The organism is Pedobacter sp. GW821-FHT01D05 (genome assembly GCF_059422505.1).
In genome coordinates this window covers 363,506-460,401 of record NZ_JBWKXA010000001.1, presented here as the reverse complement: position 1 = coordinate 460,401, position 96,896 = coordinate 363,506, and the positions used below count along the sequence as shown (strand labels likewise).

Genomic DNA, 96,896 nt, shown 5'->3' with positions numbered 1-96,896 from the left:
AACACTGACAAACACGGATGAATCTGTGTTCATCCTTTTTATCTGTGGTTAAATAAATAACAAAATGGTTTGTGAGGACACAAACCATGGCGGGAAAAAAGTTGCAATAGAAAGGTTTAAGTTTGGAACACAACCCTAAGTTAACCAAACCTGATAGCGCCAAATAGCTCCCGATTTAAACCAATATTGTATTTAAGAAAATTTCAAATCGGGACTATAGACAATAGCAGGGCTGAAATAACCGAAGAACTACCTGAGCCTGCTTTCCAAAAAATTATAAAATGGTTTGTGAGGACACAAACCATGGCAAGGAAATTAGCTTCGCAATGACGACTTATCGTTATAAAAAATGGCCTGCGTTTCCACAGGCCATTGCAATAATTATTGTATTCAAAACTATTTTCCGTTCTGTTCGATATCTCTGTCCATTTCTACCAGATCAACATCACTTGGTTCAGAAAAATCGCCGATTAAATATTTGTTAAAATGATCAGCCAACTTCCAGAAAGCATACTCCGTCATATCTCCAAAGCCATGGCGCTGGCCAGGAATAATCAGGAAATCGAAACGTTTACCAGCTTTCATTAAAGCATTGGCCACACGGATAGAGTTTGCTGGATGCACATTGTTATCCACATCACCGTGCATCAATAACAAATGTCCTTTTAAGTTTTTGGCCAGATCAGGGTTTTTATCAATGCTGTATTTAAATGAGGTATCGCCCTTTAACGAAATGGTTTCTTTCACCCCGTGGTGTTTTTCGCTCCACCAGCGGTTGTAAATGCTATTATCGTGGTTTCCTGCGTTCGAAACCGCAGCTTTAAAGAAATCAGGATAAACCAACATAGCAGCGGTTGACATAAAACCACCTCCAGAGTGACCTGTAATGCCCACTTTCGATTCGTCGATGTAAGAATATTTGGCTGCCAATTGCTCAATAGCAGTTTTCTTATCTGCCAAACCGTAATCGCGCAAATTGCCATAACCATAAGTATGGTACCATTTAGAACGAGAAGGGTTTCCACCTCGGTTACCTACTGTAATTACGATATAACCAAATTGAGCTAAACGCTCCGTACGGTCCATGCTCTTACTAAAAGCTTTGTTTACAGCTTCGGTTTGTGGGCCTGGGTAAACATATTCAATAACCGGATACTTTTTATTAGGATCGAAATCGAAAGGTTTATACATTACGCCGTACAGATCGGTAATTCCGTCATCTGCTTTTACTTTGAAAGGTTCAGGGAATTTGTAACCTGCTGTTATTAATAATGAAAGATCTGTAGTTTCAAGATCCATCACTTTTTTTCCGGTTCCGTTATAAAGCGTCGCCTTTGGCGCTGTGTTTACCCTCGAATAATTATCAACAAAAAAAGTATTGTTATCGTTCATATTCGCCACATGGTCAAAATCACCTGCATTTAACAGTTTCATGTTCGAGCCATCAAAATTGATGCTGTATAAATGTAAGTAATAAGGATCTTCTTTACTTTCCCTTCCATTTGCCGTAAAATAAAGGATACGTTTTTTCTCGTCGATATTTACAATACTCTCGCAGTGGAAAGCGCCTTTGGTAATCTGATTTTTCAGCTTCCCATTTCCGTCAAAAAGATAAAAATGTGCCCAACCATCGCGCTCACTCCAATGAATCAGTTCATTGCCGTCATTTACCAAACCTGGGCGGTTAACTTCAACATAGGTATTAAAACGTTCGTCGATTAAAGGCGTAACTTTTCCGCTGGCAATATCAACCGTACCGATGTCGATACGTTTTAAATCGCGGCTGGTGCGCGAAAAATAGAACCTGCTATCGTTACCCAACCAAATAGATGGACGGAATTCGTTATCGCGGTCTTTATTTAATGATGGTTTGCTCCAAACTGAAACACTTTGATCTTTAAAAGCGGCAACACTCAGTTTTTTATAAGATTTTGCAGCAAAATCGAACAATAAAACTTCATCCTGAGGGGCTTCTGCCTCTCCCGGCATCTGATATTTATAGGTTTCTAACGTCGGACGGCCAGGTGTAACACTATTAATTACCCAAAGATCTTTAACCTTACGCGAATCGGTTCTGTCCAACACGAAATATTTCGAATTCGGCGACCAAAGTACATAAGCACCGCGTCGTTTTTTATTGTTTTTTTCGTTCTCTACGTTGTTCTCACCATCGCCGTCACTTCCATACGAATAAAATTTAACACCGTCTTTAGTGAGCTGATGTTCTACAATCGTGCTGTCATCTTCATTTTTGACCGCTTTTTTGTAGTTGTCTTTATCCATCCAATACAAGTTGTAGTTACGGGAGAAGATAATGGCCGACGAATCTGGCGCTACCGATCCCCATGATGGTTTTGGCTTTGGCTTACTGAAGTTTGGCACCTCAGTTAATTTCGCGCTGGCCAGTTCGTATTTGAAAGAAAATATTTTCTTCTGCATAGAATCTGCCGCTTTTTTATCTTTTCTGTCTTTTTTCAACTCATCGACCGTGCTTTTGATTTCGAAAGAAATACTTTTTTCATCAGCAGCAAATTTCAGATTTTCAAGCGGTAAATGTTCGGCATCGAATGGATCGCGAACAATCAGGGTAATATCTGCTGCCAGTTTAGCATTATCAAACATCAGCTTTTTGCTTTTTGATGCAGGATCTACAAGGTACCAGAATTTTCCTTTCGGGCTTTCGAAAGTATACCAAAAACGGTTGCTTAACTTTAGCCAATGCGGATCTACAGCCGTAGAATAAACCATTTTTTTCAACTTATTTGGCGAAAAACGCGATGCAAGCTGATAATTTGCTTTAGGCTGTGGCTGAAGACTTTCGGTTAGGGTAAATGTTTTGTTTTGTGCGGCTACAGTTAAGGATAAAAACTGCGCACACAACAGGAGTTTATAAAGTTTATTCATCAAAATTTGTTTGAGCCGCTAAATTATTTAATTATAGCATATTAAGCAGGCTTTAATGTGTAATAAAAGCGATAGTTAGCACAATTTTATGCACCGGAAAATAATTATTAACACAATTTATTTTGATAGTTAAATAATTGACAGATTTTATAGTTTTGTAGCTATATATCCACATAATGAAATACAGCTTTTTAACCCTAATAACAGCCGGAGTAATCTTATTTGCCAGCTGCCAGTCTAAATCTCAAACAGAAAATTCTGCTACGAAAGATTCTACTGCACAAACCAGCAAAACTGCAGAAAGTCCAGGAACAACCGTTGACGTTTCGAAAATAAAGGTTGCCGATGCCAAAACCATTTTAGCCCGGAAACAGGTACCTATTTTATGTTATCACCAGGTAAGAAACTGGAAGCCAACCGATGGAAAAGTAGGTAAAGATTATATTGTAGAAATCCAGAATTTTAAAGACCAGATGAAAATGCTGGCCGATAGCGGTTACCATACCATTTTACCCGATCAACTTTATGCCTACCTGAACACTGGTGCGGCCCTACCGAGCAAACCCATTATGCTAACTTTTGATGATACTGACCTGGATCAGTTTACCATTGTGCGCCCTACTTTAGATAAACTGGGTTATAAAGCCGTTTATTTCATCATGACCGTTTCGATCGGCAAAAAAGGCAAATTTGTAGATTACATGAGCAAAGAGCAGATTAAACAACTTTCTGACGAAGGAAATGTGATTGGCAGCCACACTTACGATCATAAAAACTTTAAAAAATATGCAGGTAAGGATTGGGAAGAGCAATTGGATAAACCAACCAAAAAACTGGAAGAAATTACAGGTAAAAAGATGACAGAATTTGCCTATCCTTTTGGCTTATGGAATGCAGAAGGTATCCCTGAGCTTAAAAAACGTGGTTTTAGAATGGCTTATCAATTATCAACCAAACGCGACGAAAAAGATCCGTTGTTTACGATCCGCCGGATTATTGCCAGTGGTTATTGGTCGCCAAAAACATTAAGCAACAGCATTAAAAACAGCTTTTAATTAGACGTACAACGTTATTAAATGAATATGAAGAATTTTCTGCTCTTAAGCGCTGCTTCTACATTATTTTTTGCTTCGTGCCAATCATCTGATGCTTCAAAAGGAAAAACTACAGCAAAAGCTGCTACTGAGGAAGTTAAAATAGATTCGGCAAATACTAAACCTGCCGATAACAAAACCATTCTGACACGCAGAGAGGTGCCCGTTCTGTGTTACCACCAGATTAGAAACAACATTGCCAGCGATAGCAAAAGAGCGCACGACGACATTATTGCCCCTGATAAATTTAAAGAGCACATGAAAATGCTGGCCGATAGTGGTTACCATTCTATTTTACCCGATCAGTTATATAATTATCTGGTTTACGGTGCCAAGTTGCCCGAAAAACCAATCATGATTACTTTCGATGATACGGATGAAGATCAATTTACGATTGGGAATACAACATTGAAAAAACACGGCTTTAAAGGCGTTTATTTTATTATGACGGTATCGATCGGCAGAAAAGGGCGGATCAATTACATGACTAAAGAACAGATAAAACAATTAGCTGACGAGGGAAATACGATTGCCAGCCATACCTACGACCATAAAAATTTTGCTCAGTTTACCGATGCCGACTGGACAACCCAAATAGATGCACCAACTAAAAAACTGGAAGAAATTACAGGGAAAAAAGTAGCGTATTTCGCTTATCCCTATGGTGTTTTTAAGGCTTCAACTTTACACAAGCTAAAAGAACATGGTTTTAAAGCAGCATTTATACTTTCAACAGCACGGGATGAAAATTACCCGCTTTATACCATTAGGAGAATAATTGATCCGGGAAGATACACTGCTAAAAACTTATATTACAGTATTAACAAGAGTTTTAATAAAACAAAATCATAGCAAAGAGGTTTAAAGCTTAAAGTGCTAGAATGTTGAAAGGTTAAGCACAACGTTTCAACATTCGAATTTAGCAACACTAAAACTTTATACCATCGCTATGAAATATTATTTGCATTTTTTCCTTTTCGGATTACTAATTATATCTGCCTGTGACAACCAAAAAAATGGGGCCAATACCGCTGAAACTGCAAATGATAGTACAGCGAATGCAAAGGCAGAACTTACAGAAAGTTTTTACAAGAGATTGGAAGGTACCATTGCAGGCAAAAAAGTAGTGATGCATTTGCAAAAGGTTGATGATGATGTAAGTGGTACCTATTACTATGACGGCTCATGGCTTAATCTATCAACCGATACTTTAATCGGGAAAGATAGCATTGTACTTACTGAGTATAGTTTTTATGAATCATATTTCACTCAGGATTTTAAATCGCCGCATTTGGCCCTAAAGTGGAATGGAAGTGGCTTTAATGGCAATTGGGAAAGTGGCGATAAAACCAAAAAGTTTCCGATTGCTTTAACAGAAAAGTATCCTGAGGGTAGTTATCCGTTCAGCGCCGGGATTTACAAAGACTCAATTAAGGCATTTGTGGATCAACCAAAATCGCCTGCTGCCGAAATCAGTTTTGAATACCTGGAAAGCAAAAACAAGGATGAATACGGCAACTGGTTAAACTCGGAGCTTAAAAAAATATCGGGTGTAAAATCTACTGTTGACCGTTCTATAGGCTTTAAAAATATAGCCACCGCTTATTTTAAAGATTATAAGACCCAAGTTACCGAGCAATCAAAAAATAGCCGTGGCGACGATTTCCAGGCATGGATGAACTACACTAATAACAGTCAGCAATCGGTCAATTACAATGACAATGGTTATGTTGTGATCGATTTCCTTGCTGATGCTTATACCGGTGGCGCGCATGGCAATTATAGCAGCTTAATGTTCTGTTTAGATGTAAAAAACAAAAAACAGTTGGTGCTTAGCGATATCATCAAAATTGATTCGAATACCTTACAAAGCATTTTAGAGCGCAATCTTCGTAAAGAATATAACATTAAAACTAAAGATGCACTGAGCACTGTTCTTTTTGATGACTTTATAAAGCCGAACAAAAATTTTTATTTCAATGCGAACGGAATTGCTTTTATGTACAACCCATATGAAGTAGCGAGTTATGCACAAGGGCAGATTGTTGTATTTATCCCTTATTCGGATTTAAAGACTTATTTGGTACCAGCTTTTGCAGAAAGGATGGGAATTAGATAGCTCGCGAAGTTTAAGAAGATCGCTATAATAAATTGTCGTCATTTCGAGCACAGTGCAACGAAGTCGAGAAATCTTCCTAGACGGATCTCTCCATTCCGCTATGCTCCAGTCGAGATGACGACTTTTTATAATATGCCTTTCACTAAATATTCCTTACCATTAAACTTAAAGCTTTCATTTATTGCTTTTCCAATTAAAAACCGCCCGATTGGCGAAGCCTGCGATACCGCAAAGAATTTTTGTCCATCGGTATTAAGCTCTCCTGCACTGATGCTGATATAAAAATTACCTTCTGAGGTTAAAACCAAACTTCCGTTTTTAACCAGGCGATCTGATTCTACATTTTCGATCTGCTGCAATGCAATTTTCTGCTGTCCTGCTTCGTAAAGTAATTTACTGTTGCGGTCCATCTCCTGCTGCATCATTTCGCGCGTAGTTTCGTATTTATCGCCTGCACTACTTTTTGTATCATCGTTCGAAGCTTGCCTGGCCTGTTGCAGCGAATATTCAATGTTTTCTATCCTATTTTGAATAAAAGTTAAGCAAAGCTGATAAAGTTTAGATTTTAATGCAGACATTATAATAATGGGTAATGTAAACGGGTGATATTAAATGGAAGATAAACTATTTCCTTAAGGCAAAGGCCCGTTTTAAAATAGATTCGATTTTCTTTTTGGGGATATCTTCGAGGTGGTTAATCAATAAAATTTTCATTCTGGCTCTTTTCTCCTGCAACAAATCTTCGTGTTCAATTTTATTTCCATCCACTAAACCAATGTAAGGCTGATGGAGTTTTTTATGTGTCCAAAGATAGCAGAACATTTTTCCTTTATGGTAATAAAAAGGCATTCCGTATTTCCAATGTTCTGTAATATCAGCATAGCCTGTTAAAAGCGACCTTAAATATTGAAGGCAACTTTTAAGAGGTTCATCTTTTTTTTCGAAATAGTTATCCAAAGGATTTAGCATAATGTAAGATGATGTATAGTCCATAGTCTTCAGTCCGTAGTCTGAAGTCGATTAACCGCATCTACCAATTAACGATTGACTAATGAACCAATGAACTACTCTTCAATCCACCTCACTTTTTCTTCCATCGAAGTTCGGTTTGGCGCCCAGGGTTTTTCGTTATGATAGCCCATGTAAAATAAACCGATGCACTTTTCATTTTCGCCCAGGCTTAAAAAATCACCCAAATTGTCAATTAAAGGTGGAGAACTCCAGTAAGCGCCAACCTGCAGACTTTCAGCAGTTAAAGCCATATTTTGAACAGCACATGCAACTGCTGCTAATTCTTCCCATTCTGGTATTTTACCACTCACCTGCATATTGATGGCAATAATGCAATCGGCCTGACTCGTTTTTTCGGCAAAGCTGTCGTACTTTTTCTGTAAAAACTGTTGCGGGCTAACCAATTCCTTATATAATTTACCCAGTTCTTCACCAAGTTTCGTTAATCCCGCTTTTCTGATCACAACAAAACGCCAGGGCTGGGTTAATTTATGTGTTGGGGCATAATTGGCAGTTTCTAAAATCTGGTTGATTACTTCAACCGGAATTTCTTTTTTAATATAGCTGGCAGGAAAAATACTGCGACGTTCTTTTATAACTTTTGAAATGATATCGTATGTTGTACTCATTTGGTAAATATAAGGTAAAAGGCGGAAGGCAGAAGGTTTAAGGCTAGATTTGACGTTTAATTAACTGAAAACCGCAAACTATTAATTGCAAATTATAAACTGTTAACTGCTAATTGATAACTGTTTCCTAATCTGTTTAACCTTTGCAAAAAAAGCAATACTTTCTTTATCTACCAGAAAATCCATGGTTTGCAGCAGTTCTTCCTTAATCCAACTGTGTTCGACATTTAAATTGGCCAAAATGTTTAAACAATGTGACTTTACGGCTACAGGAATCTGCTCATCAATTAACCAGGCAAAAGTAACTTCTACCAAATGATCGGTATCATAACCGGCAAGGATTTTCTTAATTTCTACTGAGGCATTCTTCTTCGTCATAAAGGCCATAATTTTGACATAATGCCTCAATGCCGACAAATTGTTTTGTTGTGGAAATTTCTCTAAAAAATAAAATACGTAAGGCAGAAATCTCTGCTGATGGGCAGTATACACATTTTCTAAAATCCATGCGGCCCTGAAACCAATCTGTTCATCATGATAGAAACTTAAATCGATCAGATCTTTTACCGAAAAGGTGTCTTCAGAAGCTATAGCAGCTAACTTTTCTACTTTGCTTTTCTGAAGGGTAGTTTTTACGGTTTCGAGCAGGGCATGATTTGGCATGGGACTAAAATAAATATTTTACGACAAAGTACATTGAGATAAATCGTCATGAAGCTGTATTATAAATGTAATTCAATCGAATTTGTCACGTTGAGCCTCCCGAAGAATCGGAACAGGTTGTCGAAACGCCTTTTAGAGATTTAAAACAGATCCTTCGACAAGCTCTCCGTAGGAGTCCTTTGGACAGGATGACAATTCTAAATTTATGGAGACGGCCTCATCTGATTGGGAACCACAAAGTGCCCATCGAGGATAACTAAGATTCCCCCATGCGCGAGAATGACGCCCCCCTTTTGAAACAATTTATTAAATAATCAATACCCTTTAATGTTCTGGAACAAAAGATTTATTTCCAAAAATATCGATTTTAAAAATTCCCTTCTTCTTACCGTTAACGTCTTCTATAACTGTATTACCAAATACATCTTTTTTATACTTAGCTAATACATTTCCATGGTCATCTTCAACAACGGTATCGCCAAAAATATTATTTTTCTGCTTGCCTATCACCTTGCCATTGCCATCTTCTATGATGATATTGCCCGAAATATCTGTTTTATAAACATTTAAGATCTGACCACGGTCGTTTTCAATAATGGTATTACCAAAAACATCTGTTTTTTGTTTGATAGCCACTTCTGTTTTCCCATCACCAGGAACCAAACCATTTAACGGCTTTGGCACCAGATTTTGATCACGTTCACTTTCTAACACCCTGTTGCCAAAAAAATCTTTCTTTTGTGTACCTACAGTTTTTCCGGCTTCATTTTCTAAAATTGTATTGCCGAAAAAATCCTGCTTTTGCTTGGCTATAGTTTTACCATCTTTATCTACAATAATGGTATTGCCCAAAAAGTCTTTCTTCTGTTTGCCGATGGTGTTATCTTTTGAATCGACCAGAATGGTATCGCCAAAAAAATCAACTTTATATTTATACTCGGATTCTTGGCCATAAGCCACAACGGAAATAGTAGACATGATAATGCCTAGCGTTAACTTTTTCATATTGATTTCATTTTTTTGTGTGTATCACTAAAATACTAAAATTACATGGAGAAAAAGAATGAATAACCATGTATTAATCTTGTTAGTTTGAGGCTTTAATCCATTGGCCAAAAGCTTCTCCCCTTTATTAACTAAACCCGATAGTAGCGGGCATCCCGATTTAAGCACTATTTGCTGTTTTTTATGGTGTGCTTGCTTGTTTCACAGGTTTCATCGGGATAAAGCGGATAACGGGACTGCTTACCCAAAAAAGAACGGAACCCTCCATTTCATACCCTTCCAACAATCAAATGCCTTTGCACCCTCAACCTTCATTTCCAAATTATTAATCCCAACCTTTGCTCCTTCCGCCTTTTTACCCTCAACCTTTTTCCCTATCTTTGCGGCTTATTTCAATTATAGCATGATTTCAGTTTCTAATTTATCGTTACGATACGGCAAACGCACATTATTTGAAGATGTTAACCTAAAATTTACCCAGGGCAACTGCTATGGCGTAATTGGAGCTAACGGCGCAGGTAAATCTACTTTTCTAAAAATTTTATCGGGAGAAGTTAACCAAACTTCTGGTAGTGTGGCTTTTACTCCAGGCGAAAGAATGGCGGTTTTAAAACAAAACCACTACGAATTTGATGAGTTTTCGGTATTAGAAACCGTAATGATTGGTCATAAAGAACTTTATGCCATTATGAAAGAGAAAGATGCCATTTATATGAAAGAAGATTTCTCGGAGAAAGATGGCGAACGCGCCGGAGAGCTGGAGAATCTTTTTGCCGAAATGGACGGCTGGAACATGGAAAGCAATGCGGCAACCATGTTGAGCAATTTAGGCATTACCGAAGATAACCACTATAAATTGTTAAAAGAGCTAGACAATACGCAGAAAGTACGTGTGTTATTGGCACAGGCCCTATTTGGTAATCCGGATATTTTATTACTGGATGAGCCTACCAACGATTTGGATATCGAAACCATTGCCTGGTTAGAAAACTTTTTGGCCGACTATCAAAATATTGTATTGGTTGTATCGCACGATAGGCACTTTTTAGATGCAGTATGTACGCATATTGTGGATATCGATTTCGCTAAAATGAGCATTTACACCGGTAACTATACCTTCTGGTACGAATCTAGTCAGTTGGCATTAAAACAGCGAAGCGACCAGAACAAAAAAATGGAAGATAAGGTAAAGGAGTTACAGGAATTTATCCGCAGGTTTAGTGCAAATGCATCTAAATCAAAGCAGGCAACTTCTCGTAAGAAAGCTTTAGATAAGATTGATATCACCGAAATTAAAGCGTCAAGCAGAAAATATCCAGCCATTATCTTCAATAATACCGGTCGTGAGGCTGGTGACCAGATTTTACAGGTAGAAAACCTGGGCAAAAATGGAAACGATGGTGTTTTGTTCGACAAAGTTACCTTCATGGTAAATAAGGGTGATAAAATTGCTGTATTATCTCAGAATAGTTTAGCTACCGCAGCATTTTATGATGTTTTAACGGGCAGAGATGCAGATCATAGAGGAGAGTTTAAATGGGGTGTTACCATTAGTACCGCAGATATCCCGAACGATAACTCTGAATATTTTGCCGGTAAAGATGAAAACCTGGTAGATTGGTTACGTGAGTACTCTGGTACCGATGCCGATGAGCAATTTGTACGCAGCTTTTTAGGCCGTATGTTATTCTCGGGCGAAGAGGTACTTAAAAACGTAAAAGTGCTTTCTGGGGGCGAAAAAATGCGTTGTATGTTCTCTAGAATGATGTTACAACAAGCCAACCTGTTAATGTTTGATGAGCCAACCAATCACCTAGATCTGGAATCTATCGAGGCACTGAACAATGGTATGAAAGATTTTAAAGGCGCGATATTGTTTACCTCACGAGATCACCAGTTAACCGAAACCGTTGCCAACCGCATTATAGAAATCACACCGAAAGGTACTATTGATAAGCTGATGACTTACGATGAATATATCAACAGCAGCGATGTTGCAAAACTAAGAGAAGAAATGTATTCTTAGTTCTTCAATTAAAATACTGATTTAGAAGCCACATGCATCCATGTGGCTTTTTCTTTATAAAAAATCGCATCTGCTGTAGCGTTTTCATTCCGTTAATCGTTTTACAAGAAAAAAGCGTTAATGGCCATTAACCAATTTTGTTCAAAAAATTGATTTAAAACATTAAAATGAAAACGAATTTGAAAAATTTTAGCACTACAAAAATTATACTCTCTCTCTTAGCGATAGCTTTAACGATAACTGCCTGTAAAAAAGACTTTAACAACGACCCTATCGAAGCTGCTGGTATTGGCTTTGTTCATGCATCACCTGGAACAGGCGCGTTGGATTTTATCCTGGATAACCAAAAAATAAACAGCTTTACCTACACTAAAGATTTAGGATACTATGCCGCTTATCCAGGAACAAGATTGGTGGGTGTTGCTAAAAAGGATTCTTTAAAATATTTAACCACCGCTACGGCTACGTTAAAAGAAGGATCATTTTATTCGGTTTTCGTAGTAGATACTTTAAAATCAACAAAACTTTTAATCCTGGAAGATGATTTAAAAGCACCTGAAACGGATAAGGCTAAAGTTCGTTTTGTAAACTTAAGCCCGGGTTCTGCCCCATTTGATTTAGCAATTGCAGGTACAGATGCTCCTTTATTTACAGCAAAAGCATTTAAAGAGTTCACCACTTTTAGCAATATTGCACCAAACGATAGTTATACTTTCCAATTAAAGCAAAGCGGAACAGTTAAAGTTAGTTTACCAGCTGTAAAAATCGAAAAAGGTAAAATTTATACCATCTGGGCTAAAGGCTTATCGAGCAAAACCGATAGTACTGGAGTTGGCTTATCAGTGATGACAAATAAATAAAAATATTTCACTCTACCTGTGGAAACGAAAACTGACACCACTCAAAAAATTGGGTGGTGTTATTTTTCTTAAATTTGCAATAATTAATCATGATAAACCTTTAATAAATAGTCCTTTACAGGGGTGATAAAAAAAATACTCAGTTTTGAGGAAATTTTAAAAGGCTGTGTAAAAAACGACAATAGCTGTAAAGAAATGATGTATAAATCATTTTATGGCTATTTAATGGGCATTATTTTAAGGTATACGAAAAACCCTTCTGACAGTGAAGAGCTTGTAAATGACAGTTTTATCAAGATTTTTAAACATGTTGGCGGCTTCAAGGCACCAAAAAACCCAGAAGAATTACAGCGATCGTTTAAAGGCTGGATTGCCCAGATTGCTTCGCGGACGGCAATAGACAAAATACGGAGTTCGAAAGTTCAGTTTTATGTTGATGATTTAGCAGAAAGCGAACATCCGGTTACCCAGGTTTCGGTTGCTTCGGAACTACACGTTAATGATATTTTGAATTTACTAAATCACTTACCAGATACGCAGAGACTGGTATTTAACTTATATGAAATTGAGGGCTTTGCCCACGATGAAATTTCGAAGATGTTAAACATTCCTGAAAGTTCCAGTCGTGTTTACCTTACACGTTCTAAAAATAAGTTACGTACCCTTTACCTAAATACCATGGTTAATTCATACGAAAAAAATGGATAAGGAATTAATTGAGCATATCACCGCGCAACTCCAAAACCATGAGGAAACATACCCTAATGGTGCTTGGGAGCGCTTTTCGGAGAAAAAAAATAAGAGACGAGGTATCGCTTTTTGGCCTTTATGGGCCGCTGCTGCCTTAATTTTGGTCTTTGGAGGTGTATTTTTTGCGCAAAACAATACAGATCAGAAAAAAGATATTGCAATAACTAAACCTAAAGCCACGCAAAATCCGGCGGCTAACGGAAATACAAATGCGGTTACTGAAACTCAAACCAATCCTACATCATTAAATGGCAATACAACTGCTGCAAACAACCTTACTGCCAGTCGTCCAGCCAAAATTACAGAAAATACAAAACCATTATTAACAGAGCATACCGGTTATCCGTTTATTAATACATCAGACCAATTGACTCCTGTAAACAATAATCTTTTAGATAATAAACTTGCTGGTGCTAATCTTTCAAACCTGCAAACAAAACAGTTTGATATTTTAACGGAAAAGAAGAAACCTCAACCCATGGCGCAAACAAGTTTTGAAAAACTGCTTGCCCATGATAGTTATGTAAATCAGCAAAAACCGCCATCCAAAACAAGTGAAAATTCTAAATGGCAGCCTGATGTTTACGTAGCCCCAGCGATGGGTAACGATAATAAAGTAACCATGAACTATGGCTTTTCTTTATCGTATGCCATTGCCAATAAATTATCAATAAGTTCTGGCGTTTCTTATGCCTCTATTAGCACCACCGAATCACTAAACGCTTCTGCACCACAAACCTTATCGGGCAAAAACCTCGAGTCGGTTGATGCTAAAGTGCGCGGAATTAATGTTCCTTTAGAATTAAAATATAACATAAGTGATAAACTCTACACCAATATAGGGGTTTCTGCACTGGCTGTTTTAAACAACTCACAGCAGAACAACTACATTGTAAACCAGGTGCAGAATTTTTCTTCCACAACAGCAAATGGCTACGCAGATTCTAAGACATTGATTGTGAAAGAAAAAACGACCGAACCACAGCCCGAAGCCAATATAGATCCTGATAAATACATCGGATTTTATAATTTTTCTTTAGGTTATAAACAAAAAATATCCAAAAAGAACAATATTGCCATCGAGCCTTTTTTAAGGCTGCCAATGAAAACTTTCTCTAAGGAGAACCTTAACCTCACCAACGGCGGACTGCGTTTGAAGATCGATTTTTAGAAAAAAAACTAAGATATTTAGTATATTTGGTTAAATACCTCATATGAAAAATATCAAGCCATACCCTACTGAAGAAGAGCAACCTCCAATTAAAACCCTTAATGAGGTCGATTTTTCTGCGACTTACAGTTATGCCGATTATATGCGCTTCGAATTTGAAGAGCGCTTAGAGATTATCAAAGGATTTTTATTCAAGATGAGTCCTGCCCCTTCCAGGGTTCATCAAAAAATATCGGGAAGAATTTACGTACCTATCTACAATGCATTAAATGGTTATAAATGCGAAGTGTATGCAGCACCTTTTGATGTTCGTTTAGCAAAGAAAACTCAAGAGGATAAAGAAGTTTTCACGGTGGTGCAACCCGATATCGTTGTAGTTTGCGATCAGACTAAACTCGATAAACGCGGATGCATAGGCGCACCCGATATTGTTGTCGAAATTTTATCACCTGGCAACAACAAAAAAGAGCTGATCAACAAATACGAAGTTTATGAAGAAGCGGGTGTTAAAGAATACTGGATTGTAAGCCCCTCGGAAAAAACATTTTTCAGGTATATCCTTGATGATAACGGCAAGTTTCAACCAACAAAATTGCTCACTGAAGGTGAAGAGGTAACCACCACAATTATACCTGGTTTTAAACTCATTTTAGATGAGGTTTTTCAAGATTAAAACATGGACATCAACGAAAGAAGCCAAGTTTTAAACGGCAATTTGCCATTTAAAACTTGACTTCCTTGAAATCGTTTATCTATAATTAGTGACCTGAATGACCATCAGCTCCGTGAGCATGACCATGAGCCAATTCATCTTGAGTAGCTTCACGTACATTTAAAATCACGCCGCTAAACACTAAGTTTTTACCAGCCATTGGGTGGTTTAAATCTACTGAAATGGTTTCGTCGTGAACAGCAGTAACACCTGCTCTAAACTGGTTACCATTGTTATCTTGTAAAGGAATTACATCACCTACATTTGGCAATTCGCCGCCAGCTTCAGTAAACATCGTTTTTGGAAGATCAGCAAAAGCACCTGGATCGATATCACCGTAACCATCTGCTGCAGATAGCTCGAAGCCATATTCATCACCAGTTTTCAAACCGGTTAAATGTTCTTCAAATTTAGGCAACATCATGCCAACGCCATATAAAAATACTAAAGGATTTTGTTCGTCAGCTTTTTCTACAAAAACTTGTTGTCCTTCTTCGTTAGTAGTATGCAATTCGTAAGTTAACGCTACTACAGAGTTTGGTGAAATATTCATTTAAATTAATTTATTGTAAATACTCTAATGCGTCCTCAACAGTGTTAACCGGCAACTGGCATACTTTATTTCGGCAAATATAAACTTTTGTTTCATTGCTTTGCTTACCTTTTAACAGCGGTAGGTTACTTTTTGTTCCGCCCAATGTAATTTTGTTCGGAATATAATGTCCGCTTAATGCTAATTTAATACTATCGCTTTCTAAACCGGTAATGGCAATTTCGTTTATGCCGTAAATTTCGTTTAACAGTTGAATCGCCCAATTTGAGTAGGCAGAACCGTAACTTTTAATCTTTGGCTGAACCGCCGCAAGCATTTCTGATGCTTTTTCGGTATATTGTTCAATATCGAAAAGCAAACCCAATTGCTGTAAATTCTGCGCCATGGTAGAATTTGAAGCCGGGATCACATTATCCATTACTTCATGTTTACGGGCAATTAAATCTTCGCTTTCAGCCGAAGTATAGAAAAACATCGGCGAATCCGTATCCGTAAAATTAGAAATTACATAATCGGTCAATGATTTTGCCTCTTCTAACCATTTTTCATCAAAATCAGCTTCGTACAGGGCAATCAGAGCTTCAATAAAGAAGGCATAATCATCTAAGAAGCCCGTAATAGACGCCTTTCCGTTTTTATAATTACGGTATAAGCCACCGTTTTCTGATTTTAAGTGGTTTAGGATAAAACTGGCCGCAGCTGATGCTCTTTCGTAATATGGTTTATGATTTAATACCGCTGCAGCATCAGCCAGGGCTTTAATCATCATACCATTCCAGGCAGTTAAACATTTATCATCCAAGCCTGGTCTGATTCTTTTGCTACGTACAGCCATTAATTTTGTTTTGGCTGAGTTTACTTTGTCATAAAGCTGCTCTGCATCAATATCAAATTTTGCAAGCAGATCGTCATCGCTGATGGTTTTGCGCAAAATATTGGTTTGTTCTTCTTCCCAATTCCCCTCTTCGGTAACATTGTAATAAGCGCCGATTAATTGGGCATCTTCGCCCAAAACCTGATCGAATTCTGCTTTATCCCACACATAAAACTTACCCTCTACTCCTTCGCTATCTGCATCTAATGCCGAATAAAACAATCCATCTGCTGAAGTCATCTCTTCAAAAACCCAATTTATTGTTTCAACGACAGTTTGTTTAAAGGAATCGAATTTGGTACACTGATAGGCTTCAGCGTATAAACTGATGAGCTGAGCGTTATCGTAAAGCATTTTTTCGAAATGTGGCACATGCCATTTATCATCAACAGAATAACGGGCAAAACCGCCGCCAATCTGATCGTAAATGCCGCCTCGGCTCATTTCTTCGAGCGTGTGGCAAACCGCTGTAAAAACAGACTCATCATCTTTTAAAAAGCTGTAGCGCAATAAAAAGACCCAGTTATTGGGCAAAGGAAATTTTGGTGCACGGTTATAACCTCCGTAACTGATATCGAAATGGCGTTTCCATGGATCGATAATTTCAGTTAAATGTTCATGGGTATATGCTTCTGCTTTTACTGCGGGGATTATCTTTTCGCTGTCTTTGATGCCCGAGGTTAACCGTTCGGCATATTGGATAGCCTTATCGGGTTCATTCGCCCAAAGCGCGGCAACATTTTCCAGAATATTGATCCAATCGTTTTTCCTGAAATAGGTTCCACCATAAATTGGACGCTGATCGGGCAAACAGATACAATTTAAGGGCCAGCCCCCACTACCTGTCATGAGTTGGATGGCATACATATAAATCTGATCAATATCCGGCCGCTCCTCACGGTCTACCTTAATGCAGATAAAATGACGGTTCATCACCTCAGCCACTTCATGATTCTCGAAACTTTCGCGTTCCATTACATGGCACCAATGGCAGGCCGAATAGCCTATACTGACCAATATGAGTTTATTTTCCGTTTTTGCCTTTTCCAATGCTTCTGTTCCCCATTCGTACCAATTAACAGGATTATGGGCATGTTGCAACAAATATGGTGAAGAAGCATAGATTAAATTATTAGTTTCAGACATGACAGGTTATGTAAAATGTAAGCGGGAAAAAGGAATTTTAATTTGAGGCGTAAATCTATTAATAATCTACAAACCTGTTTCTATTTAGTTTTTGTTTTTATACTTTAGTTGGAAATCTATACGATGAATGGAATTGATGAGTTATTTAATCGAAATATGACGTATTGCGTCACGAATTGAGTTATACACATTATCGGCTTCTATCCCGATTTGCAAACCTTACACCCTTTACCTTCTACCCTCAACCTTAAAACCATGAAAATTACCCATACCGAAATATACCGCTTTAGCATCCCAATGGAACCTTTTGTTATTGCTACTGGAACCATGCATTTTGCCCAGAATGTATTAGTGAGGATTTTTACCGATACAGGTATTCACGGCATTGGAGAATGTTCTGCTTTCCCGATGATTGTAGGCGAAACGCAGGAAACCTGTATTGCTATGGCTAAAGACTTCGCCGCCATTTTAAAGGGTAAAAATCCCTTAGAAATTCCGGAACGGATGAACGATTTATTGGGTTATGCCGATCATAACAATACCATTAAAAGTGCTTTCGACATGGCATTATTTGATATTGCAGCCAAAAATGCAAAATTACCATTGTATAAATTTCTTGGTGGAACCAAACGCAGCATTGAAACCGATATGACCATTGGTATCGATACACCAGAGGGAATGGCTGTAACCGCATTGAAATATAAAAGCCAGGGTTGCCGCATCCTAAAAATTAAGCTGGGCAAAAAGGTACACGATGATATAGAAAGGGTTAAACACATCCGTGAAGCAGTAGGTGAAGATTTGATTTTACGCCTGGATGCGAATCAGGGCTGGAGTTTCGATGATGCTTTATTTGCATTGGGCGAATTGGACAAATACAATATTGAATTTTGTGAACAGCCCATGCGAACCTGGTATGATGATAAATTACCAGAACTGAATGTAAATTCGCCGATTAAGCTCATGGCCGACGAAAGCTGTTACAACCATCATGATGCCCGTAAACTGATCAATAGCCAGTCTACAAGCTATTTAAACATTAAATTTTCAAAATCCGGAGGCATTTTAGAAGCGCAAAAAATCCATGAAGAAGCTTTACAACGCGGCGTAAAATGTATGATTGGGAGTATGCTCGAAACCAGAATTGCGTTGAGTGCCAACCTACATTTTGCATTGGCCAGTCCGAATATTGAATTTTTTGACTTAGATACTGCACTATTGGGACACCTGGTTGACCCAGTTGTGGGTGGCTTAACTTATAACGGTTATTTTCTTGATGTTCCCGAAGAAATTGGTATCGGTGCAGAGGCTGATGAATTTTTCTTAGCGGAATGTGAAAGCTGGACGGTTTAGTTCATTGGTTTTGCCATATGATGTCAAATGCTCTGGAACAACCTATTTAAGCAATTACAAGATTGTAAAAATCACATACAATAGATCCTGAAACAAGTTCAGGATGACGGTAAGCGGGGTATATGACTAATGTACTAATGACCAATGAACTAATGACTAATGACTAATGACTAATGAACTAATAACCGATCCAACGCCAAACTATCGCCATTAAACGCATTAAAATCAACCACATGGCCGATGCCGTTAATTTTGGCTTTATCAGAGTGCTGCCAAAATTTCCAGCGGCTTTTATCCATTCTCAGCTTTGGTTGATAATAATGGGCAATCCACAAAGGATAATCATCAAAATGATCGACTAAATAATCTTCATAAAATTTAAGTCCGGTATAAACAATCGGCCTAACTTTGGTTTTCATTTCTACATAATTGAGAAAATCGGACAGTTCTGCCCTCATTTTCAAAGGAGAAACGCCATCCAGCGATTCGATATCCACAACTGGTGGTAAATCCCCTTTCTCAATATTTACCACTTGCAGGAAAAATTTAGCCTGTGTTTTGCCGTCCTTTTTTGGTCTGAAAAAGTGATAGGCGCCACAAATAATTCCCGCTTTTGGGGCTTCACGCCAATTGCGTTGAAAATAAGGATCAACCAACATTAATCCTTCTGTTGCTTTGATAAAGGCAAAACGGATACTAACCTCATCCTCTTTCATTTCCTTTACTTTTTTCCAGTTTATTTTGCCCTGATAGTAGGAAACGTCGATACCGTGAACGGTATATTTTTTGGGGATTTTGATGTTGAAACTTTCGTAGGTTCTGTAGTTCGGGTCTTGCCCCCAATCTTTAACCCAGCGCCAGGTAGCCACAAAACTTCTTAAAACATAACCGTAGTAAAATGGAGAGAGCAAAATCAACAATAAACCTGCAATAACCAATTTAAGTTGAACCGAAACACCCTGCTTCTTTTTTCTGCCTGCTGTGGGTTTTCTGGCTACAGGTTTCCTAACAGCAGGTTTTCTGGTAACAGGGCTTTTGTTTATTGGGGTTCTTTTCTCTGGCGGCATTTGATCGGTTTCCGGATGCAAATTTGTGAAAAATTATGGGATATTCTTTGCTCATATTTTTTAACCTAACAAACGGATATTGAATTCAGATGATTAAATAATATCTGGCTTTTGGTATTTTTACTGCATCTAAATACAGCATGTTCAAACTTATTTTTAACACCTATAAAACATCATTCAGCGGATTAAGCAGAGAAACCTGGTTATTGAGCTTTGTAATCCTGTTCAACAGATTCGGAAGTATGTCAGTTCCGTTTATGGGGCTGTTTGTTATTGAAAGTTTGCATAGATCGGAAATGGATGCAGCCCTTATCATCACCTTGTTCGGTGTCGGTGCAGTTCTTGGCTCTGCGACAGGCGGTAAATTGACCGACATGATCGGTTTTCGGCCTGTGCAGGTCTTATCTTCCATAATAAGCGGCTTACTATTTATTCTATTTTCAACAATATCTCACTTTCAAACCCTCTGCATTTTAGCTGTTGTAATTAGTTTTTTTTCAGAAGCTTTCCGACCAGCCAATTTTACGGCTATCGCTCATTATGCTGCCGCTGGTACCACCACTAGATCATACTCTTTAAATCGTTTGGCTACCAATATGGGCTGGTCTTTCGGAAGTAGTTTTGCTGGCATAATTGTCAAAATAAGCTATAGGTCTCTATTTATTGTAGAAGGAATTGTGAGTATCATTGTAGGCATATTGATTCTTTCATTTTTACCACAGATAAAAGGTTTCATCAAAAAAGCGAAAGAAAATGCCAGTAATATGGTAATTATGAAACCATGGAAAGATATTTTTTATGTAAAATTCATCCTCCTTACTACTGTTTTTATTACCTGCGCCTTCTTAATGTTCAGGATTGTGCCGGTATTTTTCAAACAGCAATGGCATATTGATGAATTTGCCATCGGCATTATAATCGGTATCAATGGAGCTGTAATCGCCCTGTTCGAGATGGTGATGATCAATAAAATTGAAGCCAAAAGATCGCCCATGTTTTTCATACTCCTCGGTGCAGTTCTATTTTCAATTTCTTATGTTATTTTAAGTGCTCCAATAAGTTTCCATATCGTAATGGCCGTGCTAACCATTATTACTTTTACTATCGGGGAAATGCTTTCGTTACCTTTTATAAATACCATTGTAATTAGCAGGAGCAATGAGCACAACAGGGGTTTATATGCGGCAGGTTATACGTTGAGTTGGTCGTGCGCGCAGGTTGTTGGCCCATTGTTTGGATTCTTTATTGCTAAAAATTTAGGTTATAACTGGCTTTGGATAGGGCTTGCCGCAATGCTTTTACTATGCACCTGGGGGTTTAACACACTGAATAAAAAGCAAACAAAAACTGTTTTACAAAAAAGTGAAGCGCAGCTGGAAATTGAATAAAACCTCCAGCCGAACAGCAATTATTTTACTTTCTGGGCTTTTACACCCTCATTTGTAATTTTTACAGGAAGAATGTTACCATCTGTATCAAACTTCATTTCATCAATACAGGTAACTCGATGATTGCCATCAGTTTCGCTCAAGGGGCGACGGTGGTAAACAATGTAATATTGTCCTTTTTTCTCGTTGATAATTACGGAGTGATGGCCTGCGCCCGTAGCAATGGCGGCATCTTGCTTTAATATTTTACCAATCCGCTTAAACGGACCGAATGGCGAATCGCCAACGGCATAAGCTACTGAGTAATCGGGACCAGTCCATCCGCCTTCGCTCCACATAAAATAATATTTACCATTTCTGATGAACATATATGGCCCTTCTACGTAATTATCAGGTGTAATTTCTTTAAAAGTTGTACCATCTTCAAAAGGTAAAAAACCGGTAAAATCTTTATTTAACTTTGCAATATTGCAGTGTTTCCAGCCACCATAAATTAAATAATACTGACCATCTTTATCTTTAAATACAAACTGATCAATAGGTTGGGCGCCATTGTAAAATTTATCAACCAAAGGTTTCCCTAAATGATCTTTATATGGCCCTTCTGGCTTGTCGGCAACAGCTACGCCGATTCCACCAATTTCTTTATCACTCTGAATATCGTTAGCACCAAAAAACAGGTAATATTTCTTGTCTTTTTGAACAATTGCTGGCGCCCACATGGCTTTATTGGCCCATTTTACAGCAGCAGTATCTAAAATATGCGGGTGTTTATTCCATTTCACCAAATCATCTGAAGAAAAGGCATCTAAAAACACCTGTTCTTTATACCTAGCAGAATAAGTGGGGTAAACCCAATATTTGTTGTTAAAAATAGCAGCATCAGGGTCTGCATACCAACCTTGAAATATTGGATTTCCAGATTGCTTAATCGTTTTAGTATCTTGAGCTAAAGAAGTCAGTCCAGATAAAAGTAAAAGAGATGAGAATAGATATTTCATGGCAGCAATTTAGAAAAAAATCCCTTGTAAAAAAATTAGTCCATTAGTTTAAACACAATTATAAAAAGTAAAAGCGCGAGGCTGTTTAAAGATGGGTACGGTCTTCGACTATGCTACCATTGACAGAATCCATAGAAAGGTCGTCATTGCAATGACGATTCCTCACAGCCTATTACTCCAAAAAAAATCCTAGGTCATCTATATTGATTTTTATGCAATAAATTATCCTTCAGACAGACGACACTTATGCTTAACTTAATGACATTGGAACCGTACTCAGTTAAATAAACCCGACAAAGCTAAATAGCCCGGAATGGAGTGCAGCGAAATGAGGACTATAAGCGATGGCGGGACTGCAGCACCTATGAAATACTAACCATTCATTTCAAAAAAAACCTGTCTAATAAAATTAAACAGGGATGGTCTTCGACTCCGCTCAGACTGACAATAAAGGTCAAACTTATTTAGTTGTTTTGAAAAGCAAAACCTGTAGCAGCTGGGGTAAAGCAGCCCTGCCCTCTGTTTCAAATCCTCGACCTCATGCTTCGGCTTTCGGTTTTTACACTACGGTCAGATTTAGGTTGCAAGGTCTGTGATCCTATTTAAGGTTTTTATAGCGGATGCATGAACGGCCTTTGCTTCGAAGAACCGCCCGCTGTTAAATAAACCCGACAGTAGCGGGCATCCCGATTTTTTCATCGGGATAAAGCGAATGGCGGGAAGCAGCACCTATGAAATACAGAACGCTCATTTACAAAAAAATCGTCACCTCGACTGAAGTTTGGCGAAATGGAGAGATCTGCTGAAAATAGATTTCTCGACTGCGTTGCACTCCGCTCGAAATGACGATCTGTTGGGTCAGAACGGATAAATTAAATCAAGCTTATTTGCTCAGTTCTGCGAAATATTTATGGAATAACGGCAAAGTCTCTATTCCTTTATAATAATTGTAAATATCATATTTCTCATTCGGAGAGTGTAAAGCATCGCTATCTAAACCGAAGCCAAAAAGCACCGATTTAATACCCAGTACATCTTCAAATAAGGCCACGATAGGAATACTACCACCACCACGGGTTGGAATGGCCTTTTTACCAAAACTATCTTCAATTGCTTTTTCGGCCGCCTGGTAAGCAATACTATCAGTTGGGGTTACCACTGGTTCGCCGCCATGGTGAGGCGTAACTTTTACCTTTACATTTTTAGGCGCAATGCTTTCGAAATGTTTGGTAAAAATCTCAGCAATTTCTTCTGAGCTTTGGTGTGGAACCAAACGCATAGAAATTTTTGCATTGGCTTTACTCGGCAATACGGTTTTTGCACCTTCGCCAATGTAACCGCTCCAAATCCCGTTTACTTCTAAAGTTGGGCGGGTACCTGTACGTTCTAAGGTTGAATAACCTTTCTCGCCCCAAACTTCTTCGATATCTAAATCCTTTTTGTATTCAGCTTCGTCGTAAGGTGCAGAATTTAGTGCTTTTTTCTCCTCATCTGTTAACTCAAGCACTTTATCATAAAAGGCAGGGATAGTGATGTGGTTATTTTCATCGTGTAATGAAGCGATCATTTTACAAAGGATAGTGGCTGGATTAGCTACTGCCCCACCGTAAACTCCAGAGTGTAAATCGCGGTTCGGACCAACTACTTCAACTTCCATGTAAGCTAAACCACGCAAACCGGTTTCGATTGACGGATGTTCCATGCTGATCATCGAAGTATCAGAAATTAAGACTACATCAGCCTTTAAACGCTCGGCATTCGCGTTTACAAAAATACCCAGATTTGCAGACCCCACCTCCTCTTCACCTTCGATCATAAATTTAACGTTACAGGCCAAAGTATTGGTTTGCATCATCAGTTCGAATGCTTTTACGTGCATATAAAACTGTCCTTTATCATCGCAAGCACCGCGGGCATAGATTTTACCATCGCGCACTGTTGGCTCAAAAGGTGGTGTATGCCAAAGTTCTAATGGATCTGCCGGCTGAACATCGTAATGACCATATATTAAAACAGTGGGTAAAGAAGCATCTATAATTTTTTCGCCATAAACAATAGGATATCCTGCGGTTGGGCAAATTTCCACCTGATCTGCACCTGCATCCTTTAATTTCTGCGCAACATAATCAGCTGTTTTTAAAACATCGCCCTTGTATTTCGGATCAGCACTTACCGATGGAAAACGCAATAACTCAAACAACTCATCTAAAAAACGTTGTTTGTGCGTTTCTACATAATTTTTAATCTCTTGCATAACAAAATGAATTTGGACAAATATAGGCTTTACCAAATAAAAGGCTCTTAAGCGATTAATAAATTATCCCCATTCCAGCGTATTTTTTTTATAGCCAGACGGTTAATGGATTTATTTTTTTTCAGAACCAAAATCACGGCTCTATTTTTTAAACATAAAATGCGTCTTCCGATAAATACAAAAAAATGATTTAATGTTTGTAAAAAAATATGACACAGCATTAATTATATTTACTTTTTTGTAAATTGCGCCAATAACAGATATCCTTAAATCCTGTACGAAAGAATTTTAACAATGAAGTTTAGCGCAAAAGTATTTCTATCTCTGCTGCTGCTTCTTGTTGTCCGCACTGCTTCCTTAGCTCAAGGAACGCCCCCTACTCGCGTAAGTTGCCCGGAAGCAGCCCAATATTATTCGAAAGACAGTATAAATATTGTAACCTTTGGAGCCAGTACTGTTGAAGGTGTTAAGGGATTGGGTTTCCAAACCATGCTGGAGAACAACTTTTTGAACTGTTATACCAATAAGGTAGTCGATATTACTAACCATGGTATAGGTGGCCAGACTACTTTTCAGGGTTTGCTCAGAATTGATAATGCAATAGCCAATAGAACAGGTTTTATTGTAATTGATATGGGGATTAATGATGCCATTGCAATGACTACGGGCAAAGGAAGTATAGCCGAAAGCGTTGCTAATATGCGCGTATTGATTACGGCAAGCCTTAAACAGAAATTAGTCCCAATTTTATGTACACTCCAGTTTGTTGACGATAGAACCGTTAAAAGTTATGTTGCTGTAAATACCAATATCAGAAACCTAAATACAGCCTACAGAAAATTAGCCACAGAGTATAAAATATATTTAGCGGATGTAAATGCGGCCATGAGGCGCGATTTTTCGCTTTATCAGGATGCATTTCATCCAAATGCACGCGGTTACAGATTGGTGAGTTATGTTATTTTCGATGCCATCAATAAAGCAATTTTTGATAAATTCTTAAAATTTACCGTTACTCAGAATTACCCGAATCCTGCTGCTATGCAAACATTTATTGATATAGTTTTGCCAGAAACGGATAAAATTAACGTACAGATTTACGATTTAATGGGCCGTTTGGTTAAAACAGTGGTGAATGAATACCTTAATACCGGAAAACATACCTTAGAAATTAATACCGCTACATTTGTACCGGGCATTTATTTCTTTAAAATTTCTTCCGATTCCGGTCAGTATAACACAGCAAAAAAGTTTATTGTAGCGAGGTAACAAAAGATTTAAATATTAGTCTATTTATAGATTAATATGTTTTATACCTTTAACCATGACTACTGAGACATTTTTCACCAATGAAGTTATTGATCTCGATCTTCTTCCAAAATACGAAAACATTCAGTTAAGCCGGCCACACTCCGATTATTGGAAAATCATCTGTATTAATCTATTGATCTTTTTTGGCTTACTGGGAATCGCTATTGGTATACTCCTGTTCTTTGTTGATGAAGTAAAACCAAATGCCAAATGGATTATCCCGCTTTATTTAGCTTTATTTGCCCTTTTTTCGATACTCTTTCGCGCCAGTTTTAAGAAACGGGGTTATGCTATCCGCACACATGATGTAATATACAAAAGTGGAATTATTGCCGAATCGACAACAATTGTGCCTTTAAACAGGATTCAGCATATCGAATTAAATGAAGGGATTTTTTCCAGAATATATAAACTGGGATCGTTACAGCTATTTACTGCAGGTGGCCAAACCGGGCATATCCATATTTCGGGGATTGCAATTGATGATGCCAAGCGTATTAGGGATCTGCTTTTAAAAAAACTAGACCTGCTTGATAATCCAACAGCAGCATTAAATGCCGATGAATAACGATTTTAGTAAACCGCAGCGCGAATCGGCCTTTGGTATCATTGTAATGGGTGCGCATACCATGTTAAAAATTGGTAAGGCTAGCTTTTTCTTGTTCATTATTGCCTTTGTAAAGATGTCGAGCACTTCTTTCACCTACCTGATATTAGGCATTTCTGCAATAATCGTATTCAGTTTTATATTTGCTTATTTATGGTATTTAAAATTCACCTTCTTTTTAGATAAAGAAAAGCAGGAATTTGTGGTGAATAAAGGGATATTTAATCGCGATCAGGTAATAATTCAACTCGATAAGATACAGCAGGTTAACATTAACCAGAATATTCTGCAGAAAATTATTGGCGTTTACGGGTTAAAAATCGATACAGCCGGTGCGCATGGAGAAGAAGTAAGCATAAAAGCAATAGACGAAACTTCTGCCTATAACCTTAAAGAACATTTATTAGATAGCAGAACCGTAACTGAAGCACCATCGGAGATTGAACATGAAAACCACAAAACAGCAGAAATACCATTTTTAAGAATAAGTGCCTGGACTTTGTTTAAAGTAGGACTTACCTCTAACTATGGGCAGAGTTTAGCCTTACTTGCTGCTTTTTTTTATACCGTTATTTACGAGGGCAGGCAATTGCTTGATGCTTTTAAAATTAATAAAGATGAAATTCAAAGCACAGTAGCGGGAATGCTCACCATTGTTACGGTTTTCATTTTAATTGCATGCCTTTTAATTGTACTGCTGATTATTAACCTGGTTAGAACCTTTTATAAATATTTCGAGCTAGAAATTAGCGAACATAAAAACACGCTTTTGCTCTCATCGGGACTGATTGCCAAGAAAAACACCTTGATTAGTCCGAATAAAGTCCAGATTACCAAATACAGCCAGAATTACTTTCAGAAAAAGATGAATATGCTGAATATGAGTTTAAAGCAGGCTCATTTTGGTCAAAGTAAAAAAGGGCATGAAATGCAGGGAAACACTTTGGAAATTCCGGGCTGTAACCCTATTGAGCGTGATGAACTGCTAAAAATGATATTGGGCCAAACACCATTAAAAGGAAAAACCTTTATCCCCGACTGGCGTTTTTTAAATTTACCTGTTTTTTTTAAACTCGTTTTACCAGTTGCTATATTCCTTATCATTGCTTTTAATGTCCCCGAGGTGAAGCCTTTTATAGGCATTGCAATCGCTTATTTTGTTATTGGGGTTTTGATGATTTACATCAGCTACCGAAGGTATCGCATTTCCGTAAATCAGGATTTTATCACCAAAACCAGCGGGATTTGGGATATTTCGAATGAGATTGTAACACCAAATAAGATTCAGGCCATTACCACTTTTCAATACCCTTGGCACAAAGGAGTGGATGTTGGTCACCTCACATTACATACAGCTGCAGGTCAGATTCATTTTAAATATGGAAATTATACCGAAATTAAACAGCTGGTAAATTACTGGTTATATCAGGTTGAGCGTAAAAATGAGAATTGGATGTAATTTTAAAGAAAAAAACAATTCATATGAATATCAGGGAACAGATCATTTTAAATGAAGATAGATTATTAACGGCGATACAGCATGGTAATATTGAGGATCTTGATCTGCTTTTGCATGAAGATTTACTTTTTAACCTGCCCAATGGAGTAACCATAACAAAGGCTATCGATATGGAAACTTATACCTCGGGAAATTTGGTTGTAAATTCTATTTTACCTTCTGAACAGCAGATTAATCTGATTAAGGATACTGCGGTTGTTAGTGTGAAAATTGAGCTAAAGGCAGTATATACTTCACAATCCATTGAAGGTATTTTCAGATATTTAAGAGTTTGGAAGTTGTTTGATCAGGAATGGAAAGTAATTGCCGGAAGTTGTGTAGCCATATAAAAATAACAGCTGCCAGGTTTAAATCCAGGCAGCTGCCATCATTCAATTAATTTTGGTATGCCGCAGCAAACTCTTCAGCAAAATCTTTAAGTTTTATGCTACCTAAAGCGGGTCTGTTTTTATAATAATCAACAAAAAGTTTATTGCTTCTGATCGCATCGCCCATTTCTACATAGTTTTTGGCTATTTCTTCAGGTAAACCTGCGCCTACCATTCCGTTAAATGCATCTTCATCGCTAAATTCTATCCATGGTAATGCTGGTTTACCAACTTCAGTACCTAATAATTTTGCCACATCAGCCGGCGTACTTTCATCATCACTGGCAACATACTGTATGGTTTTGCCTGTAAAATTGCTTTCCAATACTTCAGCAGCTACTTCAGCAATATTACGGGGATGCACCAAAACAAGTTTTGCATCAGGACCAAAATTAGATCCCAATATATTTGCATGTTTAACCATATCAATGTTGGCTAAAAAGTTGATATAGAAATAACCAGCACGCAAATGTTTTACAGCTACCCCATTTAATGTGGCAAAAATATTTTCTACATCATGTAACCCAGCAATTGGCCCCGTTCCATCTGGCAGATCTGCACCTACGCTACTTAAATTCACTACTTTTTTAACCCCCGACTCTTTTATGGCAGCCGCATAATTTTCGCCGATACTTCTAATATATGCCCTAAATTTTGGTGCTGCAAAATTTGGCGGAACCATGGTGTAAATAGCCTCAGCCCCGGTAAAAGCATCCTTTAAAAATCCGGTATCGCTTACACTACCAATCAACGGTATTGCACCCAGCGATTTAATTTCTTCGGCCCTACCGATGTTACTGCTAATAATTTTTACTTCATGGCCTTTAGCTACCAATATTTGGGCAAGCGGCTTGGTAATATTCCCTATTGATCCTGTTAATGTGATTTTCATGATTTTTTGTTTTTAAATATTGAATACAAAGCTATATTTGTACTTACTTTTATACAAGTACTTACCCCAAAGTATGTAACCATGACAGCTGTTAAAGAAAGTTCTACCCGTAATTTTAATAAAGGCATAGCGCTAACCAGCTGCCCGGTTACCTTTGTAATGGAAAAAATTGGTGGTTATTGGAAACCCATTATTATTTTTCATTTAATGAGTGGCCCAAAACGTTATAGTGAGTTAAAACGGGCAATACCACAGATAACTGAAAAAATGCTTATACAGCACTTAAAGCAATTGCAAAATGATGATCTTGTTCATCGGAATGCACAAGCGGTTGTTCCTCCGGTAGTTACCTATAACCTCACAAAATCGGGGCAGGATCTTTTTCATGTATTAGATTCGATGGTAGATTGGGCCGTGAAAAATGGCTCTGTTTAACTATTATACATACTCACCTGGGCAATCAGAATGACGAATAAATATATTGAAGGTTTTAAACCTTCATTACCAGCGCAAACTAAATGATATAAACCTTAGCGAAGCGAAACGCGGGAACCAACTTGATTACCCGCACAGACATTGCGCCCCGAGAAGGAAATAAGGCGATGTATTTTTTATTGACAGGAAATGAAAGGATAGTTTTTCATTGGAGATTGCAGTCCTGCTGTTCGCTGTAGCCCTCATGCTTCGGGGCTGCCGCTGCCATCAGGTTTACGAACAGCGTAGGTGCAAGCTGAAGCCTCAAAAATTAAATACGGATCTAGCTTTTCTAAAAACCAAAAGAAAATCATTTTGAATATGCGGGAGAGCCTACAGTATCATAATTCCCTTGATGTTTCCGGCCTGCTTATAAACTGCAATCACCTCATCAGCATTTTGCATTATCTTTTTTACGGTAATTGAAACATATTTCCCTGTTTTTGAAGCTTGCTCAATAAACTCATCATCAGGCAAAATGGCACGTAAATCTTGTATTTTATCTAACCCGCCAGTGATAATAAATTTAAAATTGTAAACACCCGGAAACTGCTCAACACTTTCCAATTTCTCTTTTAAATTAGCATAAATATCTCCACTAGTACCATCTGGGATATCAGTAAACTCAATATCTTTATTATTTTTATTCTCATCCATAGCGAAAGCATATCAAATTCTATACCCAAATAAATAGGGTGCAATTCTGACAGCATAAACGTTTTTTTAAGTAAAACACCCCCATTTCGGGCGATTAGAAGGAAAACATTATTAATGACATACAAGTTTAATTTTAACTTTGGGTTTTAAGCCCTCAATAGTAGCACAAGCTAAATTTATATAAACCTTGGCGAAGCGGATACCGGCCCAGAGGGTAATGCCTGCAGGCGTATGAGCAAAGCAAAGGGCTACTGAATCCGATGAAATACAGCTGTTGCTTTACCCCTAAATCCCCTAAAGGGGGACTTCATACCCCAAATTTAATGGCATGATGGATTCTAACCACGAAGTAGCTATTAGACCTAAAAAACAATAAGAACAGCTAATAAAACAAGTTCTGCATGACGAGCCATTACAGCGACCGATCAGGTTTTTAACTAATTACTAACAACTTTGGCAAAAAGCGATAGGAATTGTTATTTTTGAACCTCAAAAAAACAGGAGCCGATTTGGATTATTTAGCAGGATTAAACCCACAACAAAGAGCAGCAGTAGAGAACACAAAAGGACCAGTAATGATTGTTGCAGGTGCAGGTTCGGGCAAAACCAGGGTAATTACATTTCGTGTAGCCCACCTTATTCAAACCGGTACCGACCCCTTTAACATCCTGGTTTTAACCTTTACCAACAAGGCAAGTAAGGATATGCGCGAGCGTATCAGTAAAGTGGTTGGTGCAGAGGCAAAAAACATTTGGATGGGTACTTTTCACTCTGTTTTTGCCAAAATTTTACGTGTAGAGGCCGAGAAAATCGGTTATCCCAGCAATTTTACCATTTACGATACCGATGACAGTAAAAGTGTAATCCGTGCTATTTTGAAAGAAATGCAGCTGGATGATAAATTATATGCAGCTAACTTTGTTTTTAATAGAATTTCATCAGCCAAAAATAATTTAATTTCCTGGGGCGAATATCAGGCTAACGACCAGATACAGGCAGAAGATATTCAGAATAAACGCCCATTAATCGGTCAGATTTACGAAACCTATGCTAAACGCTGTTTCAGAGCAGGCGCAATGGATTTCGACGATTTATTGTTCAAAACCAATATTTTATTGAAGGAACATCCGGATGTTTTAAATAAATACCAGCAGAAATTCAGGTACCTGATGGTGGATGAGTACCAGGATACCAACTTTTCGCAGTATACCATTGTGAAAAAACTGGCGGCGGCTTATCAGAACATTTGTGTGGTAGGTGATGATGCACAGAGTATTTATGCTTTCCGTGGTGCTAACATCCAGAATATTTTAAATTTCGAACGCGATTATCCTGATTTAAAGGTTTATAAATTAGAACAGAATTACCGTTCTACCCAAAATATTGTTGATGCAGCGAGCAGCATCATTGCCAACAACAAAAATCAGCTCGAAAAAAATGTTTTCTCGGATAACGAACCCGGCGACCGCATTAAAGTTTCGCGGGCTTTTACCGATAACGAAGAGGGTAAACTGGTTGCCGAAGCCATTATTCAGGAACGCAGCACCAAGGGATACCAGCACAACGATTTTGCCATTTTGTATCGTACCAATGCACAAAGCAGGGCTATGGAGGAGGGTTTACGTAAACTCAATATTCCTTACCGGATATATGGCGGTCAGTCTTTTTATCAACGCAAAGAGATTAAAGATTTAATTGCATATTTCCGTTTAACTTTTAATCCGAAGGATGAAGAGGCTATAAAACGTGTAATTAATTACCCTAAGCGTGGTATTGGCGATACCTCTATTGACAAAATTATTGTTGCGGCAGACCAGCATGGGAAAACCATGTGGGATGTAATTTCGAATGCACACGAATATGTAGACGGGCGTTTAGCCAATCAATTGAACGATTTTGCCATGATGGTGCAAAGTTTTCAGGCCGAGGCAAAAAAGCTCGATGCTTATGATACGGCTTTGTTTATTGCCCAACATGCAGGTATTTTAAAAGAATTATACACTGACGATAGCGTTGAAGGGCGTGCGAGATACGAAAATATCCAGGAGTTATTAAATGGTATTAAGGAATTTGCAGAGCGCGAAGACATTGAAGAAAAAGGGCTGGATATCTTTATGCAGGATGTTGCCCTTTTAACCAACGATGATAAGGACGGTGATAAAAATAAGGATACGGTTTCTTTAATGACGATCCACTCGGCCAAAGGTTTGGAGTTTAAAAACGTATTTATTGTAGGGTTGGAAGAAAATTTGTTTCCATCACAAATGTCGTTAACCAACCGTACTGATTTAGAGGAAGAGCGACGTTTGTTTTATGTGGCCATTACCCGTGCCGAAGTAAAACTGACACTTACTTACGCCACTTCCCGTTATCGCTGGGGAACTTTAACCAACTGCGAACCAAGCCGTTTCATCAACGAAATTAGTCCGAAATTTTTAGAATTGGATGTAAAACCAGCCAAGTCGAACAGTTTTGATGGTAATTTCGACGATGACCGCAAAACATGGACCTCACAGCCGCGCGATTTCTTTAGCAAACCGAAACCAGCGGCCGGCGCAACGACTTCCGCCCCGCCTGTCCGTCCGAAAACAACATCTTTACTGGCAAAAGCACACGTGCCCACACCTGGCTTTACGCCATCACAACCACATGAATTTCAGGGCGGTATGGAGGTTGAGCACGAAAAATTCGGTTTTGGAAAAATTATCAGCTTGGAGGGAACCTTGCCTGATGTTAAGGCGACTGTATTCTTCCAGGGATTAGGCAACAAGCAATTGCTGCTTAAGTTTGCGAAACTGATGATTGTAAAATAAACGCAGATTTCCATTTAGCCACGGAAACTCAGCGGCACGGAAAATAACGAAAATTCGTCATCCTGATTCCGATGGAAAATCGGGATCAGGATCCATAATAGATAAAACAAATAGATGCTGAATCAAGTTCAGCATGACGAATGAGATGAAATTATGCCTAACCTTGTGTTTTCAACCTTTAATAAATAGATCGATCTTCGAGAAATTCTCCAATCTTGAGGGTAATTAATTGTTCACTATCCAATGATTTAGCTTGTACATGCCATTCATCTGTTAACTCAATAATTTCTACCATGCTACCAAAGGGGAAAAATTCACCTTTATTATCAACAGTAATTTTCACCTTTTCCCCAACTTTTGGCTCTTTAAAAAATAATTGGTTTCCTACTATATTCAGCCCTTCAATTTTTTCCAAATCTGATAAAAGATATTTTCGATAAGGCGATTGCGGATTTTGTGAAACCAATACAAAAGATTGGGTCTCCAATTCATATTGAACCTGCATTTTATAGAAAAATTTACCCCTTATTTTATCTCCGAGGTAAATTTTATCGCCTTGTGCCGTAAGGCAGCCTGTATAAAAAGATTCTATATCCATAAATTGACTGATAAGACCTGATTTCCATTTTAAACACCAAATATGGCTTAAACTTTTAGGATTCTTATTGAAAAACCACAAAATTATCCTTATTATTGAACTCGGTTCTCCCGATTACAAACCATGCAACTTACTAGGTTAGAAATTAAAGGTTTTAAGAGCTTTGGCGATAAAGTGACCATCAATTTTAATGAGGGTGTTACCGCTATTGTTGGTCCTAATGGTTGTGGAAAATCAAACGTAATCGATGCCATGCGCTGGGTTTTGGGCGAGCAGAGCACCAAAGCACTTCGTTCAGAAAAGATGGAGAACATCATTTTCAACGGAACAAAAAACCGTAAACAGGCACAGCTTGCCGAGGTTTCATTAAGCTTTGATAATACCAAGAACATCCTGCCAACAGCCTATTCACAGGTTACCGTAACTCGTAAACTCTATAGAAATGGCGATAGTGAATATCGTTTAAACGATGTTCAATGTAGGTTAAAGGATATTACCGACCTTTTTCTGGATACCGGAATCGGCTCTGATAGTTATTCGATCATTGAGCTGAAAATGGTTGATGAAATTATTACCAACAAAGAGCATAGCCGTCGTTCTTTATTTGAAGAAGCATCGGGAATTTCGAAATACAAATTACGTAAAAAACAGACCTTCAGCAAGTTAAAAGATACAGAAGCCGATTTAGAACGGGTTGAAGATTTACTTTTCGAGATCGAAAAAAACCTTAAAACCTTAGAAAATCAGGCACGTAAAGCTGAACGTTATTATAAGCTAAAAGAACAATACCGCGAACTGAGTGTTCAGTTGGCTACGCACCGTATAGCCTTTTTCCGTACCGACTTAAACGCTTTAGAAACACAAGAGCAAAATCAACAGGTAAACCGCACTGAACTCAGCAATAAAATAGATACGGGTGAAGCCGAACTGCAAAAGCTTAAACTAGGCAGTATTAACCAGGAAAAGAACCTTTCTGTACAACAAAAGGCCACAAACGAGTTTGTTTCGAAAATCCGTGCTTATGAAAGCGAGAAAAAAGTAAAGAACGAGCAAATGCGTTTTTTACAGGAAAAAGAAAGCCGTTTATCGGGTGAGCTCGAAAAAGATAAAAATCAGGTTAACCACATTAAATACAATATTAAACGTTTAAATGAAGAGGTTTTAACAGAAACTGAGGTTTTTAACCGACTGGAATCTGATTTAAAAAGTTTAAAATCTACGCTCGACACTTTACGCGAACAACAACAAACCGAGAAAAACAGGATCGACAACCTGATTAAATCTGTTAACGACCTGCAAAATCAGGTATATCAATCGCAAAAAGAAATTGATATCCTAAATATCCAAAAAGATGCGCTGGTACAGGAAACCAACCGGAATGTTGATGATACCGAAACCAAAACATTAGAATTAAAAGCTTTCGATCATGCTTTGGCCGAACTTGATATTCAGGTTAGGGAGAAACAAGCTAATATTAAGAACCTAACGGAAGCTGAAGAACTTTTAAAGGAAAAGCTGGCTACTTCAGAAATGAATTTAAGTTCGAACAAGGAAAAACTAACGGCCGAAAACCGTAAAAAAGATGCCAAGCAGAACGAATATAACCTCACCAAATCACTTGTTGATAGTTTAGAGGGCTTTCCTGAATCGATCCGTTTTTTGAAGAAAAACAACGCTTTTGCTAAAAGCGCCCTGCTCCTTTCTGATATTTTATTCTGTAATGAAGACTACCGCATAGCCATTGAGAATTACCTGGAACCGGTAATGAACCATTATGTGGTCGATCAGTATGCAGATGCAGTACAGGCCATTAACCTTTTAACCGATGCCAGCCGCGGACGGGCAAATTTTTTCATTTTAGAAAATGTACCCGATAAAAACCCAGTGATTGGCACGCATGAAGGACTTATTTCGGCGCTATCAGTTATTGAAGTTGATAAAAAATACCAGCACCTTTGCAATCTGCTTTTGCAAAATGTTTACATCGCGGTAGCTGAACAAGAAAATTTGTTTAAAGCAACACCAACAGATAGTTTAACCATTTTGGCTAAAAATGGAAAATATGCCCAAACCAAATTCACATTGGCGGGCGGCTCGGTGGGTTTATTTGAGGGTAAAAGGATTGGCCGTGCCAAGAATTTAGAAAATCTGGCAAAAGAAATCAAAGCTTCAGAATCGTTGATTAATCAGTATGATGCTGCAATTAAAGCCGAAACGGATAACATATTTAACCTAAAAGAAGCTTCAAAAATCAATCAGATCAATGCACTGCAACAAGAAATGAACCGTTTAAACAACGAACATATTTCTGTGCAGACCCGCCGCGACCAGTACCAGGAGTTTATTACCACCAGCGAAAACCGTAAAACAGATATTGCCCAAAAGATCGTATCCATAGAAAAAGCCTTATCTGAAAAATTGCCAGCATTGGTTCAATTGCAAAAAGACCAGCAAGAAGCGCATATAAATTTGCAGGAACAACAACTTAATTATCAGGAAATTGCCGATCAGGTAAACGAAAGTGCGGGCAAATATAACCAGGACAACATCCGTTTCCACCAGCAACAAAATAAGTTATCAGGCTTAGAAAAAGATTTAGATTACCGTTTTGTACAGGAAGAAGCTTTAAATAAGCGCATCGCCCAAAACGATAAAGAATTACAGGAAGCACTTACCCAAATTACGGCAACGTTACAGCACACTGACCTGAATGATGATACGCTTTTAGAGATGTATCAACAACGTGAAGAGATGGAAAAAGGGCTTGCAGAAGCTGAGCAAGCTTATTTCACAAGCAAAGGAAGCATTAACGAGGTTGAAAACGACCTGACCAATATCCGTAAAACACGTGAAGAAACCGATTTCCTATTAACGGAGATTAAGGATAAAAAGAACGCCTTAAAAATCGATCTGAATGCATTAAAAGAACGATTAGCTGTCGAATTCAATATCGACATCAACGATCTTTTAGAAACAGATACCGAAATTGAAGCTTTAGAAAGTGAGTTCGATCTCCGCCAAAAGGTAGAGCGGATGAAACGCCAATTGGACGAATTTGGCGCCATTAACTCCATGGCCATGGAGGCCTTTAAAGAAATGGAAGAACGTTATACTTTTATCCAGAACCAGAAAAAAGATCTTAATGCCGCTAAAACCGATCTTTTACAAACGATTAAAGAGATAGACGATACGGCCAAAGATAAATTTATGCAGGCCTTTACCCAGGCCCGTGAGCACTTTATCGTGGTTTTCCGTTCTTTATTTAACGAAGAAGATAGCTGCGACCTGATTTTATCAGATATCAATAATCCTCTGGAAGCCGATATTGATATTATCGCCCGTCCGAAAGGGAAAAGACCATTATCCATCAATCAGTTATCCGGTGGGGAAAAGACTTTAACGGCTACAGCGCTATTGTTTTCGCTTTATCTGTTAAAACCTGCGCCATTCTGTATTTTCGATGAGGTTGATGCGCCTTTGGATGATACCAACATCGATAAATTCAATAATATTATCCGTAAATTCTCTGATCAATCACAGTTTATCATTGTATCGCACAACAAACGGACCATCGCCAGCACCGATATTATTTATGGCGTAACCATGGTTGAACAGGGCGTCTCGAGGGTTGTAGCGGTCGATTTAAGGGAAGTAGCGGCTTAACTCATCTTTTTCGTCATTGCGAGGAGGTACGACGAAGCAATCTTTTATTTACATTTTTCCAATTAGAAAATGAAAGATGTGATTACTTTTTTAATTCCACTTTAATTCGATCGTTATGCTGAATTTATTTTATTAGTGTTTTTTATTTTTTTAAAAGTCTAATAGCTACTTCGTGGTCATCATCTTTCCTGCAATAAAGACCCTGAAATGAATTACCTTCGGTGAGCTCACTAAGGCCCGGTTCAGGGTGATGCCTTCTATATATCCCAATAATTAATATCTTTAGGGAAATTTAAACGACTAATCGTCCTTTCGAGCGATTGCAGCGAAGCCGAGAAATCTACATCAATAGATCTCTCTCCCGACTTAACGTCGGGACTATGCTCCAGTCGAGATGACGATCCTAACTTATTACAAAATAACAATGAAAATCCTATATATCCTCCCCTTAGCCATGATGCTAAGCTGCTGTTCATCAGTAAAAAATCAAAACAATACTGCCTCTGGCAAGTTAGATGCCCAATTGTTAAAAGATGTTGAGGTCTTATCTTCCGATGCTTATCAGGGTAGAAAAACCGGAACAAAAGGCGCTGAAATGGCCAGGGCGTACATTATAGAAAGATTTCAAAAATTAGGATTAAAATCTTATCCTCAGCATGTAAACTATGCCCAGGAGTTCACTTTTAATGGAAGAGGCAATACAAAAATAAATGGCACCAATATCATCGGCTACATTCCGGGTAAAGGAACCAATGTTATTGTGGTATCTGCCCATTACGACCATTTAGGTATAGTAAAAGACGAAGTTTTTAACGGTGCTGATGATAATGCATCGGGGACTGCAGGATTATTAAAAATTGCCGCCTATTTTGCTAAAAACAAGCCAAATAATACAATTATTTTCGCGGCTTTCGATGCGGAAGAAATGGGTTTACAAGGTGCAAAGGCATTTGTAGGCAATCCACCAGTGCCTATTAATACTATCGCCATTGATCTGAATATGGATATGATCAGCCATAGCGATAAGGGTGAGCTCTATATATGCGGAACTTTTAAATATCCTGATTTAAAGAAGTATGTAGATACGACTAAAACCAATATCAAATTACTTTTCGGCCACGATGATCCTAAACAAGGTCACGATGATTGGACCAATCAGAGCGACCAAGGCGCATTTAATGCCAAAAATATCCCTTTCTTATATTTTGGTGTAGAAGATCACAAAGATTACCACAAAGCTACCGACGAATATGCTACCATCACCAAACAATTTTTCAGCAATGCAGCAAGTGCCGTATTAGATGTTGTAAAAAGTATCGACAAACAAACCGGCTTACAACAGTTGTTAAAAGATAAAATGATCATGATGGACAATCCAAGAAAGTCGGAAAAATTTTAACAAACCCGATCGATATAGATATAAAACCTGCCCTATCCGGCAGGTTTTTTTATGCATTATAGATTTCACAATAAATTATTCACCTATATATCAGATAATTACAAATAAAACTATAAAAATAGTTTGCAAACTATTTTTATAGTCGTAACTTCAATTAACCAAACTACAAAAATAGTTGCTATGATAAAAGAACTCACAAAAGCAGAAGAACAGATTATGCTCATCCTTTGGGAAATGGGCGAAGCCTTAGTAAAAGATGTTATCGAAAAGATGAACGAACCCAAACCCGCTTACAACACAGTTTCGACCGTAATCAGGGTTTTAGAAACTAAAGGCTTTGTTGATCATAAAGCTATCGGCAATACGCATATCTACTTCCCCATTATAAAAGAAACTGATTATAAACGTTTTGCATTAGATAAGGTAATGAGCAACTATTTCGAAAACTCCTACGAGAGTCTGGTTTCTTTCCTGGTGAAAGAAAAAAGTATGGGTACTGAAGCACTCAATGAAATTATCCAATTGGCAGAGAAACTTAAAAAAGAGAAGTGATGAGCTGGTTATATTATTTACTCGAAGCAAATCTATATCTTATCTTATTTTATGGATTTTATAGATTATTCCTCCACAGGGAAACCTTTTATGGATTAAGCAGATACTATCTGATTTTCAGCTCGATACTGGCCTTTATACTTCCATTTTTGCAGCTGGGATTTTTAAAGGAAGAAATGGTAGTCGATTATTCCGGATATACTCAAATTGAAGCGCCGGTATCTGCTTTAAATATAGCAAATGCCCTTTTATTACTCTACCTAACGATTTCTATCATATTAATGCTAAAAGTTTTGTGGGGGTTAAGGTACATCGCAAAGTTAATGCGGGGCGTCAGTAAAAATAAACAAAATGGTATCACATTTATAGAGATCGAAAATTCAAAAATGGCCTTTTCATTTTTCAATCTACTGTTTATTGATCCCGAAATGAATCAAAAATCTACAGTACTAAAGCACGAAATGGTTCATATCAAACAAAAGCATAGTCTCGACATTCTACTATTCGAAATGATACAAATCTCCAGTTGGTTCAATCCAATTATCTATTTAATTAAGAACGATATCAGGCTCGTCCACGAATACCTTGCCGATGAGGCCACCACTAAAAAAGACATTACCAAATATGATTATGCTTTATTCCTGATCCAAAATTCTTATGGAAATCAAGAAGTTACCATTAGTAATCACTTTTTCAATTCTTCACTACTAAAAAATAGAATAAGTATGTTAAACCAAAAAAAATCGGCAAAATGGGCCAGGCTCAAATTGTTATTTATTATTCCACTAGTTGGATCTATGCTGTTCTTATCTACGACAGCATTTACAAAAGACTATAATACCATCCAATTAGGGCAAAAAAATGAAACCTTAACCATTATTCTTCAGGACACTACTAAGAAAAAGTCTGATAAAAAGAGATTACCCCCACCACCACCAAAGGAACCATATACAGCCAAAGCCAAAAAAGTTACGGAAATAACGATAAATGAACCTATTATTAAAAAAGACGACAAAAGAATACCACCTCCTCCACCGGTAGAACCCGGCTCCTTAAAAGCGAAAAAGCTTAGTGTACCAAAAGTGGATCAAGTTCGTTTTGCTCCTCCTATTGTTAAAAAAGATGGAAAAAAAATGCCTCCACCTGTTGTGAGGAAGGATAAAAAAACATTACCGCCGCCACCGCCCGTTGAGCCAAAACCAGAAAAAAAAGCGAATGAAAATGAGCCAACTACGGTTAATCTTGTTCCAGCTACAGAGACTAAGGCAAACAACCGGGATCACTCGTTATCCTCAGATCAAAAAACTATTAAAGAGGTAACGGTGAAGGGATATGCTACTACTTCAAATGCAAAAAATAAAGGTGATGTAAACACAATCAGGATAACGCCTGTTAAAGAAATCACAATTACAGGTTATCCAAAAAAGCAATAACTACTGCGGTACGTAAACCACATATTTAGTCTCAAAAAAATCTTCTTCAAAATAAGCTGAAAGCGGGTATAATTCTGCTTTCAGTTTTGATTCTTTGATCTCTTCTGCCAAATCGCCTCCTTTTAGATACAAAATCCCATTCGGAATGGCATTTAATGAATCTTTTTTAAATTTGCCCTGTATCCATGGATAAAATTCGCCCAAACGCGTAACCGCTCTCGATACCACAAAATTAAATTTCTCCTTAATCTGCTCGGCTCTTAAATGGTCGGCCCTTAAATTCTCCAAACCTAATGCCGAAGCCACCTCTTTTACCACTTTAATCTTTTTTCCGATAGAATCGACCAGATAAAACTGCGTTTCTGGAAACAAGATCGCCAATGGGATGCCCGGAAAACCACCACCTGTACCTACATCTAAAACCGATTCGCCGGCTTTAAAATTGCATACTTTAGCGATCCCCAACGAATGCAATACATGGCGCTCGTATAACTCTTCGATATCCTTTCTCGAGATTACATTAATCTGTGCATTCCAAAAACGATATAAATCAAACAATTGCGAAAATTGAGCAATCTGTTTTTCACTTAGGTTAGGAAAATATTTTAAAACGATATCGGGTTTTACATCAAGCATATTGTAATTGCTAAGGATTATTGAATTTATTTCCAGTTTACTTTTTTCTTACCAAACAAGGCTAAAAATCCGTTCAGGGTCAAAAACAGAAACAAAAGTATGTCTAAAATTGGGAACCACCAACGCAAATCGCTATAGTTTAAGCGTTTCAGCAATTTTGGATAGATAAAACACCTGATGATGATGCTTAATCCGAGGATGCCTAAAGCAACATATTGCGCCTCACGGCTAAAAAACATACATGCAGCAAAGAACGCATAAAACAAAAACTGAAAAACAATCTGAAGACTTAAGATAAACTTGTGCTTCGATTTATAGAACTTTCCGGCTCCAAAATGACGCTTTTTCTGCCTCAGGTAACCTCTCCAGGTACTGTTGGGCTCGCTCCAAACGTGGCTATCCGGGTGTAAACGGATCTCTGTATTGTATTTATTGGCGTGTGCATTTACAAATAAATCATCATCTCCAGATGGGATATGCATGTGTGCTGCAAAACCTTTATTTTTAAAAAAAAGCGATTTTTTATAGGCCATATTACGTCCAACCCCCATATATGGCATACCTTTAAGCGCGAAAGCCAGGTAATTTACAGCAGTAAAAAAGGTTTCGAAGCGGATTAATGCATTTAGCAGACTTCTTTTCTTCATATAAGGCGAGTAGCCCAAAACGATCTCCGTATTTTCATCGGCAGGCTGTTGCATATCCTTTAACCAATGCTCAGAAGCTGGTGTACAATCTGCATCAGTAAAAACCAGCCAATCGTATTTGGCAGCCTTTATTCCCATGGTTACCGCGAATTTCTTACCTGCTATAAATTTATCGTTATCTAAAATTTTAACTACTTTCAGGTTACGGTGTTTCTTCTCTAATTGTTCTAAAAACTCTTCTGTACCATCCCAAGAGCGATCATTAACCACCACAACTTCGAACTCCGGATAATCCTGGCTTAATAATGCAGGCAGATACTGCCCTAAATTTACAATTTCGTTTCGGGCACAAACAATTACACTTAACGGTTTTTGTGCAGATAACGGGATCTCCTCTATGCTTACATTGGCTAATTTCAAATGAACAAAAAGGACATAGTAAAGCTGAACCAAAAGGCAAAAAGCCAATATCGAGAGCAGAATAATTTCAAGCAGGGTTAATATCACGATGGTAAAATAAATAGGCGCAAATTTCTCATTTTTAATCTGTAAATCACTTTTATGTGGATAAAAAATTAAACAAAAATATGCCCTCAATTTTTGCTATTTTTGGCAGATTTTCGACGAGAAAAAACACATATGAACCGCCTACCGTCAAAATAACAATTAGTTTTAATAAAACGTAATTTGATGGTGGTAAGCTCCACCTAACAATTGGAGAAAAATAAATAGAAACAGATGAAATTTAGTTTACAGGCTAACGATCCACTATCTAAAGCCAGAGCCGGAACGGTAACAACTGCTCATGGCGAAATACAAACCCCTATTTTTATGCCTGTGGGCACTGCAGGAACGGTAAAAGCCGTACATCAGCGCGAACTGAAAGACGATATTGACGCAAAAATCATTTTAGGCAATACTTACCATTTATATTTACGACCCGGACTAGATATCCTTGAAAAAGCTGGTGGATTACACAAATTTATTGGCTGGGACCGTCCGATTTTAACAGATAGTGGCGGCTACCAAGTATATTCCTTAAGTAAAGTTCGTAAAATTAAAGAAGAAGGCGTTACTTTCCACTCCCATATTGATGGATCGAAACACCTTTTCACACCAGAATATGCCATGGATATTCAGCGTACCATAGGTGCCGATATTATTATGGCCTTTGATGAGTGCACGCCATACCCATGTGACTATACTTATGCAGCGCAATCCATTAAAATGACACACCGTTGGTTAAAACGCTGTTGTGCCCGTTTTGATAGCACCGAACCTAAATACGGTTTCGATCAGACCCTTTTCCCTATTGTTCAGGGTTCAGTGTATAAAGATTTGCGTATAAAATCGGCAGAATTTATTGCCAGTATGAACCGTGAGGGCAATGCCATTGGCGGTTTATCAGTTGGTGAACCGGCCGAAGAGATGTACGCCATGACAGAAGTGGTGTGCAATATATTACCAGAAGAAAAACCACGTTATTTAATGGGCGTGGGTACGCCGATCAATATTTTGGAGAATATTGCACTGGGCATCGATATGTTCGATTGTGTAATGCCAACCAGAAATGCCAGAAATGGCATGCTTTTTACCAGAAATGGTATTATAAACATCAGGAATAAAAAATGGGAGAACGATTTTTCTCCATTGGATGCGGAGAGCGATCTTCATGCTGATTTAGTAACCAGTAAAGCATATTTAAGACATTTGGTACATAGTAAGGAGATGCTTGGCGCTCAAATTGCTACCTTGCATAATCTGCATTTCTATCTTTGGCTGGTAAAACAGGCCAGAGTAAAGATCATTGCAGGTGAATTTTACGAGTGGAAAAACAAAATGGTTAAAGTATTAGGCAATAAGCTATAAAATGAATCTGTTAAAAGGAAGGATAAAAATCATCGATCAGTATATTATCGGGAAATACCTGGGTACATTTATTTATACCCTGGCCATTTTTGTGATCATTATTGTAGTGTTCGATTTATCGGAAAAGATGGATGATTTTATGAAAAGTGGACTGAGTTTTTGGGGGATTCTCTCTAAATATTACGCAGGCTCTATTCCTTTTTATGTGAATATGCTTTCACCACTGATCAATTTTATTGCGGTAATTTTCTTTACCGCAAAAATGGCCGATCAGACTGAAATTGTACCAATTTTAAGCGGTGGGGTAAGTTTTAATCGCTTTTTATTTCCTTACCTGGTGTCGGCTACGATTATTTTCTCAGCCAATTTACTTTCAAATCTATACATCCTCCCTTATACCAATACTTTAAAAAACAGTTTCGAGAATACGTATGTAAAACGTAATGATCCTTCCACAAAATCAAACATCCACATGAAACTGGATGATAAAACCTATATCTACATTGATAATTTCGACAACAAAACGAATTCAGGATATCGGTTTTCTTTGGATAATTTCAGCGGAGATGTACTTACCAAAAAGATCGTTGCCGAAAATATAAAATGGGATTCGCTTAAACGCAAATGGCAGTTGAACAACTACTCCATCCGCAAGATCGATGGCCTGAAAGAAACCATGATTTACGGTAACGGAAAGCAAAAAGATACCATCCTGGATATGCGTCCGGATGATTTTTCGGCATATGACAATGTGGTGCAAAATTTAACCACGAAGGAACTTTCTGATAAGATCAGGAAAGAAAAAATCCGCGGAACGGGTGTGATGAACGATCTTCAGTTTGAAAAATACAAACGTTACCTACACCCACTTTCAGCCTTTGTATTAACGCTAATTGGTGTGGCGCTGTCGTCGCGTAAAGTACGTGGCGGAGTCGGAGTATCGTTAGGCATCGGAATCTTCATCAGCTTCGCTTATATCGTATTTAACCAGTTTACGCAGATGTTTTCTACCAAAGGTGGATTACCGCCTTTTGCGGCTGTTATTATGCCTACATTATTCTTTGGCTTATTAGGTTTTTATCTATTAAGAAAAGCACCAAAATAGCGATGGACGTTACCAAAAAGAATTTACTCATCCTTCATCTTACTGTATTTGTTTGGGGCTTTACGGGCGTGCTCGGGAAATTAATTTCTATCGATGCAGTACCTATGGTTTGGTACCGGGTACTGATTGCTGCAGCTACACTTTTTGCGTGGTTTTTAATCACCAAAAAGAACATTAAGATCACTAAAAAACAGTTCATCCAATTCTTTTTAACTGGCGGAATTGTTGCCATTCACTGGATATTTTTCTTTCATGCCATTAAGGTCTCCACTGTTTCGGTAACCCTGGTCTGCCTCTCCTCCTTTACTTTATTTACCGCAATTTTAGAACCGCTGATCAAAAAACAACCGATACAAATGGGCGATATTTTAATCGGTTTACTCATCATATTGGGCATATACATGATCTTTAAATTTGAAGGTCAATATACTTTGGGAATTATTTTTGGTTTGCTGGCGGCAGTCGCATCAAGTCTTTTTTCAACAATAAATTCTACTTTGGTACAAAAAAGTGAACCTTCCATCATCAGTTTTTACGAGCTTGTTGGTGCGCTTTTCTGGATCACTTTGTACCGTTTATATGATGGAACACTGTTACACACAGCATTCAACTTAAGTGCTAAAAACTGGTTCTTTCTTATTCTTCTTGGCACACTTTGTACATCCGTTGCTTATGTTGCAGGTGTTGCAGTAATGAGAACTTTATCGGCTTTTAGAGTGGCATTAATTACCAATCTGGAACCTGTATACGGAATAGTATTAGCCTTCGTTTTCTTTCAAAGCAAAGAGCAAATGACAGGTGGATTTTATATTGGCGCAACTATCATACTGGCCTCTATTTTTCTCTATCCGATCTACAAAAAGAGAAAGAATCAACTGTAAATACAATCTAGATAAATTCAAATTTTCTTTAGAAACTATACCTGCAGAAAGGACGGTTTCAGTTGTACCTATTAAAGGCGCATATTTTTTATCTGGGTAGATCAACTCAAATTTTCTCCATTAAATTTCCAGATAAAGATTAGATAAAAGCGAAATTAACAAGTTTATCAAAATTACTCATCACCACCCTTTAGTTCACATCATAAAAGCTTCCAGCTCGCCTTACATAGAGATGCAAAAGTTAATAATTAAAAGCAGCGAACGAGCATCTAAGACATTAGGAATCTAATGCCTGAGGTCTACTATATGGTTAAACTTATTAAGCCATCAGAATAAAAACGAAAGCTTTAAATGAGGAGAATTACGGCTTAAAAAAATGTAATCTATCCGGGAGTGAAAGATCAAAAATAAACATGGTTCACAACCATGTGAATTACTTCGGAAACAGAAAAAGCCCATGCAAAAGCATACCTAAATCGAGATGAATCACCATGCCAAGTTTATTGAGCGAATTAATATTTTTAAGTTAAAATTTACGAATCACCAGGCGGGATTCCAGCACCATCCCTTACATATTTCAGTCAAAAGAAGAAGATACATAACGCAGTAACAAGATCAGGAAAAAACGAACAAAGCTTATATAAACAGCTTCAAATCCGATGCTACAATACAAGTTTAAGGATCGATTCTTAGACTTGAGAAACAAAGAATTTCTTGCTAGAATGCGTTGAAGCATTGGCCAATCAAAATGTTTAATTCGAGGTCATAATTGGCGTTAATAAAAACGAAGATCCTGAATAAAAAATTGATAAAAACGATAGCCATTTCAAAGCCAAAATAGCAGTCTGACTGTAAGCTTTTCCTCGGGTTATTACCAAGCTATTTCAGCAAAAAATAAGTCTATAAAAAAGCAAAAACAGAAACCAACAATTTTTAAAAAAAATACTCAAAAACTGAATAATTAAAAGCATTCAAAACTGCAACAAAAAGTTGATTTAAAGCTCCATAAAATAGGACTAAAACAACCAAAAAAAAAGACTAAAATTTATGTTCAAAATCGATACCAGATGCAAGGTATTTTTTATTCAGATTTCATATAACGATGAGTTACCAAACCACAAGTTAACCAAGATATCTTATCTAAGCTATCCTAGCCTTCAGTCCAGAATTTTTTCAATCACGATAAAAACTTGGTAAAGGAGTACAAAAAGATAAGGCATTTTACAGTTAATCAACATAAAAATATTGGCAAAAATCACAGCTGTAAACCTAATTTTCAGCATACTTTTCACCATACAAAGGAGAAAAGCCATCAATTTTGAATTTCAATTGGGGAAAGCCTAAAAACGCAAAAAACCTCATTTAAACACCAAAAAACACAATTTTTAAGCAAAAACAAAAATTACTCTAAAGTATTTCGAAAACACCGTTATTCACGAATATCGCCGGGAAATTGCATTATAAGGCCAAATTATTACAGATTTCGGGGTTCAAAACCTCAAAAAAATATACAATTCCGAGCGCTGAGATTAAATTTAAAGCAAGAAATCGAGGTTAAAAATTAGACTTAAAGCTGTATTAAACCCACAATTAACGGCGACATTACCAGCATTTCAACGGCATCATATCCATTAGAGCTGAGCAACTAATACGAAGAGCAAGAAGAAATATCACCAAAGTACTCCTCAAGCAATTGCTAAAAAATAAAGACATTTTGTCATAACAATCTAATCTGAAATATCTAGGTGGATTTTTAACAGGCAGTTTACGACATACATTTTGCTTCAAAACATTACAGACAAAACGCAATTTCTAAGCAGGTTTTCGCACGCTTAACGTAAATTTTAAAGCAGATAATCCTGACCAAAACGCTAGCCATTCTTACAGTATTAAAAGTCAAAAAGCATCGATGAGCATTACAAAATCCAGCTGCATTTTAAGCTATTCCTGAGCCTGATCGAATTCTAAAGAACTATACAAAATTTAAAAAAGGCAATAAAATTTTCAAAGAAAATCGATTAATAAGTGTAAATTAAATCAATAAAGTTAATGCGATTAAAAATGTTGAGAGAAGCCTTAATCAACAATAAAATTCATTAAAAAATAAAGGCAAAATCAACAAATTAAGAATTTATATAAAATTCATTAATATTTAAAAATCAATAACTTAAATAATTTTATATAAATTAAATATTCACAAAAATCAACACTTGCAAATTTTAAAAAACTAAATATTTTAGCAAATAATTTAGATGAATTTAAACCCATCAAACAAAATACTAATTATCAAGTATTTAAGTGTAATCACTTTAAGTTTCACATCACTATCAGTTTTTGGGCAGATTTTCAGTACTGCGCAAAACCCACTTAGTGTAAAATGGAACTATATTTATTCAGGTGGCTTTAAAATCATCTATCCGCAAGAACTGGAGAAAGAAGCCCAAAGAATGGCCAACACCCTACCCTTTATCTACCCTAAAATAGGACTGGGATTAAGGCAGCAAAAAACCGCTATTCCGCTCCTACTCCAGAACCGCGGAACGGTAGCAAATGGCTTTGTACAGCTCGCGCCCAAGAAGTCTGAATTCTATACCACTCCACCTCAGTCTTTCGACAGCCAGGATTGGCTAAACAACCTCGCCGTTCATGAACTTAGGCACATTGCCCAGTTTGACAAATTGACAGGAACGCAAGCACATCCCTTTCCTGAACTGGTATACTTCGCTTATTTCGGTGCGGGCATCCCTACCTGGTTTTTCGAAGGTGATGCAGTGGTTAACGAAACTGCTTTGACTAATTCGGGCAGAGGCAGACAGCCCAACTGGATCATGCCATACCGGGCTTCAATTTTGGAGGGCAAAAAAATCTCTTACAGTAAAGCCTATTTCGGTTCGAACAAAGACGTTACTCCCGGCTATTACCAAACCGGATATTTGATGGTATCGGATATGAAAGAAAAATATGGGCAGTTCATTTCCGACAGCCTACTTAGCGACATTAAAAAAAGGCCGGTAAGGCTGTACCCCTTTTCGCAGAGCTTAAAAAAATTCACAAAGCAAAATTCCAGATCGTACTTTCTATCCACCCAAGATAAGCTTACTGAAAGATGGAAAATACAGCAAGAAAAATCCATTACAGAAAGCTATGAAAGTTTAAATAAAAAACCAGATTTAGCCACGGATTATTTCCTTCCTGTCCGGCTAAATAAAACCCAGGTTTTAGCCCTCAAAGAAAGCAAGACGGATGCACGATATTTTGCAATTATTAACGAGGATAAATCGGAGCAAAAATTATTCGGAATTGGTTACCAGGAACAGCCTTGGTTCAGCTTAAAAAACAACCTTTTGGTTTGGGATGAAATACGCTACGATCCGCGCTACAAACAACGGAGTTATAGCGTAATCTGTTCGTATAATTTAAAGACTAAAGAATTCAAAAAATTAAGCAGCAAAAGCAGGCTCTTCTCGCCCAGCCTTTCTAATGATGGAAAGAAAATCATCGTTTCAAAAGTGGAGCTGAACAATCAGTTCAACCTGGTTGAGTTAGACGCCAGCTCAGGAAAAATTTTAAAGACCTACCCTAACCTTGAAAACGAAATCCTGCAAACACCTTCCTTCGATCAATCAGGAAATAAGGTTGCCTATATTGGCGTAAATGAAAAAGGAAAAAGTTTATGGTTGATTGACGGAGAAAAAAAATCGCAGCTGATTTCGAATAGCCGACAACAGTTAAGCCGACCGGTTTTCATTAACGACAAAATTGTTTTCAATGCACACTTTAATGGCATCGACAATATCTACAGTATCGATCCTGATTCGAAAAAAATAAATGCACTCAGTGCCTCCAAGTATGGGGCCTTTAACCCTAGCGAAACCGCTGATGGAAAAATCATTTTTAACAGTTATAAAATCAACGGTTACGAAATTGCAGAGGCAGCATTATCCGAAAAACCTATAGGCGAAAATAACTTTGTCGATTTTTCGGCTGCTGCAGAAAAACAGGAAAACGTGGGGAATGTTTTCGATAAGGTTCCCGACAGCACCTACCAAACTAAGCGCTACCATCAGGCTTTAAATCTTTTCAGTTTCCACAGCATTATCCCCGTAATCGACAACGAATATGTTTTCGGTCTGGAGCTGCAATCGAACAATCTGCTCAACACCATGGACTTTTATACAGGTGCAAAATACCACCGCGATTTAAAACGTTTTGAGTACACCGCAGATATTAGCTACAAGGCACTTTATCCTGTATTTAGTGTATTGTATCGCAACCGTCCGAAAAGAACGTTCTACAGGACTAAAAACGCGGTACAACAAGGCGACTGGAGAGAGAATTATATCAAGCTTAATGCATCGGTCCCGCTATCGTTTAATATGCGCAATGAGAACTATGCTTTCACTTTAAATGCAGCAACCAGTTTTACTCAAAGGTACATGCCAGAAAATATGCCAACCGGTTTTATACGGGAGCTTAAATTTCCGATGGAATACAACTTTACTTTCAACCACAGTGTGCGCACTACCGAAAGAGATATTGCCCCCAAGTGGGCACAAGTGTTTAGGGCAACTTACAATCACCAACCATTTGACAAAAATTTAAAAGGAGAAATCTTAGCACTCGAAAGTTTCCTTTACTTTCCTGGCTTTGCCAAAAACCATTCTTTTTTAGCGAGCTTCAATTACCAAAAAGCAAGTGGGGTAAATCAGTACGCAACCGAGATTGCAACTGTTTATGGGTACAACAATATTTTAGCGAAAAATGCATTACAAAACAGTCTGCTTTTCAACTACCGTTTTCCCTTTGCTTTTCCGGATTGGGAGCTGGGCCCTTTAGCTTACATCAGAAATTTTAGGGCGGGTTTGTTTTGCCATTACGAGAACATTGGAAAGGGCACAACCTTTAACGATCCGAAAACTTATGGTGTAGAATTAAACACGAGTGTAAACCTTTTGCGCTATCAGCCTGTTGTAGATTTAGGAGCAAGATTGGTTTTTGTTAATCAGATTTACAATCAAAATCCGATATTAGAGTTTTCATTTAATTATAGCTTTTAAAACCATGAGCGCAAAAACAATCTCCATCATTATTTTAACCGCATTATTAACGGCCTTCTTATTTTTAAATAGTGACGAGGTGCCATTTAACTTTATCGTTGCAAATGACGTTCAGGTATCAAAATTGATAGTTATTGGCGTTTGCATCATCATCGGTTTTATTATCGGCTTTGTGGTGGGTCGCCCGAGAAAAACAGTGAGCAGTTATGATGATGAGATTGAAAGGAATCAACCGGTTTCGAATAAAAAAGAATTGAGCGACGAGGATAGAGATTATATTAGCTAGGGCCAGGATTAAATAGGATTATAAGATTTCAAGATCTTCGCGCTTCAAAATTTCGGATCATGATGTTTCAGCATTATAAGATTTCAGGATCATCGTGCTTCAAGATTCCAGATCATGATGTTTCCAATATTATTAATTTCAGAATCATTGCGCTTCAGGATTTCAGGATCATAGTGTTTAAGTATTATTGCACTTTAGGATTATATAGTTTATCTTAGTTCACAAGAGAATCCCTATTTCTTACAGTAAATTTTAATTTATTAATATGAAATATGGCGATTTAACAGGCCGAATTATTGGGTGTGCAATGAAAGTCCACTCTTTTCTAGGTTCAGGTTTTCAAGAAAAGATTTATCAAAAAGCCTTGGGTATCGAAATGAGGATAGAGAAATTATCCTACAAGGAAGAAATGACAATGAATATTTTTTATCGTGATATAAAAATTGGATATAGAAGGGTAGATTTTTTTGTTGAAAATACAATTATGTTAGAATTGAAAGCTGTATCAGAATTAAATGACGCACATCTAGCGCAAGCGATTAATTACCTTGAAGCATATAAACTGCCTGTAGGATTGTTAATCAATTTTGGAAGTAGGAGCTTAACTTTTAAAAGAGTTTATAATACGAAGCATCCGGATAACAAGAGACATGACTAGTATGATCTGAGAATGGCAAGACTTAAGTATCTAAATAATGCATGAAGAATATATATGTCAGGACTAATGTGATTTAGGGATGGTAAGATTTAGATGCTGATAAGAAGTGAATTTTATGAGCCCTGATCTTGAAATCCTATCATCTTAAAAATCCTAGCTTATCGAGGTCATGATCTCACCATATAACAACCCGCTACCTCCTCCATAATGCTGGATAATTTTCAGGTCTGGCCTTAAGGCGAGAAGCTTATTTTTCAGCTCAGATTCTGATTCCTGATCGATTCCATTTCCAAGTAAAACCAAGTCAATGTGTTGTTCTTTACAAATGGAAATGGCTTCTTCATTTTTACAAACACACAAACCCTTCCATTCGGGCCTGGCATTTAACAGTCGGTTCATTACTGCGGTAATTTCTGTATCCCGACCGATATAAAGTATAGTAGTTTGCATAATTTTAAGTTTAAGAAATATCGTTGTACTTAAATAAAATCGTCATTTCGACTGGAGCACCGATCTTGCATCGGTAGCGAAATGGAGAAATATTTGGTCTCTACTCCAAGATTTCTCCACCACGGTCGAAATGACGATTCTTCTAATTAATTCAGTTCCATTGGAACGTCCATCAATAAAACCTCTGCATCTGCAGTATTGGCTTTAAAACTAATGCTATCAGTATCCCAAACGCCTAATCCATCTCTTTTGCTCAACACTTGTCCGTTTATGGTTACTTCGCCACTGATTACGAAAGCATAAACACCGTTTCCAGCTTTCTTGATTTTGTATACTGTTTCAAAACCTTCATCAAACTTACCTAATGAAAACCAGGCATCCTGATGGATCCATACGCCGGCATCATCAGCGTTTGGCGATAAAATCTGCTGGAAGTTATTGTGCCTTGCTGCAACATCTAAAGTTTGCTGATCGTAACGTGGTGTAACATTTTTCTGGTTCGGAAATAACCAGATCTGCAATAAATTTAACTGCTCATCTGCATTTGCATTAAACTCGCTGTGGCTAACACCTGTTCCGGCACTCATTACCTGGATTTCTCCATTTTTAATTACGGCCGAATTACCCATACTATCTTTGTGTGCAATTGCACCAGCTAATGGAATGGTAATAATTTCCATATTATCGTGTGGGTGCGAGCCAAAGCCCATTCCACCATCAATACTGTCGTCATTTAAAACCCTTAAAACGCCGAAGTGCATCCTTTCTGGATTGTAGTAATTAGCAAAACTGAATGAATGGTGTGCATCTAACCAACCATGATTAGCATGGCCTCTGGTGTTTTCTTTGTGCAAAATAAACTGTGACATAAATTTCCTTTCTTGTTTATGATACAAATTTACTGTAGCGAATTTTGTTAGACATTGATGTAGGGTAAGAAAGTTTAGCGCGACGCGTTTAGCGTGGGGCGTTTGGCGGTAAGCGGTTTAAAACCTGATGCACTAAAGCCCGTGCTTTGCCAGTACGGCATCGCTATTAAGCTCTCTCAAGGCATCTAAAGCTACCCAGTTTGCTTTTTTGTTGTTTTGAGCAAGGATATTGTTTGCGGTTTGGATGGCATGCTCATGCAGGAAAACATTTCGTTTGCCAATCTGCCTTAATGCCCAGTTTGCGGCCTTTTTAACAAAATTCCGGTTATCGTAAGCCTCCCTTTCGATAATTGGAAGAAAACTTAAAAAAGTTTCGTTGGCTTCTTTTTTAAGGTGTACAGCTGCCTCGGCCATCAGCACAAAGCCGGTACGTTTCACAAATTCGGCTTCAGCTTTGGCAAACTCAAAAGCTTTCGACTTAAAATAAGGCGTTTTAACGAAAAGATTTCCGCAAGCCTGGTCACATATATCCCAGGAACTAAAATCATTCGTCCATGCATTTATTTGCGCTTCTCCCACTTCTTTATAATCACCTATAAAGGTTGCTAAAAGCCGAGCTTCATGAAATCCAGTCTCCCAAAGCAGTAAAGACAGTTCCTGGTTTTTACCAATCTGTTTGGCCAGCTTGCGGATTTTGGGTACGCGAATACCAAAAGCCTTAGAAATATCGATCCCAAAATGAGCCATTTTCACTAAATACTCAGGCTCACTGATGGATTTTAATTCGGCAAGGACAAAATCTAGATCATTCATCATAATACGAATTTAGTTTTTTTGAAAGATTTCCGAAGTCTGGACAAAACAATTTGGACTACCATAACATAACCAATCCTTAACACCGTTTCGGTTTTAAATTTACACCGATCTTTTAAACTTGTTTAAATTTAACCATACAATCAACCTTTTAAAACCCATGCAAAAAAACATCATTTGGATGCTATTAGCACCTTGCCTATTCGCATTTTCCTGCAAAAAGAACAAATTGCCTGAAGAGAACCTCTACACAACAAACCAAAAGAAAAACACCATGTTGGCCACTGCCGCAGAAACCAGTGCTGCTGTAAGTGTAAATGCCTACACGAATACATCAAGCTACATCAGCGCGGGTTTTTCATTTTTAAACCCAACACAAATTGACAAAAACCGCCAGGCCATTGGTGGCAGTGCTTACACTGAGGTATATGGCTTTAATGTTCCTGAAGAGAATAGAGTTAGAGGTATAAGATGGAATGAAGATGATGAAACCACATCAATATGGCGCCCACAGGGAATTGCCGGTTTCTCCAGAAATGGTGTACGCTATTTATTGGTAAGCTGGTATGCCAAAGATGCTGCAGAGAGCAAAGGATCGAGAATCACGCTGATTGATATAAGCCCAAGTTCGAGCACTTATTTAACTTACCGGCATATATTATTGGTACAGCCTACCCTTCCAACCGGCACAGTGGATTATACGCAATATGGCGCTTACGCCCCTTTAAATGTGCATGCAGGTGGAGTAGCTTATTTTAATGGTAAAGTTTATTTAAGCAGTACAAGTTTAGGATTAAGGGTATTCGATTTAGACAAAATTATTGAAGTGACTACAGGGACCGGCACTGATGATAAGTGCGGAAAAGATGCCAGCGGTAATCTTTATGCTTTTAATTACAGGTACATCCTTCCACAAATAGGTTATTATAAAATTAATGAGGCAAGTCCTTTTTCAACCGTACAGGTAAATTATGAGAACAACCAATTATGGACAGGGCAATATTACGCCGGCAGTGCAGATGCATCAATTGTACCTAAAATATTCGGGTTCCCGATAAACACATCGGGAGAATTGCAGAATTCGGGTATACAAACTGTGATTCCAAAAAACAGCCTATTTACTTCAGATCATGCGCATGGGATACAAGGCGTTTTTAGAAAAGGGAATAGAACCTGGCTTTCTTGCACTGGGTCGCCTAGCGAATCGTACGGATCAACCGCCCGCTTAGCAAGGTATACAGATGGTGATACGAATACTGTTCGATACAGGTGGCCATACGGCGCTGAATCGTTATATCTTGAAGCGCAATACGGGTATTTATGGAGCTTAACAGAATTTGAACCCAATGCCGGAGCTCAAAACGGCAGTCAGGTTAACCGTTGTATATTCGCGGTAGATTTTTCAAAATACGAATAGCAGCTTTAATCAAATAAAAAGAGGCTATATCATATTTTTAAATCTATCTCGCTGAGAAAATTCGTCATTTCGACTGAAGCGTAGCGAAATGGAGAAATCTTTTATCATAGTACAAAGATTTCTCCACTACGGTCGAAATGACGATATCATGCCTTAAGCCAATGCCTGTTCAATATCAGCTAAAATATCATTGATATGCTCTAAACCGATTGATAAACGGATGGAACCTTGCTCAATACCAACTTCGTTACGTTGTTCTTCGGTAAGTTTGCTGTGTGTACTGGTAGCAGGGTGTGTTGCAATTGAGCGGGTATCAGCCAAATTTGCTGAAATAGAGAACATTTGCAAACTGTTCATAAACTTACGTGCAGCATCTATACCGCCTTCAATCACAATGGTTACAATACCACCACCCTGTTTCATTTGCTTTTTGGCAATATCGTACTGCGGGTGTGATGGTAAAAACGGATATTTAACCAGTTTAATTTTCGGGTGTTTTTCTAAATATTCGGCAACTTTTAAAGCATTTTCGCAATGGCGGTCCATACGGATGGCCAGCGTTTCTAAACTCTTAGATAAAATCCATGCATTAAAAGGCGATAATGCCGGCCCACTGTGACGGGCAAAACCAATTACATCTGCGATTAAATCTTTGGTACCTAAAATAACGCCACCCAACACTCTTCCTTGCCCATCAATATATTTGGTAGCTGAGTGGATCGAAATGTGTGCACCATACTTAATCGGCTGTTGCAGATATGGTGTTGCAAAACAATTATCAATAACCAGTAATACATTGTGTTTTTTAGCCAGATCGCCCAAAAATTCAAGATCGATAATGTCGATACCTGGATTAGATGGCGTTTCCACAAAAATCATTTTGGTGTTGGGTTTAATCAAAGCTTCCCAATCCTGTGGTTTATCCAGATCGGCATAATCGAAAGTGATGCCCCAGTTAGAAAAAACATTGGTTAATAATTGATGTGTAGAACCAAAAACCGATCTGCTTGAAACCAAATGGTCGCCACTTTTTAAAAACGCACCAAATGTGGTAAAAATCGCGGCCATACCTGTTGCAGTGGCGAAACCATCTTCAGCCCCCTCTAAAAGGCACATTTTCTCTATAAACTCTGATGTATTTGGATTTGAATAACGGCTATATACATTCCCTTCCTTTTCGTTGGCAAACAAAGCACGCATTTCTTCCGCATCTTCAAACTTATAACTCGAAGTAAGGTAAATTGGCGAAGAATGCTCTTTGTGCAAACTGCGTTCGGTTTGAGTGCGTATAGCTATGGTTTCAAAATTTTCGGATTTCATTTTTAAGTATCAAGATTTTAGTATCAAGGGATAGGTATCAATATTTTAGTATCAAGATTTGAGTATCAAGTATCAAGATGTAGTGTGAGAATAAAATCGTCATTATAAATTTTAAGATTTGCTTCTCGATACTTGTTACTTGCTACTTGTTACTTTATACTTCTCTACTTTATCATCCCTACCTTCCTATTTGTTTATTTTGTAAGTAAAATTAATAGTTGCAGAGCGGCCTAAAATATTCGATACAGAACAATATTTATCGAAAGTCATGGCTAATGCCCGTTCTACTTTTTGAACGCTTAAATCGCCAAATAAATCGAAATGAATATCGATTACATCAAAAATCGGTGGCATTTCTTCCTCTTTTCTGGTAGCATTTATAGCAATTTTAATATCATCAAGTGGCTCCTTCTGCTTGGTTAATACATTTACCATATCAATACCGCTGCAGCCACCCAATCCAATCAGTAACATCTCCATCGGCCTGAAACCCTTTCCTTCGCCACCAATGGCAGCTTTTGCATCCAACTCAACGGTAAAACCGCTCTCGTTTTCTGCTTCAAAATTAAATTTACCGCTCTTGCGAATTAGATTTATGTTCATATTAATCGTATAGAGTATTGAGTATCAGGAAACAAGACCTTAAGCCTTCTACCTTCTAACCCTCTACCTTAATTTAAATATTATAAAATACTAAGTTATTTTCTTCCAGTTCGGGCAATTTAACCGGATGGTCGAAAATTGCAAAAACCGACGAACCGCTGCCACTCATTAAAGCGAATGTTGCGCCTGCATCGTATAAACTGGTTTTTATTTGACGAATTTGGGGATACTTTGCGAATACCGATAGCTCGAAATCGTTGATAACCTTATTTTTCCATGTTGTTGGGCACAAATGTATGATTTCTTTTAACGATTGCAAAGGTTTTTGCGGTTTTACCTGTGCATAAGCATCGGCCGTACTCACGTGTACTGGCGGTTTTACCAAAACTTTAAACCAGGCTGACAAATCTATTTCACACTTTTCAAATTCATCACCTTTATTAAAAGCATAAACAGGTTTGTTCTCGATAAAAAAAGCACAGTCTGCCCCTAGCTTACGGGCGTAACCTTCCATCTTATCAACCGACATTCCTAAACTGAATTTCTCATTCAACAATTTAATCAGGAAAGCACAATCTGCCGATCCTCCACCCAAACCTGCACCCACAGGAATATTTTTCAGTAAATTGATCTGCTGCGCCGGAATATCATAATCATTTTTTACCAATTGATAGGCTTTAACACACAGGTTATCGTTCGCATCGCCAGGAATATCAATGCCATGGATTTTGCACGAAGTTTCTTCCGCATCGGTAATTTCGACCGAATCCCTAATATTGATCGGATAAAAAACCGTTTCGAGGTTATGGTAACCATCAGCACGTTTTTCGGTAATATTTAAACCAAGATTTATTTTTGCGTTTGGAAAAGATAACATTTTAGCGTGAGTCTGTAGTCAATAGTCTTGAGTCCATGGTTTAATAGTCAATAGTTAATGGCCATTAAAGTCATAACCCTCGGCACAAACATACAAATTTTCCGTAGGTCCCGGCTTCACACCGGGACTACTCGCGAAAATTACACACCCTGACTACACACAACCGATGTTAACAATTAAACATTAAAATGATTTACAACACCTGATAAATTTTAGATATTTGTAAATTATCAGAACAGTATGAAACAATATTTAGATTTAATGCAGCATGTGCTCGATCATGGCGCTCAAAAGCACGACCGTACCGGTACTGGAACCATAAGCGTTTTTGGTTACCAGATGCGCTTTAACCTTCAGGAAGGTTTTCCGATGGTGACGACAAAGAAACTGCACTTAAAATCTATTATACATGAGTTAATCTGGTTTTTAACCGGCGATACCAATATTAAATACTTAAAAGATAATGGCGTTCGTATTTGGGACGAATGGGCTGACGAAAACGGCAACTTGGGACCGGTTTATGGTTCGCAATGGAGAAGCTGGCCAACACCCGATGGGCAGTATATCGATCAGATTACCAATATCATCAATACGATAAAGAACAATCCCGATTCGCGGAGAATTATTGTTTCTGCATGGAACGTTGCTGAAATCGAAAATATGGCTTTACCCCCTTGTCATGCCTTTTTTCAATTCTATGTAGCTGATGGGAAGTTAAGCTGCCAGTTATATCAGCGCAGTGCCGATATTTTTTTGGGCGTACCTTTTAATATTGCATCTTATGCTTTACTAACCATGATGGTGGCGCAGGTATGCGGCTTAGAAGCCGGAGATTTTATCCATACGCTCGGTGACGCACATTTATACAATAACCATATCGAACAGGCCAACCTGCAATTAAGCCGTGAGCCTAAAGCATTGCCAACCATGAAAATCAATCCTGAGGTGAAGAGCATCTTCGATTTCAAATTTGAGGATTTTACTTTGGAGAATTACGAAGCGCATCCGCATATTAAAGGGATAGTGGCGGTGTAACATTTGTTCACTGATCATTAGCCATTGGTTCATTTGTTTGGATGCAGAATTGAATACCCCTATTTTTTTAGAAAATCATCCCTTTAATTTACTTAATCAAGAGAAATCATGAATTATAAATTAGAGGATTTAGAAGTCTATAACCTATCAGAGATAATTTCTGATAGAATCTGGATATCGTTATGGAATGGGATTATTTCGCCAGAGACACCATCGGAAAACAAATATGCAGAGCTGCAGATTCGATTAGCGCTAATATTGCTGAAGGATATGGCCGATACCACTATAAGGAGAACAAAAACTTTTGTTATTACAGCCGGGGTTCAATTTTAGAGGTAAAATCATTTCTTCGGAAATCAAAAAACAGAAATTTGATATCTGAAGATTGTTATTCAGAACTTTATATGGAATTGCAAACAATCCATTTAAAACTGAATGCTTATATAAAATATATTGGAAAAAATTTAAACAAGTTTTAACTTGTCGACGCATGTGGGGATCATACTTAGAAATTATGCCCTAATGCACTTTACAGTGCACTAATAAACAAATGACTAATGACTAATGAACTAGAAAGCCCTTCGCTTTCAATAGCCGTAGCTGTAGGTGAGAACTTCGCAATAGGTAAAAACAACCAGCTTTTATGGCACATGCCGGCCGATTTAAAGTTTTTTAAACAAACTACATCGGAGCATACCGTAGTAATGGGCCGCAAAACATTTGATTCTGTAGGCAGACCATTACCAAACCGCAGGAATATTGTAATTACCAGAGATCCGGATTTAAAAATTGAAGGCGCTGAAGTAGTAAACAGTTTGGATGAAGCTTTAGCCATTACCCAAACGGAAGATAAGCCCGTATTTATTGTAGGTGGAGCTGAAATTTACAGACAAGCCTTACCAAAAACAAAAACACTTTATTTAACCACCATCCACCACGATTTTGATGCAGATACTTTTTTCCCTGAAATTGACCGGAACGAATGGAAATTAATAAGCAGCGAAGCCCATAAAGCCGACGAAAAGAATAAATACGATTATACTTTTGAGGTTTTAGAAAGGATTTAGCAACGAAGATACCTTTTTCTTGGGTCGTCACCCTGTCCCGAAGTTTCGGGGATCAGGGTCTATCTTGCAAGAAAGACGCTGACCACAAAGTAGCTATTAGACCTTTAATACTATAAAAACTGCTAATAAAATAAATTCAGCATGACGGTCATTTTAGTGAATTGAACTGAGGAGACTATTATTGCTAGTTTAATAGCACTTCTTCCCTTGCCAGCTAAACCCGATATACGTGGATGCCCCCGATTTTTCTATCGGGGCAGAAACATTAGCGGGACCGAACCAGAGCCAAAAGTGCTGCACCTGCTTTCCCAATCATGATCGTATCAAAATGCAAGTATTTAGTAAAACGATTAGCAGACAAAAAATGAGATTATTGCCCGATAAAAATTAATGTTAATAAATTATCAATTAAGGGGTTCTATAATTTAAAAATTTAATTAGATTTGCCGACTTGTTAAAAAACAGCGAAAGACAAATTATTTTAAACAAACAATGCAAGGAAAAGGTTTTATTAAGTTTATAGCGATAGTATTGGCTATCGTTTGTGCGTACGCACTTTCTTTTACTTTGGTAGCATCCAAGGTGGAAAAAGACGCAAAAAACGCTGCGAAGGGTGATTTGGCCAAAGAAAAGGCTTACTTAGATTCGATGAGTACCGTGAAAGTTTATCCAGTAGTTGGATTTACTTATCAAGAGGTAAAAGCGAAAGAGATTAATTTGGGTTTAGACTTAAAAGGCGGAATGAACGTAACGATGGAGATATCGTTAGCAGAGTTGGTAAAATCATTAGCGGGCAACCCTACTGATGCTAACTTTAACAAAGCAGTTCAGAACGCACAGATCCAGTTAAATGCCGGTGGTAAAGATTACATCAAAATTTTTGTTGATGAATTCGAAAAATTAAGCCCTGGAGTAAAACTTGCAGATTATTTTTCTAACCAGGATAACGCATCTCAGTTAAAACCTAACGCAAGCAATAGCGATGTTGAATCTTTCTTGGAAAAAGAAGCTACTAGTGCGATCGATCGTTCATTTACAGTTCTACGTTCACGTATTGATGGTTTCGGTGTTGTTAGTCCGAACATGCAAAAACAAGAAGGCAGCAACCGGATCTTAATCGAAATGCCAGGTGTACAAGATAAAGAGCGTATTGCTAAACTTTTACAGGGTTCTGCCGAATTGCAGTTCTGGCAAGTATACCAGGTACAAGAAGTTGCACCATTGTTAGAAAACATTAATAAAATTTTAGCTGCAACATTAAAAGCTGATGCGCCTGCAACTAAAGATACAACGGCTGCTCCGGCTGCTGGCGGCAAATTAGCTGGTTTAGAAAAAGCTGCTGCTAAAGACACTACAGCTAAAGGTGGCAAACTTGCTGGTTTAGGTAAAAAAGATTCGAGTGCGGTTAAAGCTGAATTGATTAAATCTAACCCATTATATGCTGTTCTTAACCTTCCTATTTACCAAGGCGAAAACGGACAACAACAATTAATGCCTGGTGCAGTTGTTGGTATGTCGTTACAAAAAGATACTGCAAAGGTTAATGCTTATTTAAAACTTCCTGAAGTTGCTGCATCTATTCCATCTACGATGAAATTTATGTGGAGTGTTAAACCTAGAGAAGGTTCGAAAATTTTCGAATTATATGCAATTAAAGTGGTTAGTGCTGATGGCAAACCAGATTTAGGTGGTGAGGCAATCAGCGATTCGCGTGCAGATTTTGATCAAAAAGGTAAACCGGAAGTAACCATGTACATGACCAGCGAAGGTTCTGCTAAATGGAAAAAAATTACTGCTGAAGCTGCTGCTGATCCAAACAACAAAAAATCTATTGCCATTGTATTAGATAACCAGGTTTATTCTGCTCCTACCGTACAGAATGAAATTGCTGGTGGTGTTTCATCAATTACCGGTAACTTTACCCAAGCCGATACTAAAGATTTATCTAACATCTTAAAAGCTGGTAAATTACCTGCTCCTGCACGTATTGCAGGTAGCTATGTAGTTGGTCCAACTTTAGGTGCACAAGCGATTCACGATGGTTTAATTTCATTCGTAATTGCCTTTATCGTAATCTTAATCTTCATGGCGTTGTATTATCACCGTGCAGGTTGGGTTGCTAACTTTGCATTGTTAATCAACTTGTTCTTCATCATTGGTATCCTGGTATCACTTGGTGCAGTATTAACCTTACCTGGTATTGCTGGTATCGTATTAACCATTGGTTTATCGGTAGATGCAAACATCCTTATTTTTGAGCGTGTACGTGAAGAGCTTGCCCATGGCAAAAATACGGCTAATGCAATTAAAGAAGGTTTTAAACATGCAATGCCTTCAATTATCGACTCGAACGTTACCTTATTTATTTTAGGTGCTATCCTGTACGTTTTCGGTAGCGGTCCGGTTCAAGGTTTCGCAACTACATTATGTATCGGTATCCTTTCTTCATTATTTGCAGCTGTAGCCATTTCGAGAGTAGTTTTCGAATCGTTATTAAACCGCAAAATCGATGTAAGTTTCGATAACAGCATCACCCGTAACGCATTTAAAAACATCAGTTTCAACTTCGTTGGCCGTCGTAAAATTTACTACGTAATCTCTACCATCATTATTATTGCTGGTATTGGTATGTATTTCAAAAATGGCGGATTAAACTTAGGTGTAGATTTTAAAGGAGGTAGAACTTATTTAGTTCACTTCGATAAAGCAGTTAACACTGAAGATTTAAAAGCTAAGTTAAACCCGGTTTTCGGTAACGAAACGCCTGAAGTTAAAACTGCAGGTGAAGATAGCCAGGTAAAAATTACCACTACTTTCCACATCGAAGATCAGGACATTAAAACTGATAAAGTTGTAGAAGATGCTTTAAACAAAGGTTTAGCAGGTTCTAAATATGAAATTGTAAGCTCGCAAAAAGTTACGCCTATCATTGCAAGTGATATCGTAAACGGCGCTTTCTACGCAGTATTGATCTCATGTTTATTCATGTTTATCTATATCGTAGTACGGTTCAAAAAATGGCAGTATGGTTTAGGTGCGGTAATCGCATTGTTCCATGATGTGTTAATGGTATTATCTTTCTATACTATTTTAGATGGTATTATGCCGTTCTCATTAGAAATCGGTCAGGATTTCATTGCAGCAATTTTAACGGTAATGGGTTACACCATGACAGAGACAGTTGTTGTATTCGACCGTATCCGTGAAAAATTAAAAGAATCTGGTAAAGAAGATTTACATGGTGAAGAGCGTAACAACTTAATCAACTTCGCGTTAAACAGTACATTAAGTCGTACTATCTTAACGTCATTAACCGTATTCTTCGTGTTATTGGTAATCTTTATTTTCGGTGGCGATAGCATCCGCGGATTTATCTTCGCCTTGTTAATCGGTCGTATCATCGGTACATATTCATCATTATGTATCTCTACTCCTATCGTAATCGATTTGGGTAGCTCAGCCGAGAAGAAAAAGTAAGAGATTAATTTCTTAAAATATATAAGCGCTCCGATGTATCGGGGCGCTTTTTTTTGTGCCTTTTTTTTACCACGAAGGCACAAAGAACACAAAGTTGTTTGCTATATTTTTTGATTTTTGAAAAGCAGTACCTGTAGCTCTTCGGTTCCGAAAGCCCTGCTGTTCGTTTTATCCCGATGAAGAATCGGGATGCGCACTACCATCAGGTTTAATTAACTTAAAATAGTGCAGCAAAACCTAAAAAACTCTGCTTCGTCATACCAGCGTTATATCTTTATTATTAAGCAAGAATAACTGCCAAAACCTCATTTCCTAAACCTTTTGGCCATCTTTTTGTTACATTAGCAATAGATAAACGGATACGAAAATGGATTTACAACTTCCTAAAAGCGAATACCCTAGAGTAGTTATAGTTGGCGGTGGATTTGGAGGAATTGAGTTAGCTAAACGTTTAAAAAACAAACCCTTTCAGGTGGTTATGCTCGATAAACATAACTATCATACTTTCCAGCCCTTACTTTATCAGGTAGCTACAGGAGGTTTAGAAGCCGATTCGATCGCTTTCCCACTACGCAAGATTTTTAAAGGACAAAAGAACCTTATTTTTCGCGTAACAAAAGTTACCGAAGTTAACGCAGCAGAAAACTGTTTACAGACTGATATCGGCAGAATTAATTACGATTATCTTGTTATTGCTACAGGTTCTACCAGTAACTTTTTTGGCAATAAAGAAATTGAAGCCAACTCCATGCCAATGAAATCCATCCCAGAGGCGCTGGATTTAAGAAGTTTGATTTTACAAAATTTCGAAAAATCGCTGATTGAAAAAGATGTAGATAAAAAGAGTGCCTTATTAAACTTTGTGGTAGTTGGCGGCGGTCCTACAGGGGTTGAGACCTCTGGGGCTATTGCAGAGCTTAAAAAACATGTTATTCCGAACGATTATCCTGAAATGGATTTTAGCAAGGTAAATATTTACCTGATCGAAAATTCGCCGGAATTATTAGGGGTGATGTCGCCACAGGCACAGCAAAAAGCCAAAGATTTCCTTACCGATATGGGCGTTACGATCATGAACGAAACCAGGGTATTGGGTTATGATGGCCATACGCTTACCTTACAGGATAAAGCACCGATTTTAAGCGCTACGGTAATTTGGAGTGCAGGTGTTAAGGGGCAAGTTTTAGCTGGTTTAGATAAAGCCGAAGTGGTAAGAGGCGGCAGATTGAAAACTGACACGCAGAATTTAGTGGTGGGTTATCAAAATGTATATGCCATTGGCGATGTTGCCGCTATTATTGATGAAGAAACACCAAATGGCCATCCTGGAGTTGCTCCTGCTGCCATCCAACAGGGACACCACCTGGCTAAAAACCTGATCAACATCAAAGAAAATAAACCTTTGGAGAAATTTAAATACTTTGATAAAGGCTCTATGGCTACAGTAGGGAGAAACAAAGCCGTTGTAGATATTGGCAAAATCCGTTTTCAAGGGGTTTTCGCATGGTTTACCTGGATGTTTGTGCATTTAATGACATTGGTAGGCTTCAGAAACAAGATTATTGTTTTCGTAAACTGGGTTTGGAGTTATTTCAGTTATGATAGAGGAACCCGTTTAATTATCAGAACCTTTGCAAAAGATCGAAGTGTAGATTATAGAGACGAAGTACCAGCCATAAAAGAAGAAGTTAAGGTTTCTTAGTCTTTAGTCTTTAGTCTTTAGTCTTTAAGGTAACTTTGATGATAAAAATTTGTTTCCTGTTTCTTCTTTTCTTTGCGAAAAACTTTACGCATTTTGCGGTTAAACCAAAAACATGAGCCAAAACAACTTCAAATTAGTAGAATGTCCACGCGATGCCATGCAAGGACTACACGATTTTGTTCCAACCGGACTTAAGGCCGAATATTTGAATCTTTTGCTTCAGGTAGGTTTCGATACGCTCGATTTTGGAAGTTTTGTATCGCCTAAAGCCATTCCACAAATGGCCGATACCGCCGAAGTTTTAGCACAATTGGATTTAAGCAACACTTCTACCAAACTCTTGGCCATTGTAGCCAATTTAAGGGGGGTAGAAAGCGCTGTAAAGCATCAGGCCATTGATTACCTTGGTTTCCCTTTTTCGATCTCAGAAACCTTCCAGCAGCGTAATACCAATTCGAGCATAGCACAATCATTAAATACGGTAGAAGAAATGCTTTCTCTTTGTGCTAAAAATAATAAAAAAGCGGTTGTTTACCTATCAATGGGTTTTGGCAATCCTTATGGCGATGAATGGAATTATGAAATCGTAGAAAAATGGGCTGATGTACTGGTGAGTAAAGGTGTAGAGATTTTGTCGCTGGCCGATACTGTAGGTGTTTCCACAGCAGAAAAGATAGAAAGTATATTACCTAAACTGATTTCGAGGTTTAACACTATTGAAATTGGTATTCATTTACACTCCACTCCTGCTGAGCGTTTCGAAAAGATAGAAGCTGCTTATCGTTCAGGGGTAAAACGTATAGATTCGGCATTAAAAGGTTTTGGAGGCTGCCCAATGGCTGCAGATGACCTCACAGGCAACATTGCTACCGAAGATGTAATTGGCTATTTGACTGCTAAGGGAGAAAATCTCAACCTTGATATGGATAAATGGAATGAGGCCACGGTTTTATCAGGGAAGATATTTAGGTAAATTTCTATTTGGCGCCTAGGCCGTCATTTCGAGCGGAGTGAAACGCAGTCGAGAAATCTGTATCTAAAGATTTCTCCATTTCGCTGCGCTTCAGTCGAAATGACGATATGTCTAGTTTCGTGCCTCGCAATGACGAAATATGGAGTTGAGTTGTGAGTTTTGCATTCCCCGTGGCTAACCATCTTTAAACCTTCTTCACCATCTTAAAATGCTGTATCCCAGCTTCCTCAAATTGCTCCCCCTCTGCTACAAAACCAAATTTAGCGTACAAACTCATGGCATCTAACTGCGAGTTCAGGTAAATATAATGTGCATCTTCTGGCAGGTCAGATAAAGCCTCGGCAATTAGTGCACGACCTACCCCCTGTCCTCTAAAATCTTTTAAAACCGCGAAACGTTCCAGCTTATAACCATTATCCGTTTTACGCCATCTGCAGGCACCGCAAGGTTGTCCGTTATTTGTTGCCAGAAAATGTGTAGATTCATCTTCATGTTCCCACTCCAATTCCGGTGGACAGTTCTGTTCGTCTACAAATACAATCTTACGGATCGCAAATACTTTATCTAAATCTTCGGGATGGTTAACTTTTTGAACGTGCAGACTCATTATCGTGGTGTTTAAAGTGTTTATTCAATTTTAATTTCGATTCATTTAATGCCTCAGCAACATCAATTGAATGCGAACAATGAATATCGGCCTCTTTTTTGGCAAGTGTGGCAATCGTAACGTAAAATTTATGTAACTGATCCAGTTCTTTTTCGCTCAAATCTTCAATATCTACCATCCGGTTGCTTGCACCCTGTTGCGCAGCAATCAATTCATTCAATTTTAACTGAATGGCCTTGCCATCTTTATTCTGTGCTTTCTGGATCAAAAAAACCATCAAAAAGGTGATAATCGTTGTGCCCGTGTTTATTACCAATTGCCAGGTTTCAGAATAATTGAAAAGTGGCCCTGTTACTGCCCAAATCACTACGATTGCCGTTGCCGCTATAAATGCAACAGAGCTGCCTGTAAATTTGGTTGCCGCATTGGCAAATTTCTCGAAAAAATTATTTCTTTTGGTATCGTTTTTAGATTTTGCCATTACAATTTGTTTGCTTAAATATAACCATAAAACAAACAAAAGCGCCATAAGTTTTTAACCTCATGGCGCTTTTGCCTAATTATCGAGTGATTGATTTTTGAATGATTGAATGTAAATCCAATCTTCAAAACCAATCGAACTTATAACTTATCGTTAACGTTGATACAGTTTAGATCTTCGAAAGCAGTAGTTAAACGTTTCACAAAAGTTTCTTCACCTTTACGTAACCAAACGCGTGGATCGTAATATTTTTTATTTGGTTTATCATCGCCATCAGGATTACCAATCTGACCTTGAAGATAAGCTTCATTCTTTTTGTAATATTCTAAAATACCTTCCCAAAATGCCCATTGCATATCAGTATCGATATTCATTTTAATTGCACCATAAGAAATTGCTTCTCTGATTTCTTCCTGAGTTGAACCAGAACCACCGTGAAATACGAAGTTGATTGGTTTCTCTGCAGTTAAGCTGAATTTTTCTTTGATAAAATCCTGAGAATTTTTCAAAATTACCGGTTGCAATTTTACGTTACCCGGTTTATAAACACCGTGCACGTTACCAAAAGCGGCAGCAACAGTAAAGCGAGGAGAAACTTTGCTTAATTCTTCGTAAGCATAAGCCACTTCGCTAGGCTGAGTATATAATTTAGAGCTGTCTACATCGCTGTTATCAACACCATCTTCTTCACCACCTGTAACACCAAGTTCGATTTCGATAGTCATGTTCATTTTAGCCATGCGCGCTAAGTATTTAGCAGAAATTTCCATGTTTTCTTCAATCGACTCTTCCGATAAATCCAACATATGAGATGAAAACAAGGGTTTTCCAGTTTCAGCGAAGAATTTTTCACCGTGGTCTAAAAGTCCATCAATCCAAGGCAATAATTTTTTAGCGGCGTGGTCGGTATGTAAAACCACAGCAACACCATAATGCTCTGCCAATAAATGTACATGTTTAGCTGCCGATACAGCACCTAAAATACATGCTTGCAATTTCTCATTATCTAAAGATTTGCCTGCATAAAACTGCGCACCTCCATTAGATAATTGAATCATAACAGGCGAATTTACTGCCTTAGCAGTTTCCAATACCGCATTAACCGTATTTGTACCGGTTACGTTAACTGCTGGTAAAGCAAACTGATGTTTTTTAGCCTGCTCAAACAATTCTTGAACGGCATCTCCGTAAATTACGCCTTTGTAGCCTTTTAAACTCATTTCTTGTTAATTTTATTAAGTCCGAAGTTATAAAAAAAAATAACATTCCAAGCTTTTCTAACAACAGAATTATTTGCCTAACAGCAAAATAAGGCCTATTTAGTGTAAAAATCACATTATCCTTAGTGTAAAAAAGACACACTTAACTTTACAATTAGCAGTTAGCAGTAGCCAGAACCAAGTTTTCAATTACCTACCCAACGCTTGAATTATTGCCAATCGACTATCAACCAACTCACCATTGACTATTTTTACAGCTAATAAGGGTCGACTTTATTTTATTTTTCGTTTCTTTGCAATCCAATTCTTCAAAAAATTATATGGCTTGGTTTAAGAGAGAAAAAAAAGGTATCATCACCACAACAGAAGAGAAAAAAGAAGCACCAGATGGTTTGTGGAATAAATGTCCAAATTGTAAAAAACCGCTACATCAGGCAGAACTTCAGGAAAACAAATACGTTTGTCATTACTGCGATTACCACCTGAGAGTAGGCTCAAAAGAATATTTCGAGGTTTTATTTGATAATAACGAGTTTAAAGAACTGTTTCCTAACTTAACATCGGGCGACCCTTTAAATTTTAACGATAACAAACCTTACACCGATAGAATTAAAGAAAGCCAGGCTAAAACAGGCCTGAAAGACGCTATCCGTGCCGGTGTTGGTAAAATCGAAGGGCAAGACCTCGTAATTGCCTGTATGGATTTTGCTTTTATCGGCGGTTCGATGGGTTCAGTTGTGGGCGAAAAAATTGCAAGATCGATCGATTACAGCATTAAACATAAAGTTCCGTTCCTGATGATCTCAAAATCAGGTGGTGCACGTATGATGGAAGCCGCGTTTTCATTAATGCAAATGGCCAAAACATCAGCCAAACTCGCCTTATTAGGTCAGGCTAAAGTTCCATACATCTCTTTATTAACCGATCCAACTACCGGTGGTGTAACTGCATCATACGCGATGTTGGGCGATATTAATATTGCAGAACCAGGTGCACTGATCGGTTTTGCTGGTCCGCGGGTAATTAAAGAAACCATTAAAAAAGATTTACCAAAAGGTTTCCAAACTTCAGAATTCGTTCTTGAACACGGTTTCCTCGATTTCATTGTCGATAGAAGAGCCATGAAAGCTAAATTAGGCGCTTTTATTAAAATGATGAACAACTAGTTGGTTAAATAATTCATTAGCCATTTGTTCATTAGTGCAATCGACCAATAAACGAATGAACAAATGAACTACAATAAGAAAAGCAGGGCTTGAATGACTTCGGTTAATTCAGCCCTGCTTTTTGCTTCTCCCGATTTTACATCGGTACCGCGGCAATCAGTTTTAATTAACATGGGCCAGTGGCTCTTTTGAGGGGTTTTCCTAGCGAGTGCTACAACCACCCCGCCCGGCGGGCACCCCTCCAAAGGAGGGGAATAAATAATCACAATTTTTCTTATTTTTAAACTAACCAAACCATAAACTAAATGAAAAAATTATTCCTATTCATCTCCCTGATCACCGTTATGCTCGCTACACAAGCACAGGAGAAAAAAGCTAAAGCCCCTTATGATGAAGCATTAGCTAAAAAGCTCGGTGCCGATAACTACGGCATGAAAATGTATGTGCTGGTTATGCTGAAATCGGGTACGAATACCACAGAAACCAAAGCCAAAACAGACAGCTTATTTGCCGGGCATATGGCAAACATGGGTAAAATGGTCGAAGCACAAAAACTCGTAATTGCTGGCCCAATGGGCAAAAACGATAAAAATTACCGTGGTATTTTCGTTTTAAATACAAAATCGATCGAAGAGGCAAAACAACTACTCGAAAGCGATCCGGCCATAAAAGCTAAATTACTGGAACCAGAATTATACAATTGGTATGGTTCTGCAGCACTAGCTGAGTATTTGCCGTTTCATGATAAGATCCAGAAGAGTAGTTTTTAGGATTGTTTGCCACGGAAGCACTGAAGGCACGGAGAAGTTAACATAGTGAGGTCAGATGCTACCATCTGACCTTTCATTTTATTGAATCATTCACTATTTAACTATTTTCTTCCTTCCAAGCTTGATGGCTCACTAACCTCACTCAGTCCTTATCTCAACTATATCCTATGCCCTTGTAGTGAGGTCGGATGTTACCATCTGACCTTTTTAGTTTAGTCAGTTTTTGTGCTGTTTTTTCACTACATTAAAAGAACCTGCATCCCACATCAAATCTTCATTAAATTTAGGCACCATTTTGTGCACTTGAGTCGGAGTTTTATCTCCCGTAGTGATAAATTTCCACGTTTTACCTTGATCAGCACTGATGGCAAGTAATGTTGTCCTTAAAATCATTAACCCATCATCACCACTGCTTTTATTTTCCACGGAAATAGCACAATGAAGTTCTTTTCCCGCATGATAAACTTTTGAGATACCTATTATTTTTTGACTAACCGTTTTTATATTAATAAGTTTACTATGTTCATCGTTAGATTTTAACAGCATTACAAACTTATTTCTACCACCTCTATATTTAATTTCTGTAGGGTATAAAAAATTGACATAGTTTTCATAATCTTTTTTTAGATAATTATCTATCATCAATTGTGCTGTATGCTTGGCATTTGCAATAACATTCTGTTGAGAGAAGGAAAACTGTCCAACTAGGAGCAGCAATAGTAAAGAGACCGTTTTTTTCATCTTTTATAAATTTGCTTAAAGTATGGAAATATAGGTGAAAAAAATATATTAATATAATTAAGAAATTCTCTTCAAAGCTTAATGGCTCACCAACCTCAATCCTTATTTCAAGTATAAATCCTTAACCTATGCCCTTACGAACCGAGGACAAAAGATTGCCACGGCGATGAAAAATCGCCTCGCAATGACGATCTTATTTACTGCAACATTTCCATTAACATCCTTCAACCCTACTCCTTATTTCATAAATTAGCTTATCAAATAATCAACCCTAACTAATTATGAATAAAAAACTACTATTTTCTGCGCTATTGCTATGCACTTCAACCTGCATATTCGCGCAAGACAAAAAAATAATCGACAATATTGTTAAAGAAGTGAACGAAAATTCTCAATTGGAGAAACTTGCTCACGAACTTTTAGATGTTGTTGGACCTCGTTTAGTTGGTTCACCACAAATGAAACAAGCCAACGACTGGGCCGTAAAAAAATATACGGATTGGGGTATTTCTGCAAAAAATGAAAAATGGGGCGAATGGGTTGGCTGGGAAAGGGGCATTACACACATCGATTTAATAAGTCCACGGGTTAGAACCTTAGAAGGTACGCAATTGGCCTGGAGTCCTTCTACAAATGGTAAAACCATTAATGCAGAAGCGATTATTCTCCCAGAAATTACAGATTCGGTAGCTTTTCAAAAATGGTTGCCAAATGTAAAAGGTAAAATCGTATTGATTTCGATGAACCAACTATCTGGCCGACCAGAAAAAAACTGGGAAGAATTTGCCACAAAAGATTTATTCGAAAAGTTTAAAAAAGAAAAAGCCGACGCCGCTAAAGCATGGGCAGCCAGCATAGCCAAAACTGGTTTAACAGCAAAAACACTTCCTATAGCGATAGAAAATGCAGGTGCAGTAGCGGTGGTGATCAATAACTGGTCGCAAGGTTTTGGCGTAGATAAAATTTTTGGCGCAAATACTAAAAAAGTCCCAACTTTAGATTTATCTGTTGAAGATTACGGCCTGGTTTACCGCCTTGCGCTGAACGGTGATAAACCTAAACTAAGAATCGAAGCAGATGCTAAGAAATTAGGCGTAGTACCTACTTTTAATACCATAGCCGAAATTAAAGGCACGCAGAAACCAAACGAATATGTGATGCTTTCTGCACATTTCGATTCGTGGGATGGCGCAAGCGGCGCTACCGATAATGGTTCTGGTACCATTTTAATGATGGAAGCCATGCGCATCCTAAAAAAAATCTATCCTAACCCTAAACGTACCATTTTGGTTGGCCATTGGGGAAGTGAAGAACAGGGCTTAAATGGATCGAGGGCTTTTGTAGAAGATCATCCGGAAATTGTAAATAATCTTCAGGCTTTATTTAACCAGGATAACGGTACAGGCCGGGTGGTGAATATTGGCGGACAAGGCTTTGCTAAATCGAAAGACTACATTACCCGTTGGTTGGCTGCAGTACCAGATACCATTAAAAACCAGATCAAAACCAATTTCCCGGGGTCGCCTGGTGCAGGAGGTTCTGATTTTGCTTCTTTTGTTGCCGCCGGAGCATTGGGTTACTCGTTAAGTTCTACCAGCTGGGATTATGGCACTTATACCTGGCACACCAACCGCGACAGTTACGATAAGTTGGTTTTCGACGAAATTAGAAGCAATGTGATTTTAGCCGCCATTATGGTTTATATGGCCTGCGAAGATCCGGAGAAAACCTCGAACGAAAAAGCGACAGATTTACCTGTAAACGAACGTACCGGAAAGCCAGCAACCTGGCCTGTACAAACCAAATCGAATAGAAAAGGTGGTTTGTAGCTAAAGATTTCGAATACATTTTATAAGAGCATTTGGAAACAGGTGCTCTTTTTTTATATATTGAATTTTATTAAACTAACGCAAAATCTAATCATAATGCTTTTCAAAAAATTATTCGGCAAAAGAGAATACGCTAGAATTGACAATACAAACCTGCAGAATTACCACAATAAAGATAAATACTTTGTAAGGCTGAAGCCATGGGATTGGCTAAGTGAAAAGGAAATTTATGTCGCATCCATATTAAATGATAAACCTACGATGATAACAATGCATTTTTGGTCGCAGGAGATTTATTTGAACGCTAACGGTCAGATTACGGTAACGGAACTCTTTTCTATTGCCGAAAAACAATATTTGGATTGTCGGATGGATGTACCAAAAGGTTTAGACTTGGCACTCATAGATTCGTTGGAAGGTTTAGAGAACGAATTAAAGATAATTGAATTTAGGGATGAAAGAACTGAATTGCCTATAGATTTACAAATACCCATGTCGAAACAGATAAAAGACTAATCAAACAACAATCCATTTGTCTCATGAATAATTATTCAGGTCTAATTAATTTATTCCTTAGCGGATTAATCTGTATTACCTTAATTGCGACCTTGGGTGCATCGGCCTCCAGGAAATTCAATTTTAAATACACCTATCTAGGTATGTTATCTTTTGCCATATACATTGGTATTGGCTATCTCCTATCTAGTTGGCATTTCGAATCAATAATTATTTTAGCTATATGCGCACTTTTAGGCTTATATGACAGTACAATAGGACTAAAACTATCAATCAGATTTAAGGCTAATTCAGAAAACATCAATATTATCAAATATAGCACTAGGTTGATGATATCAATGATATCAGCAGCAATAGTTTTAGGTTCATTTGGATGCTGTATATATAGATTTTCGACGTTTTTATCACAGCAATTTTAAACACAATGCTTCCCTCCCAACTAATAACTCTTGGCTCCAAACTTATTATTTATTCCTCTTTCTTCTGGAACTTATAAAACAGATACCCCAAAAAAGGCAGAATCAATACACTCCCCAATAAAAGTGCTAAACCTAAACTATAAATGGTTTTTTCAGGCCCTGCAGTTTCAAGAAGGGAGATTGCATCACCATTTTTTAAACGGATAAAGTTTGGAAAGTGGGCATAACTAATGGCCAAAAGGATCATCGTCACCTGGAAGCCAGCTAAAATGCGTAAAACTTTTGTTTTACCTTTAATTAGCAGGTACCATAACAACACAAGAGATAAACTGGCCAAAATAATGGCCGATAAACCAACATTGCTCTTAAAAACCCAATCAGTCAGGGGAATTTTATCCCTTTGAGCAGCAATAAAAACCATCGCCCCGAAAACTACGGCAGCCACATTCATAAATTCGGCCTTTTTAATAAAACGGCGTTTATCATGCGCTTCTTTTGTTTCACCAATAAGATAAATCGCAGCAAGAAAACCACAAAGAGAGACCGTAAACATGCCTACAGCAACAGAAAACCAGTTCAGCCAGCCCGAAATATAGGCGGTATAAAAATCGTTAGCCTGCGTATCGATATGGCCTGAAATTAAGCTTCCGGCAATAATGCCAAGGAACAACGCCGTTACAAAACTCGAATACCTGAATATGCGGTTATAAAACCACTGCATATCATCTTTAACGGCATCGTAATGGCGAAATACAAAGGCGGTACCCCGTGCAATAATTCCGATGAGCATAATCGCCAATGGAATATGCAGATAAACCGACATGGTGGTATAAATATGCGGGAAACCCACGAAAAGGATTACAATGGCAATAATCAGCCACATGTGGTTAGCCTCCCAAACCGGACCAATGGCCTGATACATGGTTTTACGGGTTTTACTTCTGTTTTTTGTTGAAGTAAACAGTTCAATAATCCCTGCACCAAAATCAGCCCCACCCAATAAAAAGTAGAGCAGAATGGCCATGCATAAAAATGTAATTACAACTTGTTCCATCATTTATTTTTTTGCCACAGATTTACACAGATTTTAACAATTCGACTGCAAGTCTCAAGCCTTCATCCGTGTTCATCCTTTTTATCTGTGGTTAATTAATTATTTTCTTTCTGGTTTGTTATAGAGTACTGGCACCATTTTAATCTGACGGTAAAGCAAAAACGTTACAATAATGCTTAGAGAGACGTAAATGGCCGAGAAGATATAAAACGAGTAAGCAATACCCGGCATCGGTGTAACGGCATCCTTAGTGCGCATAATGCCATAAATAATCCATGGCTGTCTACCAACCTCCGTAACTACCCAGCCGGCCTCTAAAGCGATGTAACCAAGCGGAATGGCCACAACAAATAATTTCAGCAGCCAGCGTTTCTCGGTTAAGGGTTTCTTTTTAAATAAAATGAAGAAATAAGTTAAGGATACTAAAAGGAGCAGCGTACCAATCCCAACCATAATCTGGAAAGCATAATGGGTGATGGCTACCGGAGGATGCTCGTTTTCGGGAATCTGATCTAAACCCTTTACTTCAGCTTTGAAATCGCCATGGGCCAGAAAACTTAAAGCGCCAGGGATTTCGATTGCACCTTTTACCGTTTTATCTTTTTCATTCACAATGCCGCCGATTAATAGTGGAGCAGGTTTTTCAGTTTTGTACAATGCCTCCATTGCAGCAAGTTTAGCAGGTTGCCTTTTGGCTACATCTTTTGCCGAAATATCACCACTTAAAGGCTGCAATAATGCGCCAATGCAAGCAAATATGGCTGCTATTTTAAAAGCTTTCAAGTGAAATGCTGCATTACGGTTTCTCAGGATCATTAAAGCATGTACACCTGCCACAGCAAAGCCCGTAGCGGTAAATGCGGCTAAACACATGTGTAAAGCCTGACTAAACCATGCTTTATTGAACATGGCCTGTATGGGATCGATATTCAGGTATTGCCCGTTCACAAAATCAAAACCCGCCGGGCTGTTCATCCAGGCATTTGCGGCAACAACCAGTATTCCGGACGCTAAACCACTCACCCCTACAACCATCCCGGTAAACCAATGGAACCATTTATTTAACTTATTCCAGCCATACAAGAAAAAGCCAAGGGCTATCGCTTCGATAAAAAAGGCTGTTCCCTCTAGCGAAAAAGGCATCCCGAATATTGGCCCGGCATGATCCATAAATTTTGGCCAAAGTAATCCTAATTCGAAAGATAACATGGTACCCGATACCGCACCGGTAGCAAAAAATATGGCTACACCTTTACTCCAGGCTTTAGTCAGATTTTTATATACCTCGTCGTTCGTTTTAAGCCATTTATAATGCGATACGGCCATAAAGAAAGGCATAACCATGCCAATACAGGAAAAAATGATGTGAAAGCCTAACGATAAGGCCATTTGGGAACGGGCTGCTATAAAATCATCCATGAGCTGTAGATTTTGAATTGTAACAAATATAGTTGTTAAACACTAAAGCCTACGGTAATTCAATGACGTTGAAAGGATTATTTTAAATATAGAACGTTTATAAATTGAAAAAAGATTTGGAGTGCTGTATTACAGGAACGATAAATTTTTAATCAGAATGAACCAATACCGTCATTTCGAGCGAAGCGCAACGTAGTCGAGAAATCTGTAAAGACAGATCTCTCCATTCCGCTGCACTTCAGTCGAGATGACGACTTTTCTTATGGAATATGAGGTTAAACTCCCTTCAATTCATCATAAGCAGCGCTTAGGCTTCTTTCAATACCTTCTCCCTTCCATTCGGGTGCATTTGGGATTGTAGTCGTTTTTAAAATATCTTCTTTGCTTTTACCTGCTTTGATTTCTCCACTCACAAAAGTTAAAAGGTTCTGCAGGTAATTTTGAAAGGCTTTAACATCTGCTTTGTTTCCGGTTACTTTTTCAGGATCTAAGCTGTGTCCCCAGATAAACAGGGTATCATTATCAAACTGAGCCAAAATTTTATCCAATGCCGTGATCCAATTGCCGATGTGTGCGCCGTTTTCCCGATCGATGTAAGGAAACTTACGGTTGAATACCAAATCGCCTACATGCGCAATATTTGCATGCTCAAAATGATAAACTGCATCGCCATTGGTATGACCAGAGCCATAATAGTAAGCTTTTATGTTTTCGTCTCCTACTTTTGCGGTCCATTTTGTTCCAAAAGTAGTATCAGGCAGTAACTGTTTGTCTAAATTATTTGCTTTTTCTGCGGCTCTTTTCTGATTCACTAAGGAATTTTGATGTGCTACAACTTTTTCGGCCAATCCCTTAAAGGAAATATTGCCCGCGGTATGATCGCCATGATGATGGGTATTAATCAGGTATTTGAAAGGTTTTTCGCCCAGTTTTTTTAATTCTTCGATCACATGAGGTGCTGAGGTTGGGAACTGGGCATCTACTACCACAAAACCATTACTCGAATTTAACCAGCCTATCGTACCGCCCTGTTCGGTAAATATCCCCACATTATTGCGCAATGGTTTAAAGTTGTAAGCACGCATTAGCGCTTGCTGTGCAAAAACATCTGTTTTATAAATTGAAAGCAAGGCCATGGCCAATGCCGAGTTTTTGATAAAATTTCTTCTTTCCATTTTGGGATTTAGCTAAAAAACCACAGCAATTGCTGTGGTTTAAATTTAATCATTTTGTTCGTAAATTATATTGCGAACAATTATATTCCTGAGCCCGGTGTTGGTCCGGGTTCGTGACCTGGCCCTAGTGGATTATTCTTTCGTTTATCCTCTTTGTTAAAAAGATTAGTGGTTATTTTCGATGATTTATTTTCATCTAAAGAATCATGATCTCTCACATCTTCTACTTTTTTATCTAGCAAATCGTTCTCAACAACTTTACCTTTTTCCTTATTTGTTTCCATAGTACTGTAAATTGATGTATTAAAGAAACAAGTGAAAAATAAGATTGTTTTTGCTTAGTTGTTTTGGGAATGGGTTTATTGGCACCAAATTTCCATGTTTGGTGACTCACCAAACAAATACCTTCTCTAGTCTTAGCGTCTCGCTAAGACCTTTCAATTAATCTTGTTTTTATGTTTCAATAGCAAAAACTAAAGTCTTAGCGAGACGCTAAGACCAGGTGCTGACAAAACGAGAAAAACATTCAGTGTCTTTCGTGTTTCCGTGGCAAAAAACTTAACTTAAAAGTCCACGTTTAATACCTCATCAAGTACAGCATAATCTTAATGGTTGTTGCGTCTTCAACCAAAGCATTATCTCATCACACAAAGAAGTAATTCGCCTCTCCTTAGAAAAGCCGTTAGCATTAATTAAACAATGTTTACCTTTCGCAATTACAACATTGCTCCGGGAAGTTTTCCTAATTCGTGAATGCAGCCGAAAGAATGAAATCTTCTTTTGTGGATTTTGTTGAAATGGTTTGAAGATTCAAACGAAAATGGATTAAGGATAAACTTGTAAATGTGTTTCCTTTCTTCATTTAATTTTTCTTCCTGCTTCGCGTTCTCTAGGTTTTGATTGTTTTGGCTCTTTTCCATGACGATATAGATTATTGAAAACATGGCTAGTTTTCAGGGTTAACAATTTTAATCAGCATGCTTTTTTAAGCTGCAAAATGCATTAGTAAAAAAGCTATTTAAAATTTGCTTAACCTTATACCACGGGGAATTTGATAAGGTTTCGTTCTGGAACTACATTAAAATGGCGTGGATTGCCTTTATCTTAATTAAATATAAGCTTTATTTTTGAGTTTTGCAAGAGGTTTTTATTAGCTTAATAGTTAATTGCAAATTATTTTAAAATTGATTGTTTATTGGAAATCAGTCACAGTGGTATTTAGGCAGGTACAGTCCTGCTCTTCACTTTATCCCGATAGAATCGGGATGCTCGTTCCGATCAGGTTTAGGTGGCACAGTCTGCAGTACTATTTGAGGCTGCAGGGTGCAGAATAGATCAGGCACCATGCCATTAAACCCTCAATAGCAGCACTGGCCTCAGTTTGTAAACCTGATTGAAATGGAAAACCCGCAGCCCGATTTTCATCGGGCTAGGATTTGAAATGGAAAGCAGGACTAACCTCAAAATGAAATGCTGCCTTTGCTTTCCAAAAAAAATAGACTTCAAACTATGTTTATTGCACAAAAAAAGTCCCGATTCTCACCGGGACTCTCCTATTTGGTTAATGATATTTTAAGCTAAAGCATTTTGCTTTACTAACATTTTAACTTTTTCTATTACATAATCTAACTCTTCTTTTGTAGTGTATTTGCTAAACGAAAAGCGCACCGAAGGACGGTTAGGATCGGCATTAATGCCATTTAATACATGCGAACCAATATTTGAACCGGAAGAGCAGGCACTGCCACCAGAAGCACAGATACCATTGATATCTAAATTAAACAACAACATATCGGCCATATCCATCTCAGGGAACGATACATTCAGTACCGTGTACAAACTTTTATCGGCATCGGTTTCGCCATTAAAAGCAATACCGGGGATTTCGGCAATTAACTGTGCTTTCAGATAATCTTTTAAGCCCTGGATATGGGCCTGATGCTGATCCATTTCTGCATAAGCAATTTCTAAGGCCTTAGCTAAACCCACAATACCATATACGTTTTCGGTACCACCACGCATATTACGCTCTTGCGCGCCACCATAAATCATCGGTGGAATTTTAATATTGCTGTTTACATATAAAAAACCAACGCCTTTAGGTCCGTGTAGCTTGTGCGCCGCGCAAACAATAAAATGTGCTTTAAGTTCGCGTACGTTATGCGGGTAATGGCCCATGGTTTGCACCGTATCGGCATGGTAAATGGCATTGTATTTCTCGCAGATATCGCCAACTTTAACCATATCGGTTAGGGTACCCAACTCGTTATTGGCATGCATTAGCGAAACAAAAGTACGTTCGTTATTTTGAAGCAGTTCTTCTAAATGCTTGTAATCGATATTCCCTTTTTCGTCAATATTAACAAAACTTAATTTATCGATCTCGCCATTTTTAAGCATCGTATTTAAAGTATGCTCAACGGCATGGTGTTCTATTTTCGAAGTAATGGCATGTTTTATGCCATAGGCAGCGATACCGCAACGGATAGCTGTATTATCAGCTTCTGTACCGCCGGAAGTAAAAAATACTTCGGATGGTGAGGCATTTAACAACCCGGAAACGGTTTTACGGGCTTTCTCTACCAGCGTTCTTACCTCACGGCCAAGTGCATGAATGGCAGATGGATTACCGAAATAGTTTTCCATCACGTTTGTCATTTCTGCGATTACTGCTGCATCTAAAGGCGTTGTGGCCGCATTATCTAAATAGACCCTTTTCATTTCTACGAATATTTAAAAGTTAGTATGTTGCAAAGATACCTTGCTAAGGGCATTCTCTGTTATAAATATTCAGGGTTTAATCGTTTTATTAAACCCTGAACAGGTATGCTTAATCCTGAAATCTTTTAGCGATTAAAGGTGTAAAATTTCTTTAATGTCAGAAATAATTTTGTTCGCCAAATTCTCGGCAATGGTTTCATTTTCTGCTTCACTGTAAATCCTGATGATCGGTTCAGTGTTCGAACGGCGCAAATGTACCCAAGTTTTATCAAATTCTATCTTCAAACCATCAATTGTACTGTATGGTTGATTTTTATACTTCTCTTCTACCTGTTTCAACAGATTATCGATATCCATTTCTGGTGTAAGGGTAATCTTGTTTTTAGAGATGTGGTATTGAGGGTAACTGCTTCTTAATACTGAAATTGATTTGCCAAATTTAGCTAAATGTGTTAAAAACAAAGCAATACCAACTAATGCATCTCTGCCATAATGCGATTCGGGATAGATAATCCCACCGTTGCCTTCACCACCAATAATGGCATTAGTAGCTTTCATTTTGTTTACTACATTCACTTCTCCTACTGCTGATGCATTGTATCCGGCTCCTGCTTTTTCGGTCACATCGCGTAATGCACGTGTTGATGAAAGGTTCGAAACTGTGTTTCCCGGTGTATTTTTCAATACATAATCGGCAACAGCTACCAAAGTATATTCTTCGCCAAACATGCTACCATCTTCGTTTACAAAACATAAACGGTCAACATCCGGATCAACTACAATACCTAAATCTGCATTTTGTTTCTGAACTTCTTTCGATATTTCAGTTAAGTTTTCAGGAAGTGGCTCAGGGTTGTGCGGAAAATGCCCGTCTGGTGTACAATATAATTCTACCACCCTGCTCACGCCCAAAGCTTTTAACAAAGCAGGGATAAAAATACCGCCAGTTGAATTTACGCAGTCGATTACAACTTTAAAATCGGCTTTTTTTATCGCCTCAACATCAACCAATGGTAATGCTAATACCTTATCGATGTGTTTTTGAAGGTAAGTATCGTTTTTAATTACTTTACCTAATTTATCTACATCAGCAAAATCAAAATCAGCGCTTTCTGCCAAATCTAAAACTTCTTTTCCGTCAGCATCGCTAATAAATTCGCCACTGGCATTTAGTAATTTTAAGGCATTCCACTGTTTAGGGTTGTGGCTCGCGGTTAAAATGATGCCGCCCCCCGCATTTTCGTCGGGTACGGCTACTTCTACAGTTGGTGTAGTAGACAAACCTAAATCGATCACCTCAATGCCTAAGCCTTGCAATGTTCCGATAACCAGGTTATTTACCATCTCACCCGAAATACGGGCATCGCGACCTAAAACTATTCTTTTATTGCCTGTTTTTTGTACCACCCAACTACCAAAGGCAGCTGTAAATTTCACAATATCAAATGGGGTTAAGCCGTCTCCAGCCCTTCCACCAATGGTTCCTCGTATTCCTGAAATTGATTTTATTAAAGTCACTGTATATAATTTAATTGAGGCTCAAAAATAAGAAAAAAAACAAGATAGCCGCTATTTAGGCGTGTTTGTGCACGTTAATTTACATTGCTTTTATATCTATTTTCACGATCAATTTTCCAGAATTGAGACTACGGCCAAAAACAAACGTGTGTTTAATCGGATACTGTATTCATAATATTCTTGCAACTTTATTGCATAAAAGCATATTCTAACTTTACTAGCGACTGTAAAACCTTATATTTGCATCTTTTTAAGATACAAACGGCTTATTTATGCAACGCAAGTGGTTTCAATATTGGTTTAATTCGCCATATTATCATATTCTTTATCAACAACGGAATGATGCTGAAGCCGAATTTTTCATCGATAAACTTACGCAATTTTTACACCCAAGGGCCGATGCTAAAATGTTGGATATTGCCTGTGGCAAAGGCCGACATTCAATCTATTTAAACAAAAAAGGCTTCGATGTTACCGGAATAGATCTTTCCGAACAAAGTATAAAATACGCCAAGCAATTCGAAAACAATAAATTACATTTTCTTGTACACGATATGCGCAGGTTATTTTACATCAATTACTTTGATGTGGCCTTAAACCTGTTTACCAGTTTTGGTTATTTCGATACCGAAAAAGACCATGTAAATGCGCTTAAAACCTTTCGAAAATGCTTAACAGCTGAGGGAATTTTGGTGCTCGATTATTTTAACACCGAAAAAATTATCCGCAACTTAAATCATTGCGAAACAAAATCGCTCGATGGCATAACTTTTAATATCACCAAAAATGTGATCGACGGAAAAATTATCAAAAAGATAAATTTCGAAGACAAACAAAAGGTATACAATTTCGAAGAGCGGGTGCAGGCATTTAGTTTTGAAGATTTTCAGCGTATGCTTACCAAGGCTGGGATGGTTATCGAAAAAACTTTTGGCAGTTATGGTTTAGACGATTTTGAGGAAAACAGTTCAGATCGGTTAATTTTAATCTGTAAAAAAGCATGATAGAAAGCATACAGCAATTTGACGTAGAATTGTTCTTGAAAATCCATCGTGGGCTTTCAAACAGCTTTTTTGATTGGTTGATGCCTTTAATGCGTAACCGTTTCTTTTGGTCGCCCCTTTACCTTTTTATTGTTGTTTTTTGTATTAAACAATATAAGAAACAGGGCTATTACATTATAGGCATGGTCCTCTTCACTTTTGCCATGGGCGATTTAATTGCTTCAAGAGTAGTGAAGCCATGGGTAGCCCGGGTAAGGCCCTGCAATGATTTGAGTTTGGCGAACGATATTATCCACCGTGTTCCCTGTGGAAGTGGTTTGAGCTTTCCGTCTGCACACGCTACCAATCATTTTGCCATAGCCGTTTTTTTAATCTGCATTTTTTATAGCCGATGGAAACCTATTTTGCCTATTGGCATTTTCTGGGCATTTATCATCAGTTTTGCTCAGGTATATGTTGGTGTTCATTATCCTGTTGATATAACTACCGGTGCTCTACTGGGCATTACCATAGGGATTATCTGTTCTAGAATATTTAAAAAATTACAACCTGATTTTTAACTTATGGAAATCTGGAAACTCTGCGTACTCTTTTTCTGTGCCTTTTTAGGTGGGACAGCTATATTTTTAGTAAAGAGCGATAAATCTAAACTACTGAAACTGATTTTGTCTTTCAGTGGGGCCTATTTATTTGCCATTACAGTTTTACATTTAATTCCCGACGCTTACAGCGGCCCTGACAAATGGCAGATTGGCGTTTTTATTCTGATTGGTTTCTTACTGCAGATTTTCTTGGAGCAGTTTTCAGAGGGTGTAGAACATGGCCATATCCATAAACATCACGACGGGCATATTTTCCCTTTTGGTATTATGATCAGTTTGTGTTTGCATGCTTTTTTAGAGGGAATGCCATTAGCAAAAGAACAGCACAATGAGCTGATTTTCGGAATTTCGCTACACCACATTCCTGCTGCTTTTGCACTGGCCAGCATATTAATGCAAAACCATTTCAAAAAAAGCAGCATTGTATTTTATCTGATTGTGTTTGCCATCATGGCACCATTGGGCTTTTATGTAAGTGTTGGCTTAAGCAATGGCACTATTGGAGGCATTGATGCTTATTTCAATAAAATTATGGGTATTGTAATCGGTATTTTCTTACATATTTCTACCACCATCTTATTCGAATCGAGTGCCGATCATAAAATCAATACCCGCAAAATGATTGCCGTTTTATTGGGAATTGGTGTAGCATTGATTGGTTTCTTTGCAGGACATTAGGATTAGTCATTAGTCTAGAGTCCTTAGTCGGCAGTCGATTAACCGATTTAAACAGTTAACCGATTAACCAACCAATACCCATTTTAAACACTTAATCGTTTATAATATTTATCCTTACGTAAAACATCTGTAAATTCGTATATGGATGAGATTGTAAATGAACCAGCTGTAGCTTATCGAAAAAGGCGTTATACCATTGAAGAGTACCTGGAGATGGAAAAAGCATCTACAGAAAAGCACGAATATTTTCAAGGCGAGATATTTGCAATGTCTGGTGCAGCCTTTAACCATAATCTTATTTTTTCAAATGTTTTCGGGCACCTTTACAATAAACTAAAAGGTTCGAAATGCATTCCATTCGGAAGCGACATGAGAATGAACATTCCTGAAAACACCTTGTTTACTTATCCGGATATTTCTATCTATTGTAACGAGATCAAACATTTAAGCGAAGATAAAGACACTATTCTCCAACCAACAATCATCATTGAAATCCTTTCGCCTTCAACCAAAAATTACGATAGAGGGAAAAAATTTAACTTGTACAAAGATATTCCCTCATTAAAAGAATACATTACGATCGATTCAGCGTCTCTTTCGGTTGAGGCTCATTATATTAATGATGAAAAAAACTGGTTGCTTACCGAACATAAACAAATTACGGATGCATTAACTTTTGTTTCGATGGGACTTGATTTGGCTTTAAAAGATATTTATGAACATGTTATCATTTGAAGTCCCATAACAACGTCGTTTTCAGTTGGGTTTAGCGACCTAATATTTACGCAACAAACTAACAAACAGAAAATTAACTCACTATCCGTTTTAAACGTTTAATCGTTTATAGTTTTGACCTTTATGAAAAAACATCTGTAAATTAGTATATGGATGAGATTGTAAACGAACCTGCTGTAGCTTACCAAAAAAGGCATTATACTGTGGAGGAATACCTCGAGATGGAAAAAGCATCAACTGTAAAGCACGAGTACTTCCAAGGCGAAATATTTGCAATGTCTGGCGCTGGTGATAACCACAATGAGATTTTCAGCAATGTTTTCATTAAAATTGGGAACAAACTTAAAGGCACGCCCTGCAGGCCTTATGGAAGTGATAAACGAATGAATATTCCTGAGAATACTTTATTTACCTATCCTGATATTTCCATTTACTGCAATGGTCTAACGCACAGTGATGTTGATGAAGACACCTCAATTTTACCAACTGTAATTATTGAAATTCTGTCACCTTCAACCAAAAATTATGACAAAGGAAAAAAATTTAACCTGTATAAAGATATTCCATCATTAAAAGAATACATTATGATTGATTCGGAATCAGTGTCGGTAGAGGCCTATTACATTGATGATGAGCAAAATTGGGTACTCAACAAACACGAAGAGATTTCTGATGTGCTAACTCTTGCTTCAATGGGATTTGACGTGCCCTTGGCCAATATTTATGAGTATGTTCGTTTTAACAAGGAGAAATGAGTTGTAGACAAAATTGAGAAACGTGAACTGAAAATTGCCAACTACCAACTGAATCACTTCTTTTCTTTCTTCTTCCCATAACCCCACGGGCAGTGCTTACATTTATTCTTGCAGCAGTAACCACGTTTTAAATGGTAAGCCTCGGTAAAAACCATTAACCCATCTTCGTTAAAGTAAAAATCTTCGCCTTCTTTCATATATGATCGATTAAAGATCCTGAAACAAGTTCAGGATGACGAACAGCCGATATAATGCCACTCTCCAATTATAATTACTAATTGAGTATTTTAACCTCAAGTTTGTCTTTAAAAAAATCTTTAAGCTGCTTACCATCACCATGTAAAGTCCATACTTGTTTTGGTTTAACTTTTTGTATGGTTTCTAAAATTGCATCCCAATCGGCATGATCAGAAATATAAAGTGAAATTCCGTTTTGTTGTTGCAGGTTCTTCCATCCAGAGGCAAAGGCGCGTACTACATTAATCGCCTTATGGTAACTGTGAAAAACCATTGGCGGCACAATATAAACCTGATGCTCCTGATTATTTTTCATCACTTTTCTATCGTACATTTTGTAATGCCCTACTTTCATGCCATAATCTTCATAGATTTTAACAAAAGGCATAATGCTATGATGAACCATAATGTTCTTCGTAGGGCAATGTGCATTGAGTAATTGGATAATCCGCTGGCTTTTACCTAATGCATAAGAACCAAGCATAATATTCGCATTGGTTTCGTTCAGCTTTTTAATTTCGTCTACCGGTGATGGATGTTTGGTTTCGGGATTAGCAAAAGTACTTTCAGTAATCAGCACATCTGTTTCAACAAATTCGAAAGGCTCACAGGTATTATCGGGCTCTATCTTATAATCGCCAGTATAAAGATATTTTACCCCCTTATACTCCATTAAAACCTGTGCGGAGCCTAAAATATGTCCCGCAGAATAGAAAGTAATGGTAACGTCTTTTATTTTGAAGGATTCATGATAGCTTTTGGTAAAAAAATCGACCGCGGCAAATTTGCGGTAACGGTGTTTCATAAACGTTGCCGTAGCAGCAGTACAGTACACATTCTGGCTTCCTCCAATGGCATGATCGCCATGTGCATGTGAAACCACTGCTTCTTTAACGGGCTGTTGTGGATCAAGGTAAAAATCGCCGTAAACACAGTACAAACCCGTTGGGGTAATGGTGATAAAATCTTCTAAAATCATGATCAGGATGAAAGGATTTAAGGATGTTATGATTTAAGTTGATTAAGCCATGCCATTCTTAAATTCGGTGGCCGCCTTCAGAAATTCTTGGTGTAAAGCTAAAACCTGTTCAATTATAGATTCTTGCTCATCATTTATGATAAAATGCTTGGCCATTTTCGATTTTTCTTCATCGCTGAGCTGTTTATCCATGCGGGCCTTCACTTGCTCTTCAGTAACACCATCACGTTGCATTAAACGCTTTAATTTAACTTCGTAAGGGGCGGTAACCAAAATTGTAGTATCGCACAATTTATAAGAACCGCTTTCGAACAGTATTGCTGCTTCTTTTAAAGTATAAGGAACTGTTGCAGCAATGGTTGCTTCCCAGGCATCAAAAGCCCTGAAAACGGCAGGATGTACCAAAGCATTCAATTGCGAGAGTGCTTGCTCATTATTAAATACAATGCCAGCAATGTGTTTATTATTTAGTTTTCCATCTTCAAAATAACTTTCATTACCAAAAGCAGCTTTAACTCCTTCTATCAATAAAGTATCTTGGGTCATGATTTCTTTAGCAACGGTATCTGCATAAAACACAGGTATCCCCAATACTTCAAAAACCTTACAAGCCGTTGTTTTACCGCTGCCTATACCGCCTGTTATACCTACTTTATACATTATTTTTCTACAATAAAATCTATTTTGGATGGCATTACGCTTACCAGTTTACAATAATCAGGAAACTCGGTTATCTTCACCGTAAACTGACGGTGCTTTAAAATTTGCCATTCGTCTACGTCAATTGTTGCGGTAATAAAACTTTCGTCAACCTGATCGTAATTACTTAACGCGACTAAGAAGGTAACTTTAACTTTTTTAGGATAGAGTTTAAGATTGTTATAATTTCTGTTGTTTGTAATTTTTAACGGCACTTCGATGGTCTTCTCTGTAAACTCATCAACAGGTAACCTAACCTCTACAGATGAAGGATAAATGCTTACATTTTTATGGATACTGTGCTGTAAGGCAATCCTTGTTGTGCTACTGCTTTGTATTTTATCCTGCTTAAGCGTATCGGTAGGCCAGAATTTTATTTTGTCCAGTTCTTCTATAGGTCCAGCTACTTTAACATATTTTGGGTTAAGTATAACCTCACTAGAAATGCCATATTGTTTTTCAAAGTTCAGTTTATCGATCAGCTTTACAGGAACTTTTTTAACTACGCGTTTGGTGAAATCGAAATACAGGGTATCGGGCTTAACAGAAATTACCTTTTGGGTACTTTCCAATTGCCTGTTGATATTGAAAAGCTGATCGGAAAAAACAATAAAATCTTTGGTATTGAGCTGGCTCAAATTAACCGAAACAGATGGTGGACTGATGCGTAAACGGGCAAAAAGCAATTGCCAGCCGGTGCCTTCAACCTGTAAATCTATCGTATCAGACTGTAAGGGATAAAATGCCCTTTTGGTAGGTGTATTTTTAAAAACCAAAACGGTTTTTGCTACATATATATACTTGTTGTTTAATGCCATAAAAAGCCATGCAGCTATAGCCAGCAGCAAGCAGGCCAATAAGCTAAACACACGTCTTTTTTCAATCTTCGTTAACCTAATGAAGGGCATAATAAATTAAATATTAGCTGTAAGCTGGAAAAATACTATCCAAAATGCATTTGATCAAATGTAGTAAAACAAAAACAGTCCCGAAAGTTTTCGGGACTGCACTTAAATTTTATTAATTTATTAGGCTTTAGGCGCTATAACTGCTTTTGTTGCATCTAAAGAAACTGCTGATTTATCGAAACGGATTTTTACACCACCTTCAACTTCAATTAAAAAAGTTGTATCATTCATATCAGCGATACGACCGTGAATACCTGCGGTAGTTACGATTTTATCTCCTTTTTTTAATTCTTCAACCAATTTTTTATGGTCTTTAGCTTTTTTAACTTGCGGGCGGATCATAAAAAAGTAGAAAACTACCATGATTAATACCATTGGTACAATTGTAGTTAGCATGTTACTACCACCTGCTGCTGCATCTAAAATTACTGTTAATGTCATTTCTTATTTATTTGTGTTTTTGTGAATTTTGATCATTATGGATTACGCCATAAAGAATCTAACCAATTTATTTTTTAGCAAGTACTTCTCCTACCAAATGAACAGTGGTTACTGTTGGATTTGCATTTGACGTAACGGTTACTACTTTATCTTGCATGCCCATTTTACCTTCGCTATTAAAAACAACGCTAATCACCCCTTCTTTACCTGGCAAAATAGGTTCACCTGGCACCTGCGGAATAGTACATCCACAAGTTGCTGTTGCATTCGAAACAATCAGCGGGCTTTTACCTGTATTTTTAAGTTTGAAGTCGTGCTTAACTTTTTCGCCCTGCGTTATTTTACCAAAATCGAAAATATCGCGTTCGAAAACAATAACAGGCGCATCTGCCGGAGCAACTTTAGCTGTTTTTGAAGTATCGTTGCCAACTGAAACAGCTGTTGCAGTTTCGCTGGTTTGATTATTTGCATTACGACATGCTGCAAATGAAAGTGCAGCAATAGCCAAGATAAATATTCTTTTCATTTTTAATCTTCGATTAATCCGCGGCCAATCTTTTTAATGGTATTGTTTTTCTTAAGATCGCCTAAAATTTTGTCTAAAATACCGTTAATAAATGAATTACTCTTCGGCGTACTGTAATCTTTTGATAACTCTAAATATTCGTTGATGGTTACTTTAACCGGAATAGATGGAAAGTTTAACAATTCGCAAATGGCCATTTTCATTAAAATCGTATCCATTAATGCAATACGCTCCGATTCCCAGTTTTTGGTCCTATCGGCAATCATTTCCTGATATTTTGCATCGTTCTGCAGCGTATGTACAAAAAGATCCTGAACAAATTTGCTGTCTTCAATCCAATCTGCACTAATTTCCGTCAATTTATTTTTGAAAGGATCTTCGGATGTAAAGTTTTTCAAGGTTTTGGCCACCATCCCTTTCATCACTTCATGATCTACCTGCCAGTTGATAAATTTCTCTTCAAAAACCTGCAAAATGGCCTGGTTTTTTAAGATGATTTTCCTGAAAATGTATTTGATGATATCTTTTGATGATTCTAAACTTTCGTTCGGATCGGCAAGATAATCGGCATACTCTTTTGATGCTTTTAACGAATTGTAAACTGTTTTACGGATTTCCGGATCGAAGCCCCAGTCTACTTTATATTTTTTAACTGCAGATACGTACTCGGGATTCTGCTGCATTAAAACGCTAAACTTATTGTGTAGCAATTTCATGTTGGGATTGATATCCTCTGCAGTTTTAATAAACTTATTTGCGCGCTCTGCGGCGTCGTTAGCAGTAAATTCGGTAACTTCTACCATTAAAGATAACATCCAGATGTACATTTCGTACACGCTATCGATGCTCTGCATTAAGGTTTTCAAATCACCTTTAATGTCTTTTTTGTCTGCCATGTGCCAAGCAAAAATATTTTGCAAAGCTTTGATTCTTAAGTGCCTTCTGTTTAACATGAATGTAAGAACGAGTGCGGTTTTTTAAAACCTGTTTTAATAATTATGATTTAATATGACGATTTAATTTTTTTAACATCTGCAATGCGTTTCTCGGCGATGCGATTCGCGGCAATATTGGTTGATATGTTTTCGGTTTTGCTTAATTTAATTACACTTCGTGTAGCATCGTAAATATTCTCTGTAAGCTGTACAGTGCGTTTTTTACCAAAACCGGTTAACTCCGAATAACATGAAATTAATCCACCAGCGTTGATTAAATAATCAGGTGCAAATAAAATCCCTTTCTTCAAAAGTAATTCGCTATCTAAAACCTCATCTTTTAACTGATTATTTGCTGAACCTGCAATAATTGCGAACTTCATTTTTTCGATGGTTTTGTTGTTAACGGTTGCGCCCATTGCACACGGGGCATAAACATCGGCATCAGTTGTAAAAATTTTATCGGCTTCGATCGGTTTTGCTTTATATTTCCGGGCAACATAAGTTAATTGCTCCTGGTTAATATCGCTGATCAAAACTTCGGCGTTTTCTTTTCGTAAAAGTGCAACCAAATGCTCACCAACATTTCCGATACCTTGAACTACAATGGTTCTTCCGGCTAGCATATCTGTACCGAAAACCTCTTTAACACTTGCTTTAATCCCTAAATAAACACCTTGCGCAGTAAAAGGAGCAGGATTACCCGCACCGCCGATCGATTCGGGAACACCAGTAACATAATTGGTTTCCATACGGATATATTCCATATCGCGCGTATTGGTACCCATTTCTTCTGCGGTAATGAATTCGCCATTTAGGTTTTTAATAAACCTGCCGTAGCTACGCATTAAAGTTTCTGTTTTATCTTTCCTGGAATCGCCGATAATTACGCCTTTTCCACCACCCAGATTCAATCCTGTTATCGCTGCCTTGTAAGTCATTCCACGCGATAAGCGCAGTGCATCTTCTAAAGCTTCGCCTTCTGTGCTATAACTCCACATGCGTGTTCCGCCTAAAGCAGGGCCCAATGTGGTATCATGTATAGCAATAATTGCTTTTAAACCTGTATCTGGATCATTGCAAAAAACCAACTTTTTATGGCCATAGGCACTTAATTGATCTAAAATTGAAAAATCTGACGGAGAATTTGCTGGCATATTGAACGTTCGGATAACCTGCTGCAAAATTAAAATAAAAAACCATTATTACACGTATTTAACGAAACTATAACAAAATTAATTCGGTTCTGGATAAATTAATAAACCTTTAAGATTTTTAAAATGTTATGGGCTATAACTTAAATGATTAAAAGAAACGCAGTTAAATTCACTAATTTTTGGTTGTTGAGGACACGAACCAAGGCGTAAGACCCGTACCTCGCCTGCGGGTTTTACGCCCCTATTGGGTTTAGGTGGCAGGGACTTCCGAAGCTTCAAAGGACAAAGTGCCGGCCAATTTCGGAAGCTTGAGATAACGCGAGAACGCTGCGTTAGGGATTGTAAGGGTTCAGTACCGATCCTTCATCGGTACCGCAGCGAAGCGGAGCCCTGAAAAGCCCGCCCCCTTGCGCAGCTTGGGTAACGCCCAAATTAGTAAAACCGTTAACTAACATACAAACGCACAGCCCCCCAGCCTCGAAGATTGGAAAGAGTGTCATCATTTTTTAAAGCTTAAGCACTAAAAGATAATTATGCGTTATGAAATAACAAAATTAGCTAAGTTTGTATGGAATGAAACATTTAAGCCGATTAAACAAATACTTTCTTAAATACAAATGGTGGATTATACCCGGAAGTATTTTCGTGGTCATTTCTAATATTTTTGGTGTAGTGCCAGCCCAGGTAATTGGTTATGCGGTTGACCTGATTACCGAAAACATTCAGATATTTAACCTCTTTTACGGTTTTGATCGCCAGGCCATCATTTACGATATATTTAGCAGCAATCTCCTTTTTTTTGGTTTGCTGGTTATCGCACTTTATTTATTGCGGGGGCTTTTTCTTTTCTTTATGCGCCAAACCATTATTTTAATGTCGCGGCATATAGAGTTCGATATGAAAAACGATATCTACCAGCATTATCAGGAACTTAGCTTGGGTTTTTACCGCCGGAATAATACTGGCGACTTAATGAACCGTGCCACAGAAGATGTTAACCGGGTAAGGATGTACGTTGGTCCGGCGATTATGTACACCATTAACACTTTTGTGTTATCGGTACTTATTATATGGTCGATGTTTGATGTAAATTCCAAGCTGGCCATCTATTGTTTATTGCCCCTTCCCTTCCTTGTAATCATTATCTATTATGTAAATACCCTAATCTTCAAAAAAAGTGGAAAGATACAGGAGCGCCTCTCCGATCTTTCGAGTTTTGTGCAGGAGCGTTTCTCGGGGATCCGGATCATTAAATCATATGTTCGAGAAGATTATACGCGAAACATGTTCGCTATCCAGAGCAATGATTATAAAAAAGATTCGATGAGCCTGGTTAAAGTATCAGCCCTGTTTTACCCTACTATGCTTTTGTTGATTGGCCTGAGTACCATTTTAACCATATACATTGGCGGTATCCAGGTAATGAATGGCAGTATCACGGCAGGAAATATAGCTGAATTTATCATTTACATTAACCAGTTAACCTTTCCGGTAACCATGCTGGGCTGGGTTACTTCTTTAATCCAGCGGGCTGCGGCATCGCAAAAAAGGATAAACGAGTTTTTAGATATCCCCTCTGACATTCAATCGAAAGAAACTGCCGAAATTGAGCTACGTGGCAATATTAAGTTCGACCAGGTGAGTTTTACCTACCCTGATACGGGAATTGAAGCTTTAAAAGAGCTGTGTTTTGAGATTAAGAGTGGCGAATTTGTAGCCATTATCGGGAAAACGGGCTCCGGAAAATCGACATTGGCCAATCTGATTATGCGGATGTATGATGTAGAAAATGGTTCCATTGAGATTGATGGAAAAAACATTAAAGCCTTAAATCTAAAAGATTACCGTAGCCAGATTGGCTTTGTACCCCAAGAGGTTTTCCTCTTTTCGGATACCATTAAAAACAATATTGCCTTTGGTTTAAATCAGGTTACCGATGAAGAAGTGCATCATGCAGCGAAAAACGCTTCGGTTTATACGAATATTATCGATTTTGAAGAAAAATTCGAAACCATGCTTGGTGAACGTGGAATAACGCTCTCCGGCGGGCAAAAACAACGGGTTTCTATCGCCAGGGCTTTAATAAAATCACCTAAGATTTTAATATTTGATGATTGTCTTTCGGCGGTTGATACTAAAACAGAGGAGGAAATACTGCAAAATCTTGGTAAAATTATGGCTGGAAAAACAAGTATTTTAATTGCCCACAGAATTTCTACCATTAAAAATGCAGATAAGATTTTGGTACTGGATAATGGTAAAATCATCGAACAAGGCACACACAATGAATTACTTAACCTAAATGGCAGTTATACCGAGCTTTATAACCATCAACTTTTGGAGGAGGAAACCCGAACTATTTAAATTGTATTAAAATTGTATTTTGAACTTTAAATATTTGCTTTATATTTACCGAAACCAAAAACCAACATCAATACCAACCATGGGAGAATTCGACAACAAGGAAAGAGAAGAAGTTTTTTCAAAGAAAGTAAGAGCAGGTAAGAGAACTTATTTCTTCGACGTGAAGGCTACTAGATCGGGTGATTATTATTTAACAGTTACCGAGAGTAAGAAAAGATTAGAAGACGGTGTATTTGTAAAACATAAAATCTTTTTATACAAAGAAGATTTCGAAAAATTTGCAGAAGGACTAAATGAAACTGTTGATTACATCAAAACTCACCAAGATGTGGTTGAAAAACGTTATGAATATTCTGAAAATGGAGAACATAGCACTAAAGCAAGCGACGATTTTACTTTTTAAGTAATTATAATTTCAATAAAAAAGCCTCCTGATTTAAAATACCGGGAGGCTTTTTTGTGTGCGTAATATTTTATTTTATACCTCCGCCTGAGAGTACTGCCAACAGCAAAAGAAAATAACTGGCTATCAATACGATGGTAATTACACCCCAAAATTTAAAGAGCGATTTTACATGGGCAATGGCATCATTTAAATTTTCCTGATCGCCGAACAAAACCCCTTGTTTGCCTTTGGCCGAAAAACGCAGCAACAATAAACTTGGATAAAAAAAGAACAAAGCCAGCAGCAGGTAAAATATGGTGATGCCTGTTGCGCCAATACTGCCCAATGGCCCGAACTGATTGAGTATCCCTGGATTAGCCGTTACCGCAGCCCCTATCCCAAATGAACCTAAGGTTAAAAATGCCGAGATAACAAAACCCACAACCGATAAAAATCTTGCCCATTTACTCATATCATACAAGTAGCTCCGCATTTCTTCGGTTACTACTAGTTTCACTTCCTGAGGCACTTCATTTTCAAAATCTTCCATTTATCTCTATCTATTTTGGGCTAAACTTAGATAAAATATAGATTTGATACAAGAGCAAGGGTTTAAATAAAGGTTTTAAAAGCTTATCTTTGCGCGGAATTTAAGGTGGAAGGTGGAAGGTGGAAGGTGGAAGGTGGAAGGTGGAAGGTGGAAGGCGGAAGGTGGAAGGCGGAAGGTGGAAGGCGGAAGGCGGAAAAAGGTAAAATGGTTGATGGTTTGATAGATCATAGCCAAAACGCGAACTAATACTAAAAAAATGAAACACTTGGCTATTAACCATAAAACTATGAACCAATGGCCAGAATACATAACTAACGTTCAAAAATGAAACACCAGGCTATTGACCATAAGACAATGAACCGATAGCCAAAACTAAAGATATAAAGACTAATAAATAATGGCATTACAATGTGGTATAGTTGGTTTACCAAATGTTGGGAAATCGACTCTTTTTAACTGTTTATCAAATGCAAAAGCGCAGGCTGCAAACTTTCCCTTTTGTACTATTGAGCCCAATGTTGGCGTAATTACAGTACCTGATGATAGATTAACCAAACTGGCCGAGTTGGTTAAACCAAACAAAGTGCAACCGAATACAATCGAGATTGTAGACATTGCGGGTTTGGTAAAAGGTGCATCTAAAGGTGAAGGCCTGGGAAACCAGTTTTTAGGAAATATCCGTGCTACCAATGCAATTATTCATGTTTTACGTTGTTTTGACGACGGAAATGTAATTCACGTTGATGGTTCTGTTGATCCGATCCGCGATCGTGAAATTATTGATACTGAATTGCAGCTTAAAGATTTGGATACCGTTGATAAACGTATTCAAAAAGTTGAAAAAATGGCTAAAACAGGTGGTGATAAAGATGCTAAACGTACCTACGAAATTTTAACAGTGGTTAAATCTCATTTGGAAAGTGGTAAATCCATCCGTACGGCACCATTGGCTCAGGAAGATTTCGATTTTATTGAAGATTTAGGTCTGCTTACGCAAAAACCGGTCATGTATGTTTGTAATGTTGATGAGGCATCGGTAATTAACGGCAATAAATATGTTGATTTGGTTAAAGCAAATGTTGCTGATGAAAATGCGGAAGTTTTAGTGATCTCTGCTAAAATTGAATCAGAAATTGCTGAACTGGATAGCTATGAAGAGCGTCAGGAATTTTTAGCTGATTTAGGCTTAACTGAATCAGGTGTAAATAAATTAATCCGCGCAGCTTATAAATTACTAAACCTCTATACTTACTTTACCGCTGGTGTACAAGAAGTTAGGGCCTGGACAATTACAAAAGGTTTTACGGCGCCACAAGCTGCCGGTGTAATCCATACTGATTTCGAAAAAGGATTTATCCGTGCGGAGGTAATCAAATACAACGATTTCGTAACCTTAGGTTCTGAAAATGCCTGTAAAGATGCGGGCAAATTGGGTGTTGAAGGAAAAACCTATGTAGTGGAAGATGGCGACATTATGCACTTTAGATTTAATGTATAACCCCTAAATCCCCTAAAGGGGACTTTGAATAGCATAGCGCCACTTGAAAGAGTGGCTTTTTTTGTTTGAAGAGTTTTTTGCCACGGAGACACAGAAAGCACGGATACCCGCACGATTGTCATGCTGAGCGGAGTCGAAGCGCTTAATCAACCACAGATAATATGGATTAACACAGATAATTAAGCACGGTGCTTTTTAT

At 37.9% G+C, this 96,896-nt stretch carries 87 protein-coding genes; 45 read left to right on the top strand and 42 right to left on the bottom strand.

Features of this window, described 5'->3' with window-relative positions; translation table 11 throughout:
• Nucleotides 1-396: 396 nt before the first annotated feature.
• Complete coding sequence (locus tag AC07VK_RS01850) at nucleotides 397-2,904, bottom strand: S9 family peptidase (protein ID WP_492955858.1); 2,508 nt, start codon at nucleotides 2,902-2,904, stop codon at nucleotides 397-399.
• A 176-nt stretch (nucleotides 2,905-3,080) separates the two neighbouring features.
• On the opposite strand from AC07VK_RS01850, the gene AC07VK_RS01845 reads away from it, so the two are divergent.
• The 3 genes from AC07VK_RS01845 to AC07VK_RS01835 all read left to right on the top strand — a co-directional run bounded on the left by AC07VK_RS01845 (nucleotide 3,081) and on the right by AC07VK_RS01835 (nucleotide 6,117).
• Nucleotides 3,081-3,959, top strand: coding sequence for a polysaccharide deacetylase family protein (locus tag AC07VK_RS01845; protein ID WP_492957929.1), 879 nt, complete (start codon nucleotides 3,081-3,083; stop codon nucleotides 3,957-3,959).
• Between the two features lie 27 nt (nucleotides 3,960-3,986).
• A complete protein-coding gene (locus AC07VK_RS01840) occupies nucleotides 3,987-4,850 on the top strand; it encodes a polysaccharide deacetylase family protein (protein WP_492957928.1) in 864 nt (287 codons plus the stop codon).
• Nucleotides 4,851-4,947: 97 nt separating this feature from the next.
• A complete protein-coding gene (locus AC07VK_RS01835) occupies nucleotides 4,948-6,117 on the top strand; it encodes a DUF3298 and DUF4163 domain-containing protein (RefSeq protein ID WP_492957926.1) in 1,170 nt (389 codons plus the stop codon).
• 125 nt (nucleotides 6,118-6,242) lie between these two features.
• Here the strand turns inward: AC07VK_RS01835 and AC07VK_RS01830 are convergent, their stop codons facing one another.
• The 5 genes from AC07VK_RS01830 to AC07VK_RS01810 all read right to left on the bottom strand — a co-directional run bounded on the left by AC07VK_RS01830 (nucleotide 6,243) and on the right by AC07VK_RS01810 (nucleotide 9,425).
• On the bottom strand, nucleotides 6,243-6,695 hold the full coding sequence (locus AC07VK_RS01830; RefSeq protein ID WP_492955853.1) for a 3-oxoacyl-ACP synthase: 453 nt from the start codon (nucleotides 6,693-6,695) through the stop codon (nucleotides 6,243-6,245).
• Nucleotides 6,696-6,741: 46 nt separating this feature from the next.
• Nucleotides 6,742-7,110 carry a DUF1801 domain-containing protein gene (locus AC07VK_RS01825; protein ID WP_492955852.1) on the bottom strand — a complete coding sequence of 123 codons (369 nt, stop codon included), beginning with the start codon at nucleotides 7,108-7,110 and terminating at the stop codon, nucleotides 6,742-6,744.
• A gap of 71 nt (nucleotides 7,111-7,181) precedes the next feature.
• Nucleotides 7,182-7,757 carry a nitroreductase family protein gene (locus AC07VK_RS01820; protein ID WP_492955851.1) on the bottom strand — a complete coding sequence of 192 codons (576 nt, stop codon included), beginning with the start codon at nucleotides 7,755-7,757 and terminating at the stop codon, nucleotides 7,182-7,184.
• A gap of 102 nt (nucleotides 7,758-7,859) precedes the next feature.
• Entirely contained in the window at nucleotides 7,860-8,420 is a 561-nt protein-coding gene (locus tag AC07VK_RS01815) for a HEAT-like fold family protein (RefSeq protein WP_492957924.1), read from the bottom strand.
• A gap of 324 nt (nucleotides 8,421-8,744) precedes the next feature.
• Nucleotides 8,745-9,425 (bottom strand): hypothetical protein, encoded by a 681-nt coding sequence (locus tag AC07VK_RS01810; RefSeq protein ID WP_492957922.1) that lies wholly within the window; start codon nucleotides 9,423-9,425, stop codon nucleotides 8,745-8,747.
• A gap of 403 nt (nucleotides 9,426-9,828) precedes the next feature.
• Here AC07VK_RS01810 and AC07VK_RS01805 point away from each other — a divergent pair, with 403 nt between their 5' ends.
• From AC07VK_RS01805 to AC07VK_RS01785, 5 genes are all read left to right on the top strand, one after another.
• Nucleotides 9,829-11,451, top strand: coding sequence for an ABC-F family ATP-binding cassette domain-containing protein (locus AC07VK_RS01805; protein ID WP_492957920.1), 1,623 nt, complete (start codon nucleotides 9,829-9,831; stop codon nucleotides 11,449-11,451).
• 167 nt (nucleotides 11,452-11,618) lie between these two features.
• The gene (locus tag AC07VK_RS01800) at nucleotides 11,619-12,311 is read left to right on the top strand and encodes a DUF4397 domain-containing protein (RefSeq protein WP_492955849.1); all 693 of its coding nucleotides are present in this window, start codon (nucleotides 11,619-11,621) and stop codon (nucleotides 12,309-12,311) included.
• A gap of 123 nt (nucleotides 12,312-12,434) precedes the next feature.
• Complete coding sequence (locus AC07VK_RS01795) at nucleotides 12,435-13,019, top strand: RNA polymerase sigma factor (protein WP_086547055.1); 585 nt, start codon at nucleotides 12,435-12,437, stop codon at nucleotides 13,017-13,019.
• On the top strand, nucleotides 13,012-14,232 hold the full coding sequence (locus tag AC07VK_RS01790) for a hypothetical protein (RefSeq protein ID WP_492957918.1): 1,221 nt from the start codon (nucleotides 13,012-13,014) through the stop codon (nucleotides 14,230-14,232). The genes AC07VK_RS01795 and AC07VK_RS01790 overlap by 8 nt, the downstream gene beginning before the upstream one ends.
• A 43-nt stretch (nucleotides 14,233-14,275) precedes the next feature.
• Nucleotides 14,276-14,905, top strand: a complete 630-nt coding sequence (locus AC07VK_RS01785; RefSeq protein ID WP_492957916.1) for a Uma2 family endonuclease — start codon at nucleotides 14,276-14,278, stop codon at nucleotides 14,903-14,905.
• Between the two features lie 85 nt (nucleotides 14,906-14,990).
• Here AC07VK_RS01785 and AC07VK_RS01780 read toward each other — a convergent pair whose 3' ends face one another.
• The gene (locus AC07VK_RS01780) at nucleotides 14,991-15,497 is read right to left on the bottom strand and encodes an FKBP-type peptidyl-prolyl cis-trans isomerase (protein ID WP_057933416.1); all 507 of its coding nucleotides are present in this window, start codon (nucleotides 15,495-15,497) and stop codon (nucleotides 14,991-14,993) included.
• A 10-nt stretch (nucleotides 15,498-15,507) separates the two neighbouring features.
• Nucleotides 15,508-17,517: a thioredoxin domain-containing protein gene (locus AC07VK_RS01775; protein ID WP_492957914.1), complete on the bottom strand. Its 2,010-nt coding sequence runs from the start codon at nucleotides 17,515-17,517 to the stop codon at nucleotides 15,508-15,510.
• Nucleotides 17,518-17,772: 255 nt separating this feature from the next.
• On the opposite strand from AC07VK_RS01775, the gene AC07VK_RS01770 reads away from it, so the two are divergent.
• Nucleotides 17,773-18,870 (top strand): mandelate racemase/muconate lactonizing enzyme family protein, encoded by a 1,098-nt coding sequence (locus tag AC07VK_RS01770; RefSeq protein WP_492957912.1) that lies wholly within the window; start codon nucleotides 17,773-17,775, stop codon nucleotides 18,868-18,870.
• Nucleotides 18,871-19,040: 170 nt separating this feature from the next.
• On the opposite strand, the gene AC07VK_RS01765 is transcribed toward AC07VK_RS01770, so the two are convergent.
• A complete protein-coding gene (locus tag AC07VK_RS01765; protein WP_492957910.1) occupies nucleotides 19,041-19,937 on the bottom strand; it encodes a glycoside hydrolase family 25 protein in 897 nt (298 codons plus the stop codon).
• Between the two features lie 140 nt (nucleotides 19,938-20,077).
• Here AC07VK_RS01765 and AC07VK_RS01760 point away from each other — a divergent pair, with 140 nt between their 5' ends.
• Entirely contained in the window at nucleotides 20,078-21,325 is a 1,248-nt protein-coding gene (locus AC07VK_RS01760) for an MFS transporter (protein WP_492957908.1), read from the top strand.
• Nucleotides 21,326-21,345: 20 nt separating this feature from the next.
• Here the strand turns inward: AC07VK_RS01760 and AC07VK_RS01755 are convergent, their stop codons facing one another.
• Together AC07VK_RS01755 and AC07VK_RS01750 are read right to left on the bottom strand one after the other, a co-directional pair.
• Nucleotides 21,346-22,326 (bottom strand): glycoside hydrolase family 43 protein, encoded by a 981-nt coding sequence (locus AC07VK_RS01755; protein ID WP_492955842.1) that lies wholly within the window; start codon nucleotides 22,324-22,326, stop codon nucleotides 21,346-21,348.
• 883 nt (nucleotides 22,327-23,209) lie between these two features.
• Complete coding sequence (locus AC07VK_RS01750; RefSeq protein WP_492955841.1) at nucleotides 23,210-24,580, bottom strand: dipeptidase; 1,371 nt, start codon at nucleotides 24,578-24,580, stop codon at nucleotides 23,210-23,212.
• Between the two features lie 294 nt (nucleotides 24,581-24,874).
• Here AC07VK_RS01750 and AC07VK_RS01745 point away from each other — a divergent pair, with 294 nt between their 5' ends.
• Genes AC07VK_RS01745 through AC07VK_RS01730 form a run of 4 tightly spaced genes read left to right on the top strand, consistent with a single transcriptional unit; the run spans nucleotide 24,875 to nucleotide 28,346 of the window.
• The gene (locus AC07VK_RS01745; protein ID WP_492957906.1) at nucleotides 24,875-25,849 is read left to right on the top strand and encodes an SGNH/GDSL hydrolase family protein; all 975 of its coding nucleotides are present in this window, start codon (nucleotides 24,875-24,877) and stop codon (nucleotides 25,847-25,849) included.
• 55 nt (nucleotides 25,850-25,904) lie between these two features.
• Nucleotides 25,905-26,459, top strand: coding sequence for a PH domain-containing protein (locus tag AC07VK_RS01740; RefSeq protein WP_492957904.1), 555 nt, complete (start codon nucleotides 25,905-25,907; stop codon nucleotides 26,457-26,459).
• Nucleotides 26,452-27,957: a PH domain-containing protein gene (locus tag AC07VK_RS01735; protein WP_492957902.1), complete on the top strand. Its 1,506-nt coding sequence runs from the start codon at nucleotides 26,452-26,454 to the stop codon at nucleotides 27,955-27,957. The genes AC07VK_RS01740 and AC07VK_RS01735 overlap by 8 nt, the downstream gene beginning before the upstream one ends.
• Before the next feature lie 23 nt (nucleotides 27,958-27,980).
• The gene (locus AC07VK_RS01730; RefSeq protein WP_492957900.1) at nucleotides 27,981-28,346 is read left to right on the top strand and encodes a nuclear transport factor 2 family protein; all 366 of its coding nucleotides are present in this window, start codon (nucleotides 27,981-27,983) and stop codon (nucleotides 28,344-28,346) included.
• Nucleotides 28,347-28,392: 46 nt separating this feature from the next.
• On the opposite strand, the gene AC07VK_RS01725 is transcribed toward AC07VK_RS01730, so the two are convergent.
• Nucleotides 28,393-29,277, bottom strand: a complete 885-nt coding sequence (locus AC07VK_RS01725; RefSeq protein ID WP_492957898.1) for an NmrA family NAD(P)-binding protein — start codon at nucleotides 29,275-29,277, stop codon at nucleotides 28,393-28,395.
• Nucleotides 29,278-29,358: 81 nt separating this feature from the next.
• On the opposite strand from AC07VK_RS01725, the gene AC07VK_RS01720 reads away from it, so the two are divergent.
• Entirely contained in the window at nucleotides 29,359-29,712 is a 354-nt protein-coding gene (locus AC07VK_RS01720; RefSeq protein ID WP_492957896.1) for a winged helix-turn-helix transcriptional regulator, read from the top strand.
• A gap of 372 nt (nucleotides 29,713-30,084) precedes the next feature.
• Here AC07VK_RS01720 and AC07VK_RS01715 read toward each other — a convergent pair whose 3' ends face one another.
• Complete coding sequence (locus AC07VK_RS01715; protein ID WP_492955834.1) at nucleotides 30,085-30,408, bottom strand: DUF493 family protein; 324 nt, start codon at nucleotides 30,406-30,408, stop codon at nucleotides 30,085-30,087.
• A gap of 509 nt (nucleotides 30,409-30,917) precedes the next feature.
• Between AC07VK_RS01715 and AC07VK_RS01710 the strand changes: the two genes are divergently transcribed.
• The gene (locus AC07VK_RS01710; RefSeq protein ID WP_492955888.1) at nucleotides 30,918-33,221 is read left to right on the top strand and encodes an ATP-dependent helicase; all 2,304 of its coding nucleotides are present in this window, start codon (nucleotides 30,918-30,920) and stop codon (nucleotides 33,219-33,221) included.
• 178 nt (nucleotides 33,222-33,399) lie between these two features.
• Here AC07VK_RS01710 and AC07VK_RS01705 read toward each other — a convergent pair whose 3' ends face one another.
• Nucleotides 33,400-33,819 (bottom strand): hypothetical protein, encoded by a 420-nt coding sequence (locus AC07VK_RS01705; RefSeq protein ID WP_492957894.1) that lies wholly within the window; start codon nucleotides 33,817-33,819, stop codon nucleotides 33,400-33,402.
• Nucleotides 33,820-33,942: 123 nt separating this feature from the next.
• Here AC07VK_RS01705 and smc point away from each other — a divergent pair, with 123 nt between their 5' ends.
• From smc to AC07VK_RS01685, 4 genes are all read left to right on the top strand, one after another.
• Complete coding sequence (smc, locus tag AC07VK_RS01700) at nucleotides 33,943-37,482, top strand: chromosome segregation protein SMC (protein WP_492957892.1); 3,540 nt, start codon at nucleotides 33,943-33,945, stop codon at nucleotides 37,480-37,482.
• Nucleotides 37,483-37,906: 424 nt separating this feature from the next.
• The gene (locus AC07VK_RS01695; protein ID WP_492957890.1) at nucleotides 37,907-38,881 is read left to right on the top strand and encodes a M28 family peptidase; all 975 of its coding nucleotides are present in this window, start codon (nucleotides 37,907-37,909) and stop codon (nucleotides 38,879-38,881) included.
• Between the two features lie 180 nt (nucleotides 38,882-39,061).
• Nucleotides 39,062-39,433, top strand: a complete 372-nt coding sequence (locus tag AC07VK_RS01690) for a BlaI/MecI/CopY family transcriptional regulator (protein ID WP_492955830.1) — start codon at nucleotides 39,062-39,064, stop codon at nucleotides 39,431-39,433.
• Nucleotides 39,433-40,866, top strand: a complete 1,434-nt coding sequence (locus AC07VK_RS01685) for a M56 family metallopeptidase (protein ID WP_494939775.1) — start codon at nucleotides 39,433-39,435, stop codon at nucleotides 40,864-40,866. The genes AC07VK_RS01690 and AC07VK_RS01685 overlap by 1 nt, the downstream gene beginning before the upstream one ends.
• Here the strand turns inward: AC07VK_RS01685 and rsmG are convergent, their stop codons facing one another.
• Entirely contained in the window at nucleotides 40,867-41,502 is a 636-nt protein-coding gene (gene rsmG, locus AC07VK_RS01680) for a 16S rRNA (guanine(527)-N(7))-methyltransferase RsmG (RefSeq protein ID WP_492957888.1), read from the bottom strand.
• Between the two features lie 26 nt (nucleotides 41,503-41,528).
• Nucleotides 41,529-42,746 (bottom strand): glycosyltransferase, encoded by a 1,218-nt coding sequence (locus tag AC07VK_RS01675; RefSeq protein WP_492957886.1) that lies wholly within the window; start codon nucleotides 42,744-42,746, stop codon nucleotides 41,529-41,531.
• 141 nt (nucleotides 42,747-42,887) lie between these two features.
• Here AC07VK_RS01675 and tgt point away from each other — a divergent pair, with 141 nt between their 5' ends.
• From tgt to AC07VK_RS01645, 6 genes are all read left to right on the top strand, one after another.
• The gene (gene tgt, locus AC07VK_RS01670) at nucleotides 42,888-44,018 is read left to right on the top strand and encodes a tRNA guanosine(34) transglycosylase Tgt (RefSeq protein ID WP_492957884.1); all 1,131 of its coding nucleotides are present in this window, start codon (nucleotides 42,888-42,890) and stop codon (nucleotides 44,016-44,018) included.
• 1 nt (nucleotide 44,019) lies between these two features.
• Nucleotides 44,020-45,123: an LptF/LptG family permease gene (locus AC07VK_RS01665; RefSeq protein WP_426324887.1), complete on the top strand. Its 1,104-nt coding sequence runs from the start codon at nucleotides 44,020-44,022 to the stop codon at nucleotides 45,121-45,123.
• Between the two features lie 2 nt (nucleotides 45,124-45,125).
• On the top strand, nucleotides 45,126-46,004 hold the full coding sequence (locus AC07VK_RS01660) for a DMT family transporter (protein WP_492955826.1): 879 nt from the start codon (nucleotides 45,126-45,128) through the stop codon (nucleotides 46,002-46,004).
• Nucleotides 46,005-48,256: 2,252 nt separating this feature from the next.
• Nucleotides 48,257-51,061, top strand: coding sequence for a TolB family protein (locus tag AC07VK_RS01655; RefSeq protein ID WP_492957882.1), 2,805 nt, complete (start codon nucleotides 48,257-48,259; stop codon nucleotides 51,059-51,061).
• 4 nt (nucleotides 51,062-51,065) lie between these two features.
• On the top strand, nucleotides 51,066-51,347 hold the full coding sequence (locus tag AC07VK_RS01650) for a hypothetical protein (protein ID WP_492955824.1): 282 nt from the start codon (nucleotides 51,066-51,068) through the stop codon (nucleotides 51,345-51,347).
• Between the two features lie 265 nt (nucleotides 51,348-51,612).
• Nucleotides 51,613-52,005, top strand: a complete 393-nt coding sequence (locus AC07VK_RS01645; protein ID WP_426324896.1) for a GxxExxY protein — start codon at nucleotides 51,613-51,615, stop codon at nucleotides 52,003-52,005.
• Between the two features lie 153 nt (nucleotides 52,006-52,158).
• On the opposite strand, the gene AC07VK_RS01640 is transcribed toward AC07VK_RS01645, so the two are convergent.
• The 3 genes from AC07VK_RS01640 to AC07VK_RS01630 all read right to left on the bottom strand — a co-directional run bounded on the left by AC07VK_RS01640 (nucleotide 52,159) and on the right by AC07VK_RS01630 (nucleotide 54,140).
• On the bottom strand, nucleotides 52,159-52,455 hold the full coding sequence (locus AC07VK_RS01640; RefSeq protein ID WP_492957881.1) for a hypothetical protein: 297 nt from the start codon (nucleotides 52,453-52,455) through the stop codon (nucleotides 52,159-52,161).
• 146 nt (nucleotides 52,456-52,601) lie between these two features.
• Complete coding sequence (locus tag AC07VK_RS01635) at nucleotides 52,602-53,324, bottom strand: pirin family protein (protein ID WP_492957879.1); 723 nt, start codon at nucleotides 53,322-53,324, stop codon at nucleotides 52,602-52,604.
• A gap of 132 nt (nucleotides 53,325-53,456) precedes the next feature.
• The gene (locus AC07VK_RS01630) at nucleotides 53,457-54,140 is read right to left on the bottom strand and encodes a DNA alkylation repair protein (RefSeq protein WP_492957877.1); all 684 of its coding nucleotides are present in this window, start codon (nucleotides 54,138-54,140) and stop codon (nucleotides 53,457-53,459) included.
• 157 nt (nucleotides 54,141-54,297) lie between these two features.
• Here AC07VK_RS01630 and AC07VK_RS01625 point away from each other — a divergent pair, with 157 nt between their 5' ends.
• Nucleotides 54,298-55,554, top strand: coding sequence for a hypothetical protein (locus AC07VK_RS01625; protein ID WP_492957875.1), 1,257 nt, complete (start codon nucleotides 54,298-54,300; stop codon nucleotides 55,552-55,554).
• Nucleotides 55,555-55,707: 153 nt separating this feature from the next.
• Here the strand turns inward: AC07VK_RS01625 and AC07VK_RS01620 are convergent, their stop codons facing one another.
• From AC07VK_RS01620 to ispE, 3 genes are all read right to left on the bottom strand, one after another.
• Nucleotides 55,708-56,874 (bottom strand): trans-sulfuration enzyme family protein, encoded by a 1,167-nt coding sequence (locus AC07VK_RS01620; protein WP_492957873.1) that lies wholly within the window; start codon nucleotides 56,872-56,874, stop codon nucleotides 55,708-55,710.
• 186 nt (nucleotides 56,875-57,060) lie between these two features.
• Nucleotides 57,061-57,477, bottom strand: a complete 417-nt coding sequence (locus tag AC07VK_RS01615) for an OsmC family protein (RefSeq protein WP_492957871.1) — start codon at nucleotides 57,475-57,477, stop codon at nucleotides 57,061-57,063.
• A 73-nt stretch (nucleotides 57,478-57,550) separates the two neighbouring features.
• Nucleotides 57,551-58,354, bottom strand: coding sequence for a 4-(cytidine 5'-diphospho)-2-C-methyl-D-erythritol kinase (gene ispE / locus AC07VK_RS01610; protein WP_492957869.1), 804 nt, complete (start codon nucleotides 58,352-58,354; stop codon nucleotides 57,551-57,553).
• A 240-nt stretch (nucleotides 58,355-58,594) separates the two neighbouring features.
• Between ispE and AC07VK_RS01605 the strand changes: the two genes are divergently transcribed.
• The 6 genes from AC07VK_RS01605 (at nucleotide 58,595) to AC07VK_RS01580 (ending at nucleotide 66,608) form a co-directional block, all read left to right on the top strand.
• Nucleotides 58,595-59,389 carry a thymidylate synthase gene (locus AC07VK_RS01605; protein ID WP_492957867.1) on the top strand — a complete coding sequence of 265 codons (795 nt, stop codon included), beginning with the start codon at nucleotides 58,595-58,597 and terminating at the stop codon, nucleotides 59,387-59,389.
• Nucleotides 59,390-59,571: 182 nt separating this feature from the next.
• Nucleotides 59,572-59,868, top strand: coding sequence for a four helix bundle protein (locus tag AC07VK_RS01600; RefSeq protein WP_494939774.1), 297 nt, complete (start codon nucleotides 59,572-59,574; stop codon nucleotides 59,866-59,868).
• 78 nt (nucleotides 59,869-59,946) lie between these two features.
• Nucleotides 59,947-60,456: a dihydrofolate reductase gene (locus AC07VK_RS01595; RefSeq protein WP_492957865.1), complete on the top strand. Its 510-nt coding sequence runs from the start codon at nucleotides 59,947-59,949 to the stop codon at nucleotides 60,454-60,456.
• Nucleotides 60,457-60,948: 492 nt separating this feature from the next.
• Nucleotides 60,949-63,933, top strand: coding sequence for a protein translocase subunit SecDF (secDF, locus tag AC07VK_RS01590; RefSeq protein ID WP_492957863.1), 2,985 nt, complete (start codon nucleotides 60,949-60,951; stop codon nucleotides 63,931-63,933).
• 367 nt (nucleotides 63,934-64,300) lie between these two features.
• The gene (locus tag AC07VK_RS01585) at nucleotides 64,301-65,635 is read left to right on the top strand and encodes an NAD(P)/FAD-dependent oxidoreductase (RefSeq protein ID WP_492957861.1); all 1,335 of its coding nucleotides are present in this window, start codon (nucleotides 64,301-64,303) and stop codon (nucleotides 65,633-65,635) included.
• A 112-nt stretch (nucleotides 65,636-65,747) separates the two neighbouring features.
• Nucleotides 65,748-66,608: a hydroxymethylglutaryl-CoA lyase gene (locus AC07VK_RS01580; RefSeq protein WP_492957859.1), complete on the top strand. Its 861-nt coding sequence runs from the start codon at nucleotides 65,748-65,750 to the stop codon at nucleotides 66,606-66,608.
• Between the two features lie 184 nt (nucleotides 66,609-66,792).
• On the opposite strand, the gene AC07VK_RS01575 is transcribed toward AC07VK_RS01580, so the two are convergent.
• From AC07VK_RS01575 to fbaA, 3 genes are all read right to left on the bottom strand, one after another.
• Nucleotides 66,793-67,215 (bottom strand): GNAT family N-acetyltransferase, encoded by a 423-nt coding sequence (locus AC07VK_RS01575; RefSeq protein ID WP_057933453.1) that lies wholly within the window; start codon nucleotides 67,213-67,215, stop codon nucleotides 66,793-66,795.
• On the bottom strand, nucleotides 67,190-67,696 hold the full coding sequence (locus tag AC07VK_RS01570; protein ID WP_492955811.1) for a low affinity iron permease family protein: 507 nt from the start codon (nucleotides 67,694-67,696) through the stop codon (nucleotides 67,190-67,192). Before AC07VK_RS01570 ends, AC07VK_RS01575 begins: the two co-directional genes overlap by 26 nt.
• 140 nt (nucleotides 67,697-67,836) lie before the next feature.
• Nucleotides 67,837-68,916: a class II fructose-bisphosphate aldolase gene (gene fbaA, locus AC07VK_RS01565; protein WP_029276269.1), complete on the bottom strand. Its 1,080-nt coding sequence runs from the start codon at nucleotides 68,914-68,916 to the stop codon at nucleotides 67,837-67,839.
• 320 nt (nucleotides 68,917-69,236) lie between these two features.
• On the opposite strand from fbaA, the gene accD reads away from it, so the two are divergent.
• Together accD and AC07VK_RS01555 are read left to right on the top strand one after the other, a co-directional pair.
• Entirely contained in the window at nucleotides 69,237-70,082 is an 846-nt protein-coding gene (gene accD, locus AC07VK_RS01560; RefSeq protein ID WP_057933455.1) for an acetyl-CoA carboxylase, carboxyltransferase subunit beta, read from the top strand.
• Nucleotides 70,083-70,387: 305 nt separating this feature from the next.
• Complete coding sequence (locus tag AC07VK_RS01555; protein WP_492957857.1) at nucleotides 70,388-70,852, top strand: YciI family protein; 465 nt, start codon at nucleotides 70,388-70,390, stop codon at nucleotides 70,850-70,852.
• Nucleotides 70,853-71,068: 216 nt separating this feature from the next.
• Here the strand turns inward: AC07VK_RS01555 and AC07VK_RS01550 are convergent, their stop codons facing one another.
• Nucleotides 71,069-71,593, bottom strand: a complete 525-nt coding sequence (locus tag AC07VK_RS01550; RefSeq protein ID WP_492957855.1) for a hypothetical protein — start codon at nucleotides 71,591-71,593, stop codon at nucleotides 71,069-71,071.
• A gap of 281 nt (nucleotides 71,594-71,874) precedes the next feature.
• Here AC07VK_RS01550 and AC07VK_RS01545 point away from each other — a divergent pair, with 281 nt between their 5' ends.
• Together AC07VK_RS01545 and AC07VK_RS01540 are read left to right on the top strand one after the other, a co-directional pair.
• A complete protein-coding gene (locus tag AC07VK_RS01545) occupies nucleotides 71,875-73,422 on the top strand; it encodes a M20/M25/M40 family metallo-hydrolase (protein ID WP_492957853.1) in 1,548 nt (515 codons plus the stop codon).
• A 96-nt stretch (nucleotides 73,423-73,518) separates the two neighbouring features.
• On the top strand, nucleotides 73,519-73,938 hold the full coding sequence (locus AC07VK_RS01540) for a hypothetical protein (RefSeq protein WP_492957851.1): 420 nt from the start codon (nucleotides 73,519-73,521) through the stop codon (nucleotides 73,936-73,938).
• Between the two features lie 468 nt (nucleotides 73,939-74,406).
• Here the strand turns inward: AC07VK_RS01540 and AC07VK_RS01535 are convergent, their stop codons facing one another.
• From AC07VK_RS01535 to glmM, 6 genes are all read right to left on the bottom strand, one after another.
• Complete coding sequence (locus AC07VK_RS01535) at nucleotides 74,407-75,411, bottom strand: cytochrome d ubiquinol oxidase subunit II (protein WP_057933529.1); 1,005 nt, start codon at nucleotides 75,409-75,411, stop codon at nucleotides 74,407-74,409.
• Between the two features lie 99 nt (nucleotides 75,412-75,510).
• A complete protein-coding gene (locus AC07VK_RS01530; RefSeq protein ID WP_492957849.1) occupies nucleotides 75,511-76,830 on the bottom strand; it encodes a cytochrome ubiquinol oxidase subunit I in 1,320 nt (439 codons plus the stop codon).
• A 275-nt stretch (nucleotides 76,831-77,105) separates the two neighbouring features.
• Nucleotides 77,106-78,005: an MBL fold metallo-hydrolase gene (locus AC07VK_RS01525; RefSeq protein WP_492957847.1), complete on the bottom strand. Its 900-nt coding sequence runs from the start codon at nucleotides 78,003-78,005 to the stop codon at nucleotides 77,106-77,108.
• An 80-nt stretch (nucleotides 78,006-78,085) separates the two neighbouring features.
• Nucleotides 78,086-78,289, bottom strand: coding sequence for a hypothetical protein (locus AC07VK_RS01520; protein WP_131031784.1), 204 nt, complete (start codon nucleotides 78,287-78,289; stop codon nucleotides 78,086-78,088).
• Nucleotides 78,290-79,577: 1,288 nt separating this feature from the next.
• Nucleotides 79,578-80,726 (bottom strand): cysteine desulfurase family protein, encoded by a 1,149-nt coding sequence (locus AC07VK_RS01515; protein WP_492955805.1) that lies wholly within the window; start codon nucleotides 80,724-80,726, stop codon nucleotides 79,578-79,580.
• Nucleotides 80,727-80,858: 132 nt separating this feature from the next.
• A complete protein-coding gene (gene glmM / locus AC07VK_RS01510) occupies nucleotides 80,859-82,244 on the bottom strand; it encodes a phosphoglucosamine mutase (RefSeq protein ID WP_492955804.1) in 1,386 nt (461 codons plus the stop codon).
• 272 nt (nucleotides 82,245-82,516) lie between these two features.
• Between glmM and AC07VK_RS01505 the strand changes: the two genes are divergently transcribed.
• From AC07VK_RS01505 to AC07VK_RS01485, 5 genes are all read left to right on the top strand, one after another.
• On the top strand, nucleotides 82,517-83,248 hold the full coding sequence (locus AC07VK_RS01505) for a class I SAM-dependent methyltransferase (RefSeq protein ID WP_492957845.1): 732 nt from the start codon (nucleotides 82,517-82,519) through the stop codon (nucleotides 83,246-83,248).
• Nucleotides 83,245-83,808 (top strand): phosphatase PAP2 family protein, encoded by a 564-nt coding sequence (locus tag AC07VK_RS01500; protein ID WP_492957843.1) that lies wholly within the window; start codon nucleotides 83,245-83,247, stop codon nucleotides 83,806-83,808. The genes AC07VK_RS01505 and AC07VK_RS01500 overlap by 4 nt, the downstream gene beginning before the upstream one ends.
• Before the next feature lie 3 nt (nucleotides 83,809-83,811).
• Nucleotides 83,812-84,528: a ZIP family metal transporter gene (locus tag AC07VK_RS01495; RefSeq protein ID WP_492957841.1), complete on the top strand. Its 717-nt coding sequence runs from the start codon at nucleotides 83,812-83,814 to the stop codon at nucleotides 84,526-84,528.
• Between the two features lie 141 nt (nucleotides 84,529-84,669).
• Nucleotides 84,670-85,263 carry a Uma2 family endonuclease gene (locus AC07VK_RS01490; RefSeq protein WP_492957839.1) on the top strand — a complete coding sequence of 198 codons (594 nt, stop codon included), beginning with the start codon at nucleotides 84,670-84,672 and terminating at the stop codon, nucleotides 85,261-85,263.
• Between the two features lie 149 nt (nucleotides 85,264-85,412).
• Nucleotides 85,413-86,018 (top strand): Uma2 family endonuclease, encoded by a 606-nt coding sequence (locus AC07VK_RS01485; RefSeq protein WP_492957837.1) that lies wholly within the window; start codon nucleotides 85,413-85,415, stop codon nucleotides 86,016-86,018.
• Between the two features lie 53 nt (nucleotides 86,019-86,071).
• On the opposite strand, the gene AC07VK_RS01480 is transcribed toward AC07VK_RS01485, so the two are convergent.
• The 9 genes from AC07VK_RS01480 to AC07VK_RS01440 form a co-directional block, all read right to left on the bottom strand.
• Nucleotides 86,072-86,215, bottom strand: coding sequence for a C1orf53 family protein (locus AC07VK_RS01480; RefSeq protein WP_162799929.1), 144 nt, complete (start codon nucleotides 86,213-86,215; stop codon nucleotides 86,072-86,074).
• Between the two features lie 77 nt (nucleotides 86,216-86,292).
• Complete coding sequence (locus tag AC07VK_RS01475; protein WP_492955798.1) at nucleotides 86,293-87,234, bottom strand: exonuclease; 942 nt, start codon at nucleotides 87,232-87,234, stop codon at nucleotides 86,293-86,295.
• Between the two features lie 42 nt (nucleotides 87,235-87,276).
• Nucleotides 87,277-87,894, bottom strand: coding sequence for a dephospho-CoA kinase (gene coaE, locus AC07VK_RS01470; protein WP_492957835.1), 618 nt, complete (start codon nucleotides 87,892-87,894; stop codon nucleotides 87,277-87,279).
• Nucleotides 87,894-88,841, bottom strand: coding sequence for a YbbR-like domain-containing protein (locus tag AC07VK_RS01465; protein WP_492957833.1), 948 nt, complete (start codon nucleotides 88,839-88,841; stop codon nucleotides 87,894-87,896). The genes coaE and AC07VK_RS01465 overlap by 1 nt, the downstream gene beginning before the upstream one ends.
• Nucleotides 88,842-88,961: 120 nt before the next feature.
• Nucleotides 88,962-89,282, bottom strand: coding sequence for a preprotein translocase subunit YajC (yajC, locus tag AC07VK_RS01460; RefSeq protein WP_492955795.1), 321 nt, complete (start codon nucleotides 89,280-89,282; stop codon nucleotides 88,962-88,964).
• Nucleotides 89,283-89,349: 67 nt separating this feature from the next.
• A complete protein-coding gene (locus AC07VK_RS01455) occupies nucleotides 89,350-89,808 on the bottom strand; it encodes a DUF1573 domain-containing protein (protein WP_492957831.1) in 459 nt (152 codons plus the stop codon).
• A 2-nt stretch (nucleotides 89,809-89,810) separates the two neighbouring features.
• Nucleotides 89,811-90,761, bottom strand: coding sequence for a transcription antitermination factor NusB (nusB, locus tag AC07VK_RS01450; RefSeq protein WP_492955793.1), 951 nt, complete (start codon nucleotides 90,759-90,761; stop codon nucleotides 89,811-89,813).
• Nucleotides 90,762-90,811: 50 nt separating this feature from the next.
• Entirely contained in the window at nucleotides 90,812-91,900 is a 1,089-nt protein-coding gene (locus tag AC07VK_RS01445; protein ID WP_086547119.1) for a Glu/Leu/Phe/Val family dehydrogenase, read from the bottom strand.
• Nucleotides 91,901-92,232: 332 nt separating this feature from the next.
• Nucleotides 92,233-92,403, bottom strand: a complete 171-nt coding sequence (locus AC07VK_RS01440) for a hypothetical protein (RefSeq protein WP_492957829.1) — start codon at nucleotides 92,401-92,403, stop codon at nucleotides 92,233-92,235.
• Nucleotides 92,404-92,473: 70 nt separating this feature from the next.
• On the opposite strand from AC07VK_RS01440, the gene AC07VK_RS01435 reads away from it, so the two are divergent.
• Both AC07VK_RS01435 and AC07VK_RS01430 read left to right on the top strand, forming a co-directional pair.
• A complete protein-coding gene (locus AC07VK_RS01435; protein ID WP_492957827.1) occupies nucleotides 92,474-94,264 on the top strand; it encodes an ABC transporter ATP-binding protein in 1,791 nt (596 codons plus the stop codon).
• 79 nt (nucleotides 94,265-94,343) lie between these two features.
• Nucleotides 94,344-94,667: a DUF3276 family protein gene (locus AC07VK_RS01430; protein WP_029275977.1), complete on the top strand. Its 324-nt coding sequence runs from the start codon at nucleotides 94,344-94,346 to the stop codon at nucleotides 94,665-94,667.
• Nucleotides 94,668-94,737: 70 nt separating this feature from the next.
• On the opposite strand, the gene AC07VK_RS01425 is transcribed toward AC07VK_RS01430, so the two are convergent.
• Complete coding sequence (locus AC07VK_RS01425) at nucleotides 94,738-95,199, bottom strand: hypothetical protein (RefSeq protein ID WP_492955791.1); 462 nt, start codon at nucleotides 95,197-95,199, stop codon at nucleotides 94,738-94,740.
• Nucleotides 95,200-95,596: 397 nt separating this feature from the next.
• Between AC07VK_RS01425 and ychF the strand changes: the two genes are divergently transcribed.
• On the top strand, nucleotides 95,597-96,697 hold the full coding sequence (gene ychF / locus AC07VK_RS01420; RefSeq protein ID WP_086547122.1) for a redox-regulated ATPase YchF: 1,101 nt from the start codon (nucleotides 95,597-95,599) through the stop codon (nucleotides 96,695-96,697).
• Nucleotides 96,698-96,896 lie beyond the last annotated feature (199 nt).

Bases quoted from the DNA above. Each gene is read 5' to 3' on its own strand.
- AC07VK_RS01640 (WP_492957881.1), bottom strand. From the start codon at position 52,455: ATGCAAACTACTATACTTTATATCGGTCGGGATACAGAAATTACCGCA.
- AC07VK_RS01490 (WP_492957839.1), top strand. From the start codon at position 84,670: ATGGATGAGATTGTAAATGAACCAGCTGTAGCTTATCGAAAAAGGCGT.
- AC07VK_RS01485 (WP_492957837.1), top strand. From the start codon at position 85,413: ATGGATGAGATTGTAAACGAACCTGCTGTAGCTTACCAAAAAAGGCAT.
- AC07VK_RS01780 (WP_057933416.1), bottom strand. From the start codon at position 15,497: ATGAATATTTCACCAAACTCTGTAGTAGCGTTAACTTACGAATTGCAT.
- AC07VK_RS01850 (WP_492955858.1), bottom strand. From the start codon at position 2,904: ATGAATAAACTTTATAAACTCCTGTTGTGTGCGCAGTTTTTATCCTTA.
- AC07VK_RS01635 (WP_492957879.1), bottom strand. From the start codon at position 53,324: ATGTCACAGTTTATTTTGCACAAAGAAAACACCAGAGGCCATGCTAAT.
- AC07VK_RS01505 (WP_492957845.1), top strand. From the start codon at position 82,517: ATGCAACGCAAGTGGTTTCAATATTGGTTTAATTCGCCATATTATCAT.
- AC07VK_RS01650 (WP_492955824.1), top strand. From the start codon at position 51,066: ATGAGCGCAAAAACAATCTCCATCATTATTTTAACCGCATTATTAACG.
- AC07VK_RS01515 (WP_492955805.1), bottom strand. From the start codon at position 80,726: ATGAAAAGGGTCTATTTAGATAATGCGGCCACAACGCCTTTAGATGCA.
- AC07VK_RS01665 (WP_426324887.1), top strand. From the start codon at position 44,020: ATGAATCTGTTAAAAGGAAGGATAAAAATCATCGATCAGTATATTATC.
- accD (WP_057933455.1), top strand. From the start codon at position 69,237: ATGGCTTGGTTTAAGAGAGAAAAAAAAGGTATCATCACCACAACAGAA.
- AC07VK_RS01605 (WP_492957867.1), top strand. From the start codon at position 58,595: ATGAAACAATATTTAGATTTAATGCAGCATGTGCTCGATCATGGCGCT.
- nusB (WP_492955793.1), bottom strand. From the start codon at position 90,761: ATGTTAAACAGAAGGCACTTAAGAATCAAAGCTTTGCAAAATATTTTT.
- rsmG (WP_492957888.1), bottom strand. From the start codon at position 41,502: ATGCTTGATGTAAAACCCGATATCGTTTTAAAATATTTTCCTAACCTA.
- AC07VK_RS01790 (WP_492957918.1), top strand. From the start codon at position 13,012: ATGGATAAGGAATTAATTGAGCATATCACCGCGCAACTCCAAAACCAT.
- AC07VK_RS01785 (WP_492957916.1), top strand. From the start codon at position 14,276: ATGAAAAATATCAAGCCATACCCTACTGAAGAAGAGCAACCTCCAATT.
- AC07VK_RS01740 (WP_492957904.1), top strand. From the start codon at position 25,905: ATGACTACTGAGACATTTTTCACCAATGAAGTTATTGATCTCGATCTT.
- AC07VK_RS01500 (WP_492957843.1), top strand. From the start codon at position 83,245: ATGATAGAAAGCATACAGCAATTTGACGTAGAATTGTTCTTGAAAATC.
- AC07VK_RS01465 (WP_492957833.1), bottom strand. From the start codon at position 88,841: ATGCCCTTCATTAGGTTAACGAAGATTGAAAAAAGACGTGTGTTTAGC.
- AC07VK_RS01725 (WP_492957898.1), bottom strand. From the start codon at position 29,277: ATGAAAATCACATTAACAGGATCAATAGGGAATATTACCAAGCCGCTT.
- smc (WP_492957892.1), top strand. From the start codon at position 33,943: ATGCAACTTACTAGGTTAGAAATTAAAGGTTTTAAGAGCTTTGGCGAT.
- AC07VK_RS01430 (WP_029275977.1), top strand. From the start codon at position 94,344: ATGGGAGAATTCGACAACAAGGAAAGAGAAGAAGTTTTTTCAAAGAAA.
- AC07VK_RS01600 (WP_494939774.1), top strand. From the start codon at position 59,572: ATGGAATGGGATTATTTCGCCAGAGACACCATCGGAAAACAAATATGC.
- AC07VK_RS01475 (WP_492955798.1), bottom strand. From the start codon at position 87,234: ATGATTTTAGAAGATTTTATCACCATTACCCCAACGGGTTTGTACTGT.
- AC07VK_RS01735 (WP_492957902.1), top strand. From the start codon at position 26,452: ATGAATAACGATTTTAGTAAACCGCAGCGCGAATCGGCCTTTGGTATC.
- AC07VK_RS01595 (WP_492957865.1), top strand. From the start codon at position 59,947: ATGACTAATGAACTAGAAAGCCCTTCGCTTTCAATAGCCGTAGCTGTA.
- AC07VK_RS01445 (WP_086547119.1), bottom strand. From the start codon at position 91,900: ATGCCAGCAAATTCTCCGTCAGATTTTTCAATTTTAGATCAATTAAGT.
- AC07VK_RS01685 (WP_494939775.1), top strand. From the start codon at position 39,433: ATGAGCTGGTTATATTATTTACTCGAAGCAAATCTATATCTTATCTTA.
- AC07VK_RS01845 (WP_492957929.1), top strand. From the start codon at position 3,081: ATGAAATACAGCTTTTTAACCCTAATAACAGCCGGAGTAATCTTATTT.
- AC07VK_RS01830 (WP_492955853.1), bottom strand. From the start codon at position 6,695: ATGTCTGCATTAAAATCTAAACTTTATCAGCTTTGCTTAACTTTTATT.
- AC07VK_RS01625 (WP_492957875.1), top strand. From the start codon at position 54,298: ATGCAAAAAAACATCATTTGGATGCTATTAGCACCTTGCCTATTCGCA.
- ispE (WP_492957869.1), bottom strand. From the start codon at position 58,354: ATGTTATCTTTTCCAAACGCAAAAATAAATCTTGGTTTAAATATTACC.
- AC07VK_RS01540 (WP_492957851.1), top strand. From the start codon at position 73,519: ATGCTTTTCAAAAAATTATTCGGCAAAAGAGAATACGCTAGAATTGAC.
- AC07VK_RS01455 (WP_492957831.1), bottom strand. From the start codon at position 89,808: ATGAAAAGAATATTTATCTTGGCTATTGCTGCACTTTCATTTGCAGCA.
- AC07VK_RS01535 (WP_057933529.1), bottom strand. From the start codon at position 75,411: ATGGAACAAGTTGTAATTACATTTTTATGCATGGCCATTCTGCTCTAC.
- AC07VK_RS01660 (WP_492955826.1), top strand. From the start codon at position 45,126: ATGGACGTTACCAAAAAGAATTTACTCATCCTTCATCTTACTGTATTT.
- AC07VK_RS01695 (WP_492957890.1), top strand. From the start codon at position 37,907: ATGAAAATCCTATATATCCTCCCCTTAGCCATGATGCTAAGCTGCTGT.
- AC07VK_RS01480 (WP_162799929.1), bottom strand. From the start codon at position 86,215: ATGAAAGAAGGCGAAGATTTTTACTTTAACGAAGATGGGTTAATGGTT.
- AC07VK_RS01755 (WP_492955842.1), bottom strand. From the start codon at position 22,326: ATGAAATATCTATTCTCATCTCTTTTACTTTTATCTGGACTGACTTCT.
- AC07VK_RS01520 (WP_131031784.1), bottom strand. From the start codon at position 78,289: ATGGAAACAAATAAGGAAAAAGGTAAAGTTGTTGAGAACGATTTGCTA.
- AC07VK_RS01760 (WP_492957908.1), top strand. From the start codon at position 20,078: ATGTTCAAACTTATTTTTAACACCTATAAAACATCATTCAGCGGATTA.
- AC07VK_RS01530 (WP_492957849.1), bottom strand. From the start codon at position 76,830: ATGGATGATTTTATAGCAGCCCGTTCCCAAATGGCCTTATCGTTAGGC.
- AC07VK_RS01620 (WP_492957873.1), bottom strand. From the start codon at position 56,874: ATGAAATCCGAAAATTTTGAAACCATAGCTATACGCACTCAAACCGAA.
- AC07VK_RS01705 (WP_492957894.1), bottom strand. From the start codon at position 33,819: ATGGATATAGAATCTTTTTATACAGGCTGCCTTACGGCACAAGGCGAT.
- yajC (WP_492955795.1), bottom strand. From the start codon at position 89,282: ATGACATTAACAGTAATTTTAGATGCAGCAGCAGGTGGTAGTAACATG.
- AC07VK_RS01720 (WP_492957896.1), top strand. From the start codon at position 29,359: ATGACAGCTGTTAAAGAAAGTTCTACCCGTAATTTTAATAAAGGCATA.
- tgt (WP_492957884.1), top strand. From the start codon at position 42,888: ATGAAATTTAGTTTACAGGCTAACGATCCACTATCTAAAGCCAGAGCC.
- AC07VK_RS01525 (WP_492957847.1), bottom strand. From the start codon at position 78,005: ATGGAAAGAAGAAATTTTATCAAAAACTCGGCATTGGCCATGGCCTTG.
- AC07VK_RS01555 (WP_492957857.1), top strand. From the start codon at position 70,388: ATGAAAAAATTATTCCTATTCATCTCCCTGATCACCGTTATGCTCGCT.
- ychF (WP_086547122.1), top strand. From the start codon at position 95,597: ATGGCATTACAATGTGGTATAGTTGGTTTACCAAATGTTGGGAAATCG.
- AC07VK_RS01815 (WP_492957924.1), bottom strand. From the start codon at position 8,420: ATGCCAAATCATGCCCTGCTCGAAACCGTAAAAACTACCCTTCAGAAA.
- AC07VK_RS01750 (WP_492955841.1), bottom strand. From the start codon at position 24,580: ATGCAAGAGATTAAAAATTATGTAGAAACGCACAAACAACGTTTTTTA.
- AC07VK_RS01645 (WP_426324896.1), top strand. From the start codon at position 51,613: ATGAAATATGGCGATTTAACAGGCCGAATTATTGGGTGTGCAATGAAA.
- coaE (WP_492957835.1), bottom strand. From the start codon at position 87,894: ATGTATAAAGTAGGTATAACAGGCGGTATAGGCAGCGGTAAAACAACG.
- AC07VK_RS01730 (WP_492957900.1), top strand. From the start codon at position 27,981: ATGAATATCAGGGAACAGATCATTTTAAATGAAGATAGATTATTAACG.
- AC07VK_RS01715 (WP_492955834.1), bottom strand. From the start codon at position 30,408: ATGGATGAGAATAAAAATAATAAAGATATTGAGTTTACTGATATCCCA.
- fbaA (WP_029276269.1), bottom strand. From the start codon at position 68,916: ATGAGTTTAAAAGGCTACAAAGGCGTAATTTACGGAGATGCCGTTCAA.
- AC07VK_RS01425 (WP_492955791.1), bottom strand. From the start codon at position 95,199: ATGGAAGATTTTGAAAATGAAGTGCCTCAGGAAGTGAAACTAGTAGTA.
- AC07VK_RS01690 (WP_492955830.1), top strand. From the start codon at position 39,062: ATGATAAAAGAACTCACAAAAGCAGAAGAACAGATTATGCTCATCCTT.
- AC07VK_RS01805 (WP_492957920.1), top strand. From the start codon at position 9,829: ATGATTTCAGTTTCTAATTTATCGTTACGATACGGCAAACGCACATTA.
- AC07VK_RS01835 (WP_492957926.1), top strand. From the start codon at position 4,948: ATGAAATATTATTTGCATTTTTTCCTTTTCGGATTACTAATTATATCT.
- AC07VK_RS01580 (WP_492957859.1), top strand. From the start codon at position 65,748: ATGAGCCAAAACAACTTCAAATTAGTAGAATGTCCACGCGATGCCATG.
- AC07VK_RS01550 (WP_492957855.1), bottom strand. From the start codon at position 71,593: ATGAAAAAAACGGTCTCTTTACTATTGCTGCTCCTAGTTGGACAGTTT.
- AC07VK_RS01840 (WP_492957928.1), top strand. From the start codon at position 3,987: ATGAAGAATTTTCTGCTCTTAAGCGCTGCTTCTACATTATTTTTTGCT.
- secDF (WP_492957863.1), top strand. From the start codon at position 60,949: ATGCAAGGAAAAGGTTTTATTAAGTTTATAGCGATAGTATTGGCTATC.
- AC07VK_RS01570 (WP_492955811.1), bottom strand. From the start codon at position 67,696: ATGGCAAAATCTAAAAACGATACCAAAAGAAATAATTTTTTCGAGAAA.
- AC07VK_RS01800 (WP_492955849.1), top strand. From the start codon at position 11,619: ATGAAAACGAATTTGAAAAATTTTAGCACTACAAAAATTATACTCTCT.
- AC07VK_RS01545 (WP_492957853.1), top strand. From the start codon at position 71,875: ATGAATAAAAAACTACTATTTTCTGCGCTATTGCTATGCACTTCAACC.
- AC07VK_RS01615 (WP_492957871.1), bottom strand. From the start codon at position 57,477: ATGAACATAAATCTAATTCGCAAGAGCGGTAAATTTAATTTTGAAGCA.
- AC07VK_RS01575 (WP_057933453.1), bottom strand. From the start codon at position 67,215: ATGAGTCTGCACGTTCAAAAAGTTAACCATCCCGAAGATTTAGATAAA.
- AC07VK_RS01810 (WP_492957922.1), bottom strand. From the start codon at position 9,425: ATGAAAAAGTTAACGCTAGGCATTATCATGTCTACTATTTCCGTTGTG.
- AC07VK_RS01495 (WP_492957841.1), top strand. From the start codon at position 83,812: ATGGAAATCTGGAAACTCTGCGTACTCTTTTTCTGTGCCTTTTTAGGT.
- AC07VK_RS01585 (WP_492957861.1), top strand. From the start codon at position 64,301: ATGGATTTACAACTTCCTAAAAGCGAATACCCTAGAGTAGTTATAGTT.
- AC07VK_RS01745 (WP_492957906.1), top strand. From the start codon at position 24,875: ATGAAGTTTAGCGCAAAAGTATTTCTATCTCTGCTGCTGCTTCTTGTT.
- AC07VK_RS01435 (WP_492957827.1), top strand. From the start codon at position 92,474: ATGAAACATTTAAGCCGATTAAACAAATACTTTCTTAAATACAAATGG.
- AC07VK_RS01825 (WP_492955852.1), bottom strand. From the start codon at position 7,110: ATGGACTATACATCATCTTACATTATGCTAAATCCTTTGGATAACTAT.
- AC07VK_RS01655 (WP_492957882.1), top strand. From the start codon at position 48,257: ATGAATTTAAACCCATCAAACAAAATACTAATTATCAAGTATTTAAGT.
- AC07VK_RS01775 (WP_492957914.1), bottom strand. From the start codon at position 17,517: ATGTCTGAAACTAATAATTTAATCTATGCTTCTTCACCATATTTGTTG.
- AC07VK_RS01440 (WP_492957829.1), bottom strand. From the start codon at position 92,403: ATGATGACACTCTTTCCAATCTTCGAGGCTGGGGGGCTGTGCGTTTGT.
- AC07VK_RS01630 (WP_492957877.1), bottom strand. From the start codon at position 54,140: ATGATGAATGATCTAGATTTTGTCCTTGCCGAATTAAAATCCATCAGT.
- AC07VK_RS01765 (WP_492957910.1), bottom strand. From the start codon at position 19,937: ATGCCGCCAGAGAAAAGAACCCCAATAAACAAAAGCCCTGTTACCAGA.
- AC07VK_RS01820 (WP_492955851.1), bottom strand. From the start codon at position 7,757: ATGAGTACAACATACGATATCATTTCAAAAGTTATAAAAGAACGTCGC.
- AC07VK_RS01770 (WP_492957912.1), top strand. From the start codon at position 17,773: ATGAAAATTACCCATACCGAAATATACCGCTTTAGCATCCCAATGGAA.